Raw genomic sequence first — 115,343 nt, forward strand, 5'->3', positions numbered from 1 at the left:
TGCGGGTGCAAAGATAAGAACTCTTTTGTATTTACCAAAACTTTTTGAAACTTTTTTTTGAGAAAATTTTCAGTCCGTTTTAATTATCAATATCTCTTAAGAACCTCTCCGTTGCGGGGTGCAAAGATAACATCTTTATTTTCTTATCTCCAAATCTTTTTGCAATTTTTTTTTAAGTTTTTCGCTCTCGCTTTAAACTCAATTACTTAAAGATTTTTTAACACTATAATAAAGAACTTCACTTGTTTTGCATGTCACTTGTTGTCCAATGCGGGTGCAAAAGTACCACCTTTTTTCAATTACACAAGCCTTTTGTAAAACTTTTTTACAAGTTTTTTACAGTTCTTCTGACCGTCAATAAGTTAGCTCTTAAAGTTTTTTTAAGGAGTTGGATTTTTCTGCTCCTTCTGTGGTTTAGCTTTTCTATACTATATATAGATACAGCTTTTCTATACTATATATGTATCGCGTGAGGGAGTGAAGCGGCATCCTTTAATACGGTCATTTCGCCTACGCTCAATGACCGCATTAAAGATATAGCGGAAAGCCCGACCCGAAGGGACACGCACTGAAATAAAAAACACCTTATATATATAAGGTGTTGAAGTTTATTGTTGCTTACTTGCTTTTATACGCTCTCGCCATAATTTAGCCAGTTCTGAATAATTCATTTCTACTTTCGGGGCTTGTTTAGGAAGTTTGCCATCGGAAAAACCTCTAAATAATATTCCTTCTATTATAAAGTCTTCTGAAACATTGTAAGGATCATAAGTAGTCTTTAAATTAATATCAAACAACTTGGCGGTATTATTAGACCAAAAAGCTTTCCAACCGCTTTTTAATTCTTTAATCAAATCGAATGTTGTACTACCGGTTTGACGATGAATTAACTTTACGAGGATTTGACCATCTTTTCTACTCATCTTTTTTAATTGGTCTTCAAATTCATTAGTTAGATAATTTTCAACCAACTTAAAATACTTCTTTTTATCTCTTTCAGATTTAAGTAATTTCATTCCTTCGTTAAGTGCCACTAACCTATCAGCAGCTATTTTTGCATAAGGGTATGTTTTATGTACTCTTCTTTGAAGTATTAAGAACTTTTTTCTTTCTTCTGCTGATTTAAAATAATCTCTATTGGATACATAGATTTCTTCCAACGTATAACTTACGTGAGTTACCGTGTCATTATCTAAATCAGCTTGAGTAACTGTGGTAGTATCTTTCTTTACCTGAGCATTACTTACTAAACTAAAGAATAATAAACCAACAATTAATTTTATATATCTCATTATGTAGTATTGTTTATTCAAAAATATAAATTATTCAGCAAGTGTAGTGCCAAATGTTTAAATTAGCAGAAAATTTTTTTTATGTCATCAAAATCAATACTTAACAAAGCCTCAATGGCTTTTCTTGAAAAATATCTGAATAATGCATCTCCTACAGGTTACGAAAGTGAAGGACAAAGAATCTGGATGGATTATTTAAAACCATATGTAGACACTTTTATTACCGATACTTATGGAACTGCTGTAGGAATTATTAATCCTGATGCACCATATAAAGTAGTTATTGAAGGACACAGTGACGAAATTTCGTGGTATGTGAACTATATTACTGATGATGGTTTAATTTATGTAATTAGAAATGGAGGCTCAGATCATCAAATCGCGCCTTCTAAAAGAGTAAACATACATACTAAGAACGGAATTGTTAAAGGTGTTTTTGGCTGGCCAGCAATTCATACAAGAGGAAGAGGTAAAGAAGAAAATGCAACATTACACAATATCTTTATTGATTGTGGCTGTACTACTAAGGAAGAAGTTGAAAAACTAGGTATTCATGTTGGTTGCGTAATTACTTATCCTGATGAATTCATGATTTTGAATGAGAACAAATTTGTTTGTCGTGCTATTGACAACCGAATGGGAGGATTCATGATTGCTGAAGTAGCTCGTTTATTAAAAGAAAATAAAAAGAAACTTCCGTTTGGTTTGTATATTGTGAATGCTGTTCAGGAAGAGATTGGACTTCGTGGTGCGGAAATGATAACTCAAACTATCAAACCTAATGTTGCTATTGTAACTGATGTTTGCCATGACACTACAACTCCTATGATTGACAAAAAGATTGAAGGAGACTTAAAAATTGGTCGTGGACCAGTTATTGCTTATGCACCCGCAGTGCAAAATAAATTACGTGATTTAATAACCGATACAGCTGATAAAAATAAAATTCCTTTTCAGCGTCATGCTACATCAAGAGTAACAGGTACAGATACAGATGCTTTTGCTTATAGTAATGGTGGAGTTGCATCGGCTTTGATATCTTTACCTTTAAGATATATGCATACTACTGTTGAAATGGTTCATAAAGATGATGTGGAAAATGTAATTAAACTGATTTATGAAACATTATTAAAAATTGAGAACAACGAATCATTCTCTTATTTTAAGTAATCCATTACGTTTTATATAATAAAAAAACCATTCACAACTGAATGGTTTTTTTTATAACTTTACTCATATACATATATCATATGCAATCAAAAGCTACCTCAGTAAATGATTATTTAAACGAAATTCCTGAGGAAAGGAAGGTAGCCTTTGCAAAACTCCGTAATACTATTGTTGAAAATTTACCTAAAGGATTTCAAGAAGGCATGGGATATGGTATGATGGGATATTCAGTTCCACATTCTATTTATCCTAATGGATATCATTGCAATCCTAAAGATCCTCTTCCATTTGCTGGAATTGCATCACAAAAAAATTTCATTGCTTTTTATCATATGGGGATTTATGCCAATCCAGAACTCTTAAATTGGTTCACATCAGAATACCCAAAATACTCTAAGAAAAAACTAGACATGGGTAAAAGTTGTGTGCGATTTAAAAAACCAGAAGATATTCCTTTTGAACTGATAGGTGAATTAATGACAAAAATGAGTGTTCAAGAGTGGATTGAAACTTATGAATCTGCTTTCAAAAAAACTAAATAACACTTTATTAATCTAAACTAAATAACTATGAAAATTTTAAAAAAAATATTTCTCGTGCTGCTTTCCTTAATCGGAATTGTATTAATTGCAGGATTAATACTATCGAAAGATTACGCAGTAGAGAGAGAAGTAATCATCAATCAACCCAAAGACAGTGTTTTTAATTATGTGAAAATGATGAAAAACCAAGACAATTTTAGTGTTTGGAATATGAAAGATCCTAATTCTAAAAAAACATTTACTGGAACTGACGGTGAAGTAGGGTTCATTTACAATTGGAATGGAAACGATGATGTGGGTGAAGGAGAGCAAGAAATTAAAAAAATCACACCAGGTGAACGTATAGATATTGAGTTACGCTTTAAACGTCCAATGGTATCGACAGATTATGCTTACTTTACTACTGAGTCAATTTCTCCAACACAAACTAGAGTAAAATGGGGATTTACTGGTGAAATGCCTTATCCAATGAATGCAATAAAATCTGTTATGGGTAATATGATTGGGAAAGATTTACAAGCCGGATTAGATAACTTGAAAACGAATTTAGAAAAGAAATAATGTCTCATTAACAAATAAAAAGTCCCTTTAAAAAAAGGGACTTTTTATTTTATCAAATTTACTTTAAAGCTTGAATTGCGTCATTTGCTCTAGATTGTTCAGCATATTTTAACGCTGTATAACCTTTATCATCTTTAGTTTTTTTATCTGCTCCATTTTTTAATAGAATTTCAATAATATCTACTCTATTAAAACGAGCAGCAAACATTAGTGGAGTCATTCCGTTTGAAGTTTCATTTACATCAACTCCATACTCAACAAATTTTTTAACTGCCTCTAAATCTCCTTTAATAATTGCCGCACATAATGGAGAATTTACACTTGCAATAATTTCTTTTTTAGGAGAAATATTAACATTTGATGCAAAAGATTGTGTTGCAAAAGCTCCAAGAACTAAACCTAAAATAACAATTGATTTTTTCATGATGATTGATTTTTTTTGATTAATGATTTATATGAATAGACGTAGTATTGAAAGTTATGTTACATGAAATTTCCATTATAACATAATTTTAACATTAGCCACATCACAACTAACTCAACACAAAGAACAAAAAAACCACGCAAAGCGTGGTTAATTAAACTTTAAAATAAGTTTATATTATTTATTCAAAAATGCAATTACATTTTTTTCAATTCTTTCATGAATATTAGAAACATCTGCTTTTTCAAACTTTTCTCCTATGATGTTTTCGTAAAGCTCGATATATCTTTCTGAAACTGTTTCGATGTAATCCTCTGTCATTTCAGGAATTTGTTGTCCTTCTTTACCTTGAAAACCATTAGCAATTAACCATTGACGAACAAACTCTTTTGATAATTGTTTTTGAGCCTCTCCTCTATCCTGACGCTCTTGGTAACCATCTGCATAGAAATAACGTGAAGAATCTGGCGTATGTATTTCATCAATTAGAACGATTTTACCTTCTTTTGTTTTGCCAAATTCATATTTAGTATCTACTAAAATTAATCCTCGAGAAGCGGCAATTTCAGTTCCTCTTTGAAATAAATCTCTAGTATATTTTTCTAAAACCAAATAGTCTTCCTCTGAAACAATTCCTTGAGACAAAATAGCTTCTCTTGAAATATCTTCGTCATGTGTACCTACCGCAGCTTTTGTTGTAGGTGTAATTATAGGCTGAGGAAATTTATCATTTTCTTTCATTCCTTCAGGCATTTCTACACCGCAAAGTATTCTTTTCCCAGCTGCATATTCGCGTGCTGCATGACCAGATAAGTAACCGCGAATTACCATTTCTACTTTAAAAGGATCACATAAATGCCCCACGGCAACATTGGGATCAAGCGTTGCTACTAACCAATTTGGTACGATATCTTCGGTCAACTGCATGAATTTAGTTGCAATTTGATTCAAGATTTGACCTTTGTATGGGATTCCTTTAGGCATAATTACATCAAAAGCTGATAATCTATCAGTTGCAATCATTACTAAAAGTTCGTCATTGATATTGTAAACCTCACGTACTTTTCCGTGATAAACAGATTTTTGTCCAGGAAAGTTAAACTGGGTAGCAGTAATCGTATTCATTAAATTGTTGTGTTGTTGTTGTTAAAGTGTCACAAAAATATAGTTTTTATAAGCACCAACAAAAGAGAATGAAATATTATTTTTAATTGTTGTATTTTAAATACAATTATTAATACATTTGCATCATAAATAATTAACACTTTATAAAAAATGGATAATAACCAACTTTCGCTGATTAAAGCAACAGTCCCAATTTTAAAAGAACACGGAGTAACCCTAACCAAACATTTTTATCAAAGAATGTTTACCCATAACCCAGAATTAAAGAATGAGTTCAATATGGGCAACCAAGCCAATGGCAGACAGCAAACGGCTCTTGCCACGGCAGTACTCGCTTATGCTGAACATATAGAAAACCCAAGTGTCTTGATAGGCGCCTTACAATCAATTGGACAAAAACATGTTAGTTTAAATATTACTGCTGCCCAATATGATATCGTAGGCAGTCACTTAATTGCCGCAATAAAAGAAGTACTACAAGATGTTGCAACAGAGGAACTATTAGAAGCTTGGACAATTGCTTACAATCAACTTGCTAAAATCATGATTGATCTAGAAGCTGGATACTACAAAGAAAACCGCGAGAAAAAAGGAGGTTGGAATGGATGGAGAACCTTTATTATAAATCGTATCGTTGAAGAAAGCACAGAAATAAAATCTTTTTATTTAACTCCAAAAGACAACCAACCAATCGCTTCTTATCATCCTGGACAATACTTATCAGTCAAAACCTTTGTAGAGGCATTAGGTCATGAACAACCTAGACAATACAGCTTATCATCTGCTTTCAACGAAAAATATTATCGCATCAGTGTTAAAAAAGAAAATCCAGAAAATCTACCTGCAGGATATGTTTCCAATAACTTACATAACAAAAAAGTTGGAGATCAAATAGAAGTATCGGCTCCTGCAGGCTTGTTCCATATAGGAGAAAAACCACAACAACCTTTGGTTTTAATCAGTGGTGGCGTAGGCATTACACCAATGATGAGCATACTTGAAGCTCAAGCTGAAAAAGAAAATAAAATTGTTTGGTTACACAGTTGCAGAAATGAAAACGTGCAAGCTTTCAAAAATGAAGTAAATCATTATCACGAAAATTTTAAAAATGTAACCGCTTACACTTTTTTTAACGAATTAGCGTCTGAAACAAAATATAAAAAAATTGGTTTCATGAATCTAGATGAAATTAAAAAGGATATTATTCTACCTGATGCAAAGTATTATGTATGCGGACCCCAAGCTTTTATTAAAGCCCAATTCGAATCATTAAAAAAATTAGGAGTACAACAAGATTCCATTTTTTATGAAGAATTTGGACCACAATTACTAAATCTTAACTAAATTTGTTGTATTTAAAATACAATATCAACAAATTACTTAAGAATGAAACTGAACCATTTTACTGATTTTGGAATGCGTGTATTGATTTATTTAGAGCATTTAGATGAAAATGAATCTACTTCTTTAGATGAATTAGCAGAAAAATTTAAAATTTCAAGAAATCATTTGATTAAAGTGGTTCAGTTTTTATCCAATAACAATTTAATAAACACGAAACGAGGTAAAAACGGCGGCATTACAATCGCCCATAAAGCCAAAACAATTCCAATTGGCGATCTAATTCATTTATTAGAACAAGACGAAAGTCCAATTATAGATTGTCAGGCAAAAGCTTGTATTTTCCCTTCACAGAAATGCCAATTGAAACAGCTATTCAATTTGGGATACCAAGCATTTCTTAAGGTATTGAATAATTATTATTTAAAAGATTTACGATTTGAAAACTTGAACCAGATTATCAATCAATAACATAACTAAAACTTTACTATCACAGCGACTATCACATTCGCTTTAACCTATATAAATTCAATACACTTTTCCTTTTATATTTGGATACGATCATGGTGTATTGCAACAAGTATTAGTTTAAGCTATCAATACATCATTTTCCCTTTAAATAAATATTTCAAAAACATAGTAACTAGAATATCTTTATAAAATAAAAGTCGGTTTTACAACCGACTTTTATCAATTAAAATTGTCAACTAAAAAATAAACTACATATTTATAGACCAAACAGAATAACTATTAGGTGGACATTGAATTTTAACCCATTTATCGCCCTGTGTTGTTGGATACCATGACGAATGTCCCGTAAAATCTTTTATTTGAGCATTTGCCCAATTGGTTTGAATCCATCTTTCCTGCCAAGAAGAAGAGTTATTCAAATAAACAACTAAACCAACATTTCCATTATAACCATTTCTTCTAGCAATGTATTCGTCGTTATCGCTGTATAATATAGAAGTAGTACCAGTGGCTTTATTGTTATGAATCCATATTAAATTATTTAAACGCTCTTTATTTAACCATTCTTCGTAATCTCTGTAAAAAATTGTTGGATAACCTTCATGGGTTAAAATATAAGCATACGCCAAATTTTTCTTCCAGATTTCATCCGTATCATGATTAGTCACAAAAGTTACCGCTTTGTATGGATTACGTTTCCACATCATATCATCATTCAATAACGCTAAATTATTTCCGTCAAAAGCATCATTCATTTTATAATAGCATGCAAAATCAAAAACAGAAGAATTCGCATTGTTTGCCCACCATTCTAATGTATTTACATTGGAATCCCAATATTCTCCTACAGAAAAACCTCCTACGTTAGCGTTCCAATTGTTTACTACCCAAGGTCCAAAACCTTTTACATAATCAAAACGCCATCCATCAAACTTCATCGTATTTTTATAGTATTTCCCAACAGCATCAGCTCTTCCCCATAACCAATCTTGAACATGAGGATTTGCATGACACAAATCTGGAAAACCACCAAAAGAACCTTCGTCATTATTTCCATAAGAATTTTTATAGAAATCATTGTAATTTCTAGTGAATTTTCCTGAAGCAACTCCCGAGAAATTTGTCCAAGTATTTGTTCCAGTATATGGATTTGCTTCAGATTGTCCTCCACTGTTGTGATTGATTACAATATCGGCATATACTTGCATGTTTTCAGTGTGTGCTTGAGTAATTAAACTCACAAGTTCAGTTTTAGAACCAAAACGAGTTTCTACGGTCCCATTTTGATTGTAATCTCCAAAGTCGTAATAATCAGTTGGATCATATCCCATAGAATAGGCACCATTTTGTGCTTTTGAAGCTGGTGGTAACCAAATTGATCCAATCCCAGCATTACCCCATGCGGTTACTTTTGATTTTACAGTATTCCACCATGTTCCCCCAGCCGGTACATCCCAATAAAAGGCCTGCATCATAACACCTCCTCCAGGATTTGCAACATATTTACTATTTACATTTGTACTTACTCCAGTACTAAATGGCTTACCATCATGATTGGTTACATTGATAATTTTGGTTTGTTTTGCCAATTCGAGTGATTGGTCTTTACTAGTTTCATCTTTATCACAAGCAATTGATAATAAAAGTAGTGAAAAGCAAACTAATTTTGTGGTTGATTGTTTCATAAAATTTAGTTTTTGTTTTTTGTTTCGACTAAATTTATGATTTTTTACATAAGAACAACATTTTGAACAAGTTACAAGTGTAACGAAAACGTTTTCGTGTTGAAAAGTTTTATTTTTTAACAAAAAAAAGCAGATTTTATATTTTAAAATCTGCTTAAATCTAAAATTTTCTTCTGTCTATTTTAAGATGTACAACTTTTTCAGAATTGAACATCGAATACTCTTCATATCCTTTTTCTTTTAAAAATTGATTTAGAGAAAATAAATCATCAAAAACCGCTATTGCATCACTTCTTTTTTCAAGAAAAAAATAATCGTCATCACTACTTCCTTGATTTCCTTTCATACCATAAATTTCATTAGCTGTAATAATCCATTCCCCATTAAGAGTTATATTAGATATAATTGGTTTCCCAAAAATTTCTTTTCGTATTTCGTATTTTTTATTACCAACACCAACCAAATAATATCCTTCTGTCAATTTGTAAGGATATAAATCGTATGTAGGTAAAACTATTCTTAGTATGAGTAAAAAAATTAAAAATGATATAATTACTATAGCAAATTTTAAAAGTTTATTAGTCATGATTTTCTATACTCTTATATGCATCAATAATCTTCTTCACTAATCGGTGGCGAACGATATCTTTGTCATCTAAATAAATTATTCCAATTCCGTCAACATCTTTTAGAACAAGCAAACCTTCTTTTAAACCAGAAATAGTTCTTCTAGGTAAATCTACCTGACCAGGGTCACCAGTTATGATAAACTTGGCATTTTTTCCCATACGCGTTAAAAACATTTTCATTTGCGAATGGGTTGTATTTTGTGCCTCGTCAAGAATTACAAAAGCATTATCTAAAGTTCTACCTCTCATGAAAGCCAATGGTGCTATTTGAATGATCCCTTTTAATAGGTAATCCTCTAATGTTTGAGGTGGAATCATATCTCGTAGTGCATCGTAGAGAGGTTGCATATAAGGATCAAGCTTCTCTTTCATATCACCTGGCAGGAAACCTAGATTTTCGCCAGCTTCAACTGCAGGACGTGTTAATATGATTCTTTTTACTTGTTTTTCTTTTAAAGCCTTTACAGCAAGCGCAACTCCAGTGTATGTTTTTCCTGTTCCAGCTGGACCAACGGCAAAAACCATATCGTTTTTTCTAACAAAATCTACAAGTTTTTGCTGATTTGGCGTCATAGCTTTTATTAGCTTTCCTCCTAATCCATGAACAAGAATTTCGTCTTTAGAATCCATCACTCCTGTTTGCTGAGCATCACCTTCAATAACTCTCATGATAACATTATCATCAATATTATTAAATCGAGTAAAGTGTGTCATTAATCGCCTAAATCTTACTTCGAATTCATCTAATACCTCTTCCTCACCAAAAGCTTTTAAAGTAGTACCTCTCGCAACGATTTTAAGTTTTGGATAATATTTTTTTATAGTTTCTAAATGACTATCATGTGCTCCCCAAAAATCTTTAGGAGCAATATTCTCTAGTTCAATAATTCTTTCGTTCAAATGCAATAAAATTTAGTTTGAAATAAATTCGTTTTGTTTCTCTCAAATCTAGTAAATTTACCAAAACTTTTCAGGAATAGTTATAAACAAAATAATGTCAATAATTACACTTACTACCGATTTTGGATTAAAAGACCACTTTGTGGGTGCCTTAAAAGGCAAAATCTTATCGGAAAATCCTAGTGCTCAAATTGTTGATATTTCACACAATATAGATTTATTTAATGTAACTGAGGCAAGTTATATTATCAATGCCGCGTATTCAAGTTTTCCAAAAGGAACAGTTCATTTAATTGGAGTTGATAGTGAAAGAACCATTGACACTTCCCATATTGCAATGCAATGGAATGATCATTATTTCATTTGTGCTGATAATGGTATTTTAAGCATCCTCACTCAAAAAATTAAACCTCAAAAAATAGCTGAAATAAACATTCATGATCGATTACCTGAATCATCAACTGATATTGATGTTTTTGTAACTGTTGCCAATCATTTAGCTAAAGGAGGTGTATTAAGTGTTGTGGGTAAAGAAATTTCAACTCTAAAAACAATTAGTACAATAAAAGCCATTGTTGCTTCAGACTTTAATTCTATTAAAGGATATATTGTATACATAGATCATTTTGGAAATTGTGTCACCAACATTTCTAAAAAACAATTTGAAGAAGTAGGTAAAAACAGACCATTTGAAATTTTTTACGAAAAAAACAGAGTCAAATTGGATAAAAAAACAATCAAAAAAATACACAAATCCTACTCAGATTTCATTGTAAATGACACATTCAAATTAAAAAATTATGAAGGTGAAAAATTGGCCTTATTTAACGAGAGTGGTTTCTTAGAAATTTGCATTTATAAAAGCAACCCAAATACAGTGGGATCAGCAAAATCTTTGTTAGGTCTAAATTATTATGATGAAATAACAATTCAATTTTCTTAATCATGTTTGTAAGAATAGTAAAACTTAGTTTTCACGAAGAAAACATCCCAGCATTTTTAGAAAACTTTGAAGAAATCAAAGAGAAAATCAGAAATTCTCCGGGAAACCAATTATTAGAATTATACCAAGATAAAAACAATCCTTGTATATTTTTCACATATAGTTACTGGGAAACAGAACAAGATCTAGAAAATTACAGAAATTCAGCCTTATTTGATGAAGTTTGGACCTTCACAAAAAAACTGTTTAATGACAAACCAGAAGCTTGGAGTGTAGACAAATTAGTTTCTTTAGCATAATGTTTCATGTTTGGTGTTATTCGATTACTTTTGTTCGATTTTAAATTTAACTTTAATAAAATAAATGAAAGCCATTTTATTTAAAGAATTCCGTTCCTTTTTTGGTTCACCAATTGGATATTTGGTAATAGCCATTTTTTTAATTTTAAATGGTTTATTCCTTTGGGTTTTTGAAGGGGATTATAATATCCTAAATACAGGCTTTGCCGATATGACTCCTTTTTTTACAATTGCACCTTGGATTTTACTTTTTTTAATTCCAGCAGTGACTATGCGTAGTTTTTCGGATGAAAAAAAACAAGGAACAATGGAATTATTCTTAACAAAACCTATGTCTTTATGGGAAATTGTAAATGGAAAGTTTTTTGGAGCTTTTTTATTACTTATCATAGCGATTATACCCACACTTGTATATGTAAAAGTTATTTATGATTTAGGCTTACCAGAGGGAAATCTTGATTTTGGAAGCACTTTAGGTTCTTATTTTGGATTGTTATTTCTAATGGGAGCATATACCTCAATTGGTATTTATACTTCATCATTGTCAGATAATCAAATTGTGTCGTTTCTAATTTCTGTTCTTTTATGTTTTGTTATCTATTTTGGTTTTCAAGGTATTTCAAACTATAAAGCGCTAGGAGATTTTAGCTCTTTAATTGATTCATTTGGAATGGATTTTCATTACAAAAGCATGAGTCGAGGTGTTATTGACACAAGAGATGTAATTTACTTTGTTAGCATCATCTTTTTGTTTCTTTCGTTAACTGTTCATAAACTAAAATCGTACAAATTATAATGAAAAATATAAAGACTTTAGTTGTAACACTTCTCGTTTTAATTGTAGTAAACGTAATCAGTAATTTCTTTTTTCATCGTTTCGATTTAACTGCTGATAAAAGATATACCCTATCAGAAACTTCATTAAACATTCTTAAAAATGCTAAAGAGCCAATTTATGTTGATGTTTTCTTAGAAGGTAATTTTCCAGCAGAATTTAAAAGATTGCAAACTGAAACGAAACAAATCTTAGAAGAATTTAAAGCTTACAATCCTAATATTATTTATCAATTTGTTAATCCGTTAGAAAATCCTGAAGAAGCTGATGCAATCATGGAATCTTTCTTAGAAAGAGGATTAACACCTATAAAAGTTACTGTTGATGACAAAGGAAAACAATCACAAGAAGTTGTTTTTCCATGGGCCATAGCAAGCTACAAAGATAAGAGCACAAAATTACCATTACTTAAAAATCGTCTAGGTGCTTCTACTCAAGAAAAAGTAATTAGTTCTGTGCAGCATTTAGAATATGCATTTGCAGATGCTTTTTATAAAGTAACTACTCCTAAACAAAAGAAAATTGCTGTTATTAAAGGTAACGGCGAGATGGCTGATGCCTATCAAGCTGATTTTTTAAGAACTCTAGGAGAAAGCTATTTTTTAGGGGCATTTACTCTAGATTCTGTTGCTAAAAACCCTGTAAAAACTCTAAAGCAGTTACAAAACTTCGATTTAGCTTTAATAGCAAAACCAAAAGAAGCTTTTTCTGATCAGGAAAAACAAGTTTTAGATCAGTTTTTAATCAACGGAGGAAAAACAATTTGGTTAGTAGAATCAGTAAATATTGATATGGAAAATCTTCGTCAAAATGGTTCTGCATTTGCTTTCCCATTTGATTTAGGTTTAAATGATATGTTTTTTAAATACGGATTTAGAATTAATCCTTATTTGGTAAAAGATTTACAAGCAACACCTATTGCTCTAGCAACGGGTCAAAGAGGTAATGAGACACAATATGAAAACTATCCTTGGTTTTTTTCTCCATACATTTTCCCTGAAAGTCATCATCCAATTGTCAATAACATTGACGGTATTAAACTAGAGTTTACCAATCCGATTGATGTATTAAAAAACGACATTAAAAAAACCATTTTATTACAATCGTCAATTTATTCAAAGAAAATTGGAACACCAGTTGAAATAGATTTAAAAACTGTAAACGAAAAACCAAATCCTCAGGATTACACTCCTGGAAATTTACCCGTTGGGTTACTTTTAGAAGGATATTTTTCATCGGTTTATGAAAACAGAGTATTACCTTTTAAAGATCCTGATTTTAAAGCCAAAGGAAAATCGTCAAAAATGATTGTGGTGACTGATGGAGACATTATCAAAAATCAATTGGACGAAAGCGGACAACCTATGGAGTTGGGTTATGACAAATGGACAAATCAAATGTATTCTAACAAGGAGTTTTTGATGAATTGTGTTAATTATTTACTGGATGACAACGGACTTATTAACATTAGAAGCAAGGAAGTAGATTTACCTTTACTAGACAAAGAGAAAGTGTATGAAGACTACACCTATACTCAATTACTTACTGTTGGCTTACCTTTAGTACTATTAGCGTTGTTTGGAATTGCAATAACTTACTTTAGAAAAAGACAATTTGCGCGTTAATTATGTTGAAAAACCACCATTCTTGTTGATAAAATTGTTTTTAATACTGGATGGTTTAAAATATATTTGTGAAACGTAAAGTGTCTGAGAGTTTATTAGACCATTATTTAAAAAGATGCAAATGAAATTTATAGTATCAAGTTCTTATTTACTAAAACAATTACAGGTTTTAGGAAGTGTTATTAATAGTAGCAATACCTTACCTATTTTAGATAACTTTTTGTTTGAATTAAAACAAAATCAATTAATCGTTTCTTCGTCTGACTTAGAAACAACAATGTCAGCTACACTTTCTATCGATTCAAATAGTGAAGGAAGTGTTGCGGTTCCTGCAAAGTTATTATTAGAAATTTTAAAAACTTTCCCTGAACAACCTTTAACATTTACTGTTGAAGAAAATAACACAATCGAAATCAGCTCTCAATCAGGAAAATATGCTTTAGCTTATGCTCCAGGTGAGGAGTTCCCTAAATCTGTTAATTTAGAAGAACCATCAAAGACTATTGTTCCTGCCGAAGTATTATCAACTGCCGTTAGCAAAACAATCTTTGCTGCTGGTAATGACGATTTACGTCCAGTAATGAGTGGTGTTTTCTTCCAATTTTCGACAGATGGATTAATTTTTGTCGCTACAGATGCACATAAATTAGTGAAATATGCTCGTACAGATGTAAAAGCATCTCAAGTAGCAGAATTCATTATGCCAAGAAAACCTTTAAATATTTTAAAAGGTATTTTAGCAACGTCTGACGCTGAAGTTACTATCGAATACAATGATGCTAATGCAACATTCTCTTTTGATAATTATGTATTAACTTGTCGTTTAATCGACGGTAAATACCCTAATTACGAAGCAGTAATACCTAAAGAAAATCCTAATAAATTATTAATTGATAGAACGTTATTTTTAAACTCAGTTCGTCGTGTGGCTATTTTCTCAAATAAAACCACTCATCAAATCCGTTTAAAAATTGCTGGTACAGAATTAAATATTTCTGCTGAAGATATCGACTATTCAAATAAAGCTGAAGAGCGTTTAACTTGTGATTACCAAGGTGATGATATGCAAATTGGTTTCAACTCGCGCTTTTTAACTGAAATGCTTACAAACCTTCAATCTGATATGATCATGTTAGAAATGTCTATGCCAAACAGAGCTGGTATTTTAACTCCCGCAGATGGTCTTGATGAAGGTGAAACAGTTACAATGCTTGTTATGCCAGTTATGCTTAACAACTAAAAATCTTAAACCAAACCAAACCTATATTTTGAAAACACCATCTCCAACGAGATGGTTTTTCGTTTTTATAATAGACTCAGTAATTCATTTAACTTTTCTTGATTTATAGGCTTTGAAATATAATTTTTTACCGTCGTAAATTCTTTAGATTTTTCTACATCGGCAACATCGATAGAAGATGACATTACAAAAACTTTCAACTTTTCTTTATTAGGTAGCTCTTCTAATTTTTGCAAAAATTGCCAACCGTCAACCACAGGCATATTAATATCCAATAAAATAATATCTGGAAATTCAGAGTTTTTTTCTAAGATATCCAAGACATCTTCCCCGTTTTTAAAATCTTTAACTTGTACAAAATTTTCGTTTTTTTCTAAAAGTTTTTTAAGAACAAAAACAAAAATATTATCATCATCAATTATATATGTAAGTTCTGCTTTTTTCATACAAAATATAAGGTAAAAGTAGTTCCTTTCCCAACTTCACTTTCAATTTCAACCCTTCCTCCCATTGACTCAATATGATTTTTTACCATAAATAAACCTAAACCAACAGCATCTGAATTTCCATGAAAAGTTTTATACATTCCGAAAACTTTCTCTCTATTTTTTTCTAAATCTATACCCAAACCATTATCACTTATTTTTAAAACAACTTCTTCATTTTGTAAACTAGCAGTTATATTAATTATAGGTGATTTATCTTTTGATTTGTATTTGATTGCATTAGTTAATAAGTTAAATATAATACTTTCCAAATAAGATTGAGTAACCTTAACTTCTATATCTTCTGAAACATTAATATTTATTATTGCTTTGTTACTCTTTATAATAGCATTAATACCTAAAATTGTATGTTCAATTTCTTTTTTAAGATTTAGGGTCACAAAATCATTTTTACCTCCACTTTGTATCGCAACAGTTTCATTTAAAAAGAAAATAGTATCTGAAAGCTTATTTGTACTTTGCTTAAGCATAGTAAAATATTCTTTCTGTTCGTCTAGATCATTTGTTTGTTCAAATAAATCAAGAATCATTGCCAAGTTACTCGTGTGTGAACGTATATCGTGTGAAACAATATGCGTAAAGTTAATCAGTTTTTGATTTTGCTTTTCGGTTATTTCATACAATCTGTTTTTTTCTTTATCCGATTCTTTTCTTGCCGATATATCTCTTGTAACTACAATGTACTTTGAATATCTTCCATTTTCATCATATATAACATTAGCAGAATCTTCTCTCCAATGATAATTACCATAAACATCTCTGAAACGCATTTCATATTTAAACTCCCTCATTTGTTTAGATAAACATTCTTTAATATAAGGCTTCACCTTAACTAAATCCTCAGGATGAAACTTATCATAAATATCATCAGGAGTGAAATTTAAATATTCTTCTTTAGAATAATTTAGTAATCTCATGTATGACGGTGAAACATAAGATAGCTTTCCGCTTTCTATAACCGCAACTCCATCTGAGGTGTTTTCTGTGATCAAACGTAATTGTTGCTCGCTTTCTATAAGTTTTGTTTCTGTTTGCTTTCTTTCAGAAATGTCTCTAGATACTAAAATATATTTAGAGTATGTGCCATCTGGATTGTATATTACATTTGCAGAATCTTCTCTCCATTGATATTCACCAGAAGCACCTTTAAATCTATATTCGTAACTAAACTTTCCGTTTTGAACACTTAAGTTTTTATAAATAACCTCAGTTATTTTAACAGCATCTTCTGGGTGAATAAAATCAAACACTTCACCTAAAGTTAGTTTTTTAATATATGTTTCTGTATAACCTGAAAGCTTAGCAAATACAGGTGATACATAACTAATTTTATTATTTTCTATAACTAAAATTCCATCCGAAGTATTCTCAGAAATAAACTTTAATTGTTCTTGATTTTCATTTAATTGAGTTTCTGCTATAATTCTTTTATCTTCTTCAATAGCAAGACTTAAATAATCTGCTAAGGCTCTAGCAAATGATATATCGTTTTCACTCCATACTCTAGGATCATCTCTATGCTCACAACATAAAACACCGTAAAATTTTCCGTTTGCTCTTATAGGAATGTCTAACATATCTGTAATTCCTAAAGGCTTTAGATAATTATCTATTAATTCAGAAGTAGCCTCATTGTCATAAACATCATCCGCAACTAGAGCAACCTGATTATTTACAGCTGCAATATATTTTGGAATTTCTCTAATTTTAAAAAAGTGGTCTTTAAGATGTTTATTTTGGTTTTTGTCATAAAGATCATTACACACTAATTCATCTTCACTAATTTCCCAAAAACTTGCTCTATCTATAGTAAGTCCTTTAGTAGCTAAAACAGTTACTTCCTTTATTTTATCTTGTAAACTTTTAGTACTTACACTTGAATATATATTAATCAATAAATTATTTTGTCTCTCGGTATTTTTTTGTTTTTTTTCGCTTTCTAGTTTCTCTAATTTTTCTTGTGTGATATCTCGAGCAATAGTAACCACTTTTACAGGTTCATTTTTTTCATTGTATTGGATATTCATAATATCCTCTCGCCATATGTACTCCCCATCTCCTCTACGACATCTAAAAACGTATTTTACAGAAGGTAAAAGTTGAGCTGCAGCACCATAAATAATTTTTTTCACTGGTTCGAGATCATCTGGATGAACCATACCAAACATGTCTACTTTATGATTACTTTGTTTTTGTTGCTCTGACATTCCCATCATTTTAAGATAAGCCCCAGATGTAAAAACTAATTGCTCATTTTCAATTATGTAAATACCATCAGAAATGTTCTCCGAAATAAAATTGAATCTATCTTGATTTTCGATTAAGGTATTCTGAAACCTTTTTATTCTACTTACTTTTTTGTTAAAATCTTTAAAACGAAGAGAAGATTCTACAATTCCAACTAGAAATTTAATATTCCTTTTTTCATCAAACAGCTCATGAATTAAAACTGGAGAAGTAACAGAAACACCTTGATCATTAACAAATTCAATATCAGTTTTCTGATTGGTAATTTGAGTAATATTAAATAGTATGTGCTTTTTCCAAAAGTGCAGATCATTTTCTTTGTCCTTAAAACCTAATTTCTTGCATAAATACTCTGAAATCCAAAGAAAATCTTGGCTAAAAAAGTCAAAAACAAAAAAATGCTTTTTATTTAAAACTACAATTTGATTGAATAAATCTAAATCTTGTTTTATGTATGAAAAAAAATAATCCTTTATATAATTATCCTGAAGCATTCCCTAATCTTATTAGCACTGAAAATTTAAGACAAAATTGTCTAATATTTATATAAAATCTTACTTTTTTCGATGAACGACCTTAAAAATTGGTAAATAATAGACTTTAAACGATACCTTTGCAAAAAATAATATCAAATGGCAAATTTCGAGCAGTTCAATCTTCCTAAATCTTTACAAAAAGCTATAGATGATTTAAACTTCACAACACCTACTCCTATTCAAGAAAAATCATTTTCAGTAATTATGTCGGGGCGTGACATGATGGGAATTGCACAAACTGGAACAGGTAAAACATTTGCTTACTTATTACCATTATTAAAACAGTACAAATTTGTAAACACCTATAATCCTCGTTTAATGATTTTAGTTCCTACTCGTGAACTTGTTGTACAAGTTGTTGAGGAAGTGGAGAAGCTGACAAAATACATGTCGGTTAGAACATTAGGGATTTATGGTGGTGTAAATATTAATACTCAAAAAAATCAAGTATATCAAGGAATCGATATTCTTGTAGGAACTCCAGGTCGTATCATGGATTTAGCTCTTGACGGTGTATTAGGCTTACAAGAAGTGACAAAACTGGTTATAGATGAGTTTGATGAGATGCTTAATTTAGGATTTAGACCTCAATTGACTTCTATTTTGGCGATGCTAAAAACTAAAAGACAAAACATCTTATTTTCAGCTACTATGACTGATGAAGTGGATGAAATTTTAAATGACTATTTTGATTTTCCTGAAGAAATTACTCTAGCTGCCTCAGGAACACCGCTTGAAAAAATTGAACAGTTATCTTATCATATTCCCAACTTTAACACAAAAGTTAATCTATTAAAACATTTACTAAATACTGATGAATCTTTAGAAAGGCTTTTAGTGTTTGTAAACAACAAAAAAATTGCTGATATGCTTTTTGACAAAATTGATGCTGATTTTCCGGGTCAATTTGGAGTAATACACTCTAATAAATCACAAAACTATCGTTTATTAACCATGCAAGATTTCCAGAATGGTGTTTTACGTGGATTAATTACTACCGATGTAATGGCCCGTGGTTTAGACATTTCAAATATCACGCATGTTATCAACTTTGAAATGGCCGAAATTCCTGAACAATACATTCACAGAATTGGACGTACTGGTCGTGCTGACGCTTCGGGTATTGCAATAAGTTTTATTGCTCCAAGAGAAGAAGATATTAAAATTGAAGCAGAAATGCTTATGGAAATGGAAATTAAGATTTTAGAAACTCCTTCTGAAGTTGAAATTTCAACACAATTAATTGGTCCTGAAAAAGAAAAACAAAAAATTAAGTTCCTTACAAAGAAACCTAAACTTAGTGAGAATAGTGGTTTTCATGAAAAATCTGAGAAAAACAAAAAAGTAAATCTTGGTGGGCCATCAAAAACGAAGAAAAAGACAGGAACTTCTGTAAACAGAAATATTTTAAAGAACAGAGCTGCTAAAAAGAAGAAAAAATAATTTAAAATGTACCAACAGTTAGCTAAAATAGCTCGAAAGTTTGTCAAAGAATCAACTTTTTTAAGAATTGGTTTCAATATGTCACCCATGTATAGAAGAAGTACTGCAAAGGTGATTTACATTTCTGATGACATTAAAACTGTAAAAATTAAAATACCACTGAGCTATAAAAATAGAAATTATGTAGGCTCAATTTTTGGAGGAAGCTTATTTGCATCTGTAGATCCTATTCCAATGATACAATTAATGTATATTCTAAAAGAAGAGTTCATCGTTTGGGACAAATCAGCAGAAATAAGATTTAAAAGACCTGCGCGTGAAGATATGTATGCTACTTTTGAATTTAGTGATGAAGAAATAGATGAAATCACTTCAAAAGTAAAAGAACGCAAAGAATTTGAGCATCCCAAAGTAACTCAAATAACTAATAAAACTGGTGATGTGGTTTTTTGCGAGGTAACTAAAACGATCTATATAGCCGAAAAAGATTTCTATAAAGAGAAAAAAGGGAAACGAGTATAGTTTAATTTTTAAACCAAAAATGTATCTTTGAAAAACTTTTGATAAATGCACTTCAAAAATCCCGAAATTCTGTATTTCCTTTTCCTATTGGTCATACCAATTTTAGTGCATTTATTTCAATTAAGACGTTTTAAAAAAGAATACTTCACAAACGTAAAACTACTTAAAGAACTTTCAGTTCAAACTCGTAAAAGTTCTAAAATTAAAAAATACCTACTACTTGCTTGTCGCCTATTATTACTTGCAACTCTTATTCTAGCTTTTGCACAACCTTATTTTAAAGCAAACGATAGTGAAGGAAAAAACAATCAGTTATTTGTAATAATTGACAATTCCTTTAGTATGCAGGCTAAAGGACAAAAAGGTGAACTTCTAAAAAGAGCTGTTCAGGATTTATTAGAAGTAACTCCAGAAGAAATGAATATTTCGGTGATCACAAATTCAGAAGAATTTTGGGATTCAAATATTAAATCTATCGAAAAAGATTTGCAAAGACTTAATTATTCTGCAATTCCATTTTCATTGGATAATGCTTTAACTAAAATAAAATCACACAATAGTAACCAAGGAAAAGATATTGTTGTGGTTACAGATGCTATTGGATTAAAAACAACTTCTATCGAAAAATTGCCAGAGAATACCAAAACATACTTTATTATTCCTGAGGCAGAAAACTTTGAAAACATAGCTATCGACAGTGTATATTTAAGTCAAACTCTAGATAATTTTTACGAAATAGGAGTTCAAGTGAGTTCTAATTTTGAAGATGAAAAATCGATTCCGGTTTCTATCCATAACAAAGAAAACCTAATTGCTAAAACCATTTTAAAACTCGACAAAAAGAAACAAACATTAAACTTTACCATACCAAAAGATGATTTTAATGGTTATGTTTCTCTTCATGATAATAGTTTGGCCTTTGACAATATATTTTATTTTAATATCAAAAAACCCGAAATAATTAATGTTTTAGGGATTGGAAACACTGAGAAAAACAATTTTCTATCTAAAATATATACAACTCCTGATTTTAAATTCATTAATACAGAACTAAGTACCCTCGATTATAGTTTGCTACAAAAACAAGATGTTATCATTTTAAATGAATTAAAAAGCATCCCTGTTGCAATGCATACGAACTTAAAACAGTTTGTACAAAAAGGCGGAAATTTGATTGTTATACCTTCTGAAGAAAATGATGTTCAAAATATAAATTCATTCCTTTCAGTTTTTGGAGGAATTCAGTTTTTAAATCTTGAAAATTTCGAAAAGAAAATAACTAAAATAAACTTTTCAAATCCTTTGTTTTCAGATGTTTTCGAAAAGAAAATTACAAACTTTCAATACCCAACAGTTAAGCAAAGTTTTAAAATCAAATCAACTATATCACAAGCTATTTCTTATGAAGACCAAACTGCTTTTTTATCAACTCTATATAAAAATAGCGGAGCGGTTTATGTTTTTTCGTCTTCTTTAAATAAACAAAATAGTAATTTTCAAAATTCTCCTCTTATTGTCCCAGTATTTTATAAAATGGGTGTAAATAACAATAAAAATGGTGTTAAGTTTGAAATCATTGGTAATAGTAAATCTTTACTTGTAGATGCATCTGTAAACAAAGACGAGGTCATTTCGATTAAAAATAATGAAGAAGATTTTATTCCAATGCAACAAATCATGGAAGACAAAATAAAATTTTCTAACGGAGATAATCCTAAAAAAGCAGGAAACTATAATATTGTCCAAAAGAACAAAACCATTGGAAATCTTAGCTTTAATTTTGATCGAAAAGAAAGTAATTTAAGTAAACCTAGTGACGAAAGTTTAGACAACTTGAATGAAATTGATAGTTTAGATAAATTTTTTGAAACCATACAGATTGAGAGAACAGATAATCAGATATGGAAATGGTTTCTTATTTTTACGCTACTGTTCTTTACACTTGAAATTCTTATACAAAAATTCATAAAATGAACTTAATTTTTAAAAAAGCCCGACTTATTGAACCTGGAAATTCATTTCATAATCAAGTGATTGACATCAAAATAAAGAATGGAATCATTGAGAAAATTAGTCCAAACATTCAATCTGAAGAAAGCTTTAAAGAAATTGAGTTAGATAATTTACACGTTTCTGTTGGTTGGTTTGACACCAGTGTTTCATTAGGAGAACCAGGTTATGAAGAAAGAGAGACTATTGCAAATGGTCTTGAAGTAGCTGCTAAATCTGGCTTTACTGGTATTGCTTTACAACCCAATTCAAACCCAATCATAGACAATCAATCGCAAATTCATTTTGTCAAACAAAAAGCGAGTGGTTTTAGTACAGAACTTTATCCCATTGGTGCGCTAACAAAAAACAGTGATGGGAATGATTTAGCAGAGTTGTTTGATATGAAAAATGCTGGCGCCATAGCCTTTGGAGATTACAATAAAAGTTTAGACAATGCTAATCTTCTTAAAGTATCTTTACAATATGCTCAAGATTTTAATGGTTTAATAATCGCTTTTTCGCAAGATAGTAATATAAAGGGAAAAGGAATAGTTAATGAAGGAATCACATCTACTGAACTAGGTCTAAAAGGAATTCCTGCATTGGCCGAAGAACTAATCATAGCTCGTAATCTATTCATCCTAGAATACACTGGAGGTAAAATACACATACCAACTATTTCTACATCAAAATCTGTCGAACTTATTAAAGAAGCAAAGAAAAAGGGACTTAATGTTACTTGTAGTGTTGCTGTTCATAATTTGTTTTTTAATGACGAAGTTTTAAAAGGATTTGATGCGAATTTTAGAGTTACACCTCCTATTAGAACTGAAGAAGATCGCAAAGCTTTAATCAATGGAGTTCTTGACGGAACAATAGACTGCATCACATCAGACCATAATCCAATAGACATTGAGCACAAGAAACTCGAGTTTGATTTAGCAAAAAATGGTACAATAGGTTTAGAAACTGCTTATACTGCTTTACAAACTATTTTACCTACTGATATAATCATAGAAAAATTAACTTCTGGTAGAAAAATATTCGGTCTTAGTACTCTTTCTGTTAAAGAAGGTGAAAAAGCAAACATATCACTCTTTACTCCTGACGAAAATTTTGAATTTGACGAAAAAAATATCCTATCTAAGTCTAAAAACTCTGCTTTTATAGGAAGTACTCTAAAAGGAAAAGTATACGGAATTTACAATCAAGGAAAATTACAATTACAATAAATAATGGAAGAAAAAAAAGGCAAGACACAAGCCATAATTAGTTATATTTTATTAATAGGCCCTCTTATTGCAATATCAATGAACAGTGGAGAAGACAAAACAGAGTTTGCCTCTTTTCATATTAGACAAGGACTTGGTTTAACTATTACCTTTATAGTATTAGGTTTATTATTATCGAATTTTAATATTCCTATGGCAACAATGTCCATGTGGGGGGCTATATCTATACTTACGTTGTATGGTATGTTTACAGCAGTAAAAGGAGAAACTAAACAAATTCCAATTTTAGGAAATCTATTTCAGAAAATTTTTAAAACCCTATGAATTTAACATTACATCATTTAGTCAGAGAACCCAAAATTAAACTCGATAAAAATCCACTTCTTTTATTGCTTCATGGCTATGGAAGTAATGAAGAAGATTTGTTTTCATTTGCGTCAGAATTACCTGAGGAGTATTATGTTGTATCTGCACGAGCTCCTTACGACTTAATGTATAATGCCTATGCTTGGTATGCCATAAACTTTGATGCCGATGAAAAAAAGTTTTCAGATTTAGATCAGGCTAGAACATCACGTGATTTAATAGCTACTTTCATAGATGAATTAATTAATAACTATGCTATTGATTCTGAAAAAGTGACATTAATTGGTTTCAGTCAAGGTTGTATTTTAAGTTATGCTATTGCTTTATCTTACCCAGAAAAAGTACAACGTGTTGTTGCTATGAGTGGATATTTTAATGATGATATTGCAAAGGACAGTTTTAAAAATAATGACTTTACAAATTTGAAAATATTTGCTTCTCACGGAAATGTAGATCAAGTAGTTCCTGTAGAATGGGCACGTAAAGCAAAACCTATTTTGGACAGTTTACATATACAAAATGTATATAAAGAATATCCTGTAGGACATGGTGTGGCTCCACAAAATTTCTATGATTTTAGAAATTGGCTAGAAGAAACAAAATAAAAAAAGGACTTATAAAAGTCCTTTTTTTATTTAATTCTGTGGATACAAAAGTGTTTCAGCGACTTCAAAAGTAACTTTTCCATCTTTTTCAATAAAGTATTTAAAAATAACTTCTCCCCAACCAGTTGGACCTGTAAAATCAGCAATAATCCATCTGTGGTTTAAAAAACGAACTTTATTTATTGACATTCCCTCGTAAGATATCAAAGGATTACCTTTGGGGTTGTTATTAAATTCTAATAACTGCTCTTTAATTTGAGGCATTAATTTATTAACATCATAATCTTCTAAATAATCTATTGCTTTGTCATTGTGTGCTAATGAAAAATAATCACCTTCTTCTTTATCCGCAACGATTTTAGAAATACTGTCTTTCACTTTAGTTTTATAACTCTCAAAACGTTCATTTTCAAAATTGAACTTTTTAGAAGAATACATCAACTGAAAAATGTTTACCAAAACGGAAAATATAAATCCGTACAAAATTAATTTCTTCATTTTTAAATAGTAATTATCAAATTATCATAAGCCAAAAATACATTCTCTGGCAATTTTTGTTGCACTTCTTCATGAAATCCCAAAACATGACTTATATGGGTCAAATAGGCTTTTTTAGGCTGCACAATTTTAATAAAATCTAAAGCTTCCTGCAAATTAAAATGAGTAGGATGAGATTCTTCTCTTAAAGCATTCACAACCAATACTTCTAAACCTTTTAATTTTTCTATTTCACTTTGAGCAACTTCTTTAACATCTGTTAAATAAGCAAAATCACTAAATCTATATCCAAAAACCTGAAGATTTCCATGCATAACATCAATTGGAATAATTTCTTTATTTGCAATTGATATAGGATTATTATTAACAACTTCTATTGGAGAAACTCCTGGAGCTCCTGGATATTTATTTTCTGTTTCAAAAATATAATCAAATCGCTTTTCTAAATTTTTTAAAACTCTGTTATGAGCATAAATTGGAATTTCACCTTGTTTAAAGAAAAATGGACGAATATCATCTAAACCTGCCGTATGATCAGAATGCTCATGGGTAAATAAAATAGCATCAATGTGCTGACAGTTTGAAGTTAACATCTGTTGTCTAAAATCAGGGCCACAATCAATGACAAATGATAAATCATCCCATTCAATCCAAACCGAAACTCGCAATCTTTTATCTTTATGATCTGTACTTTTATTAACTAAATGCTGACTTCCTATTACTGGAATTCCCTGAGATGTACCTGTACCTAAAAAATAGACTTTCAATTGCTTAAATTTTTCTCAAAATTAAAGATTAATTTGATAAAAAGCCTCTCGTTTTATTAACTTTGCAAAGTATTATTCCAATAATGAAAAATTTAGAGAACGAAATTAGACTAAAAGGAGACAAGGTTATTGAAACTATTCCTTCAATAACTGACAAAGCATTACGAATAAATCTAAATGATAACATTTACGGAACCTTTGCAGAAATTGGTGCCGGACAGGAAACTGTGCGTCATTTTTTTAGAGCAGGAGGTTCATCTGGTACCATTGCAAAAGCAATGTCTGCTTATGATAAAGATTTTAGTGATGCGATTTATGGCATTGAAGATGATGGTCGTTATGTTACGGAAAGTCGTTTGAGAAAAATGTTAAACCACGAAGTTGAACTAATTGAAGAACGTTTAAAAAGAGAAAAACACCCTTCTAAAATGTTTTTTAGTTATGCTAACACAGTGGCAACCATAGATTTTGCAAAACAATACAAAGGTCATGGTTGGGTTGGGATTAAATACCAATTAGATGCAGAGGAAGCATACAATGAAATCATTATTCACATTCGCTTTAAAGAAACAGATGCTAAATTACAGCAAGAAACTTTAGGAAAACTTGGGGTGAATTTAATTTATGGCGCATTCTATAAATACAATGACCCTAAGCGATTGTTGAGATATTTATATGATCATCTTGATAAGGATCAATTAGAAATTGATACTATTAATTTTTCTGGACCTCGTTTTGCTGAAGTAGATAACCGTTTAATGAGTTTACAACTTGTTAAAAATGGAATGACGGATGCCGTTATGTTTGATCCTACTGGAAAAAACATTCTACCTGCTGCTGTATTATACAAAAAAAATATACTAGCTCTTCGCGGAAGTTTTAGACCCGTTACAAAGGTTAACATGGACATGTACGAGAAATCGTTACAAATGTTTCTAGAAGAAAATAAAGTAAAAAAGGAAAACACATTAGTTGTCTTTGAAATTACTCTATCAAACCTACGTTCTGATGGTGAAATTGATGAAAGAGACTTTATGGATAGAGCTGAATTACTTTGCTCGTTAGGTCAAACTGTAATGATTTCAAACTTCCAAGAATACTATAAAGTAGTAGAATATTTCTCTAATTACTCTAAAGAAAGAATGGGTCTTGCTCTAGGAGTTAACAATTTAGTTGATATTTTTGATGAAAAATACTATCGCCATTTAAGTGGTGGTATACTTGAAGCTTTTGGTAAGTTATTCTACAGAGACTTGAAAGTTTATTTGTATCCAATGGAAGATGAAGATGGAACAATTTTGAATTCTCAAAACTTAAAAGTTCATCCTCGTATGAAAGAATTATACAAATTCTTTGCTTACAATGGAAAAGTAATCGACATAACTGATTTTGATAAATCTCACCTTAAAATATTTTCAAGAGAAGTTTTAAAAATGATTAGCAAAAACAAACCTGGATGGGAAGAAATGTTGCCTGAAGGTATTGCAGAAATGATTAAGCGTGATCATTTATTTGGTTATCAAGAAACCAGTTCTTTAGAAAAAGAAACTGTTTAAACAAATAAAAAAGCCATTCCTTGAGAATGGCTTTTTTATTTATTTAAAAATTTGTTTAGAATGCTCTTTGGTTTTCACCTTTTCAATAACATCTTCAATGATTCCATTTTCGTCTATCACAAAAGTTGTTCTATGAATACCATCAAATTCTCTTCCCATAAATTTCTTTGGCCCCCAAACACCATAAGCTTCAATCACTTTTTTATCAACATCTGCTAATAATGGGAATGGCAATTGATTTTTTTGTATAAAATTTGATTGTTTTTTTGCAGTATCTGCACTCACACCTAATAACTTATATCCTTTTGCTGTAAAATCTGAATAGTTATCACGTAAGTTACATACTTCTATAGTACAACTAGGTGTACTAGCGGCTGGATAAAAAAAGAGAACTAATTTACTGTCTTTATAATCACTTAATGAATGTGATTTACCTTCTTGGTCTAAAGCAGAAAAATTAGGTGCTTTATCCCCTACTTTTAATGTTGTCATTTTTTGAAATTAAATTTTAGGAGTTTTTGTATTTAGTTTTTAGATTTACCAAAATTAAACTAAAATGACCAAAAAAGAGAAAATTCAGTTTGTAATTGACACTTTGAATCAATTGTATCCTGAAATCCCTATTCCTCTAGATCATAAAGATCCCTATACATTGCTAATTGCCGTATTGCTATCTGCACAATGTACAGATGTAAGGGTTAACCAAATAACTCCTCTTTTGTTTGCTAAGGCAGACAATCCATATGATATGGTTAAATTGTCAGTGGAAGAAATCAAAGAAATAATCAAACCTTGTGGCTTATCTCCAATGAAATCGAAAGGAATATATGGATTATCACAAATTTTGATTGAAAAACACAATGGCGAAGTTCCTCAAAGCTTTGAAGCCTTAGAAGAATTACCGGCAGTAGGTCATAAAACTGCAAGTGTTGTAATGAGTCAAGCCTTTGGTGTACCTGCTTTTCCTGTAGACACACACATTCACAGATTAATGTATCGCTGGAATTTATCTGATGGAAAAAGTGTTCAAAAAACAGAAGCTGATGCCAAAAAAATATTCCCAAGAGAATTATGGAATGATTTACACCTTCAGATAATTTGGTATGGTCGAGAGTACTCACCTGCAAGAGGATGGAATCTTGAAAAAGACATCATTACAAAGACTATAGGGAGAAGCTCTGTGCTAAAAGAATACAATAAAAAAACGCCCTAAAAGGGCGTTGTTTTTCCTAGCTCAATTTACAACAATCTCAAAGTTTTCGTTGTTTGTCGTTTTAACTATTCGTAGTGCTTTTGAATAGTTTAATATAAAATCCACTGTTTCCTGTTTTGGTAACATTTTTTGGGTTTCATTTTTTTTCTTAGTGTAGAGTTTCGCCATATTTTATGTTTAATTTTAATATATAACGCACCACCCTAAAAGATATTGTTTAATTTGTTAAAACAATTTGATTTTTTTCAATTATTCTTCTCAAATTAAGCACTGCATAACGCATTCTACCTAAAGCCGTATTGATACTTACTCCTGTTAAATCTGCTATTTCCTTAAAGCTAAGATCTTGGTATATACGCATTTCCAAAACATCTTTTTGGTCATCAGGCAATTCGTTAATTAATTTTAACAAATCTGCTTCAACTTGTTCTGTAATGATTTGGCCTTCAATATTAGGACTATTGTCCATAAGAATAGAAAAAATTGAAAAATCATCTGAATCACGATATTTCGGCATTTTTTTATCTTTTCTGAATGTATCAATAATCAAATTGTGAGCAATACGCATAACCCAAGGTAAGAACTTACCCTCTTCGTTGTATGAATTTGATTTTAAAGTTTTAATAACTTTAATAAAAGTGTCTTGAAATATATCGTCAGATACGTCTCTATCTAAAACTTTTGAATAAATAAAGCCGTAAATTTTAGATTGATGTCTGTTAATTAAAACAGCTAATGCATTCTCATTTCCGTTAATATAATCTCTAACTAATAAAGCGTCTGGGAGTTGATTTGTAGCCATAACAATACTTTTTTAGATTCTGGGTTAATCATTAAAGAGAGTTCTCTCTGTAAAAAAAGTATTTTTATATTATAAGCTTTTGTTTTAGTGTTATACGCCAAATTTAATGTATTTTATATTAGAAATGCAAAAAAAATTGAATTTTTATTACAAAAAGGAATTTAAAATCATAAAAAAAGCGTTCGGTATGTATCGAACACTTTAACAATTAACTCAACTATTATATATAAAAACTCAAACGTATACAATATTATTTCTTAATAAAACGTTTTACAAAACTACCGCTAACACCCTTAATTTCAATAAAATAAACTCCTGAAGACAAAGATGTCACATCAATTCTATTTTGTAAAGGTTTAGATTTTAAAACTAGATTTCCTGTAGAATTTAATATTGAAACTGTCTCGTAATCAATATCACTTGAAAAAAACAAATAGTCTGTAGTAGGATTTGGATAAACTTTAAACTCTACTTCCTCTTGTATTTCTTCTTTTGAATCTAAAGCTACTTTTGCAGCATTAGCAACTTTAGTAATTCTAATCCAATTAATATTTACACCTGAAGTTTGAATAAATATTCCGAAATTATAAGTCCCAGCATTTACACTAACAGTGTGAGAAATCGTTTGCCAATTTTGCCATCCTCCTGTGTTAGGTACATTTAATGTGCCTAAAACAATTGAGCCTGCATTCAAATCAGATGAAATTTTTGCTCCTGTAACAGCACTAGCTACTCTATATTCTATAAGATATGCTCCAGTTGTCGGGAAGTTTACATTATTGTAAGCCATCCAATCACCAGTATCGCAGTAACCCACATTTGAACCACCACCAGTATCTGTTGTAGCTTCTACTTGAATACCACTCATAGATGAATAATTCTCTGCTTGAATAACAGTCGAGGTTACAGCTACTGGATTTAATTTCCAATGACCACTAGCTTGATTAACATTTTCCCATTGCTGAACGTTACTTTCTGCAGCAGTGCTATACCCTGCAACTTCTATAACTTTGCCGCTGTGTTTTGCAATCAATTTGTAGTAACCAGCATCCATTGCATATACAATAAACTGTTGGTTAGGTGTACCGTAATAAGTCCACTGTTGCACATTGGCGCCGTTGTCTTTACTAATTCCATTGATATCTATACATTTTCCGCTATGAACTGCACTGATCTTATAAACTCCATCTCCTAAATGCTCAAAATTAAATTGTTGATTGGTTGTATTGCTTACATTCCATTGTTGAATGTTCACACCATCAGCACTTGAACCACCTGGTCCTCCTACTACATCCATATTAAGTCCACTGTATCTGTTTTGCAATGTATATTTCCCTGCTAAATTTGTAACACCATTTGGTCTAACTCTTATTGAAGAAACTTTGTCATTCCATGTAGCATCAAAACAAGCTAAATCTGAAGTTAATGTTACACTTGACCCTAAAAAGTTATCATCCATATACAAAATTACTTTATAACCCTGTGCTATTTTGATAGATGATACGTCATCATTTAATACTCCAAGAGTTGCTAATTGGGACAAAGTATAATCCCCTACATTTAATCCTGCCGAAAATCCTGCATGATTGCAATCTTTGTAAACCGTTACTACATCTGTGGTTGAATTAATACTTCCTCCAGGAGGAATTGTTCCTGTGATACTATAACTTCCTATGGAACCATAAGCGGAATAACCTCCACTAGCTGCGTTTCCAGCTCCGTTTCCATCAACCCCTAGATAGTATTTACCAGCAGCTAAATTCACATTCATTGTTGCATTTAAAGCATATGGATCTGAATTCCAGTAGGTGCCAATTTCTGCTCCTGAAGAATTATATAATCTTAATAATAAATGTAAGTTACCATCTCTACTAACAGTTCTAGCATTAATCACTACATTTCCTCCTCCAGTTGTGAATGAGAAGAAATCATAATCTGCCTCGCTAGAAATAATACCATTTTTCTGATTAATAATTCCACTAGAATTATAATCTAACTTAGTTGATAACCCTGTATTATTACCATAATCATCTCCTCTGTAGCCTATTCCGAATTTTGTTCCTGCAATAATAGCAACATCATCTTGTTTATTATTTGCTGCTGTATACTCGCCTTTACTCCATTGAACTATGGGTCTATAATAACCCGCTCCCATAATTGGTGCCCAAGAAGTATTATCTAAGCCAACAAAATATTCTTCAGCTGGACTAGTACGTCCATCATGACCTAGGTCAAAAGTATGACCAATTTCATGAGAAGAAGCATCACCCCCTGATTTACCCGAAGTAATAAACACCCAACAAGGAACATCATTGTCCCAATTAAACGAACCAATATATGCCACACCACCAGCTCCAGGAGCAGCAGTATTAGTAGGTGTAATTACAACACGCATTCTTCGATTTTTAGGGTAAGAATTAAAAACAGATTCGTTTGTTGTGATATTTAAATTGAAAGGTCTGTAATCTTCAGAAACAACTTCCCAATGTTGCTGAATATCTGCATCGCTCATTCCTGAAGGAGCAGCATTAATAGCATTACCATTATTCCATAAGTTACCTGCTGGCATATTATATCCATCAAAATCAAGTAAAACACAACCAGCAGCACCAGGTAAACTCTGTAAGTTTAATAAAGCAGGAGCAATTGATGCCGTTCCTGTGCTTGCCTTGTTGCTTTTATTTGAAACTTCATTTGGATTAGTGTAGTTTACACAGATTAGTGTATTGATATCTACTTTTTTTACAAATGCATTACCAGTCTTGTCTGAATAATATTTATAAGCCCATTTCTTGGATTTGAAAATTATGTGACCCTCAACTGACTCATTTGAAACTTTTAAATAAAATGATGACTGTGGAGTATTTAAAATTTCTCCAATTACAAATTCACTTGAATTATCTGATTTTATATAATTGACTTTTGCAGTTATTATCTTTGAATCAGGAATAGTTAATGATATTTTTTTTATGGCATTCTTATTAGAATTTACTACCTCTTGTTTTAATTTTCTCAACACAGTTTTAGTATTACCCAATGATGTTTGAGCTATCGTATAACTGCATGAAAATATTATAACAAATAGGTATAACCAATATTTGCTTCTATTTTTCATAGGTATTTTAGTTAGGTTTATTTGAAAAAAAACTCTCAGTTGATCAAATCCAACTGAGAGTTTTAGCAATTACATTTTTACAAATCTTTTTGCTTTTTTGATTTCTTTATCAAAAGCTATTAAATATACTCCTGATTGTAGTTTAGAAATATCTAATTCATTTTTATCTAATAATCTCTCAAGAACTAAATTTCCATTTAAAGAAAAAACACGAACTGTATTTCCTATCAAATCTTTTGAGAAATAAATGATTTCTTGAGCTGGATTTGGATAAACTTTAAACTCTACTTCCTCTTGTATTTCTTCTTTTGAATCTAAAGCAACTTTTGCTCCATTAGCAACTTTAGTAATTCTAATCCAATTAATATTTACACCTGAAGTTTGAATAAATATTCCGAAATTATAAGTACCAGCATTTACACTAACAGTGTGAGAGATCGTTTGCCAATTTTGCCATCCTCCTGTGTTAGGAACGTTTAATGTACCTAAAACAATTGAGCCTGCATTCAAATCAGAAGAAATTTTTGCTCCTGTAACAGCACTAGCTACTCTATATTCTATAAGATATGCTCCAGTTGTAGGGAAGTTTACACTATTGTAAGCCATCCAATCACCTGTATCGCAGTAACCCACATTTGAACCACCACCAGTATCAGTAGTTGCTTCTACTTGAATACCATTCATAGAAGAATAGTTTTCTGCTTGAATTACAGTTGAATTAACAACCGGCACCAATTTCCAATGTCCGCTAGTTTGATTAACGTTTTCCCATTGTTGTACGTTTCCACCATTAGCAGTACTATATCCAGTAACTTCAACTAATTTACCACTATGCTTTGCAATTACTTTAAAATATCCATCCCCAGTAGATACTAAAACAAATTGCTGATTAGGAGTAGCATTATATGGATATTGTTCTACATTGGCACCATTAGCTGTATTAAAATTATTTATATCCAAAGATTGACCGCTATGGTTTGCAACTATTTTATAAAGTCCGTCACCTAAATGAGTAAAAGTGAATTTTTGATTATTACCACCATTGTAAGTACCCTGTGCAACGTTTGCTCCATTTGTATTGCTTGATCCCCAAACGTCCATATACAATCCACTATTACGATTTTGTAAATAGTATGTTACATTCCCTAAACCTGTATCTCCATTAGGCAAAACTCTCATTGAAGTAACCTTATCATTCCAAGTTGCATTAAAACAAGAAGAATCTGAGGTTAAAGTGGTAGATGTTCCCGTAAAATTATCGTCCATATATAAAATTACTTTATAACCTTGAGTAACTTTTAATGAAGAAATAACATCATTACGAACTCCTTTTGCTTGTAAAGCTGCTAGATTATAATCTCCAACACCAAAACCTCCAGAAAAACCAGTGAAATTACAATCATCATAAGTTGTAATTATACCTGTAGTTGATGGTACACTAGGATTTAAAATTCCAACATAACCCCCAAAAGTCGCAATTACCTTTGTTGGTTGTGGTGTATGTAATGATGGAGATAGATCTGCAACATCATCATAAGCAAAACCATACGATAAATTATCTAAACTGATTCCAGGTAAATGCCAAAATTTAGCATAATGATTCATTGGGTTTGCTTTGTAAAAGTTAGGTGCGTCATACCAGTTTTGTTGACCTGGATTAGATGCTGTAACATTTACCATATGTCTATTTATAGCAGCACAAAGTTGAGCTTGAATAACAAGATCTAAATCTCCATCAACAAGTCTTCTATCCAGTACACCCTTTCCTTCTAATACTTCTTGAGTTGAAGGTCTATATTGTACTCTACCTGTACGACCTACGAAACCACCTGATTGTCCTACAACCTCAAGTTGTTCACCTATTACTCTTCCTTTAAAAACACCTGCATCTCCAGCATAAAAAATTAAATCTTGAGTTTTGTATTTATTCCAAATTGCGTCTACATACGATTTCATATAGTTAGCGTATGCACCAGTTCCTTCAGCAAAAGGTGCCGTTTTTGAAGGTGCCGTAATTTCACCAGTTGCATCATTTACACAACCTTGAAATTCTGCAGGTACATTTGCTTTAAATGCTGCTACAATTTCGCTTTGAGTTTTGTACTCTCCAACCTTTTTTTGATAGCCATTTGCTCCAAGTAATTCTAATCCCATTGGATATTTGAATGAGTCTACACGAGTAGGGTTTCCAAAAAAGCCATACTGATTATTAGTTAACTCAATCATCTCATACAAAATTCCATTATTGGGATCTGTTGAATTTAAAGGATTGTGTCCTGCATATCCCGATGGAGCCCCACTTGCACCAAAGAAATACAAGTACATTTGAGATCCTTTTGAAATAAAAACTCTACAACCAGCAATAAGTGGTAACGTAAATGTTTTGTTAGGAATCTCGCTTAATTTCACAAAACAGTTTGCATATTTCCCGTTTCCTCCAGGACCTAAATTTCCGCCTGGTGTTGGCCCTTGTACAGTATTATAAGAAGAACTCATTGGGAGAACTTGGCTTGTTTTAGGGTTTACCCATACATGATTCCCTGTTGTATAATCTATCCCTACTACCGCTACATACAATTCGGCGTCAGAAAAAGGAGAATTGTTATTGACAGTAAAAGGAATAGCTCCTTGTGCAAAACTCATTGAACTCATGCACAGTATTTGTAATACTGCCAGAATTTTAAAATAAAACATTCTTTTCATAATTTTTAGTTTTGGTTTATTTGTTAATTGGTATTTGAATTTATTTTAGCTTATTTAAATTGAAAATCTTTTTCTAAAACATCCAAAGAATTTGTCCCCACAAATACTTTGAAATCTCCTTGTTCTGCTTCCCATTTAGCGTTGGCAGTATAATATTCTATCATTTTCTCATCAATAACGAAATCGACTCTTTTAGATTGATTAGGCTCTAACTCTATCATTTCGAAACCTTTTAATTCTTTTACAGGTCGAGTAAAGCTTCCTACCATATCTCTTATATATAATTGAACTACTTCTTTCCCTTTGGTCTTTCCTGTGTTTTTAACCTCAACAGAAACTTCTATTTTTCCATCTTTAGAAAATGAATTTGAGCTTAATTTTAAATTTGAATATTCAAATTTCGTGTAACTTAACCCGTAGCCAAAAGGATATAAAGGTGTGTTAGGCTGATCAATATAGTGCGACCAAAAAACACTTTCAGGCTCGTTCATGACAGGTCTTCCCGTGTTTTTATAATTATAATAAATTGGAAGTTGTCCTATACTTCTTGGAAACGTCATAGGTAGTTTACCACTTGGATTATAATCCCCATATAATACTTGAGCAATTGCATTTCCAGCTTGAGATCCTAAATGCCATGCTTCTACAATTGCTGGAATATGTTTATCAGCCCATGGAATGGCTAAAGGTCTTCCGTTGTTTAAAACTAATACGATATTAGGATTTACTTTATAGACTTCTTCCAATAATTCTTGTTGTACACCTGGTAATGTAATATCAGTTCTACTTCTACCTTCACCAGATTGTAAGCCGTGTTCTCCTAGAACCATAATTACAACATCTGCATTTTTAGCATTTTGGATGGCTTCAGGGAAACCGCTTTTATCTGTGGTATTAATTTTAGTCTCCCAGACAAATTGTGTTCTACCTACTGCTACATCTGCTCCTTTTGTATATGTAATTTGATTTCCAGTATACTTTTTTAAACCTTCAAGAACAGAAACGGCAGTTTCGTCATCAGCGCCTATTCTCCAACTTCCAAGCGGACTAGTCTTGTCATTTGCCAAAGCCCCAATTACTGCAATTTTTTTACCTTCTTTAGCTAATGGTAGTAATTGATTTTGATTTTTCAATAAAACGATTGACTTCTTTGCTATATCTAAAACATCATCGTGAAATTGAGCTTTACCAATAGTTTCTCTCTCACGTTGCTCATCGCAATATTTGTATGGATTTTCAAATAAACCCATTTCAAATTTTACTCTTAAAATTCTTTTTACAGCTTCATTAATTACTGACTCTTTTACTTTGCCTTCTCTAACAGATTTAGCCAGATTTTCTACATAAGCATATGATTCCATATCCATATCAGAACCTGCATTTGATGCTATTTCAGAAGCATGCTTACTGTCTTTTGCATAGCCATGTGCAATCATTTCATTGATAGAACCCCAGTCAGAAACTACAAAACCATCAAACTTCCAATCTCCTTTTAAAATATCTCTCTGTAAAAAAGAATTTCCAGTAGCAGGAATTCCATTTAGTTCATTAAAAGAATTCATAAATGTTTTTACATTAGCTTCCACTGTAGCTTTAAAAGGAGGAAGAATAATATTTTGTAATATTTCTTCACTTACCGTTACTGTGTTATAATCTCTGCCTGATTCTGCAAATCCATAACCCGCAAAATGTTTAGTACATGCTATAACATTTTTATTGGATGTCAAATCTCCTTGAAAACCTTTTACTCTTGCAATTGCAATCTTACTCCCTAAATAAGGATCTTCGCCAGCACCCTCCATCACTCTCCCCCATCGGGCATCTCTAGTTATGTCTACCATTGGAGCAAATGTCCAGTTGATTCCTGTTGAAGAAGCTTCCTCTGCAGCGATTTGAGCTGATTTTTCTATAGCCTCTAAATCCCAACTAGCAGCTTCGGCTAATGGAATAGGACTAATTGTTTTGTAGCCATGAACAACATCAAATCCAAAAAGTAAAGGAATATGTAAACGTGTTTCTTCAACTGCAATTTTTTGAAGTGCTTTGACTTCCTTAACTCCTTTTACATTTAGCATTGCTCCAACTAATCCCTTTTTTAAATTCTCATATTTTTGGACTGCTTGTCCATTTTTTGGTACAGGGCCAGTTGCATCAAAAAAACCATTATACTGATTCATTTGACCTATTTTTTCTTCTAAAGTCATCAAACTTAAAAGAGAATCAACCCTTTTATCAAGGTTATTCGTATTTTGATTATTTGTGCTGAGAGTATTTTTAGTAGAATTACAATTATACAAAAGCAAAGCACCTATAAACAACCCATATTTAAGTTGGTTAAAATTCATTTATTAGGTATTTTTTTAGGTATAACCCAACCTCAAAGAGATTAGAAAAAAACTAATCTCTTTGCAACTGGTTGAGAAACAAATTGAATGAAAAATGTTATTGATAGACTTTTACATAATCTATTTCATAAGTAGATTGAGTAAAACTAGGGTCGATAGCTCCTCCAAAATTACCTCCCATTGCAAAGTTTAAAAGCAAAAAGAAGTTTTGATTGAACGGAGTGCTAGCAGTGTTAGCAAACGTATGGAACTGAACGTTATCTATATAAAATTTAATAACGGTATCTGTCCAAACCATTGAATATTCGTGAAAAGCGGATGATGCAGTTGCATTTGTTGTATTTCCAGAAACACCATTACCACCAAAATGACCGGGATAATGTAATGTACTAAATACAGTATTTTGCTGATTACCCACATGCTCCATTATATCAATTTCTCCACAATCAGGCCAAGGTACAGAAGTAATATTACTACCTAACATCCATAATGCAGGCCATGTACCTCCACCAGTAGGCAATTTTGCACGCATAACAACTTTCCCATATTTAAAATCAAATTTTCCTTGAGTTTTTAAACGAGCAGAAGTAAATGGTGAACCATTAAAATTTTCTCTAATTGCAGTAATTTTTAAAGTACCTCCAGAAATTGAAACATTGTTTGAATTAGTTGTATAATATTGTTGCTCTTGATTACCCCAACCATCATTATTGGGGCCTCTGCCTGTTTCTAAAACCCATTTACTGGCATCTGGAGCGCCGTCTACATTAAATTCATCCTGCCAAACTAAATTAGTAAAATCAGCACCTTGACTTGGCGGGGAAGTTGTAAATATATGATACCATGCAATAGCATTATCATTACCCATTACAGCTCTAACCACCATTCTATTATCTGTAATTGATAATATTTCATATTTTGATTGGCCTATATAATACCCCATAAATCCACCATCTGAAAAAGTCATTGTTGTACCTCTTGTAGCTGTGGGATTTGTTGTTGACAAAACAGAATCAGAAGGACCTAATAAAACTGTTTTAGTTCCTGAAGTATTATAATCATAACATCCATCACTTGTTGATGTTGCTCCAACAACACTATTATATCCTACATTAAAGAAGGTTTTACCTTGATTGTTTAATGTGTATCTTAAATTGTTACCATCTTTAACAAATGTTAATTCATTATCATACAAACAGCTACTTTCAGGGGAATTTGCTTTTTCAAAAGGAGCAGCCGCATACCAAATAGGCGTCCCGTTTTGTGCAGGATTATCATTATTAGGCCCAACACCTAAATGTCCTGCTTCTGCTGCAGCCCAGTACCATTTTTTAGTACCTCCACCTGTTAAAAATTGAAATGCTTCATCATCAGAAAAATCACTTTGTACTGTAACTTCTATAGTTTTTGTAGTTGAAGCTCCTCCTGTCCCACTAGCTAAAACTGTTACTTGATAAGTATTGACACCTGTGTTAGTAAATCTTTTTTGGAATTTACCACTTTGAGTGCTTTGTGAACTACCGTCACTAAAAATATATTTATAGTTTAAAGATTTACTTGCGGTAGCCGTAAAATTAACCAATCCAGATCCATCTCCATTAGGATGAGCTCCATCTTGACCAATAATTTCTGCTACAATATTTAAATTTTCAGGAGTGTTTATTGAACCAAAAGTGTGATCATCATCCTGACAAGCCGTAATAATTAGTAACGAAGAAATAGCTACTAAAAAAGTATATATATAATTTTTCATAATTTCTAATTTGAAAGTTTTAAATCATCAAAATAATAGTTTTCACCAGTGCCAGAAGTTCCGAAGTTAAAAAACAACACTATTCTTTGGTAATTATTGGAACTTTCAACCCCTGAAAAATCAAATGTTAGTTCTTCCCAACCGTTAGCAATTGTTGTATTAGCAGTCCGCTCAACATTTATAGATCCATTACCTAGATTCTCAAGTTTTAATAAAACTGGTATTCCAGATTGTGGGGACCAAACTTTAATTTTTATTTTTTGAAGATTAGTAAAATCAATTGGATCTGCCAAATCAATAAATGAGCCCGCCCAAGTTTCCGTTCCACTAGGTTTGTTAAATTGTGCCACTTTTGCACTAACGTTTATACCTGAAACTGATGGATTATTAATCACTCCTGTTCCCGCTCCTCCAAAGTTTGAAAATGTATAGGTCAAAGAGTTGTCTTCAAAAGTTAATGGGAATTCTATTTGACTATTTGAGTTTGTTTGTTTGATATCGTCAAAATAATAGTTGGCTCCATTACCAGGATTTCCAAAATCATAGAAAATAACAATTTTTTGATATGAATTTGTTGTATTAATAGGTGTAAAATCAAAAACTAGTGTTTCCCATGCATTAGCAACAGTAGTTGGTACATCAACTTCATAGTTAATATTTGAATCTGTAAGATTTTCCAATTTCATTTTGATCACTGCTCCAACAACTGGTGAATAAGATCTAATTCTTATCTTTTTTAACGTTGTAAAATCAATTGGTTCATCTAGTTGTAATAAAGAACCAGCCCAAACTTCTGAACCCGATGCTTTTTGTAATCTTGCCACTTTTGAACTTGGATTACTTGTAGTTACAGCTGGATTATTAACCACCGTCGAAGTTGCACCCCCAAAGTTTACAAAATCATAGTTTAATATTGATGAATCAAAATTTATAGGCAATAACAATGGATTGAAAATATTTATCTGTTGAGTAGTTTCTGAGGTAGCTACTCCTCCACTGTGTGCTACGACTCTTAATGTATAAGTACCAATACTAGCATAAACATGAGAAATAGTTTGACCTTCATTAAATTGCTGAGGTACTTCATTTGGAACATCTCCAAAGTATACATCAAAATAAGTTTCAAAATTTGCTTTAGCAGTAACGTTAAGCTTAAAAGGATTACCAGGCTCTTTTTCTGCAGTAACTAATAAATCCGTAGGTGCAACAAAAGTAACTGTTAATGGTTGTGTATATTCAACTGTTTTACCATTTAAATTAGTTGCAATGATTTTTACATTATACTGACCTTCAGGATAAGTATGTTCTGCTGTGCCTCCTGGAGCTATCATTTGATTCGTATTTGAAGCGTCACCAAAAAAGACTTGGTAAGAACTAACTCCTTCTCCATTAGGTCTAATTGTTACCTTTCCTGTATTATCATTAGTAATTAAAAACAATGCAGAAATATTACTTGGATCTTTTGCAGAATTAAGATAATCGAAATTATCTTCATCCTGAGAGCAACCTGCAAAGGCTGCAATCAAAATGATGTAAAGTATATATTTAATTTTTTTCATATGCTTATATTTTAAATATTCAATAGTTTATAACTAAAGATTACAATTCGATTTATTAATATCCTTGATTTTGACTCCAATTTCCGGCTGCAAATTGAATTTCTTCTATTGGTATAGGGAACACTTCGTTTTTATTAGCCATAAACCCTGGAATTGTTCCAGCAGCCTTTCCTGTTCTTACTAAATCAAAGAAACGATGCCCTTCTCCCATTAATTCTGCTCTACGCTCTGCCCAAATAATATCTGTAAGTGCAGCACCTGTTGCATTTATATCGTGATTTGTATCTCCAAAAGCTCTTCTACGAACTTGATTTAAATACAAACGAGCTCTACCATCATCAATATTACCTCTATTGTATGCTTCGGCTGCCATTAATAAAACATCTGCATAACGTATAGATCTGTAATTATTTGGGTTTGTTAAATTTTGATCTCCAATATTTGAATCTCCTTTTCTAGGCAAATATTTTCTATTAAAATAACCTGTATGCTTATATCCTTGACCATATGTTGCATTATTTGCAGCAGCAAAAGCTACAATATCTAAAATAGCAACATCACGTCTTCTATCACCAGGCTCATAAGAATTGTAAGCTTCACTAGTGGGAATATTAAAACTATAACCGCTATCAAATAATGGTCCGTTAAAATTTCTAATTCCATTAAAGCCTACAGCTACATTTCCTTCACTACATTGCAAGCATTCGAATCCAGCTCCTTGAGTATCTGTGTATTGTATTTCGAATACCGATTCTGCATTATTTTCATTATCGTTTTCAAAAATTGTTGCATAATCTGACACTAATGAATAATTACCATCATTTATAACATTATCCAATACATTTGCAGCTTGTTGATATTTATTTTGATAAAGGTAAATTTTACCCAATAATGCTTGAGCAGCTCCTTTAGTTGCTCTTCCTACTTGTGGAGCATTCACATTTAAATTGTTTATCGCATACATTAAATCAGCTTCTATTGAAGCATATACATCTGCAACAGAAGACCTTGGAATTGTTTTTTCATCTCCTAATTTGAATCTAACATCTCCTTTTAAAGGAATTCCACCAAACCACTTAACCAATTCAAATTGATAATAAGCTCTTAGAAATCTTGTCTCTGCAATGATTTGATTTTTACCAGTAAAATCTATTTTATCTTTAAATTCTAAGATATAATTACAACGCTGAACACCTGCAAACATCCAATCCCAAATATTTTTCACATTACTATTAACAGAAGTATGTGACATTTCATCTACTTGCTGAAAACCTATGACATCTGTTGCACTTTCTCCTCCTGACAATGTGTTATCTGATGCAATTTCTCCTAATAATACATTTACATAACTCGAATGAAGCATATCATAAGCAGCAACAAGTGCATTATAATAATCTTTATCAGAGTTAAAATAATTTTCAGAATCTATAGAAAAAGGAGCTTCTTCATTAATAAATTCGTCAGAACATGATACAGTAGCAGTAATCACTAATAGTATCAGAAAAAATGATATAATATTTTTTTTCATTTCAATTTGCATTAAAAATTAACATTTAAACCAAATGAATAAATTCTTGGCTGAGGATAAAATCCGTAATCAATTCCACCTGAAATAGGGTTACCAGTATTAGCAGTAGGGTCAAAACCTCTATATTTAGTAAAAGTGTAAATATTGTTTGCTGACAAATAAAATCTAAGCTTAGCAAGGTTTAATTTTTCTAAAACATTTTGTGATAAAGAATACCCTAATTGAATATTTTGAATTCTTAAAAAAGAGGCATCTTCGACGAAATAACTAGAAAATAAATTGTTGTTTGTTGCACCAGTTGTTACTCTAGGAACTGTATTACTTGTTCCTTCACCAGTCCATCTATCAAGAACATAATCTAACTTGTTTAATTTATTTTCTGTTCTTTCATAATTTCTAATTAAATCATTGCCAATTGAAGCATATGAATAAGCAATGAAATCAATGTTTTTATAACCTAAATTTAAATTAAAACCTAAAGTATAATCGGCAATTGGTTTACCTATGAATGTTCTATCATTAAAATCTATTTTACCATTACCATCAATATCTTTATATCTAATATCTCCTGGAGATGTTACTGTAGATCCTAAACCACTTTGAGAAGGGTGAGCATCAATTTCGGCCTGATTTTGAAAAATTCCATCAGCTTGAAGTCCGTAGAAAACTCCGATAGGTTGTCCCACTTGCATTCTTGTTGGTGGTAATTGTCCAATTCCAAACGCCCCGCTTTCTTGATAACCTGTAGCATTATTAACTTCTAATACTTCATTTTGAATTTTAGTAACATTAACACCTAGTTCATATTTAAATTTATTCACATTACTTTTGTAGTTCAAAGTAATTTCTGCTCCTCTGTTTCTAACTTTTCCTGCATTTAATGTTGGATTTCCAGAACCAGGGGCATACCCTCCACTTATACCTGAAACAGGTACATTTTGAATTAATAAGTCTGAACGAATATCATTAAAATAATCAGCAATTAATTCCAATTTATTGTCAAATGCTTTCAAATCAAATCCTACATCTAATTTTTCGCCTGTTTCCCATTTTATTTTTTCATTAGGGATTCTACCTATCGCAACACCATTCACTAATGTATTATCGAAAACATAGGTTGCTTCACCAGATAATACTGACCTATAGTCTGATAAACCAGCTACATCATTCCCTAACGTTCCATAACTTCCTCTAATTTTCAGAAAATTAACTAGACTTTCTTTATTAAAGAAATCTTCTTCAGATACTATCCAACCTCCTAAAAATGATTTAAAGTATGCAACACTATTATTTTTTGCAAAATGACTTGATTGGTCTCTTCTAAAAATAAAAGACAATAAGTATTTTTCTTTAAAATTATAATCAATAGTGGTAAATAATGAAGGTTTTTTATAAGGTGCATTTTTGTATGACCCATTAGGAATTACGCCATCTGGTGGAGCTCCATTAGCCAATTGAATATCTGCATAATCCCACGAGTTATATGGAACATCATACCCTGTTGCAAAAAGGCCTTCTTCATTCTTTTCAATAAGTGTTCCACCAACAGTTAGTTTAACTTTATGATTTTCCAAGAAAGTCTTTTCATATTCACCAAACAAATCATAAGTAAAATCACTATAGCGAATGGCATTTTGAGAAACACTATTTCGGGTAACATTAAATACTTTTCCTGTTCCATAAAACAATTCTTTACTAAAAGACTTTCCAACAGAATTAGCTGAATTAAAACCGTATCTAGTTGTTATCTTAAAATCTTTAAAAGGCTTGATTTGTAAAACAATATTTCCATTTATTTTTTTCTGATTGTAACTATTGTATGTGTTTTCTATTTGCGCTAAAGGATTTATTACTTCATTACCATATCCTGGTGTATCAGGAATAAGAGTATAATTACCTAAATTATCATAAACAGAAAGTGTTGAAGGAGCATTAATTGCATTGAATAATACAGATCCAATACCGTTTTCATTTAAACTCTGTCTATTAAAATCTGTATACATTAAGTTTGTAGATAAATTAAATTTGTCTGATAAGTCAACAGCAACTGAAACTCTAGCATTACTTCTATCAAATCCCGATTTATCTAATCCTATGATACCGTCTTGCTTAACATTTGATCCACTAAAAGAATATATAATTTTATCTGTTCCTCCTGAAATAGAAAGATTATTATTGTAAAGCATAGCTGATCTAAATACTTCATCTTGCCAATCTGTTCCTTTTCCTAAATTAGAAACATCAGGGTATGGTAAAGCCTGCCCTCCATTTGCGTAGCTTTCATTTAAAAGAAGAGCATATTCTGTAGCATTCAACAATCTCATTTTTTTAGAAGTTTCTTGCATCCCGAACGAAGATTCAAAACTTACTTTAGGTCGTGAATTCTTTTTTCCTTGTTTTGTTGTGACAATAATAACTCCATTAGCCCCTACAGAACCATAAACAGCAGCCTGAGCATCTTTTAAAACAGTAATACTTTCAACATCAGAAGGGTTAAGCAAATTTAAGTCCCCTTCATAACCATCAATTAAAACATATGGTTGATTGTTTGAATTTGAAGAAATACCTCTAATATTTATACTAAAGCCTGATCCAGGTGCTCCTGATGCAGCATTGACCGTAACACCTGAAACTGTTCCTTGCAAAGCTTGTGATGCTTGAATTGGTCTTAATTCTTCTATAGTTTTACTGGCTACTACACTCACAGCTCCTGTTACATCTTTTTTCTTTTTTGAAGAATAACCTACAACTACAACTTGTTCTAAGGCATTTTTATCTTCAACTAAAGATATACTTAAATTATCTTGACTAGAAGATACTACATACTCATAGGTTTTAAAGCCTAAAAAGCTAACGAGTATAGTTTCCCCTTTATGGACTCCTTTGAGCACAAAAGTCCCATCGAAGTTTGATGTGGTAAATAGTTGCCCATTTTTAACTTTAATATTGGCACCTGCAATGGGAACGTTGGTTCCACTCTCTTTTACAGTACCTCTTAAATCTAGGATTTGAGAAAACCCAAAAGTTGAAATGAGTAAAAAATAAATTAATAAATAGTTTGACTTCATATTAGTGTGATTAGTTTGAAGTTAAAATTAGATTTATCTATTAATAAAAAGTTAAAAACAACCCCTACAAAAAACATACACTATAAAAAAACATACTATTTTTTATCAATTTCTTAAAAAAGAATTAGTATTTGTAAGGAATTATAATTGATTAAAAATTTAATAAAAAATAAATTCAAGAAGTTGTTAGAGGCCTAAAAAAACGAAATGTTGTGGTAATGTATAGTTTTTTTAGGTGATGTGTTAAGTTTTATATCGATAAAATATACTCAACTAAACCTTGTTCGTGTGATAAATCCATTTTTTTACGCAAACGATATCGTTTAATTTCAACACTACGTACAGAAATATTTAAAAGTGGGGCAATTTCTTTTGATGACAAATTCAATCTTAAGTAAGCACATAGTCGCAAATCGTTTGGAGTTAGAAGTGGATGAGCTGCTTTTACTTTTTTCAAAAAGTCTTTATCTGCACTATCAAATGCTTCCTTAAAAACATTCCAATTGTCATCTTCGCTAATATTTTTACTAATAGTCGTTATAACCGATTTAATACTTTTATCACCCTCTTGTGTTGTCTTTTTCAAATCGTCTTTAATCATAGAAAGCAATTCATTCTTTTTGATCAAGTTCATTGTAGAAACTGCCAATTCTCTATTTTTAGCATCAAATTCATTAGTTAATTGCTCATTTCTAATCTTCATTAATCTTTGTTCATTTTCAAGCTCCTGAATTTCGAGCAATCTATTATTTTCCTCTATTAGTTTTTCTCTTTGACTATTATAGTAATTTTTATAAGCCTTATTGATAAAATATGCACCAAGGCACATTAAAATTAGATACAAAAATTTAGCAAAGTTTGTCCAATACCAAGGTTTTAAAATCTTAAATTTATAAATCGCCATGTTTGCAGGTGTAGAATTAGCAATTTTTGCTTTTACTTTAAAAACATAATCACCAGGAGGTAAATTTTTAAAATTTATTGAAGATTTTGAATTCCAATCACTCCACTCATCTTGAAATCCTTCTAATAAGAATTGATATTCTGCATTAATGTATTTATTGTATTCTGGAACAGTAAAACTAAAAGTAATATTGTTTTCACTATGTAAAAACTCACCACTATTTAATATTGGAGCATTTATGGAAGTCTTACTTAGTTTATTGACAGATATATTAGAAATACTAACATTATAGTTTTTAAAACTCAGACCATCAAGATTAATAATATAATAACCATCTGTTGTACCTATTAAATAATTAGAACTAGATAGCTGATAAATATTTTCATATCCTAACATGGAGTTTGTTAAAGAAGCAGGAATTGGAATCGTATTTTCTTTCAGTTTATAATTTAGTTTGTTTAAGGAGAAATAATGGATGTAATTCTTTGTAAAAAGCCATAATTTATTTGAACTATCAACTATCAAATTACCCGAAGTATAATCGTCTTTTTCAAATATTGAACTTAATGTTTTATCTTTTACAAACTGTTTGTCAACTTCATTTAATTTATAAATTCCGTTTTTATAAGCATAGTATATTTCGTTGTTAAATTTTATTAGTGAAGCATTTTTTCCCTTCCCTGGTGAAGTATAGGTATAAAAAGAATGTGCTTGCTCAAAATCATTATCTGTTTTAAATCTAAAAATCCCTTTGTATTCGTGAGAAACGTATATATCTTTACTTTTTGTTATTTCAAGATGTCTAGAAGAATAATTAAAACCATTGATTTTGTTTTTAAACATCCATTGATTCTCAATTTTTTGTAATACAGATACGCCATAATAATTTCCTTGTAGCAACAAATCGCTTCGGTCAGGTACATTTACAAACTTCCATGTTCCCGAAGCTCTAAAAATGTTACTAGCCGTTCCGTTATCTATTAAAAAAGTACCAAGGTTATGTCCACAAAAAAGCACGCCATCATGTTCAAACAATGACCAAACTTGCCCTTTTGTTCCAGAAACAAATCGAAATTGTGTATTAGTTCCAAATTCTTTATAAAACAAACCTTGATTAGTACCAATGTAGAGCTTATTTTTATATAAATGAGAAGTATAAACTGTTCCTAAAATACCTGTATTGTCTGCATAACTTTTAATAGGTGAATCCAAATTCACACAATTAATACCGTTATCTAACCCAATCCACAAATTATTATCGGCATCTTCAAAAAGTGACAAGGCAGTATTATTACTCAATCCAGAACTTTGTGTAATATGATTAAGAATTTTACCCTCAGAATTTAACACATAAACTCCGTTGGAAACCGTCCCTAGTGCAAAGCCTTTATTAGAAAGCCTTTTTGCAGAATAAATTGTAGAAGATAATAATTCAGAATCTGCTGAAGTATTGTGTTTACTTACTTTTCCATTAACTAATTTAAAAAAACCATTTTGCTCAGTTAAAACCAATAATCCCTCATCTGTTGAAAAAACATTAATGATAACATTTTTTGTTAGTATAGGATCATTAGAAACTAATTTTGATTTTCCATTCTCAATTTCGAGTAATCCTTCGTTAAAAGCATGAAAATAAATTGAATTATTAGTTCTGAAGGTTTTTGAAATACCATTTTTATTAGAAATTTTACTGAAATTGCCTGTAACTGTATCGTAAATATGTATAGCATTAAATGACTGAAATAAAACCCATTGATCATAATTTAAAATATTCCAAAACTGCTCATCATCTATGATTTTATCTTTAATGTTTTTACTTAAAGAGGTATACTTCAACCTACCATTAGTTTGTCTTGTCCAAAAGCCAAACTCCATGTAACAACCCGTATATATTTTATCACCAATTACATTAACAGATCTAATTATCGACTCATTAGGAGATGGATAAAGTGTAAAATTTGAACCATTAAACTCTAATAATCCTTCATGATTTGCAAAAAAAACAAATTGCTTTGAATCTTGAGATATCATCCAATTTTGATTTCCTGCACCATAAACATTCGGTGCGTATTTTACGATTGGTGGTAACTCTTGAGAAAAACTATTTAAAGAGATGAATAGTAATAGAAACGATAACCAATTCTTTTTAAAATTGAACATAAGGTGGTTTGTTTTTTTGTTTGTTTAGTTGTTAAAAGTAAAAGTAACTTATTAAAACAATTATTCAAAAAAAGTAATTAGTTCAACTTGCTATTTATTAAAACTGACACGAAATAGTTACCTTTGTGGAAAAGACATTTTCATAGATATGATCAAAGATATTTCTACTCTAGAACCTAAAAAAAATATACTTATTAAAGGGGCTCAAATTCACAATTTAAAGAATTTGGATTTAGCAATACCTCGCAATAAATTAGTTGTTATAACTGGTTTATCGGGTTCAGGAAAATCAAGTCTTGCTTTTGATACTTTATATGCCGAAGGACAGCGTCGTTATGTTGAAAGTCTTTCGAGTTATGCTCGTCAATTCTTGGGTCGATTAGACAAACCAAAAGTCGATTATATCAAAGGAATTGCACCAGCAGTTGCTATTGAACAAAAAGTCAATACAACAAATGCAAGATCAACTGTTGGTACTTCAACAGAAATCTATGATTATTTAAAATTACTGTTTGCTCGAATAGGCAAAACTTATTCGCCCGTATCTGGCTTAGAGGTAAAAAAACAAACGGTTTCTGATGTTATTAACGAAGTAAAAACTTTTGAAGAAAATAGCAAATGGTTGCTCCTTTCTCCAATACATCTGGAAGAAGGAAGAGATCTTGAAAACAAACTTAAAGTCTTATTACAACAAGGTTTTATTAGAATTTTAGTCAACAACGAAATGGTTCGTTTAGATGAAATCGATCAGCATTCGCTTGACAATAAAGATGTTTTGTTAATTATTGATCGTATTGTTGTTAAACACGAAGAAGATTTTTACAATAGATTAGCAGATGCAACGCAAACAGCATTTTATGAAGGAAAAGGAATTTGCTATTTACAAGAATTAAATACAGATAAAAAAATCGTGTATAGTTCAAATTTCGAATTAGACAATATCACTTTTCTAGAACCCAATATTCACTTGTTTAGTTTTAACAATCCTTATGGCGCATGCCCTCAATGTGAAGGCTATGGAAACATTATAGGTATTGATGAAGATTTAGTGATCCCTAACTCTGCTCTTTCTATTTATGAAAATTGTATAGCTCCCTGGAAAGGCGAAAGCATGAGCTGGTATAGAGATCAATTGGTTAACAACAGTCATAAATTTGATTTCCCAATACACAAACCTTATTTTCAACTAACTGCAGAACAAAAAGATTTAGTTTGGAAAGGAAATCAATACTTTGAAGGATTAAATGATTTCTTTAAAGAATTAGAAGAGAAAAATTATAAAATTCAAAATCGTGTAATGCTTTCACGTTACCGTGGAAAAACAAAATGTACTACTTGTAAAGGTAAAAGACTTCGTCCAGAGACTAACAATATAAAAGTTGGAGGAATAACATTACCAGAATTAGTTGATTTATCGATCAAGAAGCTAATTCCTTTTTTTAAAAACTTAGAATTATCAGAATACGATCAAAAAGTCGCTAAACGATTACTTATTGAGATTAATAGTAGATTATCTTTTCTAGAAGATGTAGGATTAGATTATCTTACTTTAAATAGAAATTCTGCAACTCTTTCTGGAGGTGAATCACAACGAATTAATCTTGCCACATCACTCGGAAGTAGTCTTGTAGGTTCTATGTACATTTTAGACGAGCCAAGTATAGGTTTACATCCAAAAGATACTGAAAGATTAATAAAAGTTTTATTATCATTAAGAGATTTAGGAAATACAGTAATAGTGGTTGAGCATGACGAAGATATCATGAAAGCTGCTGATATGATTATTGATATTGGTCCTGAAGCAGGAACTTATGGAGGTGAATTAGTCGCACAAGGCACTTTTGATGAAATACTACAATCTAGCTCATTAACATCATTGTATTTAAATGGCAAGTTAGAAATAGAAGTTCCAAAAAAACGAAGAAAATTTAAAAATTTCGTTGAAGTTAAAGGGGCTCGAGAAAACAACCTACAAAATATAGATGTTACTTTTCCGCTAGACGTATTAACTGTAATAACAGGAGTTTCGGGTTCAGGAAAAAGTACGTTAGTTAAAAAAATATTATATCCTGCTCTGCAAAAAAAATTAGAAGGTGTTGGTGAAAAAGCTGGTCAATTTACTGAACTAGAAGGAAGTTATTCGCATATCAAACATATAGAGTATGTTGATCAAAATCCTATTGGTAGAAGCTCTCGTTCTAATCCTGTTACTTACATCAAGGCTTACGATGATATAAGAGATTTATTTTCAAAAGAAAAGCTTTCTAAAAACAGAGGTTATCAAGCCAAACACTTTTCGTTTAATGTCGATGGTGGTAGATGTGAAACTTGTAAAGGAGAAGGTTCTATAAATGTTGAGATGGTTTTCATGGCCGATGTTTCTCTACCTTGTGAAACATGTAACGGAAAACGATTCAAAAAAGAAGTGCTTGAAGTACAGTTTGAAGGAAAAAATATAGATGATGTATTAACTATGACTATCGATGAATCTTTAGAATTTTTTAAAGCAAAAAATCAAGCAAAAATTGTCCAAAAATTACAGCCTTTACAAGACGTAGGGTTAGGTTATGTTCAGCTTGGCCAATCATCATCTACTTTATCTGGCGGAGAAGCACAACGTATCAAGTTGGCATCATTTTTAGTCAAAGGAGCTACAAAAGACAAAGCGCTTTTCATTTTTGATGAACCAACAACTGGATTACACTTTCATGATATCAAAAAACTATTAAAATCATTTGATGCATTATTAGAAAAAGGCCATTCTATAATTGTTATTGAACATAATCTTGATTTAATAAAATGTGCCGATTATATCATTGATTTAGGACCTGAAGGCGGAGAAAATGGAGGTAAACTACTTGCCTTTGGTTCACCTGAAGAAATAGTTAAAAACAAAGCTTCAATAACAGCTAAATATTTAAAAGAGAAGTTATAAAAAAAGCCTCATTAAGAGGCTTTTTTTTTATTCTATAACAATTTTTTTACTTATTTTTTTATCTCCTGAGTTCAAAGTCATCAGATACATTCCTTTAGATAATCCTTCAATACTAACTGCTTCTATTAACTTAGGATTAAAAATGCGTTTATTTAAAACTGATTTACCATTAATATCTGTAATTGTAAAGTCATAACTACTAGTTTCTAAATTTCCCATATTAATATGAATAGAATCCTTAGTTGGATTTGGAAAAAAGCTTACTTGAAAATCCTTCTCAAAATTATTCACGCTTAATGTTGTTTCTGCTTTAGCAAAATGCAATAAAGCACCTGTAGCCGCTTTAGCAACTTTAAAATTATAAACAGGATCCATGTTTACTAACAAATCTGTAGCAGTGTGTTTATGAGTTGTTTCATTAGTTTCAAAAAAACCAGTGATTATTTCATTGTTAGCTTGAAAAGGCATATAATCTGATGCATAAGCATAAGATAATGTAGTTTGTAACGGTGAATATAAACCAACACAAGTAATCAACTCGTTAGTCATTGCAGATGAAGCTGCATTATTTGTAGAAGGAGTTCCATTAGTATCTCTCTCGCAAGTAATAGTATTGTTAGTCATACCAGCCACTCCACCAACTTCATCAAGATTAAACACTAATCTAATATTCATTTTAGGTGTTGTTCCATTTACTACAGAAGACACATAATGCTGACTTCCTTTTAAACCATCTTCTTCTCCACTAAAATTAATAAACTTAATAGAATACTCAGTATTAACATCTTTTAATAATCTAGCCATCTCTAATATGCTTGCTACACCACTTCCATTATCGTTAGTTCCTGTTCCAGTTATTGAATCATAATGTCCACAAACAATAACATAGGTGTTAGGATATAAAGTACCAACTTTAGTAACAACAAGATTTTTACAAGTACTTCCTGAATAAGAATAGGTATCAGTAGAAAGCTGAGAAGCAGTATAACCAAATCCAGTATACTTATTCACTAGCCATTGATAGGCATTTTCAAGAGCTTGAGTATTTCTGTATTTAACTCCTAAAGCTTCATATTCAGTTAAATAATTAGTAATATTTGTTTGAGATGTCTGATTTGCAATATCTGCGTAACGTTGCACAAAAGTTTGAGCAAATAAACTCAACGGGCTTAAAGTAATGCTTAATAGTAAAGCAAGTAATTTTGGTTTCATATTTATAATAGTCTTGGGTTTTAGCAAAGTTATATTTTTTTAACATTTTTACACGTTTTTTTTAAATTTTTTAATTATTTAAAAATCAGACACTTAAAAAATATTATGCTTGCATAGCAAGTTTTGGCACGCAAATTGAATATATCATTTCAACAAGATGTTTTTCTTGTTCGAGATAGCCGAAAATCGAAAGAGTAAGCAAACCATTAAATTATTGTATTATGAAAAAGATTACACTTTTAGTGGCCAGCATCTTCCTGGCGGGAAGTATGGCTCACGCGTCAGAAAACCATTTTTTTTCTGACAATAAAGGAAAAGGAAAAGGTCCTAAACATTATGTAGATTACAGAGATGCTGAACCTATTTCATTTATAGAACGTGGTATTGAGTTTTTTGTATTCCCTAACGGTGAATTCGATTTTAACACAAGACCAGATGATGTTCAAGGAGGTGATTACTACTTTAAAGCAGCTGGTAAAAGAGGCTCAGTAGAAATTGCTAGTAGAAGACCAGTTAATTATGGAGTACGTATCGAACATGATAGTTTTGGAAGAGTAAGAAGAGTTGGAAACACATTTATCAACTACGATTACAATGATAGAGTAAGTCGAATTGGTACAGTTTACATGAGATACAACAGTTTTGCGCTAACACAAATTGGTGGATTACGCATCATGTACAACAGAAAATGTCAAATCATTGATATGATGGGTAGTGTAAAAGGATACAGAGCTTCTGGTTATTACAATGATAACTATGGTGGACCTCGAGGAAATTATCCTTCAGACCCTCGCAACAACGATGATGACTACTACTATTACAAAGCTGATGGTACAAAGTCAAAAATCGAAGACGATAAAAATTAAAGAGTTTTAAAATAAATTTTGGTTAGGTTTGTTTGTTTATGTTAAACCTCGGAGTGCCATAACTCTGGGGTTTTTCTATTTTTAGGAGCTTTATCCTGCTATTCGCTATATCTTTTTGTAACACACTTCGACTTCGCTCAGTGCACAAAAAGGATACCGCTTCTATCAGGGCTATTTTAAAAGTAACGATAACTTTTGAGTAAGACTTTTACGAGAGTATTGTTGCAAACCAACTGGATAAACTTTTAATTCCTTTTGAAGGTATTTTTCAAAATGTGAAAGCAAAGTAGACTTCAATCTTTCCTTTTCTGAATAAGTAAAAAAGCTACCTGTATTCGTAGATACAATCAATTCTGCAAAATCAGAATCTTTAGGTCCTATTGCGACAATAGGTCTTTCTGAAACCATATACTCAAACACTTTTCCTGGAATAATACTTTTAGTTTCTTCAGAATCTATTTCAACCAATAATAAAGCTTGTGATTTTCTTTGATGTTGAATAGCTTCAGCATGAGAAACATATCCCAAATTATTGAGATGTGATTTTAATCCAAGACGCTCAATAGTATCCAGTATTTCCTGACTCACCTTCCCTATCAGTTTTAATTCAAATTTTTGAGCAAATTCATCATTTTCACGAATCAGTTCACTCAATACTTCCCATAAAATTTTAGGATTTCTATCCGATAAAAAAGAACCTATATGAGCCAATGTGAATTTTTCATCTAATGATTTAGTAACAACTTTTTCTACATCATAACCATTAGTAATGACTTCAATAGGTTTGGTAGTTAGCTTCTCAAATTCAGCTTTAGTCGTTTTACTAGTTACAATAATAGTATCCGCATTATTTAAAACTTTACTTTCTAAAGCTTTGTGTTTTTTATCGGCATAACTTGATAATTTCAATGCAGAATGGTAGCCAATGGTTGTCCAAGGGTCTCTAAAATCTGCCAACCAGTTTACTTTCAGTTCTTCCTTGAGTTGAAGTCCTATTAAATGTAAACTATGAGGTGGACCAGAAGTGATAATAGTATCAATATTGTGCTCTTTAATATATTCTTTCAAAAATTTTACAGAAGGTTTAACCCACAGAACCCTTGCATCAGGAATAAATAAATTTCCTCGAACCCAGAGCATGGCTTTTTGTGAAAAAGTTTGCTTTTTTTGGTTAGGAATAATTCCTGAACTAATCCCTTTGGTATTCTTTTTTGAAAAAACCGAAGCTAAACCGTAAGGTTCAACTATTTTATTCTTAAGTATTATTGCTTTTTTTGAAACTTCTTCTACTAAACCTTCATCGACAATTGGATAGGTGGGATTTTCAGGTATATACACAACAGGTTGGATATCAAAATCCGGTAAATACTTCACAAACTTTAACCATCGTTGTACGCCTGGTCCTCCTGCAGGTGGCCAATAATACGTTATGATAAGCACTTTTTTCATAAAGCTTTAGCTAAATTAAGTCCAACCCAAGTTGCCATTACTCCCAAAATAATGCTTAAAGTCATATACAATACAGCAGTAAACATCTGATTGTTTTGCATTAACTGAATATTTTCTAAAGAGAAAGTAGAAAACGTTGTATAACCTCCGCAAAAACCAGTTATCAGGAAAAGTTTTAAGTCCTGAGATAATAGATTCTGTTTTTCGAAATAACCAAAAAACAAACCTATTAATAAACATCCAACAATATTAGTTACGAACGTAGCATAAGGGAAAGGATTAGCTTTTATTATAATAGAAGTTAGGTAGCGTAAAACGCTACCTAAGGCTCCTCCTAATGCTATGTATAAAATTGTTTTCAATTACTCTTTGTTAGTAATCTTTTTTCTTTCAGTATAAATTCCAAAACCAAGTAATCCCAAAATTCCAATGAAACTGAATAATGAAATCATACTACCTGTTTTCACCACTTGTGGTTCAAACTTGAATTCGATAGTATGCTTTCCAGCCGGAACAGGCAATCCTCTTAAGGCATAGTCTACTCGGTAATGTTCCGTAAGTTTACCGTCGATGTAGGCATTCCATCCATTTTTATAATACATCTCAGAAAAGACTGCAAAACCATTATTAGGATTGTTTGACGTATATTTTAAGTCATTTGATTTGTATGAATCTAACTTAATAATTGCTGTTGTATCTTTCACAAATTGTTTAGTTGCAATCTTAAATTCATTAGTGTTTACAAAAGCGACGTTTTTTGAATCAAATTTTGTTAATGCTTTCATTTCAGCATCAGCAGAATTTACTTCTTTTATCTCTTTTACAAACCATGCATTACCGTTGGTTCCAGTGCTCTTAATTGTGATTTGCTCTCCTTTTTCATTGGTTTGAATAAGGTACTTAACATTTAACATATTAAGCACTTCCAAATTATTTTTCACGATTTGGTAATCAAACAATTCTTGCATTCTGCGAGGTTTAGCTGCATGATATCCACCAATAGACTTATGAAAATAGGAAGCTCTTGGATCGCTCATGGCATTTTGTGATACTTCAAAAACTCTGTAGTGTGATTGATCCTTCAAAATAGCCTCATCAAAAGGAGCTTCTACAAATGGCTCATCAACTTCATGCGAAGAAACAAAACTAGATGTATTTAAATAATTTTTATCAATGAAAAATAAATCGGCAACCATTAAAACTCCAACAAAAATTATGGCTACTCTTTCCGAAATTTTATTTTTTATAGAAAACCATAAAACTCCAAAAGCGACAATTATAAAAAAGCTAGATCGCAATAAATCTGCTGAGAACATAGATTTCCTATCTACTTTTAAAGCATCAACAAATTCAGGTCCATATGATTGCATGAAATAAGCATCACTTCCTCCTGCGAAACTAAAACTTCCTTTAAAAAGAAATAAAACAATTAAAATTCCAACACTTACAGCTCCTGATTTCCATAAATGCGTCCATTTCTCTTTTTCATCTAATTTAAAGAATGTCTGTAATCCCATAATAGCTAAAACAGGTATACATATTTCTAATACAACTTGGATAGATGAAACTGCTCTAAACTTATTGTACATTGGTACATAATTGATAAAAAAATCTGTCAATAAAGGGAAATTTTTACCCCATGATAGAAACAACGAAACTAAAGCTCCTGCCAGAAAAGCATATTTTATCTTTCTGTTATCAGCAAATAAAGCGAGAACTGCTAAAAAGAATACAATTGCTCCAATATAAGCAGGCGCAGCAACAATAGGTTGGTCACCCCAATATGTTGGTAATCCTTTTACAATTTCTTTAGCTTGATCTTCAGGAACATTTTGTGCAACTACATACTTATACATTTCAGAGTTTGTTCCAACATTTTCACTGTTTGAACCACCAAAAATTCTAGGCGAAATCAAATTGAAACTTTCTAATATCCCGTAACTATATTCTGTAATATAATCATAAGTCATCGAAGTAGCCTCAGTTTTCTTAGATCCATCTGCGTTAAAAGTAAGTTCACTTTTCCCTCTTGTACTTTCTTTTGCATATTCAGATGTAGCCATTATATTAGTTGCATTGGCACCAATAGCTAAAATACCAGCAACTACAAATACAGCTGCCGATTTCCATAGATGATCAAAATCTTTTGCTTTTAGAGCCTTAACTTTATAATAAACCGTTATGACAAGTAATAGTATCAACAAATAATACGTCATCTGGAAGTGATTCGCATTAATCTCTAAAGCTGCTGCTAAAAGCGTAAGCAATCCTCCAGCTAAATATCTTTTTTGATAAACCAATAAGACACCTGCTATAACCATTGGCATATAAGCAATAGCATGTGCTTTTGCATTATGTCCTACACCTAATATTATGATTAAATAAGTCGAAAAACCAAAGGCTAAAGCTCCAAAAAAAGCTTTCAATGGTTTAATTCTAAGCACTAACAGTAAAACATAGAATCCAACAAAATATAAAAACAAATAATCTGCTGGACGCGGTAAAAAACGAATTAATCCATCTAACGTTTTAATGTAATTGTGCGGATAATTTGCACCCAACTGATAAGTAGGCATCCCACCAAAAGCGCTATTTGTCCAATAGGGTTCTGCATTATACTCTGCTCTAAAATCATTTTGTTCTTTTGCCATTGCAGTATACTGAACAATGTCTGATTGAAGAATTTTTTTTCCTTGTAAAACAGGGTAAAAATAAATAAGAGAAATCAACACAAAGCCCAATACAGCCAGTGCATGCGGATAAAAACGTTTTAGTTTATTCATAAAAATTCTGGTTGAATCAAATAAGGCGTGAAGATACTAATTTTTTAGTATCTAGTCTTAATTTTCAATCTCTGCTTCACTAAAACTAGCTTTGACTTTTAATTAAAGAAGAGTATTAATCATTTACTTCCTCGTAATCAACATATTCACCAACTTGTTTTGTAGGTTTTTTAAAATCGCGTTGCGTTTTTTCTTGATTAAAAGTATCGTTAGTCGTTGATTGATTGAAATTTCCTTGCTGATACTGACGATTAAAGCTTTCTTGAGCTTTATTCATCATTGATTTCATTAAAATTGGCATAAAAATACGAGCCAAAATTTTAACTAAATAATAGAATCCTATGATATAGATTATGGTTTTAATTAAACCAGGTACAGAAGCCTCTTGCATTGTATTTTTTTTCAAAAATAAGCATAATTGACTTATCTGTTTCTTAAAATAATAATAAAATATACTACATTTGGTCAAACCAAACCTTAAAACCTATGAAAGTATTACATTCATTTATTTTAATAAGCTTTTTAAGTATTTCGTCATCATTATACTCTCAATTTACAGATCAAGTTAATTCAAACAGACCAGGTAAATCTGCAGGTGCATTTGCTGTTGGTAAAAAAGTATTACAAATAGAATCTGGAGTATATTACATTAAGGAATCGCACAGTTTGCTAGATTATGATGCTAAAGGTTTTGGTCTTGATCTTACGGCTAGATATGGTGTTTGGAAAGAGCAGTTTGAAGTTACTCTCGATGCTCAATTTCAAATGGATAAATACTCTAGTCTTTTTGTAGATAAAAATAGAAGCGGATTAAGAAATACCACTCTTGGAGCAAAATACTTATTTTATGATCCTTTCAAAAAAGGAGAAGAAAAACCAAATATTTATAGCTGGAAAGCCAATCACCGCTTTAGATGGAAACAATTAATACCTGCAATATCTGGATATGTTGGAGCTAATTATACCATGGAAAATGATTACAGTATTCCTGGCGAAGCAATTTTAAGTCCAAAAGTAATGGCAATTGCACAAAATAGATTTGGTAGCAGATGGGTTTTAGTTACTAACTTAATTGCTGATAAAATAGGTTCAGAAGCACAAAACTTTGGTTACATACTAACACTAACTTGTGGAGTTGATGATAGATGGTCTGCATTTCTAGAAAACAGAGGTGTTAAAGGTGATTATTATTCTGATGGTTTTTTTGCAGTTGGAGCCACGCATTTACTAAAAGATAATTTACAAATAGACATTAATATTGCTAAAAACATAAAATACACACCTTCTATATTTTATGGAGGTATAGGTTTCTCTTGGAGATTCGACAAAAAACACAAAGACATTAAAATTAAGGACGGTAAAGAGGTTAAAGAAGGTGGAGATGAAAAAGATGGCGAAGGCGGCGGAGGAAAGAGCAACATCAAAACACCAGAAGAATTAGAAAAAGCGGCTAAAAAAGCTGAAAGAAAAAAACGTCGAAATAAAGATAATGATGTTGAACCTTCAAACGACGACACAGAACAAGAAACTAAAGAAGAGCCTAAAAGAAAAAGATTAGACGAACTAGAAGAAACGCCATAATTTTTTATGATTACTATTAAACAAATACATACCAAAAAAGAAATAACAGAATTTGTAAAATTTCCATTTAAATTATTTAAAGGAAACCCCTACTGGATTCCACCAATTATTACAGAAGAAGTTGAAACTTTTAATAAAGATAAAAATCCAGCCTTAAAAACTGCTCAAGTAGAATTATATCTAGCATACAAAAACAATGAAATTGTGGGTCGTGTCGCTGCAATTATAAATTGGGATGAAGTTAATTCACAGCAAAAAAAGAAAGTCCGTTTTGGGTGGTTTGATACAATCGATGATATTGAAGTTACTAAAACTTTATTAGCTAAAGTTTATGAATTAGGCAAAAAATATGGTATGGAAATAGCCGAAGGTCCAATTGGCTTTACCAATCTAGACAAAGTTGGAGTTCTTACAGAAGGATTTGATCAATTAGGTACCATGGTGTCTTGGTATAGTCCTCCTTATTATAAAGAACATTTTGAAAAATTAGGAATGACTATCGAAAAAGAATATTTCGAAAGCTATTTCAGCATGGAATCTATAAATCCTGCACCATTTCAACGTGCTAGTCAAATGATCAAGGATCGTTATGGAGTAAGAGTTTTAAATTTTACAAAATCAAAAGATGTAATGCCATATGTAGATCAAATGTTTGATTTGTTTAACGAAAGTTATGCTGCATTACAAACATTTGTTCCTATAAACAACGAAATGCGAGATTATTTCAAAAAGAAATACATCAGCTTTATCAACCCAGAATACATTAAGTTCTTCTTAGACAAAAACGACAAAATGATTGGTTTTACCATCGTTATGCCTTCTTTTGAAAGAGCAATGCAAAAAGCAAATGGCAAACTATTTCCTTTTGGCTTTTATCACTTACTAAAAGCAAAAAAAGAGTCAGAAGAAGTTGTTTTTTATCTGATAGGAATAAGTCCAGAATATCAAAACAAAGGAATTACAGCTATTATTTTTGACGAATATTATAAAGTATTTAAAGAAAAGAAGATCAAGAAATTCATAAGAACACAAGAACTTGAAGAAAATCATGCCATGCATAACTTGTGGAAAAATTTTGATCCAACAATTCACAAAAGAAGAAGAACTTATAAAAAAGATTTATAAAAGTAAAAAGCCCAATCTTACGATTGGGCTTTTTACTTTTATTTCAACTTAACGTAATTAAGAAACATTTTCAACATTAGCTTCTGCTAAAGCTTTGTATGTACCATTAGTTAATTTCTCACGAATTGCCTCAAATGCAGATAAAGTATCATCGATATCTTTTTGAGTGTGTGAAGCCGTAGGAATCATTCTTAATAAAATAATACCTTTAGGAATTACTGGATACACAACAATAGAAAGGAAAATTCCGTAGTTTTCACGTAAATCATTTACCATCACCATCGCCTCAGGAATAGAACCCTCTAAGTATACTGGAGTAATACAAGTATTAGTATCTCCAATATTAAATCCTCTTTGTTTTAATCCATTTTGTAATGAATTTACATTAACCCAAAGTTTATCTTTAATTTCAGAAGACTTACGTAGTAACTCCAAACGTTTCAAAGAACCAATTGTTTGAATCATTGGTAATGCTTTAGCAAACATTTGTGAACGTAAGTTATATTTTAAATAATCAATTACATCTTGATCAGCAGCAACGAAAGCTCCAATATTTGCCATCGATTTAGCAAATGTAGAAAAATACACATCAATACCGTCCTGACATCCTTGCTCCTCACCTGCTCCAGCACCAGTTTTACCTAAAGTTCCAAAACCATGTGCATCATCAACTAATAAACGGAAATTGTATTTCTTTTTCATTTCTACAATTTCTTTCAACTTACCTTGTTGACCACGCATACCAAAAACACCTTCGGTAATAAATAAAATTCCTCCTCCAGTTTCTTGAGCCATTTTAGTAGCTCTCTGAAGGTTTTTCTCCATACTTTCTAAATCGTTGTGTTTGTATGTAAAACGTTTACCCATGTGCAAACGAACTCCGTCGATAATACACGCATGAGAGTCAACATCATAAACTATAATATCATTTTTAGTAACCAAAGCATCTATGATAGAAACCATTCCTTGGTAACCAAAATTTAATAAATAAGCAGCTGGTTTCATTACAAATTCAGCAAGCTCTTTTTCTAATTGTTCGTGGTAAATTGTATGACCAGACATCATACGTGCTCCCATTGGGTAAGCAGCACCAAATTGAATTGCAGCATCAGTATCTGCTTTTCTTACTTCTGGGTGGTTTGCTAAACCTAAATAATCATTAATTGACCAATTTAAAATTTCTTTACCGTGAAACTTCATTCTTGGACCTAAATCACCTTCTAATTTAGGAAAAACATAATATCCTTCTGCCTGCGAAGCCCATTTACCAAGTGGTCCTTTATTGTTTTGTATTCTTTCAAATAAATCTTTAACCATAATTCAAAAATGTAAATTTTTACGATTTTATAATCGGCTCAAAAGTAACTATTTCTGCGGTATTTTAATATTCAAATTTACAATTATTTTTAGGAGCTATTCCTGCTGTACACTTTATCTTTTGTTTTCTAAAGAAAAAAACAAAAGGATATCGTTTCCATCAGGGCTAAAAAATAAGGAGGCCTGATAACAGGCCTCCAATATGATAACTCTGATTCATCATACTAACCCAATGGCTAGCTTATAAAATACTCCTCTCACTTAAGATTGATTTTCTTCTCAAATAATTAATCAGAATTACACTTTAAAGATACAACTATTTCAAAACATAATGTCTAAAAAAATAATAATTAACTATTGATTAACACATTTAATATTTTGAATTTCAATACATTAAAATTAAATTTTACATAAAAAATAAAACTTCAAATAAAGATATTGGTTTTATCATTGAAACTAAAAAATTAAGCTTACATTTGCAGCCGAATGACACAGCAATGTGGTTACACATTCGACAAAAAGTCGGGGGCTCCACCTCGACTTTTTACTTTTAAGTACTTCCCGAAAAATTCTTTGCACCCAAATTGGTTTTTAAAAGCAAAATCAAACACCTATCTTTGGCATTATCCTAAAATTTTAGATAAATGCAGTTAGTTTTTGCTTCAAATAACAAGAATAAAATTAAAGAAATTCAATTATTAGTCCCATCTGAAATCCAAATACTTAGTTTAGAAGACATAGGTTGCAATGTTGACATTCCAGAGACTGCAAACACAATTGAAGGAAATGCTATTTTAAAAGCTGATTATGTGACAAAAAACTACGGTTATTCATGCTTTGCCGATGATAGCGGCCTAGAAGTAGATGTGCTAAATGGAGCTCCTGGTGTATATTCGGCGCGTTATGCAGGTGAGGAGAAAGATGATGATAAAAATATCGACAAATTATTATTTGAACTTTCTGAAAAAACCAACAGAAAAGCCAATTTTAAAACTGTCATTGCCTTAAATCTAAATGGCAAACAACATTTGTTTACAGGAATTATTGATGGTGAAATTATCTATGAACGCAGAGGAACAAATGGTTTTGGCTACGATCCAGTTTTTATTGCTGAAGGGTATGAAAAAACTTTTGCTGAACTTACAATAGAAGAAAAATCATCGATTAGTCATCGTGGGAAAGCGGTAAAACAACTTACCGAATTTTTAAAATCAAAGTAAATTTTTTTAGAAAATTCTCAGTAAAGAAGCCCAAAACATCAGAATTATTCAAACATTAATGCGAGGTGTTTTTCTAAATTATTGATTATCAAGCATTAATAATTTCACAATAAACAAGAATACGCTAGTTTATATCGTTTATAAACACTACTTTTGCACCCAATTTAAAAATACATAATGAATAAATTTGAACAATTAGGATTGAATGAATCGCTACTGCTGGCGGTTAAAGATCTAGGATTTGAGAATCCGTCAGAAGTACAGGAAAAAGCGATTCCAATACTATTGGAGCAAAACACAGACATTGTAGCATTAGCACAAACTGGAACAGGTAAAACAGCCGCTTTTGGCTTCCCACTTATCCAGAAAATAGACGCTGATGACAAAAGCACTCAAGGCTTAATTTTATCGCCAACACGTGAACTTTGTTTACAGATCACTAACGAGATTAAACAATATTCAAAATACATTAAGGGCTTACACACCGTTGCGGTTTATGGTGGTGCAAGCATTACCGAGCAGGCGCGTGAAGTAAAAAGAGGTGCACAAATTATTGTGGCTACTCCTGGTAGAATGCAAGACATGATTAATCGTGGGCTTGTGAACATTAAAAACATTAACTTTTGTGTGCTTGATGAAGCAGATGAAATGTTAAATATGGGATTCTATGATGATATCTGTTCGATATTATCTGATACTCCAGACGAAAAAAACACTTGGTTATTCTCGGCTACTATGCCGCAAGAAGTTGCTAGAATTGCAAAACAATTCATGCATGAACCACAAGAAATTACTGTAGGAGCTAAAAACTCAGGTTCTTCAACAGTATCACACGAATTTTACATGGTAAACGCTCGTGACCGTTACGAAGCATTAAAACGTTTAGCAGATGCTAATCCTGATATCTTCTCGGTAGTATTCTGTCGTACAAAACGTGATACACAATCTGTTGCAGAAAAATTAATCGAAGACGGATACAATGCAGCTGCTTTACACGGTGACTTATCTCAAGCACAACGTGACGGAGTAATGAAAGCATTCCGTGGTCGTCAAATTCAAATGTTAGTTGCAACAGACGTTGCTGCTCGTGGAATCGACGTAGATAACGTTACTCACGTAGTAAACTACCAATTACCTGATGAAATCGAAACATACAACCATCGTTCTGGTCGTACAGGTCGTGCAGGAAAATTAGGTACTTCTATCGTTATTGTAACTAAGAGTGAAATCAGAAAAATCCATGCGATTGAAAAAATCATCAAACAAAAATTTGAGGAAAAATCAATCCCAAGCGGAATTGAAATCTGTGAAATTCAGTTATTACACTTAGCTAACAAAATTCACGATACAGAAGTTGATCACGAAATTGACAACTACTTACCAGCTATCTACGAAGTTTTCCAAGATTTATCTAAAGAAGAATTAGTAAAAAGAATGGTTTCTGTAGAATTCAACCGTTTCTTATCCTACTACAAATCAAAACGTGATTTATCTAGTCAAGGTAGTGACAGAGGTGAAAGAAGCTCAGAACCAAGAGAAATAAGAGCAGGTGATCCAGTTCGTTATTTCATCAACATTGGCGCAAGAGATGATTTCGATTGGATGCAATTAAAAGACTTCTTAAAAGAAACTCTAGAATTAGGCCGTGATGACGTGTTTAAAGTAGATGTTAAAGAAGGTTTCTCTTTCTTTAATACTGATGGAGAACATACTGCTAAAGTAATGGACATCTTAAATGGTTTTGATCTTAATGGAAGAAGAATCAACGTTGAAATCTCTAAAAATGATGGTGGTGGAAACTCATCACGTCGTGATCACAACGGACGAAATTCTGGAGGAAGAAGAGACGGAGGATTTAGAGGTGAAAGAAGTTCAGGCGGAAGAAGAGAAGGTGGTTTTGGAGGAAGAAGCGAATCTCGCTCATCTGACAGAGCTCCAAGAACAGAAAGACGCGGTGAAGGAAGATCTACAGAAAGAAGAAGTGATTCTTCTGAAAGAGCTCCAAGAAACGAAAGACGTTCAAGTGCTGCACCAAGACGTTCTGCTCCTTCATCTGATCAACCTAGATCAAGAAGACCAAGAAGAGATTAACGCTTTTTGTTAATTTTCTTATAATTCTATAAAAACAGTAAAATATCTCGTAATGAATAATTACATTAGCCCAACAAATTTAGGCATGAGATATTTTACTGTTTTCTTTTTATTCATATTTACCCTTTCAGGATTTTCTCAAGAAACATCTGTAAAAGGAACTATCATAAACGATAATACTTTACTTCCTATCTGGAACGCAAATATTGTAAATACCAATAAAGTTAGAGGTGCAATATCTGACTCTAAAGGTAATTTTGAAATTAATGCCGATGTTAACGACATCTTGTTAATCTCATGTTTAGGGTTTCAATCCATAGAAATCAAGGTTACGAATGACTGGATAAAAAGCCAAAATTCTCGTATCAAACTAACTGAAAAAGCATACGCTTTAGAAGAAATTGTTATTCCTCCCTATACACTTACAGGATATTTAGAAGTTGATGCAAAACTTATCCCTGAAAGAGAAAACTACTGGTATTCGATCGCTGGTTTAACAAAAAGGTATGAAGGTGGAGAAAATTCTCCTAATGCTTTTAATAGAGTTATGGGGTCACTATTTAATCCTGCCGATGCTTTGTACAATTTTTTTGGCAAAAGACCTAAGGAGCTTAAAAAACTACGTGAAATTCGCAGCGACGAAAATCTTCGCAATATTCTCCAAAACAAATACGACCGCCAAGCTATTTACTTAATGTTTGGTATCAACGAAAAAGAATTACTTGAAATTCTGGAAAGATGTAATTACTCTGAAGCTTTTACCAAATCAGCTAATGATTTACAAGTATTAGATGCCATTAATGGTTGTTACGAAGAATATAAAATTTTGAAGAAGAAATAATCAACTTCAATATCAATAAAAATTTCAAAATCAACGAGAATTGTTGTTGATATTGCTATTGTTTTTTGACATTTAAGTTCTCTAGATACTTCTGGGTAATAAAATCGATATCCTTAATTGATTTTCTAGTCCAGTCGATTCTTTTTTCTAATAATTCAGCTTCTGTCAGTTTCCAATTGATTTCAGAATGACGCAATCGCGTAGAAATATTCTGCAAAATAATAGCTGCCGAAACGGATATATTCAAACTCTCGGTAAAACCAACCATTGGGATTTTTAAATAACCATCAGCTTGCTGTATTACTTCTTCAGAAAGCCCGTGTCTTTCTGTACCAAAGAAAATTGCTGAAGGTTTAGTAATATCAAAATCCTCGAGCATGCAATCATTTTCATGGGGAGTTGTCGCTATAATTTGGTAACCTTTATCTTTCAAATCATCAATACAATCTTGAATGTTTGAAAAACGATTTATGTCTACCCATTTTTCTGCTCCTAATGCAATTTCCTTATCTATTTTTTTTCCAAACTTTTGCTCAACAACATTCAGTTCCTGAATTCCAAAAACTTCACAACTACGCATTACAGCACTAGTATTATGTAACTGATACACATCTTCGCAAACTACAGTAAAATGTTTGGTTCTATTAGCTAAAACACGTTTAAAACCTTCTTTGCGATTTTCAGAAATAAAAGTTTCTAGATATTCTAAATAGTTTTCGTCTTGAAATAACGACTGCATTTTGGTAGATTTTGATTATTTTGGACAAAGATAACATAAAGTTAGAGTTTAGAAATTAGAAGTTAAAAGAGACAAATTATCGCGTGAAGGATAGAAGCGATATCCTTTTTACGTCAGCTCGAGTAGCGAAGCGTATCGAGAACAAGTAAAAAGATAAAGCGGATAGCCTAACCTAAAGGGGCACGCCAAAAAACATTTAAAATGAAAAAGAAAATCGTTGTACTTACTGGAGCAGGAATGAGTGCCGAAAGTGGCATAAACACTTTTAGAGATTCTAACGGATTATGGGAAAATCATGATATCATGGAAGTAGCTTCACCCGAAGGATGGCGAAATAATCCTGCTTTAGTCTTAGATTTTTACAACAAACGTCGTGCTCAACTTAAAGAAGTAAAACCCAACAGAGGTCACGAAATATTAGCTGAATTAGAAAAGAATTTTGATGTCCAAATTATCACTCAAAATGTAGATAATTTACATGAAAAAGCAGGTAGTTCTCATGTTTTACATTTACATGGTGAATTAACCAAAGTACGCAGTGTTGCTGATGAAAATTACATTTTAGATTGGACAGAAGATATTCATTTAGGTGATACTGATACCAACGGAAATCAACTTCGTCCACAAATTGTATGGTTTGGCGAAGCAGTTCCAGCTATTGAAGATGCCATTCCTATGATGGAAGAAGCTGATATTGTTATTATAATTGGTACATCGTTACAAGTATATCCCGCAGCTGGATTGATGCATTATGCAAAAAGTTCTACTCCTGTGTTTTATATCGACCCAAAACCCGCCACTATTTATGATTTAGCAAATCCATTGGAAGTTTTAGCTATGAGTGCTAGTGAGGGCCTTTCAAAAATTCAAAATCAATTACAAATACAATAACAATATCAATTAAAAAAACTATTAACTAATCACTATTAACTAATCACTATTCACTAAATTTGCGCTTTCTTAAAAACAACACAACAACATGCAACTAACTGAATTGAACGCTATTTCGCCTATTGATGGTCGTTATAGAAATAAAACGGTTTCTCTATCTCCTTATTTTTCTGAAGAAGCTTTAATAAAATATCGTGTTTTAATCGAAGTAGAATACTTTATTGCACTTTGCGAAGCAGAAATTCCGCAACTATCTGGAATTAACAAAAGTTTATTTCCTGAATTACGCAAAATGTATGAGAACTTCTCTACAGAAGATGCGCTTTGGATAAAAGAAACAGAGAAAACAACCAATCACGATGTTAAAGCTGTTGAGTATTTCATCAAAACAAAATTTGATGCTTTAGGGTTACAACAATACAAAGAGTTTATCCATTTTGGATTGACTTCTCAAGATATTAACAACACTGCAATTCCTCTTTCAACTAAAGATGCTTTTGATAAAGTCTATTTACCATCACTAATCAATGTAATCACTAAGTTAAAAGAATTAAGTGTTGAGTGGAAGGACATTCCAATGCTTGCACGCACACATGGACAACCAGCCTCACCTACTCGTTTAGGTAAAGAAATTTTGGTTTTTGTACAGCGTTTAGAAGAGCAAATGCGTTTATTATTTAACGTTCCGTTTGCTGCAAAATTTGGTGGTGCTACAGGGAATTACAATGCACACAAAATTGCATATCCTAATAACGATTGGAAAGCTTTTGGAACCAACTTTGTTGAGGATATTTTAGGTTTACATCATTCGTTTCCAACAACTCAAATAGAACATTACGACCATTTTGCAGCATTTTTTGATGCTCTAAAACGTATCAATACCATTTTAATTGATTTAGATCGCGACATATGGACGTATGTTTCGATGGATTATTTCAAGCAGAAAATTAAAGCTGGAGAAATTGGATCATCAGCGATGCCACATAAAGTAAATCCTATTGATTTTGAAAACTCAGAAGGAAACTTAGGAATTGCTAATGCTATTTTCGAACATTTATCGGCTAAATTACCTATTTCAAGATTACAACGTGATTTGACAGACAGTACAGTTTTACGTAACATTGGTGTGCCAATGGGACATACTTTAATCGCGTTTGAAGCCACTTTAAAAGGTTTAAACAAATTGCTTTTAAATGAAGAAAAATTCGCTGAAGATTTAGAGAAAAACTGGGCCGTAGTTGCAGAAGCTATTCAAACGATATTACGTCGCGAGGGCTATCCAAATCCTTACGAAGCATTGAAAGATTTAACAAGAACCAATTCGGTTATCAATAAAGAATCTATTCATGCATTTATCGAAACCCTGAATGTTTCTGAAGAAATTAAAGCAGAATTGAAAGTGATTACACCAAGTAACTATTTGGGAATTTAATAATAAATGAAATTTTAAAATATTGTGACAATGCCAAGAAGTATATTATTTCTTGGCATTGTTTTTTCTATATTAAACTAAAAAAATACAATATCTAAACAATTAAGCATGAAAATAATTGAAATAAAATTTAACGATTATACAATTTCAACAGACAAATCAAAAATGGATGTTGTTGCAATACACGACTTTCTGTCGAAACATTCAGGTTGGAGTGATAACATTCCTTTAGAAAAAGTAAAAACATCTATTAACCATTCTTTAAACTTTGGGTTATTTCATAATGACATGCAAATTGGTTTTGCTCGAGTAATATCTGATTTTTCAACTATAGCATATCTCGGTGATATTTATGTTTTAGACAATTACAGAGGACAAGGATTATCAAAAAAACTGATGGATACTGTTATGGCACATCCAGACTTGCAAGGCTTAAGAAGATGGATTTTATTAACCTCAACTGCAGATTGGCTTTATGAAAAGTATGGTTTTACTAAATTACCGAAACCAGAAGTATACATGGAATTATATAATCCTAATGTATACAAAATTGAAGAATAACTTTAGTAGAAATCAGTTTTCAACTTATATAAAAAGCCATCAGTAAACTAATGTCTTTTAAATTTTAAATGTATTCTCCGTGTTGAGAAATATCTAATCCTAAGATTTCTTTTTCCTCACTAACTCTTAACGGTGATATCAAATTCACAACATAAAAAAGTAGATAAGACATAACAAAAGAAAATACAGAAACAATAACTAAAACAAAAACATGACTAAAAAACAAACGGTATTCTCCAAAAATTAATCCTTGATGTTCTATTCCAGGGTTTATTTCTTTTGAAGCAAAAAAACCAGTCAACAACATGCCCACCATACCTCCTACTCCATGACAACTAAACACATCAAGAGCGTCATCAATCTTGCCTTTAGGGAATTTTTCGACCAAAACATTACTTACTACACTACTTATCATTCCTATAAAAATAGCATGAGGAATACTCACAAAGCCAGCCGCTGGTGTAATCGCAACTAAACCAACTACAGCCCCTATACACAACCCTAAAGCTGAAAATTTTCTACTATTTATTTTATCAAAAAATCCCCATGTCATTGCTGCAGCTGCTGCAGCAACTGTAGTTGTTGACAAAGCCTGAACTGCTAATCCATTGGCTCCAAAAGCTGAACCAGCATTAAATCCAAACCAACCAAACCATAACAAACCAGTACCTAAAAGCACATAAGTAACACGAGCAGGATTATGGCTTACTTCTTTACGCTTGCCTAAAAAAATTGCTCCTGCCAAAGCTGCCCATCCTGCACTCATATGTACAGCTATTCCGCCTGCAAAATCCAATATTCCTAATTTAAAAAAGAGACCTTCAGGATGCCACGCCATATGTGTTAATGGAGCATAAACAAATAACACAAACAACACTATAAATAATAAATAAGACCAAAAACGAATACGTTCTGCAAAAGCTCCTGTCACTAATGCTGGAGTTATAATTGCAAATTTGGCTTGAAAAAGAGCAAATAACAACAAAGGGATTGTTGGAGCTAATTTCCAATAAGAACTTGTACCAACATTATTAAAAAATAAATTTTTGAAAGGATTTCCTATTATCCCATAAATAGAATCCCCAAAAGAAAGTCCGTAACCAATAACTACCCATAAAATAGTAACCACAACCATAGCGACATAGCTCTGCAACATAGTACTAATCACATTCTTCTTCCCAACCATTCCTCCATAAAAGAAACCTAATCCAGGAGTCATTAAGAGCACGAGTGCCGAAGCTACAATCATCCAAGCCGTATCGCCAGTATCAAAATTTGGTACCGTACCAGCTACTGTCTTTCCGAAAGAAAAATCAACAATTAAACAACTTGTGGCTAAAAAGACCAACAAAAAGGCTAAAAAATACTTTCTTTTCATATTATGAGTATTTAAAATTCAGTCTAAATATAAAAAACCCTTTCAAAAAACACACATTCATACCAAATTATTATTATTTTGCCATTTAACCCCATAAAAAAATAGGGTTAATAAATTTTAAAGCACTAAAAATCATTAAATCTCAAACTAAAACCATCTATTTAACCATAGATAGTTTAAAAATTCCAAACTTTTTTGTATTTTACAAGTTGTAATAAACAAATGATTTAAAAAACACAAGTTTATGCTTTTAACCGTTGGATCAGCAACAACTAATCTACAGCCTTTAATAAGTGATTTAGGTCTAATATTGATGACTGCAGGAATTGCTGTCCTTATTTTTAAAATCCTAAAGCAACCACTTGTTTTAGGTTATTTAATTGCTGGTTTTTTGGCTGGAAGTCATTTTGATTTTTTTCCATCTATAAAAGATGTTCACAGCATTGAAGTTTGGGCAGAAATTGGTATTGTTTTTTTACTATTCAGTCTTGGTTTAGAATTTAGTTTCAAAAAATTAGTCAAAGTTGGAGGTACAGCATCAATAACAGCAACTTCGCAAATTATTTTCATGGTATTTGCGGGTTTTACAGCTGGTCAGTTAATGAGTTGGAAAATCATGGATAGTATTTTCCTAGGAGTTATGCTTTCAATATCATCAACTACTATCATACTCAAAACTTTTGACGAGTTAGGAGTTAAAGCTCAAAAATTTGCAGGTAATGTAATAGGAGCTTTAATAGTCCAAGACATATTAGCCATTTTAATGATGGTACTACTCTCTACCATCGCAGTTAGTCAACAATTTTCAGGCAGTGAATTATTTTTGTCGGTATTAAAACTTATTTTCTTTCTTACGATTTGGTTTGTGGCTGGAATCTTTTTTGTACCCACCTTACTAAAAAAAACAAAGCATCTCCTTTCTGACGAAATGCTATTGATAGTATCACTAGCTCTTTGCTTATTAATGGTAATTCTAGCTTCAAATGTAGGGTTTTCTCCAGCTTTAGGTGCTTTTATTATGGGTTCAATTATTGCCGAAACCACACAAGCAGAACATATTGAGCATTTGGTAAAACCAGTAAAAGATTTATTTGGAGCCGTTTTTTTCGTTTCTGTAGGAATGTTAATCAATCCTGATACTTTAATTGAATATGCACTTCCAGTTGCACTACTTACTATAATCACAATTACAGGCCAATCCTTTAGTTCAACTGTTGGTTCATTATTAGCAGGTCAACCCTTAAAACAATCCGTTCAAACAGGTGTTAGTTTGTCTCAAATAGGTGAATTTTCTTTTATTATTGCCACCCTTGGAGCATCTTTACATGTTACAAGTGATTTTTTATACCCAATAATTGTAGCAGTTTCTGCTATAACTACTTTCACAACACCTTACATGGTTGCACTAGGCACACCATTAGCCATTTATTTAGAAAAAAAACTACCTCGAAAATGGGTAAAAAGTATTCAAGATTATAGTGCTAATGCAGATGCTATTAAAATCATGACCTCTTTACAAATAGCACTAAGAGCTTATTTATTCCAAATTATTTTACACTCAATAATCATAATTGCTATCATTTTACTATCTGGCAAATATCTTTTACCATTTGTTCAAGAAACTGAATTTGGCCATACCATAGCCGCTTTTATAACCCTTATTTTAGTATCTCCTTTCTTATGGGCCTTATCCTTAAGAAAAATTGCCACCGAAGCTGTTAACGAACTTTTTTCGACTAAAAAACAAAGAGGTCCTATAATGATCCTCATCTTTTTCAGAATTGGTTTAGGACTTTTCTTTATTGGCTTCATTGTAAATAATTTTTTCTCGCCAGCAACAGCTGTACTTTCATTAATTTTTGCAATTATTGCTTACTTCTCTTTTCCAAAAAGATTACAGAAGCGTTACCTAACAATAGAACAACATTTTTTGAGCAATTTTAACGAAAGAGAAATAAGTAAAACCAAACACCTCAGAAAAGATTTAACTCCTTGGGATGGGCATATGGCAACTTTTGATATTGCTCCTTCTTCAAATATTATTGGAAAAACTCTTAACGAACTTCGCATTCGAGAAAAAACAGGAATTAACATTGCATTCATCAAAAGAGGAGAAATTACTATTAACATGCCTAGCAGAAATGAACGTTTATTCCCAAAAGACGAAGTATGTGTTATTGGCACCGATACACAGGTGAAAAAATTCAAAAAATATCTTAATCAAAACGAAATAGAACCGCCTGAAGAGTCTGAACAGACAGATATAGTTTTACAACATTTAAAATTGAAAAACCTAGAATATATAGGAAAAAGCATTCGAGAATCTAAAATTAGAGAAAAAACAAACGGCTTAGTTGTTGGTATAGAAAGAGACGGAAAACGCATTCTTAATCCAGAGTCACATTTAATACTTGAAGAAAACGATATATTATGGGTAGTAGGTGATAAAAAATTATTATCTAGTATAATTCAAAACTAAAAAAAGGGATACATTTTTGAAATGTATCCCTTAACTATTTTAAATATATTTTATCTAGAATAATTTGGTGCTTCTTTGGTAATTGTCACATTATGCGGATGACTTTCGCTAATTCCACTTGAAGTGATTCTAACAAACTTTCCTTTTTCTTGTAAATCATCAATAGTGGCAGAACCACAATATCCCATACCTGCTCTAAGACCTCCTATAAATTGCAACATGCTTTCGTTTAACTCCCCTTTATAAGGAACACGACCTACTATACCTTCTGGAACTAATTTTTTCACATCGTCCTCAACATCTTGGAAATATCTGTCTTTTGATCCTTCTTTCATCGCTTCAACAGAACCCATTCCTCGGTATGATTTGAATTTTCTTCCTTCGAAAATTATAGTTTCTCCAGGAGACTCTTTAGTTCCCGCTAATAATGATCCCAACATTACACAATTGGCTCCTGCTGCAATTGCTTTAGGAATATCCCCTGTATAACGGATACCACCATCTGCAATTACTGGAACGTCAGTACCTTTCAAAGCTGCTGCAACTTCTAATACTGCCGAGAATTGTGGAAAACCAACACCTGCAACAACACGAGTAGTACAAATAGAACCTGGACCAATACCTACTTTAACAGCATCGGCACCATTTTGAGCTAAATATAAAGCAGCTTCTGCTGTAGCTATATTTCCAACAACTACATCTAAGTCAGGAAATTTATTTTTAACTTGTTTTAAAACGTCAACCACACCTTTAGTATGTCCGTGGGCAGTATCTATAATTACCGCATCAACACCAGCATTTACTAAAGCTTCTGCTCTTTCAACAGCATCTGCCGTAACTCCTAATGCTGCAGCTACTCTTAAACGACCAAACTTATCTTTGTTAGCGTTAGGTTTTTGAGTCAGTTTTGTGATATCTCTAAAGGTAATTAATCCAACTAACTTGTAATCAGCGTTTACAACTGGTAGTTTTTCAATTTTATTGCCTTGCAAAATTTCTTCGGCTTTTGCCAAATTTGTACCTTCTGGTGCAGTTATTAAATTTTGTGAAGTCATTACTTCTGTAATAACTCTATCATTATCTTTTTCGAAACGCAAATCTCTATTGGTAACAATTCCTTTTAAAATACCATTTTCATCAACCACAGGAATTCCCCCAATTCCATACTCTTGCATAGCTTTTTTAGCATCTGCCACAATAGCATTTAAAGGCAATGTAACTGGATCGAGTATCATTCCGCTTTCAGCACGTTTTACCTTACGAACCTCAGCAGCTTGCTTTTTAATAGACATGTTTTTATGCAATACCCCAATACCTCCTTCTTGAGCCATAGCAATAGCCATAGCACTTTCGGTAACTGTATCCATAGCAGCTGATACAATGGGAACATTCAATGAAATATTTTTTGAAAATTTTGTTTTGATACTTACTTCTCTAGGAAGAACTTCAGAATAATTTGGAACCAGTAGGACATCATCGTAAGTTAAACCTTCTCCGACAATTTTAGATGCATGTGCGTTCATGTTGCAATTTGTAGTTGTAGTTAAATTGCATGCAAATATAATACAATTATCTCTTCTAATAAAATGGTTTTAACTTAACTTTTAAAAACTAACACATAAACATCTAAAGAATGGTCTTTATTTTAATTTATAGCTTTAAAAGGCTATAAATTATAATTATAGCTAAAATAAGCTATAAATAATACTTATATCCAAAAAAAGCTATAGATTTGTATCAAATGAATAGAAGATGAAAAAGAAAATTGTTTTATCAGGAGATATAATTGCTTCAACTAGTTTAAGTATTGAAGAAAAAAACTCATTAGAAAAAAAACTAAACGAATTAATTTCTATTTTAGTTGAGAATTTTCCTATATATGGAAGAATAATTAAAGGTGATTACCTAGAAGTAGTTGTAGAAAATCCAGAAGATGCTTTACTTATTACTTTATTAATTAAAAGCTTTATAAAATCAGCTATTGATGATCAAGACAATAGTAGCAACCGATATAAAAAGTTTAAAAACTACGGTATAAGGATTGCAATGGGTTTTGGAGAATTAACCCGATATGACAAACAAAAAGGGATAATTGACGGGAATGCCATTTATTATTCGGGAAGAAAGATTAATGAAGAAACATCAACATACAACAAACAAAGAATAGTAATAAAAAATACATTGTTTTTCATTTCAGATAATGATAAACTAGACCAAATGATGGATACATTATTAAGCTTGTTAGATATTTTAATTGGAAATGCAACTGCTAAACAAAGTGAAATTTTATTTTTACGCTTATTAGGGAGTAGTGAAAAAGAAATTTCAATACAATTAAACATAAAACAACCTACTGTAAACAAACAACTTACAAGCGTAGGATGGAATGCAATAGACAAGTCTGTTACTTATTTTAAAACAATAATAAAGGATTACGAATAATGAATGTAAACTTATTAATACTACAATTTATAGGACATCTTTTAGGAGATTACATCTTTCAAACCGATGCAAGTGCCAAAGAGAAAAACGAAAATGGTTTTAAGAGTAAATTCATTTTTAAACACACTTTAATAACTTTTATTAGTTCGTTGGTTTTATCTTTTGATTTTAACTTCACCTTATGCTCTTTAGGCATAGCAGCATCTCATCTAATCATTGATGGATTAAAACACAAATTAAACAAAGGAAGATTTTCCTTTTTTATTGACCAAACGCTACACATTGTAATGATAGTATTGTTCGTATGGATGTTTGAACTGTATTTTAAAGAAAATCCTTTATTAAAAATCACCAATACTAAATTACTACTAATCATAACTGGTTATTTGATTTGCTTAAAACCAGCCAATATTTTTATACGCGAGGTTTTAGTTGTTGCCAAAATAGAAAGTATTTCAGATACTACAACAGAATTAAAAAATGCAGGAAAAGTGATAGGTATTCTTGAAAGAATATTAGTCCTGACATTTGTTATTATAGGAAAACTAGAAATTATAGGCTTTATGATAGCTGCAAAATCGATACTTCGATACAAAGATACCAACACCATAAAAACAGAATATGTTTTAATAGGAACTATGCTTAGTTTTGGAATAGCAATGCTAGCTGGTTTACTTATCGAACGTTTTTAATGATAAACCGTAAAAATTTTTAGCGCTTCATTATAGGCACTTTCAAAACTCATTGCACTTAAATTAGTGTCAGCTTTTTGAGAAGTAAAGTACGACAACAATTTTTCTGTAGGCATGTTACCCGTTAGCTTATCTGTAGCCATAGGACAACCTCCAAAACCTTGAATAGCACCATCAAAACGAAGACAACCCGCTTTATAAGCAGCATCCACTTTTTCATACCATTTGTCTGGTGTAGTATGCAAATGTGCTCCAAACTCAATGTCTGGATACTTCGGGATTAAATTAGAAAACAAATAATCAATAACTTCAGGAGTAGAACTACCAACAGTATCAGAAAGTGATAAGATTTTCACTCCCATAGAAGCTAACTTTTCTGTCCACTCACCTACTATATCAACATTCCATGGATCTCCGTATGGATTTCCAAAACCCATCGAAATATAAGTAACTACCTCCTTATTATTCTTATCTGCAATATTTAAAATTTCCTGAAGGGTAACTAAAGATTCTGCGATAGTCTTATGCGTGTTACGCATTTGAAAATTTTCGGAAATAGAAAAAGGAAAACCCAAGTATTTAATTTCTGGATGCACTGATGCGTTTTCTGCACCTTGCGTATTTGCAATAATGGCCAAAAGTTTACTTTCTGTTTTAGACAAATCTAATTTAGACAGAACTTCGGCGGTGTCCTGCATTTGAGGAATCGCTTTTGCCGAAACAAAACTTCCAAAATCGATAGTATCAAAACCTACACGCAATAACGATTGAATGTATTGTACTTTTTTATCTGTTGGTATAAAATCCTTAATACCTTGCATGGCATCACGTGGACATTCAATAAGCTTGATTTTTTCGGCATTCATAGCTCAAAAATATAACTATTTAAGCGTTTTCTAAAATCTTTTTATTAATTGCCTTAACAAGAGCTGGTCCTTCATATATAAATCCAGTATACAATTGAACCAAACTGGCACCTGCTTCTAGTTTTTCGATAGCATCTTCGGGTGTGTGAATACCTCCAACTCCAATGATTGGAAAAGCCTTGTTACTTTTTTCAGCTAAAAAACGAATAACTTCTGTAGAACGTTTTGTCAAAGGTTTTCCAGATAAACCTCCTGCTTCAATCTTATTAATTGATTGTAAACCATCTCTAGATATTGTAGTATTTGTAGCAATGACACCTGCAATTTTAGAGTCTTTTACAATTTCAATAATATCTAATAGTTGCTCGTTTGTTAAATCTGGTGCAATTTTTAATAAAATTGGTTTTTGTTTGGGTTTCTGCCCTTCGACATCGCTCAGGGTAACACCTTTTTTAATGTTTAATTCTTGCAAAACCATCAAAAGTTTTGTCAAGGGCTCTTTATCCTGTAATTCACGCAAACCTGGAGTATTAGGCGAACTTACATTCACTACAAAATAATCTACATGATCATACAAGGCCTCAAAACAAATTTCATAATCCTTGACAGCTTCATCGTTTGGAGTAACTTTATTTTTCCCAATGTTGCCACCAATGAGTACATCGTTATTCTTTTTTAAACGTTCAACCGCTTCTAAAACCCCTCCATTATTAAACCCCATTCGATTCACAATTGCTGAATCTTCTAATAAACGAAACAAACGTTTCTTAGGATTTCCTTCTTGTGCTTTGGGTGTTAATGTCCCAATTTCAATAAACCCAAAACCAAAATTTGATAATTCGTTGTAAAGCTTGGCATCTTTATCAAACCCCGCAGCAAGACCTACTGGATTTTTAAATTTAAGTCCAAATATTTCTCGTTCTAAACGTTTGTCATCAATATGATACATAGAACGTATTGCTGACGAAACACCTGGTATTTTATTAATAAAACGAATACATGAAAATGAAAAATGATGTATTTTTTCTGGATCAAATCCAAAAAGAATGGGTCTAATTAGTGATTTATACATAGATAGTTAGTGTTGTGGTGCAAAAATAGGAAATTGAATACAGATATAAGAATGGAAATATCAATATATTTGTAAATCTAATTATTTTATAAAATGCAACATATAACAGACCGTTTTATCAGTTATGTAACTGTAGATACAGAAGCCGATCCAAATTCGAATACAACTCCTAGTTCTGCTAAGCAATGGGATTTAGCCAATAAATTAGTCGAAGAATTAAAAGCTATAGGATTACAAGATGTAAGTATAGACGACAAAGCATACATTCAAGCCACTTTACCAAGCAATATTGATGAAAAAGTGCCAACTATAGGTTTTATTTCTCATTTTGATACTACACCCGATTTTACTGGTGCCAATGTTAAACCTCAAATTGTTCCAAATTATGATGGGGGTGATATTATCTTAAACAAAGAAAAGAATATTGTTTTATCTCCAAGTTATTTTGAAGATCTATTGTTGTATAAAGGACAAACTTTAATTACAACCGACGGAACTACTTTATTAGGTGCCGATGACAAAGCAGGAATTACAGAGATTGTAACTGCTATGGAATATTTAATTAAAAATCCTCAAATCAAGCACGGAACGATCAAAGTGGGTTTCACACCTGATGAAGAAATAGGCCGTGGTGCCGACTTTTTTGATGTAGAAAAATTTGGATGCGATTGGGCTTATACTATGGATGGAAGCCAAATAGGCGAATTAGAATATGAAAATTTTAATGCCGCTGGTGTAAAATTAAAATTTAAAGGAAAGAGTGTTCACCCTGGATATGCTAAGGGCAAAATGATTAACTCGATGCTTTTAGCTACTAAATACATTGCTAAATTACCTAAAAAAGAAGTTCCTGAGCGTACAAAAGATTACCAAGGATTCTTTCATGTAGTACATTTAGACGGAAGTATTGAAGAGACTAACGTACAATTAATTATACGTGACCACAATCGTAAAAAGTTTGAAAAACGCAAAAAATTAGTGCAAAAAATTGCGGATAAATTCAATGCAAAATACGCTAAACAATTTGGTGAAGATATTGTTGAAATTGAAGTAAAAGACCAATACTATAATATGCGTGAAAAAGTAGAACCAATGATGCACATTGTAGACATTGCAGAAAAAGCAATGAAAAACTTGGGAATCAAACCAATCATAAAACCTATTCGTGGTGGTACTGATGGTTCACGATTATCGTACATGGGGTTACCATGTCCTAATATTTTTGCAGGTGGACATAATTTCCATGGTAAATACGAATACGTTCCCGTAGAAAGTATGCAAAAAGCAGTAGATGTTATTGTAGAAATTGCACAAATTGTAGCAAAGCAGAAATAATTTTAAACATCAACAATTCCAATTACAAACGAATACAAATGTTTATAATCGTTTGTAATTGGAAGTTTCGCCAATTTATGAGTTAGTGGCAATTTCCACCTAAATCCTTAAATAAAGACGAATCAATATGAATAATAATCATATTACAGACATTAAAAACTATATTAATTATATAACTTCAAAAGATACATTTGAGAATCAAGATGATATCCGAAGTATAACTTTACACGCATTTTATCAAGTAACACAAAGCTTTCTTTATTCATATATATTATCTACAAACATTGAAGATATTAACTATTGTAAAAACAACTTCTCTCCTGACATAGATTCTGAAGACTTACCAACTCTTCTTCATAATTATCATGGTTTTATTGTAAATGCCTTTTTTATTAATTCGTTTGTTCATGTAGAAAATCATATTAGGCAAATTGGTTTACATTATGAAAAGAAAATTGAAGATATTAACGAAACATCTATAACTAAAACTTTTAGAAACTTGATGAATAAAAATAAAACCATACATTTTCAAAAAATTAGCGAAGATGATTTTAAACTTTTTGAATTTTATTGTTTCATAAGAAACACAATGCATAATGTTGGATTTCATACAAAGCCTGACAAAAAAATTATAATTGAAGATAAAAATTCAATACTAAATAGAAACCGTATAGAAATCGAATTAATAGAAAATTCCTCAAATTCTATTTCATTCGACACCATATTTTTTATTCAAGAACAAATAACAAAGCTTGTTTTGAAAATTAATTCTTTAATTCCAAAATCGGATATAATTAAGCATCGTTTTTACGACATTGGGTTTAATGATTAAAACTGCTGCTAACAGGCGTTTGGCAAGATTACGAATTTTGTAGTAAATTCACGTTTACATTTCGCAAGAAATTTTATCTTTAACAGAAAATAATCGGTTCCGAAGCTCGCAACCTCGTTAAGCGACCATCACGTTATGCACAATGTTAGTTGACGACAAAATAATATGACTCAAGAACTATTTTTTCATAAAGTTGAAAGCCATTTACGTAACGAAAATTGCTCTGAATCTACAATCAGTCTATACTTATCAGGTATTAAACGCTTTGTTGAATTTTGTGGCAAAGAAGATGTAATGCTAATTAATTCAGTAGACTTAGCAAGGTTTTCTAAATCACTTTTTAAAAATAAAAGCCCAAAAAATGGAACACTAAGACCGCTTAAATACGGAATAAATTGCGGTTTTAACGTTGTTCTAAATAATAGTTTAGATGTAAATTTAATACCAACTCCTAAGCCTATTAGAATTCAAAAAGAATATTTTACAAAAAAAGAAATTGCAAATTTCTTTTTAGGAATTAATAATCTTAAGCACAAAACACTTTTCCAGTTTATGTACGCAACTGGATTAGACGTTAACGACATTATAAACTTAAAAATTACTGACATTAACAGTAAGAAAAAAATAATAACGATTCGTGATAACAAAACCAATGTTAAACGAATTACTTTTCTACCTGCTTCAATTCTCAAAATTTTAAGAGATTACTATTCTGTCTACAAACCCAAGATTTACTTATTTGAAGGTCAAACGGAAGGAAATCCAATTTCTGATAGAACTATTCAGCATACTTTTAGAATTAGTTTAGCTAAACAAAATTTCAATAAAAAACTTACGACAAGATCAATCAAAAACTCATATGTAAAACATTTGACTGAAGATGGTATTCCGTTAACTAGTATTCTTGAACAATTACAAATTAAAAATCCTGAAACGGTAAAATTATATAATGACTTATGTTTTCCTCCAAAAAAACACAACTCGAGCCCATTTGATACAATTTTTTTAGAAAAACAAGAATTTGATTTTTTTGACACAACAGATTTGGAATATATACTTTCAAAAGTTACAGACCAAGAAGAAAGGGATTATTTAAACGAAGGAATTAAATGTTTCAAAGCAAATGCATTAAGAGCTGGTGTAATCTTCCTTTGGAATGCATCTATTTATAAAATTCAGAAAATGTGTTTGACACAATCTCTAGGATTTGTAAATACTGAACTAAAAAAAATCTATCCTAAAGCAAAAGACATTAAAGTAATTGATGATTTTGGTTATATAAAAGATGAGTATTTATTAGAACTTGCTTGCAAACTAAAACTAATTGACAAGACAACAAAAGAAGAATTAAAAAACACATGTCTTGACCTTAGAAACAAATGTGGACATCCAGGAAAATATAAACCAAAAGGGCAAAAAATAAAAGCTTTTGTTGAAGACATTATTGAAATACTATACTGAGAAAACACTGTGCATAACAGCGGTTTCGCGCAATAGCTCGTTAGCATTGCGCCGGAATCCTAACGGATTACTGAAACCTTGTTTTACTCATACTATTTTTTCTTAAATTGCCACTACTGCAAGAAGTCGCGGGACTTTAGTTGTAATTAAAAAAATGGTAACAAATTTCAAAATTAGTCGTCTAATTTCAAAAAAATTAAATGCGTACTATATTATTCTTAATTCTCTCAATTACTTCTATAGCTTCTTTTTCTCAAGGCTCCATATTAGATTCTACTAAAAGCGACACTTTATTTATTATTAAGAAAAATCCAGAAAAAGGATTTTTTCATGACTATATTTTATTTATTCCAAAAGAGACACCCATAAACAAAAAAACATATCTGCTGGTAGAACCAAATAACACAGGTAGACCTACTGACAGTATAGAAGTCCATAAAAATTATGCTATTGATTTAGCATCGGTAAGTTCTGTAGGAAATAATGTTTCAACAATGCTAAAAATACCTTTACTTGTTCCTGTTTTTCCTAGACCAGCTGCACAAGAACTAATGTACACTCATGCTTTAGATAGAGATGTAATGCTGGAAAAATCTATTGAATTACAAAGATTAGACCTACAATTGTTAGCAATGATTACTGATGCTAAAGTGGTCTTAAACAATATGGGCATTAAAGTTGACTCAAAAGTATTTATGAATGGGTTTTCTGCATCTGCTACGTTTACTAATCGTTTTTCTTTTATTCATCCTCAAGCAATAAAAGCTTTAGCCATTGGTGGATTTAATGGTGAACTGATGCTTCCTCAAAATAAAATTAATGGTATAAAATTAAATTACCCCATTGGCCTGAACGACTTCACTGATATATTTGACAAAAAATTTGATGTTGATTCGTATAAAAAAATTCCGCAGTTTATCTATATGGGAAAATTAGATGAAAATGATGCTGTTCAGTTTGACGATGCGTATAATGAAAATGAACGACAAATAATTAATAGTTATATAGGAAAACAAGTACATGAAAGATATTTAAAATGTCAAGAACTATATGTGAAAAAAAATATTTCTCCCATTTTTAAAACCTATGAAAATGTTGGCCATTGGACAACTTCAGACATGAATCTTGAAGTGATAAAATTCTTTTTTAATCAAATGAAATAAAACAAAATTACTCAACCCTTCAATTTAAATCAATTCCCTAAATTATAACCAACTTAAATGAAATGATAAGAGAGTTTACAAGAACAATGTATCAGGATAAAAACGTAGTTATTGGTTTTGGAGATCAGAAAGACTCATAAAATATGTAGGAAAAGAATTTTAAAAAAAAAGGATTCAAGAATGAAGAAATTTGGGGTTATCTATTGATAAAAATGGGCTTGTTTGGGTTGGATTGGTTTGAGGGAGTAAATTTTCTCAGTTCAAAACCTAAAATGAACTAACAATAAACGTTATTCAAAGTATTTTTAATGGAGAAAAATTCATTGACACTAAACAAAAAGAGTCTTAGACAAAATAATTCCAATTCAATAGATCCTTCTAGTTTTTGTTGCTGAAAATCTAAAATCTACTATCTTTATAACTAATCATCTAAATAACGTTTAGTATGCACAAGACATGAAATGACTATTTAATCTCAATACCAAATTAAGTAAAGGAAATGAATCATAAAATTTCACATATCTCGATCGTAGTTGATGATTATGATAAAGCAATTGAATTTTATACAAAAAAGTTGCGTTTTGTTTTAATGGAAGACACAATTATTGATAAAACTAAACGTTGGGTAAAAATTGCTCCTGATAAAAAATCAGAATTCAGCTTGTTGCTTGCTAAAGCATCAAACAAAATACAAAAAACAAGAGTTGGGAACCAGACTGGTGGAAGAGTATTTTTATTCTTGAATACAAATGATTTTGAAAAAGATTATGAGAACTTGTTAAATGAAAATGTAAAAATTATACGTAAACCAAAAATTGAAGCTTATGGAAAAGTTTTAGTTTTTGAAGATTGTTATGGAAATTTGTGGGACTTGATTGAACCTTTTGAAGAAATCGAAGAAAAATTCTACTTGACTGAAATTTTAAGAGTTATTAAAAAACAAAATATTGAAGTGACAAAGAATGCACTAATAGAATTGCAAAAACATACAAAAAATGAAAGTGGGAATGTAACTTTTGAAATTCAACAATCAATAGAAAATGAAAATGAATTCATAATTTGGAAATGTTTTAAAAATAAATCAGAGTTTAAAAAACATCTTGATTCTAAACATCTAAACGATTTTATGAAATTAAATTTAGTTAAATTCATAAAGGAGTATACTACCAAAGAAGCATAGAAATTCACTTTTTCTATGAAATTTTAAGTTTGTTTTAGAAAAATAGGTTGACTGAACAAAATAAACACTACTGGAAACCACTCTCTGTTAATTTTCAATACCACTAAAATTAAATTTACAAATAAAGAAATACATTGTATTTGGAATACATTTTTATACATAATTCATTTAGCCTATTTTAGCGGTTTAAAATATAATCTATAATGCATTATTTAATTTTTTTACTTGCCTTAACAGGACTTTTAATTTCTTCAAACTACTTTACTAATTCTGCAGAAGCTATTGGGAAATATTTAAAACTGCCTTCTTTTGTTGTTGGAGTTTTTATAGTAGGTATTGGAACCTCATTACCAGAACTAATCTCTGGGATACTTTCTGTAAATAAAGGTTCTTCTGAAATTTTATCAGGAAATATTATTGGTGCAAATATTTCAAATATTCTTCTTATTACTGGTCTTGCTGTAGTTATAAACAAGAAAAATATTTCTTTAAAAAGTGGCTACATGTATATAGACTTAAACTACCTAATTGGAAGTTTTTTATTCTTTTACATGATAGCTTATGATGGTAAAATGGATGCTCCAGAATCATTTTTTGGATTATTAATGTTCATTGTATACAGTATTTATCTTATTAAGGGTGAAACTAAAAGCAAAGAAGATGTAAAAATAAAAACCGAAAAATTCCCTACTATTTCCTTAGTAATTTTGTTGCTATCTGCAATAGGTATCTATTTTGGGGCTGATTATACTATTATTTCTCTTGAAAAAATAGCCACTGATTTATCAATACCAAAATCCATCGTTGCACTAACATTACTTTCCCTTGGAACTACTCTACCAGAACTAGCTGTCAATATAAGTGCTATTAAAAATGGAAAAGCTGAAATGGCGATTGGGAACGTTTTAGGTTCATCCATTTTTAACACTCTAGTAATTCCTGCTATAGCATCATTTTTTGGAACAATTGCAGTTACAGATAATTTGATTCATTTTTCTTTGCCTGTAATGGCTGCTTGTGGTCTTTTGTTTTATTTACTTACTCAAGATAAGAAAATTTCAGTATGGGAAGGGCTTTTGTTTATATGCTTATATTCACTTTTCATTTTTAAAACCGCAACATTTTAGTTTATTAAAATTTCGCTTAATTTTGAATTAGAATACTAAATATGAATATAAAACTAATAGCAATAGGAAAAACCGATAATAAAAATCTTCAATCTTTGATTGATGATTATATGAAAAGACTTTCCTTTTACATCAAGTTTGAAATGGAAATTATTCCAGATATCAAAAATGTAAAAAACTTAAGTGAATCACAACAAAAAGATAAAGAAGGCGAATTAATTTTATCAAAACTAACAAATACTGATCAACTTATCCTTTTAGATGAAAATGGAAAAAATTTTTCAAGTGTAGGTTTTAGTGAAGAGTTACAAAAAAAAATGAACTCTGGAATTAAAACTTTAGTTTTTGTTATTGGAGGTCCATATGGTTTTAGTGATGAAGTTTACAAAAAAGCTCAAGGAAAAATCTCATTATCCGCTATGACATTTTCGCATCAAATGGTCCGCTTGTTTTTTATAGAACAATTATATCGTGGATTTACTATATTAAGAAATGAGCCATATCATCATCAATAGCTACTTTCTTTTATAGAAATGAGGGTTTTCCAAAGGTCCCTTTCTGAAAATTTTTCTGTAGCTACTTCTTAAAAAATTATCAAGTTTTAATAAATTATCAACTAAACTATTTTCTACTCTATCTCTAAAAGTGGTGACATGATAGGTGTCAGATTCTCTTAAAGGGTTTTCGGAAAAGTAGTAATTTGAAACACAACATCTCATTGCATCTGAATTTACCTTTGAAACAGAATGCATAGAATCGTTATGAGTAGCCATAATTACAAGTCTGTTAAATTTACTTTCAATTAATACAGGTAATCCATTTATACCTTCTGGCCACAATTCAAGATGACCTCCGTTTTCAAAATTCCAATCAGGGGAAACATAATACAAAACATTCAAAATGCGCCATCTTTTTCTATCCTTATCATGAGAATTATCAAGATGTGGACTTAAAAAATGACCTTTATCCATCATAGATATTCCACCAGCATAAAGTTTATCATCAGGAAATAAATTTTTCAAAGAACATATTTCGGATATTGCTTTTACAACTCTTTCGTCCTGAAAAGCATAAATACATTCTTCAAGAATAACGTTATGCTTATTCATTTGAGCAGATACATATTTGAATTCTTTTAATGACCTTTTTAAAACCATAGCTTCTGCCTCGGGGAAGGCTTTGAAAATTTCTAAAGCAATAGTTTCAGGCAGTAAATTATCTAAATAAAAATGGCCTATTTTAGATTTTGATTCTTTGAAGTCTGAAATAAGTTTGTCCTTATTTTTCTCTAATGAATTCAAAATGTATGTTGCCAACTCTGAACGATTCATTCAAAAAATCTTTTTAGCAAATATACTATATTGTAAGGGTGATTTTAAATAATATTAAATAAATTGCAACAAGTTTATTTTTATGATTTCAATCTTAATTCCTGTTTACAATTATAACATTTCATCGCTATTAGATAAAATTAATAGTGAAATAACACTCAATAATATAAGCTGTGAAGTTATTGTTATTGATGATTGCTCTACGCAATTAGAAACATCAAAAATCAACAAAGAGAATTGTGCAAAATACAGTTATGAATATCTAAAAAACGAATCAAATAAAGGTAGAACCATTTCAAGAAAAATATTAGCTAACAAAGCTAATTTTGATTGGTTATTGTTTTTAGATTCAGATGTTTTACCTTGTGATATTAATTTTATTCAAAATTATTTAAATGAAATTAACAAAGATGTTGAAGTTGTAATAGGAGGAATAAAATATGAACGAAAAGACATCGATAGTTCCACGATTTTTAGATACAAATATGGTATAAATCGAGAAGAGAAAACATCAACGGAAAGGAATAAGAAGGTTTATTCTTCCATTTTTTCAGGCAATTTGTTTATCAAAAAAAATATTTTTTTGACCAATAACTATAATGGTGAAAAGAACATTTATGGCTTGGACAATTATTTTTCCTACAATCTCTTTATAAATAAATCTAAGGTTTTGCATATTGATAATCCAACTTATCATTTGGGCTTAGAATCAAATGAAGATTTCTTTAACAAATCTATTTCTTCACTTGAAACACGTATTGAATTATTAAAAAACAAACCTTTAATAGAAAAAACAGACTCAATTATCAAAGCATATAAATTTTGCGTTAAATACAATATTAACATTATCGCTAATATTATTTTTAAAATGACTGGCCCATTTTTAAAAAAACTAGTAATTTCTAACAACCCCAATTTATTAGCTTTTGATTTATATCGTTTGGGTTATATCTGTAAATTAAAATAACATGCCTTTTTTTTCAATCATAATTCCACTGTATAACAAAGATAAGTTCATTCAAAATACACTTAAAAGTGTTTTAAGTCAATCTTTCTCTGATTTTGAAATCATCATTGTGAATGACGGTTCGACTGATAGTAGTGAAGAAAAGGTCTTAAATTTTGAGGATCCAAGAATAGAATACTTTTATAAAGAAAATGAAGGTGTTTCAAAAGCTAGAAATTTTGGAATAGAAAAAGCTACCTCAAATTATATTTGCTTTTTAGATGCTGATGATTATTGGTATTCAACTTTTTTGACTGAGTTTCACAAAACAATTAAAAATTATCCTGAACAAAAAATTTTCTCATGTGCTATTGAAATTCAAACTTCAAAAACAAAATATCCAGCTATTTATTCTATTGATATTGAAAAGAGTGAACAATTAGTAAATTATTTTGAAGCTAGCTTAAAACAATCTATAATATGTACATCAGGCATAATAATACATAAGTCAGTTTTTGAAAAAACTGAGGGTTTTAATCAGAAACTTAAAACTGGTGAAGACACTGATCTTTGGATTAGGATTGGACTACATTATCCCATATTATTCATTAATAAAATTTTAGTTTGCTATATTTTTGACGAAAAAGGATTATCAAGACAACAAAAAAACTTTGAGAGAAGCTTAAACTATTCTGACTTTTCAGAATTAGAAAAAAGTGACCCTAAATTAAAAACATTTTTAGACTACAACCGATTTTCTGATGCAATTAAGGCTAAAATTTATGGAAATAAAAAACATTTCTATTTGATGTATTCACAAATAAACGAGAAAAATCTACCTTTAAAAAAGAGAATCTTGTTAAAGTTTCCTTCATTTATACTAAAAACATTGATTAAATTGCAAAAAGTATTTAACTCAAAATCATTTTTTAAATAATCTGAATTCTTTATATTCTCGAATATAATCAGATTCTTTATACTCTCCAGACGATAATACTAAACATACAGAACCTGATGAAAAATTTTCAAGTTCACGCCATATTCCAGTTGGAATTAACAGGCCTTGATTGGGTCTGTTTAAAGTAACTGTTATTTTACTTTTTCCATCTTTTAAGATAACATCAAAACTACCACTCAATGAAATTAAAAACTCCTGTTGTTTAATGTGTGCATGACCTCCTCTTTTGGATCCACTTGGAACATCAAACAAGTAATACACTCTTTTAAATTCAAATGGGACAGTATTTCCTTCTATTACAGAAAGATTCCCTCTCCTATCAGCAATTTTAGGTATTTCAATAATCTGTATATTATCTATTGTGTTTTTATTCATTTTCTAAAATGTCTTGCCAATTTTTACTTACGCACTCCAAAGATAAGTGCTTTATGGTTTCTTTAGCATTTGCTTTACAATTTTGATATAATACCTCATCATTAATCATTCTATCCATAGCTTGAGCCAGTTTTTCGGAATCATGATTTTCAACTAACAACCCATTAACTTCATTAATGATAATTTCTGCAGGTCCAGATTTACAATTAACTGAAACTACTGGTGTATTCAATGCTAATGATTCTAAAAGTACTGTAGGGAAACCTTCATAATTACTTGACAACACTGTAAAGATAGCATTTTTAACATAAGGAAAAGGGTTAGTTTTTTTATCAAAAAACAAAATTGATTCAGATAGTTTCAGACTACTAACCAGATTCTTTAAATATTGCTTATCCTTTCCATCACCTAAAATAAGTAGTTGAATTCCTTTTTCTGACAAACTAGATTTTGCATAACTATTAATTAATAATGACAAGTTTTTAACTTCATCATCCAATCTACCGTAAACTAAAATATAATTTCCTTGAATCTGATATTCTTCTGAGAAGTGACTAATTTTATCAAAATCTATCGGATTGTATAAAACACAAGTGTTTTTATAACTATATTGTTTCTTAACTTGTTGTTCTATTTCCTTAGAGACACAAACGAATAATTTAGATTTTGTATATAATCTCTTTGCGATCCATTTTATTCTAGGAAAATATAACGCAACTTTATAACTATGGACTATAAAAATAACTTTAGAAACATTATATAAAAATAGATTGAATAGTATTTCAGTTACCGTTTTTGTTCTTGTTCTGTTGTCTATTATGAGTTCAAAATTCTGTTCTTTTAAATATTTCTTTAAAACAAAAAAACGATTAATTTTCCCAAAAACAGAATCATTTTTCTCCTTCAGAAAACCCATATTGAATAACTCACCCTGATATTCAAACTCAATATTGTTCAAAACAGTAACAATATGGACTTCATACTCTAAGTTTACAAGAATTTTTGATAGTGTTGCTACAAATCTTTCGGCTCCACCATTTGCTAATGAAGTAGTTACTAATAAAACCTTCTTTTTTGTTTTTTTGATAGTCATCTAAAAAAAATGTAGATATATTTGACAAATATAACAATATATGAAAATACTATTAGTAGGAGAATACAGTCGTTTGCACAATTCGTTAAAAGAAGGATTGTTAACATTAGGACACAAAGTATATTTAAATGGACTAAACGACGGCTTTAAAAATTATCCTATTGATTTTGAAATAAAACGAAAATGGAATTCAGGATTGTTAAGAAAACTAAAAATCCTTATTAATAAAGTTTCTGGTTTTGACATTTCATCATATTTAACATATCTTCAGGTTAAAAATAACTTGTCAAAATTTAGTGGATTCGATATAGTTCAATTAATCAATGAAAATAGTTTTTTGTGTCAACCCAAACATGAAAAAAAAATTATTAACCTTCTAAAAAATAATAACAAAAAAATATTCTTGCTTTCTTGTGGAGATGACTATTCATCAGTAAAATATTATTTTGAAAATAGAAATCAATCATCAATTTTGACTCCTTTTTTAGAAGAAAAAGTAAATAAGAAAGAATATTCTCCAGTATTAAAATATTTAGAAAAAGACTATAAAAATCTTCATGACTTTCTATTCAAAAAAATAGAAGGTGTAATTGCAAGCGATTTAGATTATCATTTTCCATTACTAAACAATCCAAAATATATTGGATTAGTTCCAAATCCTATTAATTCAGATAAAATTGAATTTATTAAAAATTCAATAAATAATAAAATCATAATCTTTCTAGGTATCAACATTAACACTTATACAAAAAAAGGGATTGACTATTTTGAGAAAGCCTTAGAAATTATCAAAGTCAAATATTCCCAAAAAATCGAAATAATTATTACAAAAAATATCCCTTATGCCGATTATATAAATCATTATAATAACTGCCATATACTTTTAGATCAAGTTTATGCTAAAGACCAAGGATATAACGCACTAGAGGCTATGGCAAAAGGGAAAGTGGTTTTTACAGGAGCTGGATATGACTTCATGAAGCATTACAATCTTAAAGAAAGAGTGGCAATACATGCTAAAGATGATGTTGAATATTTAGTTAATGAACTTAGTTTTTTAATTGAAAATCCTAATGAGATAATTAGGATTCAAAAAAATGCTAGGTTATTTATTGAGAAGGAGCATAATTATATTATAACAGCATCTAATTACTTAAAGTTTTGGGGAAATTAATTATCTTAGAACAAACACCTTCTAAAATATATACCCAAAACAATAGTATAAATAAAATATGTAAAAGCGTGAGCTAATACTACCCCTTCTACTTCAAAAAATGAAGTAAAACAAAAACTAGAAACAAGTAAAATACTTAAAGAGAAAACTTCAGTAATAATAAATGCTTTGGTCATTTTTTTAGCAAAAAACTGAAGAGCCAATATCCAAGATATTGTTTTTAGAAAATCACCTATAATTTGCCAAAAAAACAACTGAGAAACTGGTTTAAAATCCTCAGTAAACAAAATAGAGATTAGAATATCTTTTAACAAAAACAACAAAATCAAACCTATACCAAAAATGGGCAATACTTTTTTATAAAAATCATATAATACATCTCTTGTTTCTACACTATTTTGTGCTGAAACTAATTTTGGATAATAATAAACCGTGAGAAGTGTATTCATAAAAAGTAAATAATATGAAGATATTCTAGACATTGCTTCCCAATAACCAGCTTGATCAATTCCTTGATTTTCAATAAGATTATTTCTAATTAACAACATAACTAAAGGGCCTAAAACTCCAGAAACTAAAGCCATCAAAAAATAATGCAACAAGTTTTTAATCAACTTTAAATCAAAAATTTTAATGCTTATATGTTTTAACAAAGACAACTTACTGACTAAGAAGTAAAGACTCACGAAAAACAGCAATGAAGGAGCTATGATTATAGAAAGTACAGCACCAAATACATTATATTTTAAAACAAAAAAAATTGTTATCAACAATCCAGTAATGTTACCTATGATGTTGATGTACATTATCTTTTTAAATTCTCCTAAACCATTTATAATAGCATTCAAATAAATAGATGAAATATATAAAGGAGAAATAAATCCTAAAATTTTAAATAAATACGAAAAATCATAGCCATCAAAAACAATTGAATTCCAATAATCAGCAAAGCAAAAAAGTAATATCCCAAAAAAAACAGAAACGCCAATAATGCATAAAAAAAGAGTAGAAAAAATTTTTTTTAATTCATAACTTGATTCTTTATTTTCAGTAACATATTTTATGATTCCATTTTGAAAACCTAAAGATGAAATACTATCGAATGAAGCTAAAAAATTTCTAAAATTTCCAATCAAAGCCATTCCAGAAGGTCCAACATAAATCGCTAAAATCTTTGATGTAATTAAACCAACACCAATTTTAGTAAATACGTTTATACTATTTAAGGAAGAAATCTTAAACAGTTCTGAAGAAATTATTTTTTTGAAAAAACTCAAGATCAATAATTGTTTAAAACCTCAATCACTTTACTTACCTCATCATCAGTCATAACTGGGCTCATTGGCAAACTCAACACTTCTTTGTGAATTTTTTCAGTTATTGGAAAAGATAAATCATTCCATTCCTTTAAAGCTTTTTGTTTATGAGGTGGCACTGGATAATGAATTAAAGTATGAACACCATTATTAAATAGATAGGCCTGTAATTCCTCACGGTTATCAGTTCGAATTACAAACAAATGAAAAACATGATTATTTATATCTAAACAAGATGGTAATTTAATTTTTTCATTCTTAATTTCTGAAAGATAACGTTTAGCTACTACTCGTCTTTTCTCATTTTCAAAAAACAAATTAGGTAACTTACAACTTAAAAAAGCAGCTTGAAGTTCGTCTAAACGAGAATTAAACCCTATTAGTTCATTGTAATACTTTTTTTCTGAACCATAGTTTCTAAGCTTTAAAATTGTATTTGATAATTTTTCATCATTTGTTACAATTGCTCCACCATCTCCTATTGCTCCTAAATTTTTACCAGGATAAAAACTAAATGTACGTGTATGACTGCCTTTAAAATTTAATCCATGAGCTTGAGCACAATCTTCTACAATTAATAAATCATACTTAAATCCAATTTCAATAATTTCATCCATATTAGCCAATTGGCCATACAAATGAACTACCAAAATCCCTTTTGTTTTAGTAGAAATTTTTTCTTCGATTAATTTAGGATTAATATTATAACTTTCAATATCTGGCTCAACTAACACAGGAACTAATCCAGCATGTAAAATTCCAAGAATAGAAGCAATGTAAGTATTTGCTGGAACTATAATTTCATCTCCTTTTTGCAAATTTCCATTTTCTATATAAGCAAGAAATGATAGGGTTATAGCATCTAATCCGTTTCCAACACCAATACAGTATTTGGAATTACAACAATTAGCAAAATTCTCTTCAAATGCTTTCACTTCTTCACCTAATATATACCAGCCACTGTTCATCACCTGCTTCAATTTGTTTTGAAAGGCTTCTTCGTATGGTTTGTTTATTATATTGAGATCTAAAAATGAAATCATTATAAACTTAATTTATATGAATCTTGACTATATATCCTACAACCTAATTCTTCTTTTTGTTTTAACATTCCTTTATTATATTCATCTAAATCATTGACAATCCCCATATCAAAAAAAGATTTACCTTCATTTTGAAACTTCTCAATTAAACTAATAAATAAGTAATCTAAAGCTCTTAATGACTCCCCTTTTTTGGTTGCTGCCCCATATTGTGATTTAATTCCATCTTGTGATTTAAAAATTGTAATGCCTGCAATAATTTCATGATTATCATAAACAGAATATTGCTCAATATTATTAGGAAACTTATTTTTTAAATACATAATCTCATCAACACTATGAACAGGTTTAGCGTTGAATTTTTGTTTCAATTTGGGTACTAAAACATTTTGCCAAAAAGAAGTAAAATCATCTTCATTTATTATTTCTAAACTTAATTTTGAAACTTTATTAAACTGTTTCAATTTACTCTTTGAGATGTTTAACTTTTTTGAAAAATCCAAAACCAAGTTCATATCTCTTTTGCACAACTGAGCCTTGCTCTTAAATAGGAAATAATCTAATCCTGAAAAACCAGTTTGAGAATAAAACAAAGATGGTAGTTTTAAAAAAAAAGTTTCCAATCCTTCTTTTTTAAAAAAATTGAGCAGTGAATTATAAATTTGTTCAACATATTCACCACCGCTTTTTTTCCCTAAAATCAATCCCCCATAAGTCAAACCTTGATGAGAATATAACTCATTCCCTACTCTATTCGCTGGTAAAATTCCAACCAACTTATCCTTCTCATCAAAAACAAGTAATGAACAATCTTCAAATCGGTCACTATGATATTCCATAAAATCACGATGGAATAAAAAAGTTCCATTCTTTGAATCAGCTACAAATTGATTCCAAAGATCATAAAACTTAGACTCGTATTTTTTTATGGTAAATTGACTCAAACTATAATTTTATCCCGAAAGTACATATTTTAAAGCCTATCTACAAAATAATTTGAAAGCCTATCTATTTCTTAGTACTTTAGCCTTTTAATTTGAATCGTTTTGAAAGAAATAACTTCTGTCCAAAATCCTTATATAAAATCTCTAGCTCTATTACAGGAAAAATCTAAAGAGCGTAAAAAAACTGGAACATTCTTAATTGAAGGAATACGTGAAATTGAATTGGCTTTAAAAGGCGGCTACGAGTTAGATACGGTTCTTTTCTTACCGGAAATTAATCCAGAAGAACAAATTGTAAAATTAGTTGGATACAAAACGCAACTATTTGAAATTTCTAAAGAAGTCTATCAAAAATTAGCCTATCGAGACACTACCGAAGGTGTTTTGGCTGTTGCCAAATCTAAATCTTTTTCATTAGCTGATTTAAAATTACCCAAAAACCCTTTGATTTTAGTAGCTGAAGCTCCAGAAAAACCAGGAAACATTGGCGCCATGCTTCGAACAGCAGATGCAGCTAATCTTGATGCTGTTATTATTGCTAACCCAAAAAGTGATATGTACAACCCTAATATTGTTCGTTCAAGTGTGGGGTGCCTTTTCACTAATCAAATAGCAGTTGGAACTACATCAGAAATCATTACTTTTTTAAAAGAAAATAAAATTGATTTTTACGCTGCAACTTTACAAAATTCTACAAGTTACCATGTTCAGGATTACACCACACCAACTGCTTTGGTTGTAGGAACAGAAGCTACAGGATTAAGCCAAGAATGGCGTGATAATGCAACGCAAAATATCATTATTCCAATGCAAGGTGAAATTGACAGTATGAATGTTTCTGTAGCAGCTGCCATATTAATATTTGAAGCAAAAAGACAACGTAATTTTAAATGATAAAAAAAGGTTTACTCCTAATTCTGGTACTTATGTCTTTATTAATAGTTTTCAGAAAAAAATTAAATGATTGGTATCATAATTTAAAACCGAAATACACTACAGAACAAGTTGTAATCAAACACCAAAAAAGGGTGTTTAATTCACTTAAAAACAACTTCGATTTAGCCAAAATTGATTCTGGAAATTTTGAAATGGCCCTTCTAGCTTTTAAGGACTCACAAAAACTGGAACTTTACATTAAAAACCCAAAAACTTCTTATCAATTAATAAAAACATACAATTTCACAGCCTTTAGTGGTAAAATTGGTCCGAAATTAAAAAACGGTGACAAACAAATTCCAGAAGGAATTTATACTATGGAATATCTTAATCCAAACAGTCGTTACCATCTTTCACTAAAAGTTAGTTACCCTAATGCCTTTGATCTGGAAAAAGCAAAAGCAGATAACAGATCCGATTTAGGTGGAGATATTATGATTCATGGAAAAAAAGTCACCATTGGTTGTATTCCAATTGGTGACCAAAACATTGAAGAAGTTTTTACTTTGGCAGCAAAATCAAGTAATCAAAAATTTCCAATTATTATTTCGCCAACTGACTTTCGTAAAAATTCAAATTTCCCTAATATTGAAAATATTGATTGGGAAAAAGAACTATATTCAAACATTCAAACCGAACTAGAAAAATACAACACATAATGAAACAGTTTTTTATTGGAGCAATTGTCTTATTGAGCCTTAATACATTCTCTCAAATTTCTTCCACAGAAATAGATAACCTCGTTGAAAAAACTAGAACAACATTCGATGTACCTGGAATAGCAGTCGCGGTTGTAAAAGATGGTAAAGTAATTCATTCCAAAGGATACGGAGTAAAATCAATCATTACAAAAGAAAAAGTAGACGAAAACACCTTATTTGGCATTGCTTCAAACAGCAAAGCTTTTACGGCTACAGCCTTGGCTATTTTAATTGATCAAGGAAAGTTAGATTGGGACGATAAGGTAGTAAAATACATCCCTGATTTTAAATTATATAACGATTATGTTACTCAGGAGTTTACTATTAGGGATTTATTAACTCATCGCAGCGGATTAGGATTAGGCGCTGGAGATTTAATGCTTTGGCCTGAAGGAAGCGATTTTAAAACAGAAGACATTATTCATAATCTTCGTTACTTAAAACCTGTTTCAAGCTTTAGGACTAAGTTTGATTATGACAACTTATTATATATTGTAGCAGGTGAAATAATTCATAAAGTTAGTGGTAAAACTTGGCCAGAATTCATTGAAACTAATATCATGCAGCCTCTACAAATGGAAAACAGTCGCGGTAATTGGCATCGCATAAAAGATACTACAAATTCAGTAACACCCCACGTAAAAATTGATGGCCAACTCAAAACAACCAAACAAAGTAAAAACAGTGTTATGGATGCTGCTGGAGGAATTTTTTCTAACGTCAGTGATATGAGTAAATGGGTAATTACCCAATTAAATTCTGGTAAATATGGTTCTGATAACAAAACATTATTCAGCGAAAAACAACATAACGAAATGTGGGCTCCACAAACCATAATCCCAACAAATACTGTTCCCCCATACAATGTACATTTTAGTGCATATGGTCTGGGATGGTTTTTGAGTGATGTAAAAGGTTATAAACAGGTAACTCATACAGGTGGACTTGAAGGCATGGTCACACAAGTGACTCTGATTCCAGAAAAAAATCTTGGAATTATTGTGCTAACTAATCAACAATCTGGCGCAGCTTTCTCAGCCATAACAAATACAATTAAGAATACTTATTTAGACATTCCATATCAAGATTATGTAGCATTATATGGCAAACGCAGTCAGGAGTCATCAACTAAAGCTGATAAAAATACCGAAGAGGTATGGATAACTGTAGCAAAAAATGCAAAAATTCAAAAAGAACATTTAAAAAATATAACGGGAACTTATAAAGACAATTGGTTTGGTGAAATTACCATACATGAGCAAAAAGGAAAATACTATTTTGAATCGAAACGCTCACCTCAATTAAATGGTGAAGTTTTCTATTATAAAGACAACATTTTTGCTGTAAAATGGTTCAATAGAAAAATGGAAGCTGACGCATTTATGACTTTCGAAGAAGGGTACAAAAAAATGACAATGAAAGCAATTTCCGAACTAACAGATTTTAGTTATGATTTCCACGATTTGGACTTTTCCAAAATAGACTCAAAATAAGTTAAAAAAGAATCTATTTTTTCACACTTGCTTTGAAATGTTTATAAAAGTGATTAAATTTAAAGAATTGAAGATTAAATGACATGGTTGAGATTGATATAGAAAAAGAAAACAAAGCAATTGCTCAAGAATACAAAGAATTACTTCGAATAAGTTATCAAACTTTAAGTACAGAAGATAAAAAACTTATTCGAAAAGCATTTGATGTGGCCGTTGAAGCCCACCAAGATCAAAGAAGAAAATCGGGTGAAGCCTATATTTTTCATCCTATTGCAGTAGCAAAAATTGTCGCTAGTGAAATTGGGCTTGGACCAACTTCAATAGCTGCGGCATTATTGCATGATGTAGTTGAAGATACAGAAATAACAGTTCAAGATATTGAAAAGTTATTCAACCCAAAAGTAGCACAACTTGTTGAAGGACTAACTAAAATATCTCAGGTTAAAAAAGATATGAATATCTCTATGCAAGCAGAGAATTTCAGAAAAATGCTATTAACCTTAAATGACGATGTTCGAGTAATCATTATCAAACTGGCTGATCGTTTGCACAATATGCAAACTATGGAATCAATGGCCGACTATAAACAAATCAAGATTGCTTCCGAAACTTTATATATTTATGCTCCTCTTGCGCATCGTTTGGGCTTATATAACATTAAAACTCAGCTTGAAGATTTAGGTTTAAAATACACAGAACCTATAGTTTACAATGATATTGTAAGCAAAATAAAAGAAACAAAAGAAGAGCAAGACGCCTACATTAAAAATATATCTGATGTTTTAAGAAAATCATTAGATGAAGAAGGGATTGAATACATTATAAAAGGTCGCCCAAAATCTATTTATTCTATTCGAAGAAAAATGGCTGCGCAAAATGTAACTTTTGATGAAGTTTATGACAAATTTGCTTTGCGCATAGTGTACAAATCCAATCCTCATGATGAAAAATTCTTAGCTTGGAAAATCTATTCTATCGTAACAGATCATTACAGACCTTCACCAAGTAGGTTACGCGATTGGATTTCTTCTCCTAAATCAACTGGGTATGAAGCATTACATATAACAGTAATGGGGCCATTAGGGCGCTGGGTAGAAATTCAGGTACGTAGTGAACGAATGGATGAAATTGCAGAAAAAGGGTATGCAGCTCATTACAAATACAAACAAGGAGCAAATGAAGAAAGTAGTTTAGATACATGGTTAAACTTACTCAAAGAAGCCTTGGAAAATGCTGAGACTAATGCTGTAGATTTTGTTGAAGATTTCAAAATGAATCTATACGCAAAAGAAATCTATGTATTTACCCCAAAAGGAGAAATAAAGTCACTGCCAAAAGGTGCAACTTCGTTAGATTTTGCCTTTTCTATACATTCAGAAATTGGTGTAAAAACAAGAGGAACTAGAGTTAACGGAAAATTGGTCCCTTTAAATCACGAATTAAAAAGTGGAGATCAAATAGAAATCATCACATCTCCTAATCAAAAACCTACAGCAAACTGGTTAGATTATGTAACTACAGCACGTGCTAAAAATAAAATTAGAAACGTACTTAATGAAAATACCAAAAAAATTGCTGAAGATGGAAAAGAAGTTTTAGCTAGAAAACTAAAACATCTAAAAATAACATTCAATGAAACAGTAGTTAACGAACTGGTTTATTATTTAAACTTAAAAACAAGTTTAGATTTATTTTACAGAGTAGGTATTGGAACTGTAGATAATCAACAACTAAAAGATTTTGCTGCACAAAAAAGCAATACTTTCTTTAATTTCTTCAAAAATAAAATCAAGAGATCCAACCCTAATCCTGAATTTATTCACAAAGATGAAATTACTAGTAATTATGATTTATTAGTTTTTGGAGCCGAACAAGATAAACTAGATTATAAGCTATCTAATTGTTGCAACCCAATTCCTGGTGATCCGGTTTTTGGTTTTGTAACCATTAATGAAGGAATAAAAGTTCATAAAAAAGACTGTCCTAATGCTATAAGTATGCAATCAAATTATGCTTATCGAATAATGCAAGCAAAATGGATTGATTCTTCTCAACAAGAATTCAAAGCTATATTAGAAATAACAGGTATGGATAGTATAGGTTTAACTAATGAATTGACAAGAGTTATTTCTAACAACATGCACGTAAATATTCAAAGTATATCCTTAAGTGGAGAAGCGGGAATTTTCAATGGTAAATTAGCCGTGATTGTCCCTAACAATACTGTATTGAAAAAAATGATTGAAAACATCAAAAAAATAGATGGCGTAGACAGAGTTACGAGAGTTTATAAAAATTAAGTCTAGAATAAACTTTTATACTCAAAACAAAAAAATTATCTTTGCCACTTATGACACAAATATCATCTGATAATACTACTAATCAGGAAATTGTAAAAAATGTTTTTACAATGTACCTTGAGGAAAAAGGCCACAGAAAAACACCTGAACGATACGCAATTCTTCAGGAAATATATGATAGTGAGGAACATTTTGATATAGAAAATCTATATCTTAAAATGAAAAATAAAAACTATCGTGTTTCTCGCGCCACGTTATACAATACAATCGAACTACTTTTAGATTGCGGATTGGTGCGAAAACATCAGTTTGGGCAAAATCAAGCGCACTATGAAAAATCTTACTTCGACAAACAACATGATCATATTATCATGACAGATACTGGAGAAGTTATCGAATTTTGTGACCCTAGAATTCAAACCATTAAACAGACTATGGAAGAAATTTTTGGTATCGAAATTCAAAATCACTCGCTTTATTTTTACGCAACAAAAAAACAATAATTAAATGAATAATAGCTTTGCCGAAGTAATGAGTAAAAAAACTAATCATGAGTTAGTTAAAATCGTTACAGTAGATAAAGATAAATACCAACCTTTAGCAGTAGAAGCTGCTGAATTTGAACTAAGCAATAGAAATATTGATCCTGAAAAACTTAACATTATCCAAAAAGAAATCGATATTAGAGTTGAAAAAACTACAGAATTAAACAATCTAACACCATCTTCATCGTTAAGATTTGCCAATTTTTTAATTGACACTGTTTTCTTTGGAATTATTTCTCAAATATTTTTCATTATAATTGGAAGTATTATAAATATTGAAGAAAGTCTTTTTTTTAGTTACGTTTTATTGATTTTGCTCTATGTAAGTTATTACACTTTTTTTGAAAGTAATTGGCAAAAAACAATTGGTAAATTTATAACAAAAACAAAAGTTGTGAATTTCGATGGGGAGACACCAAGCTTAACTGAGATAATATTTAGAAGCTTTTGCAGATTAATTCCTTTTGATAGAATATCATTTTTATTCACTAAAAATGGATTTCATGATTCAATTTCAAAAACAAAAGTTATAAAAGATTAATTATAAATACAACAACACAACACAATGACCGTAGATTTACTACTAGGATTACAATGGGGAGATGAAGGCAAAGGAAAGATTGTCGATGTATTAACCTCAAAATACGACATTATTGCTCGTTTTCAAGGCGGACCAAACGCTGGACATACTTTAGAATTTGATGGAATTAAACACGTTTTAAGAACTATTCCTTCTGGAATTTTTCACAAAAACTCAATAAACATTATTGGTAACGGAGTTGTAATTGATCCAGTCGTTTTCATCAAAGAAATTGAAGGCTTAGAAAAATTCAATATTGATATCTACTCTAAACTTTTAATTTCTAGAAAAGCACACTTAATACTTCCTACTCACCGTTTGCTAGATGCTGCTTCTGAAGCATCAAAAGGCAAAGCTAAAATTGGCTCAACTCTTAAGGGAATTGGACCAACATATATGGACAAAACTGGTCGTAATGGAATACGTGTGGGAGATATTGAATTAGCAGATTTTGAAGAAAGATACCGCCATTTAGCTAACAAACATGAAGAAATGATCAAATTCTACGACGTTTCTATTCAATATAATTTAGCTGAATTAGAAAAAGAATTTTTTGATGCTATTAAAGAATTAAAGAAACTAACTTTCATTGATTCAGAAGAATATTTACACCAAGCCCAAAAAGAAGGAAAATCAATCTTATGTGAAGGCGCTCAAGGATCATTACTAGATGTTGATTTTGGAACTTATCCTTTTGTAACTTCATCAAATACCACTGCTGCTGGAGCTTGTACAGGTTTAGGCATTGCTCCTAATAAAATAAAAGAAGTTTTCGGTATTTTTAAAGCTTATACAACTCGTGTAGGTAGCGGTCCATTCCCTACTGAAGACTTTGCAGAAGCTGGAGATACAATGGCAAGAGTAGGTAACGAATTTGGTTCTGTTACTGGACGTCAACGTCGTTGTGGATGGTTAGATCTTGTAGCATTAAAATATGCTATAAGAGTGAATGGTGTTACTCAATTAATGATGATGAAAGGTGATGTTTTATCTGGATTCGAAACATTAAAAGTTTGTACATCATACCAATACAAAGGTCAAAACATTGATCACTTACCATATAACATAGAACCCGAAAATGTAACACCTGTGTATACAGAATTTAAAGGTTGGAAAGCAGACTTGACCGGATTAAACACATACGAACAACTTCCTAAAGAGCTAAAAGATTATATAGATTTTATAGAAAAAGAAGTAGAAGTTCCTATTACAATTGTATCTGTAGGTCCAGACAGAAAGCAGACTATTTCAAAATAACAAAAGCCCTGAATAAGGGCTTTTTTATTGGATTACCATAAATAAAGCCTATATTTGTTAACCACAAATTAAAAAAATGCCCAATAGAGTCTCAGCATATTTATTATTAGTTCTAAGAAAATTTTCAAGACGTTTCGAAACGTTTTTTTTTGTAATTAAAGAATTATTGTCCGAGAGAAATTTCATTTATTTTTCTTGTGTATTAGTAGCAATTTCTTGTGCATTAGCAGTAATTGTTCTAAAAAGTTTTGCTCACAATGTATTTCTTTGGGCAAATTATATAAACAAATATTTAAAGCTCCCATACTCAAACAGTATTTTACCAATTATAGGAATACTTTTGACTGTTTTTGTGGTCAAGCGTTTTCTTGATGGAACCATTGAAAAAGGAAGTTCAAACATTTTGCATGCCGTTGCCAAAAAAAGAGGTATAGTACCTCGTAAACAAATGTATGCACAAATCATCACAAGCTCATTAACAGTAGGCTTAGGTGGATCTGCAGGACTTGAGAGTCCAATTGTTATCACTGGAGCTGCATTTGGTTCTAACTTTGCTCAAAAGTATAAGCTTTCACAAAAAGATAGAATTTTACTATTAGCCTGTGGTGTTGCTGCGGGAATTGGAGCAGCTTTTAATGCACCAATAGCCGGAGTGTTATTCGCCATAGAAGTTGTATTGACAGATGTAACCATTTCAGCATTTATACCTATTATGATTTCTGCTGCTACTGGTGCTCTAGTTTCTCAAATGATATTGAGTGATGATATTTTATTAAAATTTAGAGACGAACAAAACTTTGATTTTCATAATACACCTTATTATATTTTGCTTGGCCTTTTAGCTGGATTTGTATCTGTACATCACGCTAGAACTTTTAGAAAAGTAGAACATTACTTTAATCATTTTAGCAAAAAAGCCTATCGAAAAGCCATTTTTGGTTCGTTATTACTTGCAGGTCTAATCTTTTTATTCCCAACACTTTTTGGAGAAGGTTATGAAAGTATAAAAACATTATCGTCATCACATCCTGAAAGTCTTTTAGAAAATACTTTACTTGAAAAATATATGTCAAGTGAATGGATTTTGCTAATTTTTATAGGAGTTATCACTTTAGTTAAATCTATTGCCACAGGAATTACATTAGGAAGTGGTGGTAATGGTGGTAACTTTGCTCCTTCCTTATTTGTGGGATCCTATTTAGGTTTTTTTGTATCAAAATCAATAGAACTTTTAGGCATATCTTCTAATCTTCCTATTGTAAACTTTACAATAGTTGGAATGGCAGGAATACTAAGTGGTTTATTTCACGCTCCACTTACAGCTATCTTCCTAATTGGTGAAATCACAGGTGGTTATAGCTTGATGGTTCCTTTAATGATTGTATCATCAGTCAGTTTTGCAGTTTCAAGACGTTTTGAAAAACACTCTATGGATGTAAAATCGTTAGCGGATAAAGGCGATGTATTCACGAGTAATAAAGATTTAAACATTCTTCAAAGTATTGATTTTTTAAACCTTATTGATACCAATGTACAACCACTTACTTTAAATAGCAACTTAGAAAACTTGGTAGAATTACTTTCATCAAAAAATCACACTATATACCCCGTGTTAGATGAAAAATCAACTTTAATTGGTCTGATAGATTTTGAAAAAATTAGACCACTCATTTTTAACTCATTCCAAGTTAAATATACTCCAATAAAAGATGTAATTGAGCAACCCGAAGTGATAATAGAGTTTGACGAAGGTGCTGAGAGTATCATGGAAAAATTTGAAACTTCTGGAAAAAATATCTTACCTGTAATTAGATACGGAAAGTTTTTAGGTTTTTTATCAAAAGTTACCATTTTAGAAGCCTATCGAAAGAAGCTAAAAGAAATCGTAATTGAATAAATAGCAGCTTTTATAAATTATTCTTAATAAAATTCGTCGTTATTGGATTTTAGTTAATTTTGGCAAAAAATATATCCATTGAATACAGCATATTTTAGACTTATTTGTTTTACTATTTTTTTAAGTGCAACTACACTTTGGTCTCAAACACAACCTGTCTCTAAAGACAGTAAACAGGTTATTATTGAAGGATCTGATTTTTTAGATATTTCAGAAAGTGAAATTCCAGGTGCTATAGTTTTTACTGGAAACGTACGTATTGTACATGAAGGGGTTAGAATGACTTGTAATAAGGCATATCACTTCACTAAAGCCAACTTTGTTAAAGCTTTTGGTAATGTAAACATGGTTCAAGGTGATACGCTTACGATGACCAGTAAATACGCTGAATACAACGGAAACACAAAATTTGCTTATGCTACAGGTAATGTAGTAATGCGTGATCCTAAAATGACATTGGTTACAGATACAATCAATTTTGATCGTAACTCTCAAATGGCATATTACAACTCACAAGGCACAATTACTGATCCAGAAAACACTTTGACTAGTAAATCTGGAAAGTACTTCTTATCGCAAAAAAAATTTCAGTTTCAAACCGCTGTAACAGTTACCAATCCAAGGCAAACGATTAAGACTAATCATTTAGACTATTATACTAACTCTGGTCATGCTTATGTTTTTGGCCCATCAACCATTACATCAAGCAGTAATACCATTCATACCACTAAAGGGTTTTACGACACTAAAAAAGACGAAGGAAAACTTCAGAAAGGATCAAAGATTGTCTATAAAGACCGACTAATTGAAGGTGATGATATTTACTATGATAGAAAAGAAGATTTTGCTCGAGCAAAAAACAATGTAAAAATCACTGATACTATCAATAATTTTGTTGTTAAAGGTCACTATGCAGAAGTTTACAAAAAGAAAGATTCGATGTTTATCACAAAAAAAGCATTGGTTACCACTCTTTTTGAAAAGGATTCTGTCTATTTCCATGCTAAAAAATTAATTGTAACAGGGAAACCCCAAGAACGCATTATTAGAGGTTTTAACAATGCTCGCTTTTACAAAAAAGACATGAGTGGCAAATGTGACTCTATACATTATGATCAAAAAAAGGGACTAACACAAATGATTGGTAAACCCATTTTTTGGAATGGCAAAAACCAAATGACTGGTGATTTGATGCATTTAATTTCGGATAGTAAATCAGAACGAATAGACTCTTTAAAAGTTCTTAACAATGCTTTTATAGTTTCAAAAGATACTATTGGCAATGGGTACAACCAAGTAAAAGGACAAAATTTATATGGTAAATTTAAAGATAATAAGCTTCATGAAGTCGATGTTGTAAAAAACACCGAAGTCATTTATTATATGAGAAATGAAAAACAAGAGCTTATTGGAATCAATAAAAATGTCAGTAGTAAAATCAACATGATTTTAGACGGCAATACCATCGAAACCATTACTTTTTTCACAAATGTTGATGGTGATATACTCCCAGAAAATGAGCTTCCAGAAAATGCTCGATTACTCAAAGGATTTATTTGGCGGGGCGATGAACAAATACTTTCATTAGCGGACATCTTTCCTAAAGAAGAGCTAGAAATTGATGCGAAAGTACAAGATGAAACAAAGAAAAAAATGATGGAGTTAGATGTTCCAATGGAAGCTTCAAAAGAAACCTTGGAGTATGATAAACCTAAAAAGCCAGAAAAGTCCAAAGTCCAAAGTCCAAAGTCGAAGAGCAAAAAATAATTTACTCATTCTATTTTCTTTATTTTTAAATAAACAAATCCACGCATTAACAAATAACCATAGTAACAATGCTAAACGATTTCTATAAATATCAGGCACAAACCTCACCATACCCATTAGGAATGGAAGTTTCGCATGCAAAAGGATCTTATATTTACGACACTGACGAAAAAGCTTATTTAGACTTTGTAGCTGGTGTTTCTGCTTGTACATTAGGTCATCAACACCCTAGAGTACGTGAAGCCATTGTGAATCAACTAGACAAATATGCTCACGTGATGGTTTATGGCGAATATGCACAAGATCCTTCTGTACAGTTATGCAAATTATTAGCAGAAAACACTCCTGCTCCACTTGATAAAGTATATTTAGTTAATTCAGGTACAGAGGCAACAGAAGGCGCTTTAAAACTAGCACGTCGTGTAACAGGAAGAAGCCAATTAATTTCGTGTTATAATGCATATCATGGAAACACCATGGGATCTATGAGTGTTATGGGATTTGAGGAACGCAAACAAATATTTCGTCCATTAATTCCAGACGTCGACTTTATCACATTCAACAACGAAGAAGATTTACTTAAAATAACTGATAAAACAGCAGGAATAATACTTGAGACAATTCAAGGAGGAGCTGGATTTATTCAACCTCATGATAATTTTTTACAAAAAGTAAAAAAACGCTGTGAAGAAGTTGGAGCTTTAATGATTTTAGATGAAATACAACCGGGTTTTGGTCGTACAGGTAAACTATTTGGCTTTCAAAACTATAATGTTGTTCCAGATATTGTCGTGATGGGAAAAGGAATGGGCGGTGGAATGCCTGTGGGAGCTTTTATGGCAAAATCTGAATATATGGATTTATTGAGTCACGATCCGAAGTTAGGACATATTACTACATTTGGAGGTCATCCCGTTATCGCAGCAGCTTGTTTAGCAACATTACAAGAGTTAGTAGAGACCGATTTAATGCCTCAATGTATTGAAAAAGAAAAGCTATTTAGAGAACTACTAGTTCACCCATTAATAAAAGAAGTTCGTGGTGAAGGCTTAATGCTGGCTGCCATGACAGAAAGTCCTGATATTACTAATCGAGTAATCTTTAAATGTCAAGAAAAAGGGCTTATTTTATTTTGGTTACTCTTCGAAGGCTGCGCTATAAGGATTACTCCACCATTAACCTTGTCAAATGATGAAATAAAAGAAGGATGTGGCATTATTATTGAGGCTATGAATGAAGTGATGGCCGAGTTATAATTTTAATAATAAGCAAAAAAGTATAAAAACCATTAAAATCAATAACTGTCAGCGCAAAATTGTTAATTAAATTGTTCACAACAATCAATTTTCAATACCAACAACAAGTTAAAAGGTTTCTTAACTTTATTAAGGATAATTCTAAAAACAATGAGTATGCATTTGAGTCACGAAGAAGAAGAGAGAAATTTATCCTTATCACGTTTTGAATCAATGCTTAAAACAAACAAAGTATTGTTTTTTGATTCAGAAGAATTCGAGGATATCATACTACATTACATGGACATTGGAAAACCGAGTCTTGCCAAGAAGGCACTTAAGTTAGCACTCGAACAACATCCAAAGTCGACAGGATTAAAACTAGTTCAAGTAGAAATGTTAGTCTTTGAAGACAAACTAGAAACAGCCGAAAAACTTTTAAATGAACTTTACGCCATTGAGCCTACAAATGAAGAAATTTACATTCAAAAGGCTAATATTTTCTCAAAAAGAGACAATCACGAAAAGGCGGTTGAACTACTTAAAATAGCTTTAAAATATACAGATGATTATGCAGATGTTCATAACCTAATTGGTATGGAATACCTTTTCATGGATGAACTAGAGCTTGCTAAAGAATATTTTATTAAATGCCTTGAAGAAGAACCTGAAGAACAATCAAGTCTTTACAATGTAATTTATTGTTTTGAATTTTTAGAGCAATATGATGAAGCTATTGAGTTCTTAACCCAGTATATTGACAAAAATCCATATACTGAAATTGCTTGGCACCAGTTAGGTAGATTAAATTATACCATCAAAAATTACCAAGATGCTTACATAGCTTTTGATTATGCAACATTAATTGACGACCAATTTATGGGAGCATTCATGGAAAAAGCAAAATCATTAGAGCGTTTAAAACGATATGAAGAGGCTATTTTTAATTACAACGAAACTATTCGTCTAGAAGATCCTACTTCGTATGCATTATTACGTATTGGTAAATGTTACGAGAAGCTTGGTAATGATCAAGAAGCCTTAAAATATTACAATCAAACAGTACACGAAGATCCATTATTAGATAAAGGCTGGATTGCTATAACAGATTATCATTTCAAACACAATGATTTCCAAAAAGCACTATACTTTGCAAACAAAGCAATTGCTATAGATGGTGAAAACCGCTTTTACTGGAAACGTTTTGCATCCATAAATAAAGCTTTAAACTTATTTGAAGAGGCCGAATATGGTTATCGAAAAGCAGTTGAATTTGGAGATACTGAACTTGAAACATGGTTGTACTGGGTTAATATTCTACATTATTTAGGAGAATTTGATGCAGCAATACAAACGCTTTTACAAGCTTGTGATTTTTTTCCTGATGAAAATGAAATTGAGTATCGATTAGCAGGATTTCATTTAATGCTAAACGAAACCGAAAAAGCATTATTCCATCTTAACAATGGATTGCGCATAAACTATAACAATAGATTCTTACTAAACGAACTTTTTCCTGGTATCCTGGACACAAAAATTGTTCAAGAAACAATAAAGAAATACAAGAAATAATGAAGAAAATATTTTTTTTAACCCTCTTTTTGTTTCCAATAATAGTATTAAGTCAATCCAAAAATAATACTAAAACAAACAAGCAATCCAAAGAAGGTAGTCAGATTGTGAAAGTTGAGCCTGTTTTTGGTGAAAATCATGTTTATGATTATCCTAAAAACGCGAACTTACTAGACTCTACTCCTGAATATTCAGAAGGTGCTGTCAAATTTGACGAAGATTTTAATATTGCTTTTAATCCTTCAGTTACCGAAGATGTAAAAGGGAAAATTCTAATTGAATTTGTTATTGAAAAAGATGGTTCATTATCACATATTAAAATTTTAAGAAACGTTCAGCAATTAGGTTCTGAAGCAGTTAAAACCATTCAATCTCTAAAAAAATGGAAACCGGCTACAAGAAATAAAAAACCAGTAAGAACAAAATATCTTGTTCCCATAGAAATTGACATTAAAGCCAACACACCTAATGAAGAAACTGGGGTTACTAGGTAAAAATATTAGTTATTCTTTTTCTAGAAGTTACTTTGCCGAAAAATTCAAGAACGACGGAATTTTAAATAATTTCAGTTATGAAAACTTTGACATACAGTCTATAAATGAGTTTTCTGGAATTTTAAAAAACAATCCTGACTTAATTGGTCTGAATGTTACCATTCCTTACAAACAAGATGTGATTCCGCTTCTTAATAGCTTATCAGACAATGCTAAAGAAATTGGCGCTGTAAATACCATTAAAATATCTCCTGACGGGAAATTGATTGGTCACAATACAGATTATTTTGGCTTTACAGAATCGTTAAAACCTTTACTTAAATCATATCATAAAAAAGCACTGATTCTTGGTACAGGAGGAGCAGCAAAAGCAATTGCTTATGGTTTAGGCCAATTAGAAATAGAGTTTGTATACGTTTCAAGAAATAGGACTTCAACAACTATTAGTTACAATGATTTATCAAAAGAAATATTTCAAGAACATCAAATCATTATTAATTGTACACCACTTGGTACTTTTCCCAATATTGAAAATTGTCCTGATATTCCATATCAATACTTTACTTCAAACCATATTGCGTACGATTTAATTTATAATCCAGAACGAACTAATTTCTTAACAAAAGCTCAAACTAAAGGAGCAACAATTAAAAACGGTTATGAAATGTTAGTTTTACAAGCCGAAAAAGCTTGGCAAATTTGGAATTCCTAGCCCAGATGGAAACGGCATCCTTTTTGGTGACTGAGGCTCTCGAAGTTACCAAAAAGATATAGTGTACAGCTGGATAAAGCTCCAAAAAAATAATGATCTTAAATCATTTTAACCGATTTATGCATCTTTATACCAGTTTTTACTTTTGATTTTATACGCTTTTTAGTAACTTCGGCGTTAATTAATTAAACAGTAATATCCTGCGATATGCAAGAAGAACAACACGACAACCTGCTTCACGCAGACGGAAAAACAGAAGCTACAACGCAAAATATTGCAAATGAAGCTATTGAAACCATAGAAAACTTAAATGCTGAAGCTAGCGAACATCATTCGACAGAAGACAGCCATGACTTACCTATGCTCGATTATGAAGCAATGGACATGGACAAGTTAGTAGTCGAACTTGAACACTTGGTAGCTAATGACAATATTTTAGCCATAAAAAATCATGTTGAAGAAATAAAAACTGCATTTTTAGCTAAATACAATCATTTTATTGAAGAGAAAAAAGAAGAATTTCTTCATGAAAATCATGATTCAAGCGAAGAGTTTGAATACCACTTCCCTTTAAAATCAAAATTTGATTCTTTATACAACAATTTTAAAGCTAAAAAAAACAATCACTTTAAAAGCTTAGAATCAAAGCTAAAAGAGAATTTGCAAAATAGATTAGCTTTAATTGAAGAACTAAAAACTTTGATTAACCCAAGTGAAAACATTGGTGATAATCTAAAAAAGTTCAATGATTTACGTGAGCGTTGGAAAAATGCCGGAGCAATACCAAAAGATAAATACAATCACGTATGGAATAATTATCATTTCCATGTAGAAAACTTTTACGACTATTTACATCTTGACAGAGAAGCTAGAGATCTTGACTTCAAGCACAATTTAGATTTAAAACTAAAAATAATAAGTCGTGCAGAAGAGTTATTAAAAGAACAAGATGTTTTCAAAGCTTTTAGAGAACTTCAATCTTTACACAAAATCTGGAAAGAAGAAATAGGACCAGTTTCTAGAGAAAGACGCGAAGAAATTTGGCATAAATTCAGTGAAGTAACCAAACAAATGCACGAAAAACGTGAAGGTTTGTTTGCTCAACAACATGAAATAGAACTGCAAAATCTTGCTAAGAAAAAAGAAATTATTGCTGCTATAGAAGCTATTGCTACAGAACATGTAGAAGTACATTCAGGTTGGCAAGCTCAAATTAATAAAATAGAGGCCTTACGTCAAGAGTTCTTTTCTACAGGAAAAGTACCTGCTGATGTAAATGAACAAACTTGGAGTGAGTTTAAAAATGCTGTTCGCAATTTTAATGCTCATAAAAATTCGTTTTACAAAGACATCAAAAAGGAACAACAAACAAATCTTGACAAAAAGAATGCTTTAGTTGCTCGCGCAAGAGAATTACAAGATAGTGATGACTTTGCAAACACCACACCAATCATGAAGAAAATTCAAGAAGAATGGAAACAGATTGGTCATGTACCACGCAAATTTTCGGATGCTGTTTGGGCCGATTTTAAAGCGGCTTGTAATCATTACTTTGATAGACTTCATGCTGTAAAAAATGAAAATGAAGCTGTAGAAATTGAAGCTTTCGAAAAGAAAAAAGAATACCTAGAAACCGTTCGTCTTTTTGAATTTTCTGGTGATCACAAAACTGATTTAGATGGAATAAAAAAACACATCGAAAATTGGAAAAGTTTTGGAAAAGTTCCTTTTGCAAGAAGACACATCGAAGGAAAATTCAATAAAATACTTGATGCCTTATTTGAAAAGTTAAGTATGAGCAAAAAAGACGCAGAAATGATGCGTTTTAACAATCGTATCGAACAATTAACTGACTCGAATAATTCAAGAGGTTTGGATAATGAAAAAATCTTTATTCAACGTAAAATTGAAGAAGTACAAAAAGAAATTTTCCAGTTAGAGAACAATATTCAGTTCTTTGCAAATGCTAAAAAAGACAATCCAATGCTTGTTGAAATCAACAAAAACATTGAGCGTCACAAAGAAGAATTAGCCACTTGGAAAGAGAAACTTAAACAAATTAGAAATTTGTAAAATAAAAAAGCCTAGCATATGCTAGGCTTTTTTATTTTATATTTATTTTCTTATTCTTCCCTCACTATGATAATTGAAGCTTTAAAGCCAGTGGCTAAATTCCATTTATTAGATGAAATAATTCCCCCGTTATCATCATACACTCTAAACTCTGCTGTATTTGGCCCTGACGAACCTTGATTTAAAGCCTCAAATTCGACTTTATTAATTCCTTTAACCAATCCTAGATCCAATTTACCAAAAGAACCTTCTAAATAAACATAATCAACAACTACAGCCCCATTAACCCAAATTCTTATTAAATCACCATCCACAAACTCATGGTCTCTATAAACAATTTTAGCAGAACCTGATTTTGTTTTAAAATCACCTAAAAACTGATTCCCTCTATAAACTTTTGCGTCATCTTCAGGCTGAAAAGGCTTATTTAGTTTCTTTTCAAAATTAATACCTGGTTTTAAATCACTTTTAGGTTGGTTACCCATTCCTATTTGATTCTCAAGTTGTGGTGCTTCATATACCTTTTTAGGAGATTTAAACATTTTGGGCTCAAAAGGCTTAGAAATAGAATATTGAGGGGCTTCTGTTTGATCTTCTGGCTTTTTATCTGGTAATGGTGTATCAGTTCTGGGGATAGCAATAGATTTTATTGGCTTTACTTCTTGAGCAAAGCCTACAATTGGCAACAATAACAATAAAACTATTACTTTTTTCACAATCTAAATTTATCAAAAATTATTCCAATTTATACTTCGAAATCATATTCTCTTTCAACAAGAGCAATTCTCACCTTATAGGACTCATACCATTTTTGTTTTCCCATACGTTGTGCTTGCAAATGATCTACATTATTTTTCCAATTTTTAATAGATTCCAAATCTTTCCAATATGAAACAGTTATTCCAATTTCATTACGAGCCGATTCGACTCCTAAAAAACCTTCTTGTTGTTTAGCCATATCAACCATAAGATTTGACATTTCAGCATAACCTTGTTCTACATTTGTTCTAACAGACGTAAATATTACTGCGTAATACGGAGGCTTCATATTTTTAAAGTTTGAAATGCTCTATAAACGGCCATGTGTAAAATATCGCCGTGATTCGATTCACCAAAATATTTGAAATGACTTTCTATACCTTTTTTATGTTTTGAAGCTATCTCAAATAACTTTTTAGCATCATTTTCCATAACCTTCCCTTCTTTACCTACACCAATAAAAACTTTGGTTTTCTGATTAAAAGTCGGTTTTGAAAACTCAGGAGTTAATTTAAACACAGATTGATTATCCCACCAAATACTGGGACTTATGATAATATAATTCGAAAAAAGAGTTGGCTTTTTATACAATATTTCTGTTGCTAAAAGTCCTCCCAATGATTGCCCAATAATAGTTTTACTACTGGTTGTCTTATATTTAGCTTCAATAAAAGGCTGAAGTTCATTTTCAATAAACGAAATAAATTTTGCTGACTCACCAGTGGTAGGAAAATCCTTTTTATCTTTTTCTATTGTGGTAGGAAATGTAAAGTCTCTTTTTCTATCAACATTTTCAATTCCAACTAATATGGATTTAGAAACCATATTTATCCATTCATAGTTTCCATATTGAAGCAAACCAGCAATATGAATAAAATCTTCATTAGCTGAACCGTCTAAAAGATAAATAACTGGATACTCTTTTGTTGCATCATATTCTGCTGGCAAGTAAACATTGAGGATTCGCTCTTCGTTTAAAACTTTGGATTGAATAGTTTCTATTTTACCCAAAACAAAATCCTTTTGTGCAGAAGCTAAAAGGCTAAAAAAAAGAAAAAAGGCTAGTATATTTTTTTTCATGGCGATCATTTACATTTTCTTTGCTTCATCCCAAAATACATCCATTTCTGCTAATGTCATTTCAGAAAGATTTTTACCTAAATCTTTGGCTTTTTGTTCTAAATAGGTAAATCGTTTTATAAATTTTTTATTGGTTCTTTCTAAAGCATCTTCAGGATTTACTTTTAAAAATCTAGCATAATTAATCATTGAAAATAAAACATCGCCAAATTCGGCCTCTATCTTGTCTTGATCATTGGTTTTAACCTCATCTTGAAGTTCCTGCAATTCTTCTTGTACTTTTTCCCAAACCTGATGTGGTTCTTCCCAATCAAAACCTACTCCTTTAACCTTATCCTGAATTCTACTTGCCTTTACCATTGCTGGCAAACTTGTTGGAACTCCTTCAAGCACTGACTGTTTTCCTTCCTTAAGTTTGAGCTTTTCCCAGTTTTGTTTTACTTCTTCTTCATTTTCGACTACTACATCACCATAAATATGAGGATGACGATGAATTAGTTTCTCACAAATATCATTGGCCACATCGGCCATATCAAAACTATTAGACTCACTTCCTATTTTGGCATAAAAAACAATATGAAGTAACAAATCACCAAGCTCTTTCTTTACTTCTTCAAGATTGTTATCTAAAATAGCATCTCCTAACTCATACGTCTCCTCAATAGTAAGATGACGAAGAGATTGTAAGGTTTGCTTTTTATCCCACGGACACTTTTCGCGTAAATCGTCCATTATATCTAACAATCTCTTAAAAGCATCAAGCTGTTGTTGGCGTGAATTCATAAAAGTAGTTTTACTTCGTAAGGTTTTGACCTAAGGTCTCTTGTTTGTAAAAATAAGAAATCCTGCAAATGAATATCACTTGCAGGACTTATAATTATGTTAAAACTTCGATTACTCTTTAGTTTTAGTAGCTTTTGCTTTTTTAGGCTTTTCTTCAATTGCAGTTTCTTCCGTTTTTGCTTTTGCAGTTTTTTTAGGAGCTTTTTTCTCTTCTTCTACAACGATTAAACCTTTAGATTGTAAAATGTTATACCAGTTTAAAACCTTTTTAATATCTGATGCGTATACTCTATCTTGATCGTAATCTGGTAATACTTCAGAAAAATAAGCAGTCAAAGCAGCTTTATCATCTTTTAATTGAGGTGCTGGTCCATTATTTTCTTTAGCAGCAATAGATTTCATTACCT

General features: G+C 31.1%; 97 protein-coding genes (1 of these 97 running past the window's edge). 55 read left to right on the forward strand and 42 right to left on the reverse strand.

What is annotated here, in order from left to right; translation table 11 throughout:
- Positions 1–608: 608 nt before the first annotated feature.
- The gene (locus BUC09_RS04305; RefSeq protein ID WP_073309062.1) at positions 609–1,292 is read right to left on the reverse strand and encodes a DUF4294 domain-containing protein; all 684 of its coding nucleotides are present in this window, start codon (positions 1,290–1,292) and stop codon (positions 609–611) included.
- 81 nt (positions 1,293–1,373) lie between these two features.
- Between BUC09_RS04305 and BUC09_RS04310 the strand changes: the two genes are divergently transcribed.
- The 3 genes from BUC09_RS04310 (at position 1,374) to BUC09_RS04320 (ending at position 3,565) form a co-directional block, all read left to right on the forward strand.
- Complete coding sequence (locus BUC09_RS04310) at positions 1,374–2,462, forward strand: M42 family metallopeptidase (protein ID WP_073309064.1); 1,089 nt, start codon at positions 1,374–1,376, stop codon at positions 2,460–2,462.
- Positions 2,463–2,542: 80 nt separating this feature from the next.
- Positions 2,543–3,004: a DUF1801 domain-containing protein gene (locus BUC09_RS04315; RefSeq protein ID WP_073309066.1), complete on the forward strand. Its 462-nt coding sequence runs from the start codon at positions 2,543–2,545 to the stop codon at positions 3,002–3,004.
- Positions 3,005–3,031: 27 nt separating this feature from the next.
- Positions 3,032–3,565 (forward strand): SRPBCC family protein, encoded by a 534-nt coding sequence (locus BUC09_RS04320; protein WP_073309068.1) that lies wholly within the window; start codon positions 3,032–3,034, stop codon positions 3,563–3,565.
- A 58-nt stretch (positions 3,566–3,623) separates the two neighbouring features.
- Here BUC09_RS04320 and BUC09_RS04325 read toward each other — a convergent pair whose 3' ends face one another.
- On the reverse strand, positions 3,624–3,989 hold the full coding sequence (locus tag BUC09_RS04325) for an ankyrin repeat domain-containing protein (protein ID WP_073309070.1): 366 nt from the start codon (positions 3,987–3,989) through the stop codon (positions 3,624–3,626).
- Positions 3,990–4,166: 177 nt separating this feature from the next.
- Positions 4,167–5,114 carry a phosphoribosylaminoimidazolesuccinocarboxamide synthase gene (locus BUC09_RS04330; RefSeq protein ID WP_073309072.1) on the reverse strand — a complete coding sequence of 316 codons (948 nt, stop codon included), beginning with the start codon at positions 5,112–5,114 and terminating at the stop codon, positions 4,167–4,169.
- Positions 5,115–5,264: 150 nt separating this feature from the next.
- On the opposite strand from BUC09_RS04330, the gene hmpA reads away from it, so the two are divergent.
- Together hmpA and BUC09_RS04340 are read left to right on the forward strand one after the other, a co-directional pair.
- A complete protein-coding gene (hmpA, locus tag BUC09_RS04335; protein WP_073309074.1) occupies positions 5,265–6,458 on the forward strand; it encodes an NO-inducible flavohemoprotein in 1,194 nt (397 codons plus the stop codon).
- A gap of 42 nt (positions 6,459–6,500) precedes the next feature.
- A complete protein-coding gene (locus BUC09_RS04340; protein ID WP_073309076.1) occupies positions 6,501–6,926 on the forward strand; it encodes an Rrf2 family transcriptional regulator in 426 nt (141 codons plus the stop codon).
- 248 nt (positions 6,927–7,174) lie between these two features.
- Here the strand turns inward: BUC09_RS04340 and BUC09_RS04345 are convergent, their stop codons facing one another.
- From BUC09_RS04345 to BUC09_RS04355, 3 genes are all read right to left on the reverse strand, one after another.
- On the reverse strand, positions 7,175–8,611 hold the full coding sequence (locus BUC09_RS04345) for an alpha-amylase (protein ID WP_073310348.1): 1,437 nt from the start codon (positions 8,609–8,611) through the stop codon (positions 7,175–7,177).
- Positions 8,612–8,771: 160 nt separating this feature from the next.
- Positions 8,772–9,197, reverse strand: a complete 426-nt coding sequence (locus BUC09_RS04350) for a hypothetical protein (protein ID WP_073309078.1) — start codon at positions 9,195–9,197, stop codon at positions 8,772–8,774.
- A complete protein-coding gene (locus BUC09_RS04355; protein ID WP_073309080.1) occupies positions 9,190–10,140 on the reverse strand; it encodes a PhoH family protein in 951 nt (316 codons plus the stop codon). Before BUC09_RS04355 ends, BUC09_RS04350 begins: the two co-directional genes overlap by 8 nt.
- 94 nt (positions 10,141–10,234) lie before the next feature.
- Here BUC09_RS04355 and BUC09_RS04360 point away from each other — a divergent pair, with 94 nt between their 5' ends.
- From BUC09_RS04360 to dnaN, 5 genes are all read left to right on the forward strand, one after another.
- Entirely contained in the window at positions 10,235–11,083 is an 849-nt protein-coding gene (locus BUC09_RS04360; protein ID WP_073309082.1) for an SAM hydrolase/SAM-dependent halogenase family protein, read from the forward strand.
- Between the two features lie 2 nt (positions 11,084–11,085).
- Positions 11,086–11,382: a putative quinol monooxygenase gene (locus tag BUC09_RS04365; RefSeq protein WP_073309084.1), complete on the forward strand. Its 297-nt coding sequence runs from the start codon at positions 11,086–11,088 to the stop codon at positions 11,380–11,382.
- 64 nt (positions 11,383–11,446) lie between these two features.
- On the forward strand, positions 11,447–12,178 hold the full coding sequence (gene gldF / locus BUC09_RS04370) for a gliding motility-associated ABC transporter permease subunit GldF (RefSeq protein ID WP_073309086.1): 732 nt from the start codon (positions 11,447–11,449) through the stop codon (positions 12,176–12,178).
- Entirely contained in the window at positions 12,178–13,842 is a 1,665-nt protein-coding gene (gldG, locus tag BUC09_RS04375; protein ID WP_073309088.1) for a gliding motility-associated ABC transporter substrate-binding protein GldG, read from the forward strand. Before gldF ends, gldG begins: the two co-directional genes overlap by 1 nt.
- Positions 13,843–13,963: 121 nt before the next feature.
- The gene (dnaN, locus tag BUC09_RS04380; RefSeq protein WP_073310349.1) at positions 13,964–15,082 is read left to right on the forward strand and encodes a DNA polymerase III subunit beta; all 1,119 of its coding nucleotides are present in this window, start codon (positions 13,964–13,966) and stop codon (positions 15,080–15,082) included.
- A 65-nt stretch (positions 15,083–15,147) separates the two neighbouring features.
- Here the strand turns inward: dnaN and BUC09_RS04385 are convergent, their stop codons facing one another.
- Positions 15,148–15,528, reverse strand: coding sequence for a response regulator (locus tag BUC09_RS04385; RefSeq protein WP_073309091.1), 381 nt, complete (start codon positions 15,526–15,528; stop codon positions 15,148–15,150).
- On the reverse strand, positions 15,525–18,329 hold the full coding sequence (locus BUC09_RS04390; protein ID WP_073309093.1) for a PAS domain-containing protein: 2,805 nt from the start codon (positions 18,327–18,329) through the stop codon (positions 15,525–15,527). Before BUC09_RS04390 ends, BUC09_RS04385 begins: the two co-directional genes overlap by 4 nt.
- 138 nt (positions 18,330–18,467) lie before the next feature.
- Here BUC09_RS04390 and BUC09_RS04395 point away from each other — a divergent pair, with 138 nt between their 5' ends.
- Genes BUC09_RS04395 through BUC09_RS04420 form a run of 6 tightly spaced genes read left to right on the forward strand, consistent with a single transcriptional unit; the run spans position 18,468 to position 24,531 of the window.
- Positions 18,468–19,814, forward strand: coding sequence for a DEAD/DEAH box helicase (locus tag BUC09_RS04395; protein WP_073309095.1), 1,347 nt, complete (start codon positions 18,468–18,470; stop codon positions 19,812–19,814).
- Positions 19,815–19,820: 6 nt separating this feature from the next.
- Complete coding sequence (locus BUC09_RS04400; protein ID WP_073309097.1) at positions 19,821–20,336, forward strand: DUF4442 domain-containing protein; 516 nt, start codon at positions 19,821–19,823, stop codon at positions 20,334–20,336.
- Positions 20,337–20,381: 45 nt separating this feature from the next.
- Positions 20,382–22,310 carry a vWA domain-containing protein gene (locus BUC09_RS04405; protein WP_073309099.1) on the forward strand — a complete coding sequence of 643 codons (1,929 nt, stop codon included), beginning with the start codon at positions 20,382–20,384 and terminating at the stop codon, positions 22,308–22,310.
- Complete coding sequence (locus BUC09_RS04410) at positions 22,307–23,560, forward strand: dihydroorotase (RefSeq protein ID WP_073309101.1); 1,254 nt, start codon at positions 22,307–22,309, stop codon at positions 23,558–23,560. Before BUC09_RS04405 ends, BUC09_RS04410 begins: the two co-directional genes overlap by 4 nt.
- 3 nt (positions 23,561–23,563) lie before the next feature.
- Positions 23,564–23,884, forward strand: coding sequence for a magnetosome magnetite crystal formation protein family (locus BUC09_RS04415; protein WP_073309103.1), 321 nt, complete (start codon positions 23,564–23,566; stop codon positions 23,882–23,884).
- Positions 23,881–24,531, forward strand: a complete 651-nt coding sequence (locus tag BUC09_RS04420) for an alpha/beta hydrolase (RefSeq protein WP_073309105.1) — start codon at positions 23,881–23,883, stop codon at positions 24,529–24,531. The genes BUC09_RS04415 and BUC09_RS04420 overlap by 4 nt, the downstream gene beginning before the upstream one ends.
- 30 nt (positions 24,532–24,561) lie before the next feature.
- Here BUC09_RS04420 and BUC09_RS04425 read toward each other — a convergent pair whose 3' ends face one another.
- Positions 24,562–25,029, reverse strand: coding sequence for a hypothetical protein (locus tag BUC09_RS04425; protein ID WP_073309107.1), 468 nt, complete (start codon positions 25,027–25,029; stop codon positions 24,562–24,564).
- A gap of 2 nt (positions 25,030–25,031) precedes the next feature.
- Positions 25,032–25,796 carry an MBL fold metallo-hydrolase gene (locus BUC09_RS04430; protein WP_073309109.1) on the reverse strand — a complete coding sequence of 255 codons (765 nt, stop codon included), beginning with the start codon at positions 25,794–25,796 and terminating at the stop codon, positions 25,032–25,034.
- 83 nt (positions 25,797–25,879) lie between these two features.
- Here BUC09_RS04430 and BUC09_RS04435 point away from each other — a divergent pair, with 83 nt between their 5' ends.
- On the forward strand, positions 25,880–27,352 hold the full coding sequence (locus BUC09_RS04435) for a TonB-dependent receptor (protein ID WP_073309111.1): 1,473 nt from the start codon (positions 25,880–25,882) through the stop codon (positions 27,350–27,352).
- 39 nt (positions 27,353–27,391) lie between these two features.
- On the opposite strand, the gene bcp is transcribed toward BUC09_RS04435, so the two are convergent.
- The gene (gene bcp, locus BUC09_RS04440; protein WP_073309113.1) at positions 27,392–27,844 is read right to left on the reverse strand and encodes a thioredoxin-dependent thiol peroxidase; all 453 of its coding nucleotides are present in this window, start codon (positions 27,842–27,844) and stop codon (positions 27,392–27,394) included.
- 64 nt (positions 27,845–27,908) lie between these two features.
- Between bcp and BUC09_RS04445 the strand changes: the two genes are divergently transcribed.
- On the forward strand, positions 27,909–28,565 hold the full coding sequence (locus BUC09_RS04445) for an endonuclease III domain-containing protein (protein ID WP_073309114.1): 657 nt from the start codon (positions 27,909–27,911) through the stop codon (positions 28,563–28,565).
- Between the two features lie 217 nt (positions 28,566–28,782).
- On the opposite strand, the gene BUC09_RS04450 is transcribed toward BUC09_RS04445, so the two are convergent.
- The 9 genes from BUC09_RS04450 to BUC09_RS04490 all read right to left on the reverse strand — a co-directional run bounded on the left by BUC09_RS04450 (position 28,783) and on the right by BUC09_RS04490 (position 48,502).
- Complete coding sequence (locus tag BUC09_RS04450; protein ID WP_073309115.1) at positions 28,783–29,367, reverse strand: RNA polymerase sigma factor; 585 nt, start codon at positions 29,365–29,367, stop codon at positions 28,783–28,785.
- A gap of 250 nt (positions 29,368–29,617) precedes the next feature.
- A complete protein-coding gene (locus BUC09_RS04455) occupies positions 29,618–32,482 on the reverse strand; it encodes a carbohydrate-binding protein (RefSeq protein ID WP_084127097.1) in 2,865 nt (954 codons plus the stop codon).
- A gap of 69 nt (positions 32,483–32,551) precedes the next feature.
- Positions 32,552–35,185, reverse strand: coding sequence for a beta-1,3-glucanase family protein (locus BUC09_RS04460; RefSeq protein ID WP_073309118.1), 2,634 nt, complete (start codon positions 35,183–35,185; stop codon positions 32,552–32,554).
- A gap of 50 nt (positions 35,186–35,235) precedes the next feature.
- Complete coding sequence (bglX, locus tag BUC09_RS04465) at positions 35,236–37,530, reverse strand: beta-glucosidase BglX (protein WP_073309120.1); 2,295 nt, start codon at positions 37,528–37,530, stop codon at positions 35,236–35,238.
- Between the two features lie 97 nt (positions 37,531–37,627).
- Positions 37,628–39,283, reverse strand: coding sequence for a family 16 glycosylhydrolase (locus BUC09_RS04470; RefSeq protein ID WP_073309122.1), 1,656 nt, complete (start codon positions 39,281–39,283; stop codon positions 37,628–37,630).
- Between the two features lie 5 nt (positions 39,284–39,288).
- Positions 39,289–40,842 carry a hypothetical protein gene (locus BUC09_RS04475; protein ID WP_073309124.1) on the reverse strand — a complete coding sequence of 518 codons (1,554 nt, stop codon included), beginning with the start codon at positions 40,840–40,842 and terminating at the stop codon, positions 39,289–39,291.
- A 55-nt stretch (positions 40,843–40,897) separates the two neighbouring features.
- A complete protein-coding gene (locus tag BUC09_RS04480) occupies positions 40,898–42,370 on the reverse strand; it encodes a RagB/SusD family nutrient uptake outer membrane protein (RefSeq protein ID WP_073310351.1) in 1,473 nt (490 codons plus the stop codon).
- Between the two features lie 11 nt (positions 42,371–42,381).
- Positions 42,382–45,438: a SusC/RagA family TonB-linked outer membrane protein gene (locus BUC09_RS04485; protein WP_073309126.1), complete on the reverse strand. Its 3,057-nt coding sequence runs from the start codon at positions 45,436–45,438 to the stop codon at positions 42,382–42,384.
- 250 nt (positions 45,439–45,688) lie between these two features.
- Positions 45,689–48,502: a triple tyrosine motif-containing protein gene (locus BUC09_RS04490; protein WP_073309128.1), complete on the reverse strand. Its 2,814-nt coding sequence runs from the start codon at positions 48,500–48,502 to the stop codon at positions 45,689–45,691.
- 148 nt (positions 48,503–48,650) lie between these two features.
- On the opposite strand from BUC09_RS04490, the gene uvrA reads away from it, so the two are divergent.
- Entirely contained in the window at positions 48,651–51,437 is a 2,787-nt protein-coding gene (uvrA, locus tag BUC09_RS04495) for an excinuclease ABC subunit UvrA (RefSeq protein ID WP_073309130.1), read from the forward strand.
- Positions 51,438–51,464: 27 nt separating this feature from the next.
- On the opposite strand, the gene BUC09_RS04500 is transcribed toward uvrA, so the two are convergent.
- On the reverse strand, positions 51,465–52,649 hold the full coding sequence (locus BUC09_RS04500) for a M20/M25/M40 family metallo-hydrolase (RefSeq protein WP_073309132.1): 1,185 nt from the start codon (positions 52,647–52,649) through the stop codon (positions 51,465–51,467).
- Between the two features lie 221 nt (positions 52,650–52,870).
- Here BUC09_RS04500 and BUC09_RS04505 point away from each other — a divergent pair, with 221 nt between their 5' ends.
- Positions 52,871–53,515 (forward strand): hypothetical protein, encoded by a 645-nt coding sequence (locus BUC09_RS04505; protein ID WP_143161866.1) that lies wholly within the window; start codon positions 52,871–52,873, stop codon positions 53,513–53,515.
- 171 nt (positions 53,516–53,686) lie between these two features.
- On the opposite strand, the gene BUC09_RS04510 is transcribed toward BUC09_RS04505, so the two are convergent.
- The 4 genes from BUC09_RS04510 to BUC09_RS04525 all read right to left on the reverse strand — a co-directional run bounded on the left by BUC09_RS04510 (position 53,687) and on the right by BUC09_RS04525 (position 58,153).
- Positions 53,687–54,964 (reverse strand): glycosyltransferase family 4 protein, encoded by a 1,278-nt coding sequence (locus BUC09_RS04510; protein WP_073309136.1) that lies wholly within the window; start codon positions 54,962–54,964, stop codon positions 53,687–53,689.
- Entirely contained in the window at positions 54,961–55,326 is a 366-nt protein-coding gene (gene crcB / locus BUC09_RS04515) for a fluoride efflux transporter CrcB (RefSeq protein ID WP_073309138.1), read from the reverse strand. The genes BUC09_RS04510 and crcB overlap by 4 nt, the downstream gene beginning before the upstream one ends.
- A complete protein-coding gene (locus BUC09_RS04520; protein WP_073309140.1) occupies positions 55,327–57,747 on the reverse strand; it encodes a YfhO family protein in 2,421 nt (806 codons plus the stop codon).
- Between the two features lie 115 nt (positions 57,748–57,862).
- Positions 57,863–58,153, reverse strand: a complete 291-nt coding sequence (locus BUC09_RS04525; RefSeq protein ID WP_317041192.1) for a DUF4834 family protein — start codon at positions 58,151–58,153, stop codon at positions 57,863–57,865.
- A gap of 80 nt (positions 58,154–58,233) precedes the next feature.
- On the opposite strand from BUC09_RS04525, the gene BUC09_RS04530 reads away from it, so the two are divergent.
- Together BUC09_RS04530 and BUC09_RS04535 are read left to right on the forward strand one after the other, a co-directional pair.
- Complete coding sequence (locus BUC09_RS04530; RefSeq protein ID WP_073309144.1) at positions 58,234–59,328, forward strand: transporter; 1,095 nt, start codon at positions 58,234–58,236, stop codon at positions 59,326–59,328.
- Positions 59,329–59,334: 6 nt separating this feature from the next.
- Positions 59,335–60,453 (forward strand): GNAT family N-acetyltransferase, encoded by a 1,119-nt coding sequence (locus tag BUC09_RS04535; protein WP_073309145.1) that lies wholly within the window; start codon positions 59,335–59,337, stop codon positions 60,451–60,453.
- 57 nt (positions 60,454–60,510) lie between these two features.
- Here the strand turns inward: BUC09_RS04535 and BUC09_RS04540 are convergent, their stop codons facing one another.
- The gene (locus BUC09_RS04540; RefSeq protein WP_073309147.1) at positions 60,511–61,770 is read right to left on the reverse strand and encodes a cysteate-C-fatty acyltransferase; all 1,260 of its coding nucleotides are present in this window, start codon (positions 61,768–61,770) and stop codon (positions 60,511–60,513) included.
- Between the two features lie 644 nt (positions 61,771–62,414).
- On the opposite strand from BUC09_RS04540, the gene BUC09_RS04545 reads away from it, so the two are divergent.
- The 3 genes from BUC09_RS04545 to BUC09_RS04555 all read left to right on the forward strand — a co-directional run bounded on the left by BUC09_RS04545 (position 62,415) and on the right by BUC09_RS04555 (position 65,922).
- Positions 62,415–62,990, forward strand: coding sequence for a non-canonical purine NTP diphosphatase (locus tag BUC09_RS04545; RefSeq protein WP_073309149.1), 576 nt, complete (start codon positions 62,415–62,417; stop codon positions 62,988–62,990).
- 177 nt (positions 62,991–63,167) lie between these two features.
- Positions 63,168–65,081: a DEAD/DEAH box helicase gene (locus BUC09_RS04550; protein ID WP_073309151.1), complete on the forward strand. Its 1,914-nt coding sequence runs from the start codon at positions 63,168–63,170 to the stop codon at positions 65,079–65,081.
- Positions 65,082–65,166: 85 nt separating this feature from the next.
- A complete protein-coding gene (locus tag BUC09_RS04555; protein ID WP_073310353.1) occupies positions 65,167–65,922 on the forward strand; it encodes a carboxypeptidase-like regulatory domain-containing protein in 756 nt (251 codons plus the stop codon).
- 55 nt (positions 65,923–65,977) lie between these two features.
- On the opposite strand, the gene BUC09_RS04560 is transcribed toward BUC09_RS04555, so the two are convergent.
- Positions 65,978–66,661: a TrmH family RNA methyltransferase gene (locus tag BUC09_RS04560; RefSeq protein WP_073309153.1), complete on the reverse strand. Its 684-nt coding sequence runs from the start codon at positions 66,659–66,661 to the stop codon at positions 65,978–65,980.
- A 201-nt stretch (positions 66,662–66,862) separates the two neighbouring features.
- On the opposite strand from BUC09_RS04560, the gene BUC09_RS04565 reads away from it, so the two are divergent.
- The 3 genes from BUC09_RS04565 (at position 66,863) to BUC09_RS04575 (ending at position 69,545) form a co-directional block, all read left to right on the forward strand.
- Complete coding sequence (locus BUC09_RS04565; protein ID WP_073309154.1) at positions 66,863–67,552, forward strand: SIR2 family NAD-dependent protein deacylase; 690 nt, start codon at positions 66,863–66,865, stop codon at positions 67,550–67,552.
- Positions 67,553–67,640: 88 nt separating this feature from the next.
- The gene (purB, locus tag BUC09_RS04570) at positions 67,641–68,984 is read left to right on the forward strand and encodes an adenylosuccinate lyase (RefSeq protein WP_073309156.1); all 1,344 of its coding nucleotides are present in this window, start codon (positions 67,641–67,643) and stop codon (positions 68,982–68,984) included.
- Positions 68,985–69,092: 108 nt separating this feature from the next.
- A complete protein-coding gene (locus tag BUC09_RS04575; protein ID WP_073309158.1) occupies positions 69,093–69,545 on the forward strand; it encodes a GNAT family N-acetyltransferase in 453 nt (150 codons plus the stop codon).
- 64 nt (positions 69,546–69,609) lie between these two features.
- On the opposite strand, the gene BUC09_RS04580 is transcribed toward BUC09_RS04575, so the two are convergent.
- Positions 69,610–70,923 (reverse strand): ammonium transporter, encoded by a 1,314-nt coding sequence (locus BUC09_RS04580; RefSeq protein WP_084127099.1) that lies wholly within the window; start codon positions 70,921–70,923, stop codon positions 69,610–69,612.
- A gap of 244 nt (positions 70,924–71,167) precedes the next feature.
- Here BUC09_RS04580 and BUC09_RS04585 point away from each other — a divergent pair, with 244 nt between their 5' ends.
- On the forward strand, positions 71,168–73,402 hold the full coding sequence (locus BUC09_RS04585; RefSeq protein ID WP_073309160.1) for a cation:proton antiporter domain-containing protein: 2,235 nt from the start codon (positions 71,168–71,170) through the stop codon (positions 73,400–73,402).
- Between the two features lie 50 nt (positions 73,403–73,452).
- On the opposite strand, the gene guaB is transcribed toward BUC09_RS04585, so the two are convergent.
- On the reverse strand, positions 73,453–74,925 hold the full coding sequence (guaB, locus tag BUC09_RS04590) for an IMP dehydrogenase (RefSeq protein WP_073309162.1): 1,473 nt from the start codon (positions 74,923–74,925) through the stop codon (positions 73,453–73,455).
- Positions 74,926–75,154: 229 nt separating this feature from the next.
- Here guaB and BUC09_RS04595 point away from each other — a divergent pair, with 229 nt between their 5' ends.
- On the forward strand, positions 75,155–75,844 hold the full coding sequence (locus BUC09_RS04595; protein WP_073309163.1) for a fumarate hydratase: 690 nt from the start codon (positions 75,155–75,157) through the stop codon (positions 75,842–75,844).
- Positions 75,844–76,536, forward strand: a complete 693-nt coding sequence (locus BUC09_RS04600) for a DUF3307 domain-containing protein (protein WP_073309165.1) — start codon at positions 75,844–75,846, stop codon at positions 76,534–76,536. The genes BUC09_RS04595 and BUC09_RS04600 overlap by 1 nt, the downstream gene beginning before the upstream one ends.
- On the opposite strand, the gene BUC09_RS04605 is transcribed toward BUC09_RS04600, so the two are convergent.
- Positions 76,533–77,402, reverse strand: coding sequence for a hydroxymethylglutaryl-CoA lyase (locus tag BUC09_RS04605; RefSeq protein WP_073309167.1), 870 nt, complete (start codon positions 77,400–77,402; stop codon positions 76,533–76,535). The two genes, BUC09_RS04600 and BUC09_RS04605, sit on opposite strands and share 4 nt — an antisense overlap.
- Positions 77,403–77,421: 19 nt before the next feature.
- Positions 77,422–78,474, reverse strand: a complete 1,053-nt coding sequence (locus BUC09_RS04610; RefSeq protein WP_073309168.1) for a quinone-dependent dihydroorotate dehydrogenase — start codon at positions 78,472–78,474, stop codon at positions 77,422–77,424.
- 93 nt (positions 78,475–78,567) lie between these two features.
- On the opposite strand from BUC09_RS04610, the gene pepT reads away from it, so the two are divergent.
- The 7 genes from pepT (at position 78,568) to rlmH (ending at position 86,087) form a co-directional block, all read left to right on the forward strand.
- Positions 78,568–79,809 (forward strand): peptidase T, encoded by a 1,242-nt coding sequence (pepT, locus tag BUC09_RS04615; protein ID WP_073309170.1) that lies wholly within the window; start codon positions 78,568–78,570, stop codon positions 79,807–79,809.
- Between the two features lie 127 nt (positions 79,810–79,936).
- Positions 79,937–80,641: a hypothetical protein gene (locus BUC09_RS04620; protein WP_073309172.1), complete on the forward strand. Its 705-nt coding sequence runs from the start codon at positions 79,937–79,939 to the stop codon at positions 80,639–80,641.
- Between the two features lie 165 nt (positions 80,642–80,806).
- The gene (locus BUC09_RS04625; RefSeq protein ID WP_073309174.1) at positions 80,807–82,102 is read left to right on the forward strand and encodes a tyrosine-type recombinase/integrase; all 1,296 of its coding nucleotides are present in this window, start codon (positions 80,807–80,809) and stop codon (positions 82,100–82,102) included.
- Positions 82,103–82,302: 200 nt separating this feature from the next.
- A complete protein-coding gene (locus BUC09_RS04630) occupies positions 82,303–83,265 on the forward strand; it encodes a hypothetical protein (protein WP_084127101.1) in 963 nt (320 codons plus the stop codon).
- Between the two features lie 499 nt (positions 83,266–83,764).
- On the forward strand, positions 83,765–84,445 hold the full coding sequence (locus tag BUC09_RS04635) for a VOC family protein (RefSeq protein ID WP_073309176.1): 681 nt from the start codon (positions 83,765–83,767) through the stop codon (positions 84,443–84,445).
- A 203-nt stretch (positions 84,446–84,648) separates the two neighbouring features.
- Positions 84,649–85,572, forward strand: coding sequence for a sodium:calcium antiporter (locus BUC09_RS04640; RefSeq protein ID WP_073309178.1), 924 nt, complete (start codon positions 84,649–84,651; stop codon positions 85,570–85,572).
- 41 nt (positions 85,573–85,613) lie between these two features.
- Complete coding sequence (gene rlmH / locus BUC09_RS04645) at positions 85,614–86,087, forward strand: 23S rRNA (pseudouridine(1915)-N(3))-methyltransferase RlmH (protein ID WP_073309180.1); 474 nt, start codon at positions 85,614–85,616, stop codon at positions 86,085–86,087.
- Here rlmH and BUC09_RS04650 read toward each other — a convergent pair whose 3' ends face one another.
- Positions 86,088–86,903 carry a 2OG-Fe(II) oxygenase gene (locus tag BUC09_RS04650; protein WP_073309181.1) on the reverse strand — a complete coding sequence of 272 codons (816 nt, stop codon included), beginning with the start codon at positions 86,901–86,903 and terminating at the stop codon, positions 86,088–86,090. It abuts the gene before it with no gap.
- A gap of 82 nt (positions 86,904–86,985) precedes the next feature.
- Here BUC09_RS04650 and BUC09_RS04655 point away from each other — a divergent pair, with 82 nt between their 5' ends.
- On the forward strand, positions 86,986–87,870 hold the full coding sequence (locus BUC09_RS04655) for a glycosyltransferase family 2 protein (RefSeq protein ID WP_073309183.1): 885 nt from the start codon (positions 86,986–86,988) through the stop codon (positions 87,868–87,870).
- A 1-nt stretch (position 87,871) separates the two neighbouring features.
- Positions 87,872–88,786, forward strand: a complete 915-nt coding sequence (locus BUC09_RS04660; protein ID WP_073309185.1) for a glycosyltransferase family 2 protein — start codon at positions 87,872–87,874, stop codon at positions 88,784–88,786.
- On the opposite strand, the gene BUC09_RS04665 is transcribed toward BUC09_RS04660, so the two are convergent.
- Both BUC09_RS04665 and BUC09_RS04670 read right to left on the reverse strand, forming a co-directional pair.
- Positions 88,772–89,182: a sugar 3,4-ketoisomerase gene (locus BUC09_RS04665; protein WP_073309187.1), complete on the reverse strand. Its 411-nt coding sequence runs from the start codon at positions 89,180–89,182 to the stop codon at positions 88,772–88,774. The genes BUC09_RS04660 and BUC09_RS04665 overlap by 15 nt on opposite strands.
- Entirely contained in the window at positions 89,175–90,275 is a 1,101-nt protein-coding gene (locus BUC09_RS04670) for a glycosyltransferase (RefSeq protein ID WP_084127103.1), read from the reverse strand. Before BUC09_RS04670 ends, BUC09_RS04665 begins: the two co-directional genes overlap by 8 nt.
- Positions 90,276–90,315: 40 nt before the next feature.
- Between BUC09_RS04670 and BUC09_RS04675 the strand changes: the two genes are divergently transcribed.
- Positions 90,316–91,449 carry a glycosyltransferase gene (locus tag BUC09_RS04675; protein ID WP_073309189.1) on the forward strand — a complete coding sequence of 378 codons (1,134 nt, stop codon included), beginning with the start codon at positions 90,316–90,318 and terminating at the stop codon, positions 91,447–91,449.
- A 5-nt stretch (positions 91,450–91,454) separates the two neighbouring features.
- Here the strand turns inward: BUC09_RS04675 and BUC09_RS04680 are convergent, their stop codons facing one another.
- Genes BUC09_RS04680 through BUC09_RS04690 form a run of 3 tightly spaced genes read right to left on the reverse strand, consistent with a single transcriptional unit; the run spans position 91,455 to position 94,752 of the window.
- The gene (locus BUC09_RS04680; RefSeq protein WP_073309191.1) at positions 91,455–92,726 is read right to left on the reverse strand and encodes an O-antigen translocase; all 1,272 of its coding nucleotides are present in this window, start codon (positions 92,724–92,726) and stop codon (positions 91,455–91,457) included.
- Positions 92,727–92,728: 2 nt separating this feature from the next.
- Positions 92,729–93,808 carry a DegT/DnrJ/EryC1/StrS family aminotransferase gene (locus BUC09_RS04685; protein ID WP_073309193.1) on the reverse strand — a complete coding sequence of 360 codons (1,080 nt, stop codon included), beginning with the start codon at positions 93,806–93,808 and terminating at the stop codon, positions 92,729–92,731.
- Positions 93,808–94,752 (reverse strand): FemAB family protein, encoded by a 945-nt coding sequence (locus BUC09_RS04690; protein ID WP_073309195.1) that lies wholly within the window; start codon positions 94,750–94,752, stop codon positions 93,808–93,810. Before BUC09_RS04690 ends, BUC09_RS04685 begins: the two co-directional genes overlap by 1 nt.
- 102 nt (positions 94,753–94,854) lie before the next feature.
- Between BUC09_RS04690 and BUC09_RS04695 the strand changes: the two genes are divergently transcribed.
- The 14 genes from BUC09_RS04695 (at position 94,855) to BUC09_RS04760 (ending at position 112,314) form a co-directional block, all read left to right on the forward strand.
- Positions 94,855–95,646: a TrmH family RNA methyltransferase gene (locus BUC09_RS04695; protein ID WP_073309197.1), complete on the forward strand. Its 792-nt coding sequence runs from the start codon at positions 94,855–94,857 to the stop codon at positions 95,644–95,646.
- 32 nt (positions 95,647–95,678) lie between these two features.
- Positions 95,679–96,347 carry a L,D-transpeptidase family protein gene (locus BUC09_RS04700; RefSeq protein ID WP_143161867.1) on the forward strand — a complete coding sequence of 223 codons (669 nt, stop codon included), beginning with the start codon at positions 95,679–95,681 and terminating at the stop codon, positions 96,345–96,347.
- Positions 96,347–97,882 carry a serine hydrolase gene (locus BUC09_RS04705; RefSeq protein WP_073309201.1) on the forward strand — a complete coding sequence of 512 codons (1,536 nt, stop codon included), beginning with the start codon at positions 96,347–96,349 and terminating at the stop codon, positions 97,880–97,882. Before BUC09_RS04700 ends, BUC09_RS04705 begins: the two co-directional genes overlap by 1 nt.
- Before the next feature lie 83 nt (positions 97,883–97,965).
- Positions 97,966–100,182: a RelA/SpoT family protein gene (locus BUC09_RS04710; RefSeq protein WP_073309203.1), complete on the forward strand. Its 2,217-nt coding sequence runs from the start codon at positions 97,966–97,968 to the stop codon at positions 100,180–100,182.
- Positions 100,183–100,232: 50 nt separating this feature from the next.
- The gene (locus BUC09_RS04715) at positions 100,233–100,685 is read left to right on the forward strand and encodes a Fur family transcriptional regulator (RefSeq protein ID WP_143161868.1); all 453 of its coding nucleotides are present in this window, start codon (positions 100,233–100,235) and stop codon (positions 100,683–100,685) included.
- A gap of 4 nt (positions 100,686–100,689) precedes the next feature.
- Positions 100,690–101,268 (forward strand): RDD family protein, encoded by a 579-nt coding sequence (locus BUC09_RS04720; RefSeq protein ID WP_073309205.1) that lies wholly within the window; start codon positions 100,690–100,692, stop codon positions 101,266–101,268.
- A gap of 24 nt (positions 101,269–101,292) precedes the next feature.
- Entirely contained in the window at positions 101,293–102,564 is a 1,272-nt protein-coding gene (locus BUC09_RS04725; RefSeq protein ID WP_073309207.1) for an adenylosuccinate synthase, read from the forward strand.
- A gap of 76 nt (positions 102,565–102,640) precedes the next feature.
- Positions 102,641–104,461 (forward strand): chloride channel protein, encoded by a 1,821-nt coding sequence (locus BUC09_RS04730; protein ID WP_073309209.1) that lies wholly within the window; start codon positions 102,641–102,643, stop codon positions 104,459–104,461.
- Positions 104,462–104,539: 78 nt separating this feature from the next.
- The gene (locus tag BUC09_RS04735) at positions 104,540–106,228 is read left to right on the forward strand and encodes an OstA-like protein (protein ID WP_073309211.1); all 1,689 of its coding nucleotides are present in this window, start codon (positions 104,540–104,542) and stop codon (positions 106,226–106,228) included.
- A 68-nt stretch (positions 106,229–106,296) separates the two neighbouring features.
- Positions 106,297–107,484 carry an aspartate aminotransferase family protein gene (locus BUC09_RS04740; RefSeq protein WP_073309212.1) on the forward strand — a complete coding sequence of 396 codons (1,188 nt, stop codon included), beginning with the start codon at positions 106,297–106,299 and terminating at the stop codon, positions 107,482–107,484.
- 156 nt (positions 107,485–107,640) lie between these two features.
- Positions 107,641–109,035: a tetratricopeptide repeat protein gene (locus BUC09_RS04745; protein WP_073310363.1), complete on the forward strand. Its 1,395-nt coding sequence runs from the start codon at positions 107,641–107,643 to the stop codon at positions 109,033–109,035.
- Complete coding sequence (locus BUC09_RS04750) at positions 109,035–109,529, forward strand: energy transducer TonB (protein WP_073309214.1); 495 nt, start codon at positions 109,035–109,037, stop codon at positions 109,527–109,529. The genes BUC09_RS04745 and BUC09_RS04750 overlap by 1 nt, the downstream gene beginning before the upstream one ends.
- Positions 109,504–110,241 carry a shikimate dehydrogenase family protein gene (locus BUC09_RS04755; RefSeq protein WP_073309216.1) on the forward strand — a complete coding sequence of 246 codons (738 nt, stop codon included), beginning with the start codon at positions 109,504–109,506 and terminating at the stop codon, positions 110,239–110,241. Before BUC09_RS04750 ends, BUC09_RS04755 begins: the two co-directional genes overlap by 26 nt.
- 207 nt (positions 110,242–110,448) lie before the next feature.
- On the forward strand, positions 110,449–112,314 hold the full coding sequence (locus BUC09_RS04760) for a DUF349 domain-containing protein (RefSeq protein WP_073309218.1): 1,866 nt from the start codon (positions 110,449–110,451) through the stop codon (positions 112,312–112,314).
- Between the two features lie 50 nt (positions 112,315–112,364).
- On the opposite strand, the gene BUC09_RS04765 is transcribed toward BUC09_RS04760, so the two are convergent.
- The 5 genes from BUC09_RS04765 to BUC09_RS04785 form a co-directional block, all read right to left on the reverse strand.
- Entirely contained in the window at positions 112,365–113,030 is a 666-nt protein-coding gene (locus tag BUC09_RS04765) for a hypothetical protein (RefSeq protein WP_084127105.1), read from the reverse strand.
- 29 nt (positions 113,031–113,059) lie between these two features.
- On the reverse strand, positions 113,060–113,362 hold the full coding sequence (locus tag BUC09_RS04770; protein ID WP_143161869.1) for an antibiotic biosynthesis monooxygenase family protein: 303 nt from the start codon (positions 113,360–113,362) through the stop codon (positions 113,060–113,062).
- The gene (locus BUC09_RS04775) at positions 113,359–114,153 is read right to left on the reverse strand and encodes an alpha/beta hydrolase (RefSeq protein ID WP_073310366.1); all 795 of its coding nucleotides are present in this window, start codon (positions 114,151–114,153) and stop codon (positions 113,359–113,361) included. Before BUC09_RS04775 ends, BUC09_RS04770 begins: the two co-directional genes overlap by 4 nt.
- Positions 114,154–114,162: 9 nt before the next feature.
- The gene (gene mazG / locus BUC09_RS04780; protein WP_073309222.1) at positions 114,163–114,936 is read right to left on the reverse strand and encodes a nucleoside triphosphate pyrophosphohydrolase; all 774 of its coding nucleotides are present in this window, start codon (positions 114,934–114,936) and stop codon (positions 114,163–114,165) included.
- A 111-nt stretch (positions 114,937–115,047) separates the two neighbouring features.
- Positions 115,048–115,343, reverse strand: the 3' portion of a protein-coding gene (locus BUC09_RS04785) for a DUF5606 family protein (protein ID WP_073309224.1). It continues 190 nt past the right edge of the window; only the last 296 of its 486 coding nucleotides appear in the window; its start codon lies beyond the right edge, outside the window; its stop codon occupies positions 115,048–115,050.

Origin of the sequence: Flavobacterium terrae, from assembly GCF_900142035.1 — a bacterium.
Classification (GTDB): Bacteria; Bacteroidota; Bacteroidia; order Flavobacteriales; family Flavobacteriaceae; genus Flavobacterium; species Flavobacterium terrae.

Excerpts from the sequence above, each read along its gene's own strand:
- BUC09_RS04315 (WP_073309066.1), top strand. The coding sequence starts at position 2,543 with ATGCAATCAAAAGCTACCTCAGTAAATGATTATTTAAACGAAATTCCT.
- BUC09_RS04740 (WP_073309212.1), top strand. The coding sequence starts at position 106,297 with ATGCTAAACGATTTCTATAAATATCAGGCACAAACCTCACCATACCCA.
- BUC09_RS04640 (WP_073309178.1), top strand. The coding sequence starts at position 84,649 with ATGCATTATTTAATTTTTTTACTTGCCTTAACAGGACTTTTAATTTCT.
- pepT (WP_073309170.1), top strand. The coding sequence starts at position 78,568 with ATGCAACATATAACAGACCGTTTTATCAGTTATGTAACTGTAGATACA.
- BUC09_RS04500 (WP_073309132.1), bottom strand. The coding sequence starts at position 52,649 with ATGAAACCAAAATTACTTGCTTTACTATTAAGCATTACTTTAAGCCCG.
- BUC09_RS04775 (WP_073310366.1), bottom strand. The coding sequence starts at position 114,153 with ATGAAAAAAAATATACTAGCCTTTTTTCTTTTTTTTAGCCTTTTAGCT.
- BUC09_RS04395 (WP_073309095.1), top strand. The coding sequence starts at position 18,468 with ATGGCAAATTTCGAGCAGTTCAATCTTCCTAAATCTTTACAAAAAGCT.
- BUC09_RS04755 (WP_073309216.1), top strand. The coding sequence starts at position 109,504 with ATGAAGAAACTGGGGTTACTAGGTAAAAATATTAGTTATTCTTTTTCT.
- BUC09_RS04535 (WP_073309145.1), top strand. The coding sequence starts at position 59,335 with ATGATTACTATTAAACAAATACATACCAAAAAAGAAATAACAGAATTT.
- BUC09_RS04350 (WP_073309078.1), bottom strand. The coding sequence starts at position 9,197 with ATGACTAATAAACTTTTAAAATTTGCTATAGTAATTATATCATTTTTA.
- BUC09_RS04760 (WP_073309218.1), top strand. The coding sequence starts at position 110,449 with ATGCAAGAAGAACAACACGACAACCTGCTTCACGCAGACGGAAAAACA.
- BUC09_RS04710 (WP_073309203.1), top strand. The coding sequence starts at position 97,966 with ATGGTTGAGATTGATATAGAAAAAGAAAACAAAGCAATTGCTCAAGAA.
- BUC09_RS04330 (WP_073309072.1), bottom strand. The coding sequence starts at position 5,114 with ATGAATACGATTACTGCTACCCAGTTTAACTTTCCTGGACAAAAATCT.
- uvrA (WP_073309130.1), top strand. The coding sequence starts at position 48,651 with ATGATCAAAGATATTTCTACTCTAGAACCTAAAAAAAATATACTTATT.
- BUC09_RS04470 (WP_073309122.1), bottom strand. The coding sequence starts at position 39,283 with ATGAAAAATTATATATATACTTTTTTAGTAGCTATTTCTTCGTTACTA.
- BUC09_RS04425 (WP_073309107.1), bottom strand. The coding sequence starts at position 25,029 with ATGAAGAAATTAATTTTGTACGGATTTATATTTTCCGTTTTGGTAAAC.
- BUC09_RS04310 (WP_073309064.1), top strand. The coding sequence starts at position 1,374 with ATGTCATCAAAATCAATACTTAACAAAGCCTCAATGGCTTTTCTTGAA.
- BUC09_RS04490 (WP_073309128.1), bottom strand. The coding sequence starts at position 48,502 with ATGTTCAATTTTAAAAAGAATTGGTTATCGTTTCTATTACTATTCATC.
- BUC09_RS04325 (WP_073309070.1), bottom strand. The coding sequence starts at position 3,989 with ATGAAAAAATCAATTGTTATTTTAGGTTTAGTTCTTGGAGCTTTTGCA.
- guaB (WP_073309162.1), bottom strand. The coding sequence starts at position 74,925 with ATGAACGCACATGCATCTAAAATTGTCGGAGAAGGTTTAACTTACGAT.
- bglX (WP_073309120.1), bottom strand. The coding sequence starts at position 37,530 with ATGAATTTTAACCAACTTAAATATGGGTTGTTTATAGGTGCTTTGCTT.
- purB (WP_073309156.1), top strand. The coding sequence starts at position 67,641 with ATGCAACTAACTGAATTGAACGCTATTTCGCCTATTGATGGTCGTTAT.
- BUC09_RS04750 (WP_073309214.1), top strand. The coding sequence starts at position 109,035 with ATGAAGAAAATATTTTTTTTAACCCTCTTTTTGTTTCCAATAATAGTA.
- mazG (WP_073309222.1), bottom strand. The coding sequence starts at position 114,936 with ATGAATTCACGCCAACAACAGCTTGATGCTTTTAAGAGATTGTTAGAT.
- BUC09_RS04575 (WP_073309158.1), top strand. The coding sequence starts at position 69,093 with ATGAAAATAATTGAAATAAAATTTAACGATTATACAATTTCAACAGAC.
- BUC09_RS04660 (WP_073309185.1), top strand. The coding sequence starts at position 87,872 with ATGCCTTTTTTTTCAATCATAATTCCACTGTATAACAAAGATAAGTTC.
- BUC09_RS04610 (WP_073309168.1), bottom strand. The coding sequence starts at position 78,474 with ATGTATAAATCACTAATTAGACCCATTCTTTTTGGATTTGATCCAGAA.
- hmpA (WP_073309074.1), top strand. The coding sequence starts at position 5,265 with ATGGATAATAACCAACTTTCGCTGATTAAAGCAACAGTCCCAATTTTA.
- BUC09_RS04455 (WP_084127097.1), bottom strand. The coding sequence starts at position 32,482 with ATGAAAAATAGAAGCAAATATTGGTTATACCTATTTGTTATAATATTT.
- BUC09_RS04510 (WP_073309136.1), bottom strand. The coding sequence starts at position 54,964 with ATGAAAAAAGTGCTTATCATAACGTATTATTGGCCACCTGCAGGAGGA.
- BUC09_RS04730 (WP_073309209.1), top strand. The coding sequence starts at position 102,641 with ATGCCCAATAGAGTCTCAGCATATTTATTATTAGTTCTAAGAAAATTT.
- BUC09_RS04675 (WP_073309189.1), top strand. The coding sequence starts at position 90,316 with ATGAAAATACTATTAGTAGGAGAATACAGTCGTTTGCACAATTCGTTA.
- BUC09_RS04580 (WP_084127099.1), bottom strand. The coding sequence starts at position 70,923 with ATGAAAAGAAAGTATTTTTTAGCCTTTTTGTTGGTCTTTTTAGCCACA.
- BUC09_RS04415 (WP_073309103.1), top strand. The coding sequence starts at position 23,564 with ATGGAAGAAAAAAAAGGCAAGACACAAGCCATAATTAGTTATATTTTA.
- BUC09_RS04450 (WP_073309115.1), bottom strand. The coding sequence starts at position 29,367 with ATGGCTACAAATCAACTCCCAGACGCTTTATTAGTTAGAGATTATATT.
- BUC09_RS04630 (WP_084127101.1), top strand. The coding sequence starts at position 82,303 with ATGCGTACTATATTATTCTTAATTCTCTCAATTACTTCTATAGCTTCT.
- BUC09_RS04550 (WP_073309151.1), top strand. The coding sequence starts at position 63,168 with ATGAATAAATTTGAACAATTAGGATTGAATGAATCGCTACTGCTGGCG.
- BUC09_RS04685 (WP_073309193.1), bottom strand. The coding sequence starts at position 93,808 with ATGATTTCATTTTTAGATCTCAATATAATAAACAAACCATACGAAGAA.
- BUC09_RS04345 (WP_073310348.1), bottom strand. The coding sequence starts at position 8,611 with ATGAAACAATCAACCACAAAATTAGTTTGCTTTTCACTACTTTTATTA.
- dnaN (WP_073310349.1), top strand. The coding sequence starts at position 13,964 with ATGAAATTTATAGTATCAAGTTCTTATTTACTAAAACAATTACAGGTT.
- BUC09_RS04390 (WP_073309093.1), bottom strand. The coding sequence starts at position 18,329 with ATGCTTCAGGATAATTATATAAAGGATTATTTTTTTTCATACATAAAA.
- BUC09_RS04405 (WP_073309099.1), top strand. The coding sequence starts at position 20,382 with ATGCACTTCAAAAATCCCGAAATTCTGTATTTCCTTTTCCTATTGGTC.
- BUC09_RS04435 (WP_073309111.1), top strand. The coding sequence starts at position 25,880 with ATGAAAAATTTAGAGAACGAAATTAGACTAAAAGGAGACAAGGTTATT.
- BUC09_RS04700 (WP_143161867.1), top strand. The coding sequence starts at position 95,679 with ATGTCTTTATTAATAGTTTTCAGAAAAAAATTAAATGATTGGTATCAT.
- BUC09_RS04600 (WP_073309165.1), top strand. The coding sequence starts at position 75,844 with ATGAATGTAAACTTATTAATACTACAATTTATAGGACATCTTTTAGGA.
- rlmH (WP_073309180.1), top strand. The coding sequence starts at position 85,614 with ATGAATATAAAACTAATAGCAATAGGAAAAACCGATAATAAAAATCTT.
- BUC09_RS04475 (WP_073309124.1), bottom strand. The coding sequence starts at position 40,842 with ATGAAAAAAATTAAATATATACTTTACATCATTTTGATTGCAGCCTTT.
- BUC09_RS04705 (WP_073309201.1), top strand. The coding sequence starts at position 96,347 with ATGAAACAGTTTTTTATTGGAGCAATTGTCTTATTGAGCCTTAATACA.
- BUC09_RS04605 (WP_073309167.1), bottom strand. The coding sequence starts at position 77,402 with ATGAATGCCGAAAAAATCAAGCTTATTGAATGTCCACGTGATGCCATG.
- BUC09_RS04505 (WP_143161866.1), top strand. The coding sequence starts at position 52,871 with ATGAAAAAGATTACACTTTTAGTGGCCAGCATCTTCCTGGCGGGAAGT.
- BUC09_RS04635 (WP_073309176.1), top strand. The coding sequence starts at position 83,765 with ATGAATCATAAAATTTCACATATCTCGATCGTAGTTGATGATTATGAT.
- BUC09_RS04670 (WP_084127103.1), bottom strand. The coding sequence starts at position 90,275 with ATGACTATCAAAAAAACAAAAAAGAAGGTTTTATTAGTAACTACTTCA.
- BUC09_RS04410 (WP_073309101.1), top strand. The coding sequence starts at position 22,307 with ATGAACTTAATTTTTAAAAAAGCCCGACTTATTGAACCTGGAAATTCA.
- BUC09_RS04565 (WP_073309154.1), top strand. The coding sequence starts at position 66,863 with ATGAAAAAGAAAATCGTTGTACTTACTGGAGCAGGAATGAGTGCCGAA.
- BUC09_RS04665 (WP_073309187.1), bottom strand. The coding sequence starts at position 89,182 with ATGAATAAAAACACAATAGATAATATACAGATTATTGAAATACCTAAA.
- BUC09_RS04715 (WP_143161868.1), top strand. The coding sequence starts at position 100,233 with ATGACACAAATATCATCTGATAATACTACTAATCAGGAAATTGTAAAA.
- BUC09_RS04340 (WP_073309076.1), top strand. The coding sequence starts at position 6,501 with ATGAAACTGAACCATTTTACTGATTTTGGAATGCGTGTATTGATTTAT.
- BUC09_RS04385 (WP_073309091.1), bottom strand. The coding sequence starts at position 15,528 with ATGAAAAAAGCAGAACTTACATATATAATTGATGATGATAATATTTTT.
- BUC09_RS04485 (WP_073309126.1), bottom strand. The coding sequence starts at position 45,438 with ATGAAGTCAAACTATTTATTAATTTATTTTTTACTCATTTCAACTTTT.
- BUC09_RS04360 (WP_073309082.1), top strand. The coding sequence starts at position 10,235 with ATGTCAATAATTACACTTACTACCGATTTTGGATTAAAAGACCACTTT.
- BUC09_RS04745 (WP_073310363.1), top strand. The coding sequence starts at position 107,641 with ATGCATTTGAGTCACGAAGAAGAAGAGAGAAATTTATCCTTATCACGT.
- BUC09_RS04555 (WP_073310353.1), top strand. The coding sequence starts at position 65,167 with ATGAGATATTTTACTGTTTTCTTTTTATTCATATTTACCCTTTCAGGA.
- BUC09_RS04585 (WP_073309160.1), top strand. The coding sequence starts at position 71,168 with ATGCTTTTAACCGTTGGATCAGCAACAACTAATCTACAGCCTTTAATA.
- BUC09_RS04650 (WP_073309181.1), bottom strand. The coding sequence starts at position 86,903 with ATGAATCGTTCAGAGTTGGCAACATACATTTTGAATTCATTAGAGAAA.
- BUC09_RS04420 (WP_073309105.1), top strand. The coding sequence starts at position 23,881 with ATGAATTTAACATTACATCATTTAGTCAGAGAACCCAAAATTAAACTC.
- BUC09_RS04365 (WP_073309084.1), top strand. The coding sequence starts at position 11,086 with ATGTTTGTAAGAATAGTAAAACTTAGTTTTCACGAAGAAAACATCCCA.
- BUC09_RS04655 (WP_073309183.1), top strand. The coding sequence starts at position 86,986 with ATGATTTCAATCTTAATTCCTGTTTACAATTATAACATTTCATCGCTA.
- BUC09_RS04305 (WP_073309062.1), bottom strand. The coding sequence starts at position 1,292 with ATGAGATATATAAAATTAATTGTTGGTTTATTATTCTTTAGTTTAGTA.
- gldG (WP_073309088.1), top strand. The coding sequence starts at position 12,178 with ATGAAAAATATAAAGACTTTAGTTGTAACACTTCTCGTTTTAATTGTA.
- BUC09_RS04320 (WP_073309068.1), top strand. The coding sequence starts at position 3,032 with ATGAAAATTTTAAAAAAAATATTTCTCGTGCTGCTTTCCTTAATCGGA.
- BUC09_RS04400 (WP_073309097.1), top strand. The coding sequence starts at position 19,821 with ATGTACCAACAGTTAGCTAAAATAGCTCGAAAGTTTGTCAAAGAATCA.
- gldF (WP_073309086.1), top strand. The coding sequence starts at position 11,447 with ATGAAAGCCATTTTATTTAAAGAATTCCGTTCCTTTTTTGGTTCACCA.
- BUC09_RS04480 (WP_073310351.1), bottom strand. The coding sequence starts at position 42,370 with ATGAAAAAAAATATTATATCATTTTTTCTGATACTATTAGTGATTACT.
- BUC09_RS04560 (WP_073309153.1), bottom strand. The coding sequence starts at position 66,661 with ATGCAGTCGTTATTTCAAGACGAAAACTATTTAGAATATCTAGAAACT.
- BUC09_RS04725 (WP_073309207.1), top strand. The coding sequence starts at position 101,293 with ATGACCGTAGATTTACTACTAGGATTACAATGGGGAGATGAAGGCAAA.
- BUC09_RS04720 (WP_073309205.1), top strand. The coding sequence starts at position 100,690 with ATGAATAATAGCTTTGCCGAAGTAATGAGTAAAAAAACTAATCATGAG.
- BUC09_RS04530 (WP_073309144.1), top strand. The coding sequence starts at position 58,234 with ATGAAAGTATTACATTCATTTATTTTAATAAGCTTTTTAAGTATTTCG.
- BUC09_RS04625 (WP_073309174.1), top strand. The coding sequence starts at position 80,807 with ATGACTCAAGAACTATTTTTTCATAAAGTTGAAAGCCATTTACGTAAC.
- BUC09_RS04460 (WP_073309118.1), bottom strand. The coding sequence starts at position 35,185 with ATGAAAAGAATGTTTTATTTTAAAATTCTGGCAGTATTACAAATACTG.
- BUC09_RS04540 (WP_073309147.1), bottom strand. The coding sequence starts at position 61,770 with ATGGTTAAAGATTTATTTGAAAGAATACAAAACAATAAAGGACCACTT.
- BUC09_RS04545 (WP_073309149.1), top strand. The coding sequence starts at position 62,415 with ATGCAGTTAGTTTTTGCTTCAAATAACAAGAATAAAATTAAAGAAATT.
- BUC09_RS04620 (WP_073309172.1), top strand. The coding sequence starts at position 79,937 with ATGAATAATAATCATATTACAGACATTAAAAACTATATTAATTATATA.
- BUC09_RS04520 (WP_073309140.1), bottom strand. The coding sequence starts at position 57,747 with ATGAATAAACTAAAACGTTTTTATCCGCATGCACTGGCTGTATTGGGC.
- BUC09_RS04770 (WP_143161869.1), bottom strand. The coding sequence starts at position 113,362 with ATGAAGCCTCCGTATTACGCAGTAATATTTACGTCTGTTAGAACAAAT.
- BUC09_RS04445 (WP_073309114.1), top strand. The coding sequence starts at position 27,909 with ATGACCAAAAAAGAGAAAATTCAGTTTGTAATTGACACTTTGAATCAA.
- bcp (WP_073309113.1), bottom strand. The coding sequence starts at position 27,844 with ATGACAACATTAAAAGTAGGGGATAAAGCACCTAATTTTTCTGCTTTA.
- BUC09_RS04595 (WP_073309163.1), top strand. The coding sequence starts at position 75,155 with ATGAAAAAGAAAATTGTTTTATCAGGAGATATAATTGCTTCAACTAGT.